Here is a 110,346-nt window from a genome sequence, read left to right on the forward strand (position 1 = left end):
CCCAAGGTGGAGACGGTTAGTGCTATCGGATGTCGCGATCAGGAAGGCAGCGCCGGCGGGCAAGCCCTACAAGATGGCGGACGAAAAAGGGCTGTACCTGCTGGTGCGCCCGGCCGGCGGCAAGCTGTGGCACATGAAGTACCGCATCGCCGGCAAGGAGAAAAAGCTCTCGTTCGGCCCATACCCGGACGTCACGCTCGCGGAGGCGCGCGACCTGCGCGATGCGGCGCGCAAGCTCATCCAGTCCGGAATTGACCCCGCAGAGGACAAGAAGCGTCAGGCTGTGGCCGCGCGCATGGCGCAAGCCAACTCGTTCGAAGTGGTAGCGCGCGAGTGGTTCGGCTTGCAGGAGGCGCGCTGGACGCCGATCCACGCCAACGACGTGCTGCGCTCGCTGGAGCGCGACGTGTTCCCCGCGATCGGCCCCCGCGCGATCTCCGCGATCGACGCCCAGGACGTGCTGGGCCTGCTGCGCAAGGTCGAGCGGCGTGGCTCCATCGAAACGGCGAAGCGGTTGCGCCAGCGCATATCCGCGGTGTTCACGCTGGCGCTGTCCAAGCGGCTCGTGCGCGACAACCCGGCGAAGGATTTGGAGGATGCCCTCCTGCCCAAGCGCAAGGCAAAGAAGCAGGCGGCGATCGTGAAACTCGATGACCTGCGCGCGCTCATCGAATCGGTCGAACAGGCTGGGGCCTATCCGGTCACCCTGCTCGCCAGCCGCTTCCTCGCTCTTACCGCACAGCGCCCGGGCGTGGTTCGGCGGGCGCGCTGGCATGACATCAAGGGCATCGACTGGCAGAGCGATGAACCATCGCCCGATGCAATCTGGCATATCCCGGCAGCGCAAATGAAGCTGGAGCTTGACCGCAAGGCCGATGATGGATTCGACCATATCGTTCCGCTTGCTCCGCAGGCGGTCGACGCGCTGCGCGTCGTGCGCCAGTTATCCGGGCGCGGCGATCTCGTGTTCCCCGGCCAGCGACACGCGCACCACCCCATCAGCGAGAACGCCATCGGCTACCTCTACAACCGGGCTGGCTATGCCGGGCGGCACGTCCCCCATGGCTGGCGCGCGGCGTTCAGCACGACGATGAACGAGCGGTACGAGCGAGAATGGCGCGCGGCCGGGCACCGGGATGCATCGCCGGATCGGGCCATCATCGATCTCATGCTGGCCCATGTGCCGGCCAACAAGGTCGAGGGTGCGTACAACCGCGCGGCCTATCTGCCTCGCCGCCGGGAGATAGCCTGCGAATGGGCCGACATGCTGCTTGCTTCGGCGGTGCCGGCGGAGCTGCTGCTGGACGTCGAACGGCGGTCCAACCCGGTCAGCGCGGCGCGGCGGCGCGAGCGGGCCGCATACCTCGATGATGCCAAGGCGGTTGCGATCGGCCATTTGCCCGGTAAGCCGCACATGGCGATGTCGAGCATCTTGTCCGCCCTTGATAGTTGGGACGGGGGCACGGTGCTGAATGCGCATGCCACGAGAGCCTTGAAGGCCGCGCTGCTGGATGCCGTGCTCCGCGACGATTCCAACGGGGTAAAAGTTCTGATCGACGGGGTGGAATAGCAGGATTACCCGTTCCTTCGGGCTGTGAAAAATCGTATATCGATATTTCCATTTTGAAAATATCGTATCACGATTTTCCACCAACGGAGGCGAATATGCCGTTGCCATCTGGTGATTTTACCCCTGCCTATATCGAGCCGACGCCCTGGGCCAGCCCGCAAACGGGCGTACCTCTGCCGGGATTCTCCGACGTGGAGTTCCAGATCACGGCCTTGGCGTCCGGCTATTACACGCCGGAACGGTCGTTGGGGGGCGACCTGTGGGAGGCGTGGATCGTCAGGGACAAGAGCGGAAATGAGTACGCTACGCTGACGCCCAATGAGGTTGGCAAGCATTTCACGATCGACGGCAATGCAAGTATCCGCCTCAACCCATCTCCCGGAAGCGGAACGGGCATTACCGCTGTCTATGGCGCGAGGGTCTGACATGAAGGACACACAAGCTCGCAAGATGGCGTCGAAAAATGCTCTCAATAAATGGGCGGCGACGCGTATCTACAATTCCGGCAGCCTTGTTCTGATCGGTGACAGTCGCCTGGCGCAGATGTATGCGACCTATGGAACAACAAACAAAACCAGAAACGGCTTCAATTTCCTGACGCAAGGCTTTGCGCAGGCAGGGCAGCGCGTGACCGTCGAAGCTATGCTCGCCACCTCGGGCCAGCGGTCCGATCAGTACCTTGCTCCGGCGCAGCAGCAAGCTGCGTTTGCCACGCGCGCGCTGTGGGCGATCGTCTACGGCATCGTCAACGACGTGGCCGCGACGGGTAATACGATCGACTACTGGACTGTCACGATCAAGCCATTCGTGCAGGCATGGATCGCGGCGGGCCGAAAGGTCATCCTTATCACTGAGGCAGGCGCGAATACATTGACCACAGCGGCACAGCGTGGGGCGGTGTTCAAGTACAACCAGCAAATTCGTGAGTTTTGCAGGACTACACCCAACGCGGTCCTGTTCGATATGGCATCGTTGGTGCTGACGCCCGGTCAGGCCATGACGCTCAATTCGAACTATTCGGGTGATGGCACGCACATCAACCTGATGGCCGGTGGCAATGCGGCTGGGGTTGCGTTCGGAGCGCTGCTCAACCAGCTTTTCCCGCCTTGCGATGGCCTCGTAAAATCGGCGGGCGAAGTCTACTCCAACGGCGCTGTGCAGTGGTTCCCGAATCCGCTCTGGACCACAACTACGGGTGGAGTCGCAACCGGCACAAACGAGACATGGAACGGCAACGTGCCGGCCGGTATTACTGCCACTGCGACGACGGCCGGGGCTACGAGCATCACTGCGACCAACGCGGCGGGCACCTACGGCAATGCGCTGCAGCTCGCGATCACCACCGCGCAGGCCGGCGTCGTGCGCGTGCAGTACGACCTATCGCTGATCGGAGTCGAAAACCCGGGAGACGTGTTTTATAGCAGCGCCAAGCTGGGCGTTGCTGCGGGAGCGTCGAATTTCCAGTGGTGTTCGACGTATCTCGAGAGCAACCGCGCAGGTGTTACGCGCCAGGTTGAAGATGGCTACGCCGTTGGGTCAGCGGTCAATGGTGCGTTGCCATCCGGGGCTTATAGCTGGGTCAGCGAGACCGAACGGCTGGTGATCGATAGCGGTGCCCGTGGATGGCTCACCGGTAGCTTGCGCGCCTATTTTGCGGGTGCAGGGTCCGCGACACTGATAGTCGAGCGCTTGGGCGTGTTCCGGGTACAGCCTTAACTAGAAATGGCGTTGGCCCACATCACGTATCCGGGATAGAGCAGGTGAACACCGTCATCCGTTAGCCCGGCTTATTCATGAGCCCGCTGCACTGGGGCGTGCCGGGTTTGATGTGTCGGTGGCCGCGTGATCCGGGCGCGCGGTTTCGGCGGCGTTTTTCGCCGCAGCAAAACCGATGGCTTTTCGAGGTTGATGGGCGATGGCTCGGGCTTTGTGCGGCACAGCCGCGCTGGCTATGTCGGCGCTGGCCGGAGACTGGTGGCGATGGCTTTGAACACGCCGGCGTCGGGGCATGCTGACGCGAAGGCGACACGGATGCGCGAGGCGGTCTCGATGACGCGGGCGGCGACCTTGAGCAGCCGCAGGCGCAGCGTTGCGAACTCGGCAGTGGCCAGAGAGGTGGCCTTGGGGATGGCCTGCTGGACGCGCCACATCAGCCAGTAGGCGGCGGTATGCAGGATGAGGCGCATCTGGTTGGCATTGGCCGAGCGGCACGAGGTGCGATCGCTGGCCAACTGGGTCTTGTGGCGCTTGATCAGGTTTTCGGCTTGGCCGCGCGCGCAATAGAGCGTGTCGTAAATGTGCTCGGGCGAGCCTTCTGTCAGCGAGGTGACGACATAGCGGATGTCCATGCCCAGCGTGCTGGCCTCAATCCGGGCGACGACGCGGCGTTGGCTCTTCCAGCTTTTGGCGCCGTAGCGGGTCTCGACATAGTTGCGCAGGACCGGATGTTGGGCCTGGGCCCGCTTGACCGCGCAGGCATCGGCGACGGCAACGATGGCCGGATCGGCCCGCAGCGCGGCGTTGGTCGGCAAGCCGAACACGTAATCGACCCCGGCCGCCTCGCAGAACGCCATGATCTCGGGACGGGCGTAGTGCCCATCGCCGCGGATGGTGATGTGGGTATCGGGCCAGTGCTGGCGGATATGACGCACCAGGCGCCGGATGTGGCCGGCACCTTCGGCACCCGACGGCGTCTTGCCAGTGCGCAGCAGCATCGCCACCGGCCGCCCGCTCGCGGTATCGTACACATGGATCGGCAGGAAGCAGCGCTCACCGTGATGTCCGTTCCAGAACGAGAGCTGCTGATAGCCGTGCACGACATCACACGTGTCATCGATATCCAGCGTCACCGCCGCCGGTGGGGCCGGATAGCTGGCACAGTAAACGCCGATCATCGCGACCATCATCCGGGCCAGTTCACGCGTGGTCGGTGCATTCTCCCAGCGGCTCATCGTCGGTTGGCTGGCCAGCCCCGCGCCCGATCCCGGCAACTTGCCCAGCGCCAGGCGGAAGCCCGGATCGTCGCGCAGGGCATCGAGATCATCGGCGTCCTCATAGCCACACGTGATCGCGAACACACGGGCACGCAGAATGTCATCGAGGCGATGGATCACCCGCGTCGGGTCACGCGGATCGGCGATGCACGCAGCAAGCTGCCGGCAGATCCCCATCGCGCGCTCGGCCTGCGCCAGCAGCAGAACGCCGCCGTCAGAGGTCAGCCGGCCACCGTCGAACGCGGTTGTGACCTTCTTGCCGCCAACCGCTGGAAACGAAAATCCCGGTGCGCTATCATCGCTCCCGGCGGGTGTGGTCCGTGGCATAAATTGCCTCGCTGAAGGACTGGTCTAGACACCCATTTTCCTACTGCAAAGCAATCGCTTACGCCACTCCCGCCAACCCTCTCACCCGCCGCGGTGAATAAGACAGGTTAGCTCTTTGCGCAACAAGCCATGTTTGTTGCCCAATATGGCTGGCAAATCGACGATCTTGCAGTTCTTCAGCCGAATGCAGGCCTGGCGCTGATAGTCGCGGATGGGTTCCAGTGCTGCGTTGCCATCAGGATCTGCCATCGGCGGCGTAATGGAAAAAATTACGTGCTTGCCCCGTAACTTTGCCATAATCTTGTCAATGTTGGCTTTGGTTTGCTTCAGCGGCACACCCATGTTTGGGTCGTTGGTTCCGACTTCCACCATAACAGTATCGCCGAGCGGCATATCCTCTATTCGTTCGACCACGCCGATCGTCGTGTCTCCCGCGATACCAAAGTTGTTGTAATCTACTTTAAGTATCCTGTTCCAAGGGCCATAAGCCGTCAGACTGTCGCCTACCAGAGTCAATGATGTCGGTGGCGTACTCCGGTGCACCGGCGCTTGTAACCTAAACGATGGGTTTGCCATCGCTTTTGGCACAAAAATTCTACGAATGAAATGTAACGATTTTCCAGAAATTGCCAATGCTTCCGATTGGCAATAGGCTGAAGCCAGAAACCCCGCCCCGAACAAAGCAAGAGCTGGTAAAAACCAAAGAGCCTTTTTCAATTCCGAATCCTCCCCCTTGGATTCGGTACTTTACGATTTTTTGAGTGTCAATTTGATATGTAGACCGCGCCTAACGCTACTTAGAAGATTTTGGCTCGGATGGTCGCTGGAGCACATCCGCTAGCGATTATCGAATAGATTAGGAGGAACATGACCCCATGCGTCCTTATGTCGATCTACTCCACTTCGCCGCGGTTGACGTGGCTGCGCTCATAGCGCGCGCCGCCGTAGGCAACGGCCGCTATCACGAAAACGAGAATCAGCAGGCCAAGGCCGATCACGCGCGGCGGATACCAGTCTTTGCGGAGATTGCGCGTCAGGCTCCACGCGACGCCGGCCAGTGCCAGGATGAAAAGCGCGGGGATCCACGGATGCATGGCCGCCCGCATAGCAGGCGGCCGGGCGTTCGTCACCTTTCGCCCTGCATCACCGTGTTCCATGCGGTGTTGAAGCGGCTGACCACCGCTTTTTCCGCTGCATCAACTCGCGCCTTCTTCATGCGATAGGACGTGCTGTCGATCGCGCCGCGCTGCTCCGCCAGGTTCAGTTCCGCGCGGGCCTTGCGCACGATTTTCATATCCCGCTTGGCCTGCTTCATCTCGGGTTCCAGCAGCAGGTAGGGGCGCACGGATACGGCATAGGCTTTCGCCTGCTCGCGGTTGCCGGCTTCCAGATACTTCTTGACGTAGGATAGCTCCTGCTCGGTCGCACCGATACGATCGTAGTAGGCGCTCTTGTCGTACCATGCCGGCTTGCTGCCGGTGACCTTGCGGGCGAGCGGAATGTCGTTGGCAGTGACCTCGGCATCGGGGTCGAAGCCCTTGCTCACCAGCGACGCCATGCGGTCGAGGAACCCGCCGGCCGAACCGACCGCCGTGCCAGCCAGGTATTCGAGCGTCTCGGGCGAGACGTCCACGGCACCGGGCACAACGTCATCGCCGCCTGTGGCCTCGTTGAGCGCGTCGGTGATGGCGCGCCAGTGCGGGCCTACCGAACCCCAGTAACGTTGGCTGTCGGGCTCCTGCGGGCCATAGGCGGGTTGATCCGGCATGATCTTGCGACCGGAGAAGTCCTTGTTCTGCTCAAGGTCCACAATCGGATCAACGATGGTAGGCGCGATGAAGTTGAGCAAGCTCTGGCTACCGCCAACAGGGTTGAACGCATCGGCGACTTCACCGGCGAAGTTGGCCATGGTCTCCTTCCACCGCGCGCCACCGCGCCGCGCGATCTCGGCCGCCGATCGGCCGGCTCCCCAAAAGACGTTGTAGCCGTAGGGCAGGGGGAACTTCACATAGGTCGATCCGCCCGGGAGCATCAGGACGATGTTGCGCGCCTTCTCGTATTCCGGAATCTTGTCGTAGATGCTTTCGCCATCGTCATCGATCGCGCTGACCATGGCATTCAGCAGTTCCACCGCCGCGCTGGCGATCATCGTTGCCGCCAGCATCTTCCGGACCTTGGGCGACCGCATCGCCATGAGAATGCGAGCGCTGCCCTGAATGGAGGCATTCGCGAACAGGTAGAGCGCATTGATCGCCGGGCCTGCCGTCCCGCGCCGGTTGAAGTTCACCGTCAGGTTCTTGGCGAGGCTGGCCGCGCGCTCCGGCGACAAACCTGCTTCGCGGGCGTTCTTGAACGCGGAAAGCCGGATAGCGTTCTCGACGCCCAGGTTGAGGTTCTCGATCATGTCACGGATAGCGAGCAAGGCCCGCTTGCCCTGGATCATTGCGCCGCCGCCGCCGGCCTTCATCGTGGCGAGCTTCGCCGCGCCGGCAATCCGCTTTTTGATCTCCTCGATGTTCTCGACCTTGTTGAAGTAGATTCGGCCGCCCTCGTTGACGAACTCGTCATACCAGCGACCCCATTCCCCGCTGTGCTTGCCGAATGCCCCCTTAGTCGACGCGACGAGGGCGGCGCGATAGTCGCGCAAGGTGCCGCGAACGACACCCTTCACGCCCTCACCGGACAGGTTGAACGTGGCGGTCTGCAAGTCGCGGAACGCATTGGTGATGATGAACTCGGGGTTGTAGCTGGTGTTCACCGCCGAAAGGAATCGGTTCACTTTGCCCAGGTGCAGCGTGATCCAGTCAAGCTGGTGCTGGGTGAGGTTGCGCATGGCATCAGCCAGCCGCCGGGCATCGACATTGCCCTTGTCCATCGTGACGCGGACCTCCTTGCCGTTGAATTTGGCACTGACGGTCCAGTCGCGATCTTCGGCCAGCAAGTTACGGGTGAGGTAGCTTTCAACCAGACCGCTATCCTCGTTCATCCGCTGGCGCTCGGTGACCTTGTTGACCTTCCAGAACCCCGGATCGGGATTGGCGCGAGCGAGGTTCACGAAGCGTTGCGCAACAAGGTTGGTCTCGCCGCGAACGATCGCTTCCTCGGCCTGCATGATGGTGTACGCGAACGGGGAATCCGCCTTGCTGCGCCGTCCGTAGGCGGACTTGCTTTCGCGCCCACGCACGTTGATGCCGCCGCCCGAGCGGTTCATCCGCGCTGGTATCGGATCGGTGCCGGTTTCCTTGAAGCCGCGCAGCGGGACATAGAACTCGTATGTCGATCGCCATTCGTCGGCCTGCTCCTGGCTCATCAGGCCGGTCTCGACACGATAGTTGAGAGCCATATCCCTGATCGCATCGACGCGCGCGGCAAGGCGCTTCATGGCATCGAGCTTCCCGTCCTTGCGGATGCGGGACATGATCGCCGCGGCTTCGAGGTCCGTCATGCCGGAGCCTTCGCCTTCGGTGAAGTCCGGATTGATCTCGGCAATCCTGGCATTCCGCTCGGGCGCGTGCCGGGCATAGAGGTAGGATTCGAGTTCATCGATCGAGACGTTGTCGGCGTGCATGGCATCGAACAGCGGCTCGACGTGATCCTGCGCAAGCCGTTCCAGTCGAGCCCCGATCCGGCCCGTCATCAGTTCCTCGCCCATGTACGGGTTGCGGGATGGTGGAAGCTCCTTGCCGGTCTGCTGCTCGATCTGGCGCTGCACTTTCAGGAGCGGAAGATACCTGTCTTGGACGGCCGTGCGCCAGCGGTCGATGGCATCGCTGGCCTTGTCCTTCCACGACGGCTCCGCCCCCGCGAGCGAGACCATGTCCTCGCGCTCGGGGATGGAATAGCGGGCTTCGCTTTCATCGAGCGCAGGGGTCTGCGCCCGCGCGCCAACTTCACCGGCATCGACGCTCTGCATCACGCCTTCGGCAGTGCGCAGACCCCTGCCGGCAAAGGCGTTGCGGACGGCCTCGAATACCTGGCGAAGCAGCTTGAACACGCGCTCGACGGTGCCAGCGGCCTTGTAGCGTCCGTCCTGATGACGGGCAAAGAGGTCGGCGACAGCTTCCTCAACCCGGGCGTCTGGCGAGAGGGCCGAATAGCGCTGATCGATTGAGCGCATGAGACCGGGATCCCGGCGCGCCGCCGAGGCGAGTATGGCCCACTCGGAATTGTTGAACAGGCCAAGGTCGCGCAATGCATGGATCGCCTCATGATCCAGCGTGAAAGCGGCGGGCTGCGCGGTATCGGTCGCGATCGTGATGAGCTTGTCGCGGTACTGGCCAGCCGCCTGCCCGCCCAGCGTATCAACGATAGCCAGGCGAACCTTGTCTGAAAGTCGGAGCTTTCCAAGGCGGGCATCCAGCGCGGACCGGGTATCGGTCAAATCGGATGGAACGTCGCTATTGCCGGATTGGTCCACAACGAATAGATTGATGTCGCCGGGGGTGATTTCTTTCGGGCCATGCTGCGAAGCACCTTCGATCAGCGATGATCGGCCCCCGGCTCCCAACTCATCCGGCTTGTCGCTCAAGACATAGAACCGCCGGCCGTCCTTCATCTCCTGTACCAGAACGCCGAAAGCATGGGTCTGGCCATCGATCTCTACCGGGGCGGTGTAGCGGTGCGCCGCGACCACGCCGCGCGCCGCCCATTTGTCGGACGGTGGCAGCGGCCCCTCATGTTTGCCCTGTTCCAAGATTGCGCGGATGGCCGGCACGGCGCGCATGATCCTGTCGCCTGCGCGCATTTTGCCCTCACCGGCGCGCGTGAACTGGATTTTCTGACCATCGCTCGATGTCACCGTGCGGAAGGTGAGGTTCTGGCGATACCATGCCCGCGCCTTCTTCTGCAGGTCGAGCATGTCGCTCCACGTCCCCAGCTCATCGCCGTTAAGAACGGCGACTGGCTTGCCTTCGGGGATGGACTGTTTCGGCAACGTTGCGGCGGCGGCCTTTTCGCTCTCCTTGCGAAGCACCTCCTCCATGTCGGCAATGCGGCTGCTCAACTCCTCGATCTTGCCGCCATCGTCGAACTTCTCACCGAGCTTCGGGCGGTATTCGGCCAAGCGCCCTTCGGCGCTGGAACGATCCTCCTGCTCGTAAGCGAGTTCCTTATCGAAGCTGCGCAGCGCGTTCGCCATGCGCGTGACAAGGCCGCGCGAATCCGATCCGACATCGACCCGGCTGTCGCGTCCGCCATTGCGCTTGATCGTGAAAAACTGGTGTCCGCCGTCCGGTCCGGGATGCGTCTCCGCGACAAGCGCGAAACCGCCGAACTTGCCGACACCTTCGCGCAGGTCACGGCCGTCTGCCCGCTCGACGATGTCATCCATGGCGGACATCAGGGCCATGCCGAACTCGCTGCGATCGTCGTACTGCTGCCCGCGCACCTCACCCGTGAATTCGTCCGATGAGGGCAGTGCGCGTTGGGCAATGTCCTTCTCGATAAGCGGGATCAGCCGGTCTGCTTCCTTGATCGCCTGTTCTGCCCGAACAATCCGCAGGCGGATGTTCTGCTGCTCGCGCTCATGGGCGAGGCGGCGGCGCTGGAATTTCTCCAGCTCCTGCTTCCACTCGGTCATGTCCATGATGCGCGGGTCAGACGTCGTCATGGCCATCGCCTGCTCGTACTGGCTGGCTTCGCCCAAGTCCTCCATGTCGCGCATGGTCGGATCGCCGCGCATGAAACCCTCGATGAAGCGGGCTTTCTTCGCCATCAGGTTCCACATCTGCGAATCGTATGTGCCCTTGGTCGAGTAATCGAGAATCTCGACCTCGGGGTTCATGTTGCCCTGGCGGATGATGCGGCCGTTGCGCTGCGTGTCGTTTGCCGGATACCACTGGGCATCCATGTTATGCACGGCGCGCAGGCGCTTCTGTGCGTTCACGCCCGTCCCCATCTTGGCGACGGACCCGATCAGCACCCGCACCTTGCCTTCGTTCATGTCGTTGAACAGGCGCTGCTTGGCGATGTGCGATTTGAAGTCCGAGATCAGCGCGATCTGGCCAGCCGGGACACCGCGCTCGATCAGGGAATTGCGGATGTACTTGTGGACCGGGAACTCGCCGTTGATCCCGAAGTCGGAAAAAATCATCTGCGTTGCCGGGCCGTGCGTGACCGGTTTTTCGCTGAACCCGGCCCCGCCCGGTAGCGGCGTGTGGAAGCCGGTGCGCGAGAACTCCTTGTGACGGCGGGCAACCTCCTCGATCATGCGTTCGAGCTTGGACCCTTCCTCGCGCGGCGCGGCCGAATCGATCAGGCGATAGTCGATCGCGGACTTCCGGCCATCGCCGATGACCGACAACAGAATGTCGTCGCCCTTCTTGGGCGGGCCTGACCGGCGCTGGATCGCGATCATGCGCTCGCGCAACACCTCCTGGTACTCGGCTTGCCTGTCCGTCTGTTCGGCCAGCACCATTTGCCGGGAGCCGTTCTTGAGATTCGGCAGGCTGACGTAGCGCCGCAGTTCCGCCGCGCCGATCACGTCCATCACCTGCCGCACCATGACGGAGAGTTCCGGGACGTTCACAAACTGGGCAAAGCGCGTGACCGGCTTGTATCCGCCGGCGGGGTCTTGCTCCAGCGACGTGACGGTATCGCCGAAGGCACCGGCCCATGCGTCGAAGTGACCAAGCCCGCGCTTGGAGAGTTCGTCTTGCTGCAGGTAGCGGCTGACGCTGAACAACTCGGCCATGGTGTTTGTGATCGGCGTCCCGGATGCCATCACGAGATTGCGGCCGGGCCGCTTGCTTTCGAGGAACCGCGTCTTCGCGTAGAGATCGAAAGACATCTGCGATCCGGCCGGATCAATGCCCTTCACGTTCCCCATCTTCGTCGAGAAGTCGAGCTTCCGGAAAAGGTGGGCCTCGTCCACGAACAGGAAGTCCACCCCCATTTCCTCAAACGTGAATACCTGGTCACGCTTTTTGTTGGTCAGGCCGGAAAGCCGCTGTTCAAGCTGCTCTTTCTGCTGCTCGATCTTCCGGCGCGTCGCGCGCTCGGACTTGTCCACCTCGGACAGCACATCGACGAGGTCATTGATCTGATCGGAGATCATCGACGCGGTAAACTCGTCCGACATCGGGATGAAGTTGAACGCCGAATGCGTGATGATGATGGCGTCGAGGTCATCGGCGGCGACGCGCGCGATGAACTCCTTGCGGCGGGACGTGTGGAAACGCTGCTCGTCGGCGACGCGGATACGGGCGAGCGGGTATTGCTCGTAGAACTCCTTGGTGAACTGCCCGAGCATATGGTTCGGGACGACGTACATGGGCTTGGAGATCAACCCCAGCCGCTTCATTTCCATGCCCGCGCCGATCATCTCCGACGTTTTCCCGGCACCGACCTCGTGCGCCAGGTACGTGTTGCCGGTCTGGATGATGCGCGCGATGGCGGCGCTCTGATGCGGCCGCCATTCCCAGCCGGAGGCGATGCCCGGCGTCGAGAGATACGACCCGTCGAACTTGGGGGCGACGAGGCTGTTGTACTGCTGGTTGTACTGGTCGACGAGCGCCGCCGATCGGCTGGCGTCAGACCACACCCATTCCTTGAAGGCTGCCTTGATCTCGGCCAGCTTGTCCTGGGCGGCCTGCGTATCGACCGTGTTCAGCATCCGCTTGCCATCTTCGGTGCGGTCGAAGACTTGCGGCGTCTGGCGGTTGAGCGCGGCCTCGATCAACGCCATGGCATCGATGCGATTGGTGCCCCATGTCGTTTTCGCCGCGGCGCTGTAGCTGTCCCCTGCGGCCGTCCACTGGGCCAGCTTGGGCAGGTACGAAACCTTGGCGGATTGCAGGCCAAGTTTCTCGGTAGCGAACTGCTCGATTACCTTGGTCGGGATCCACGGCATACCGAGGTTGGCCGCGATCTCCGACGGGGTGAGGGGGGCTGGCTGGACAGCTTCGAGCGCGCGCACGTTCTTGCTGAATGCGGGATCGCGCTGGGCCTGTTCACGGGCCAGCGCGAGCTTTTCCCGCACGTTGCCCGAGAGGTACATCTCCGACGTCTCGTAGACGCCCGGCTTGCCGGGAACCTCAAACATCCGGTCGCCGACGGCTTCGAGCACGGCGCTCTGCGACATACCAACCATATCGGCCATCAAGCGGATGTCGGGGCGGCCAACGCGATTCAGGCTGTAGAGGAGGGCATCCTCCGCCGAGTTGATCGTGGGAGTGCTGTCGAGCTTGATGGCGTTCTCGTAGAACACCCTGCCTTTCGTCGCTTCGCCGGTATCCTTGTTGAAATGCTCGATCGCGGCCAGGCGATAGCCTTCCTCGTCGTCCATGAACGGATCGAGGTTCGGACGCTTTTCGACAACGGTGTCGGGAACATCCGAGGGCTCGAACGAACCTTCATTCCATCGGCGGCCGGCGGCGATTGCAGCTTGGCGCGCGGCCTTGCGATCACGGGCTATCTCGGCAAGCGTTGCGCCGCGATCAAGGTACGGCTGGATGTCGAACGATCCGTCATCCCATTCCCTGCCGGCGAGGCGCGCTTCCTCGCGCGCGGCAGCACGAGCGGATTCTAGCTGGACCGAATTCGGCGCGCGATAGCTGATGTCGGTCTTGTTGACCGGGCCGAACTTGGAAACGAAGGCGTCGTATGCCTTGTTCAGCTTCTCGCGCGCTTTTCCGCCCGCGATCGTGTCGGCCTTGAGGTCGGCCGAAAACACTTCGCGCAAGGCATCCTTGATCGGAATGAGCCCGCGCACGCGCTGTTGGGCCGCCGCCGACATGCCACCCGTCACGCCCTTGCCTGGTGCCCGCACGGGGGTTCCAACCCCGTTGCGGAACTGCATCAACCGGCCGTCGGCATCGAAATAGTAGGAGCCGTCCTTTTTCTCGTTGGACGCCATATCAATGTCGCTGGCGCCAACCGGTGTGAGGGATGGCGTCGTGCTGGTGATCGCGCCCGGCAACTTCGTGGCAGCATCGCGAATGGCCTGCTCGACGTCGAAGCCCTTGGGCGCGCGCACGGCATAGCGGGGGCCTGCGATCAGCTTGTCGAACATCCCCTGTTCGCCAAGCACCATGTCGGGATGCTCGATGAAGTAGCGGTTGACCTGACCATCGACCATGTTCCCGTCGCGGTCGGGAAGGGTCAGGGTATCGGTGTTGACCCACGCTTGATCCCCGGGCTTCTCGCCCGGTCCGCGCTTGCGCAGGATTACGATGTCCGTGGTGACAGACGTTCCCGCGTTCTGCTCGAAAGCATTGCCCGGGAGGCGGATTGCACCAACAAGGTCCGCCCGGTCAGCCAGGTACTCGCGGGCCTTGGTGTTGAGCTTGTTCATCGTGCCGGCGGACGTCACGAACATCAGCAGCCCGCCCGGCTTGAGCGCGTCCAGTGACTTCGCAAAGAAGAAGTCGTGGAGCACGAACTTGTGCTTGGCATAGTCCGGATCGGCGCTGATGGTCGTTTCCGAAAAGGGAGGGTTGCCGATTACGAGGTCAACCGCACCCTTGATGCCGGGCACACGGGTATAATCGCCCTGCTGGACACCCGACTGCGGATAGAGAAGGCGGGCGATGTTCGCGGTCAGGTGGTCATATTCCAGACCGCTGTAGCTGCTTGCGGCCGCAATATCGGCCGGCATCATTCCCCGGAAATTGCCGGTGCCCATACCGGGTTCGAAGACGACGCCCCCCGTAAATCCGAGTTGCCGCGCGATCTCCCACATGGGGCGAACGACGTGTTCCGAGGTATAGTGCGCGTACTGGATCGATCGGCGCGCGGTCTCGTATTCCTCGTCCGACAGCAATTCGCGCAGGCGAGGGCCGAGTTCCTCGAATCCCTTCCCGTAGGTTCCATCGACATCGGCGAAGACGTTTTTGATCCCGCCCCAGCCGACATAGCGCGCGATGGTTTCCTGCTCGGCGCGCGTCGCGGGACGGTCCTCCGCGATGATCTTCTTCACCAGAGCGATGGCGTCGATGTTGTCGCGCGCCTTCTGCTGGAGCGGTCTCTCCTCGCTCAACGAGCCAGGCGTGATCGACCAGTCTTCGCCCTTTACGGAATCGGCGGCCCGGCGGGTCGCGCTGGATCGGCTTCCGGTGCGCTGTTCGGCGGCGGGAAGGTTATCAGCGTCGCGAACACCTGTTCCGTCGCCTGCTGCGCGTCCTGCGGGTTCGCCAGTGCCCCGCTCGGCAGGGTCGGCTTGCCCTCGGTCAGTTCCCGGAACATCGCCTGGGCTTCGGCCGCCTTCCTGTTGAGGTGCGCGTCCATCCCGCCCGACCGGCGCAGTTCGTTGAACATCGCTGGGGCCTGTTCCCGCATCGCTTGCAGGTACGCGGTTCGGAAGTTCAACATTGGCGCTTCCTGTAGCACCATCCTCTCCTCCTGTCATTGGAGCCGTATTGGCCCACTGGTCGAACGTCCGCATCGACTTCCCGACCTCGCCGGCATCGTCCATGCCTGCGACGCTCTCGCCCATGTCCTCCATCATGTCGCGGGCACCGTTGTACCAGCCGCGCAGATATTGCCGGATAGAGGCGAGAGGGGTGTCGAGATCGTTGGCGATGGCCCGGGCAAACGCGGAAAACCGCCGCGCCCCCTTCTCGATGTGGTAGACGGCAAGCTCCGCCCCGATCGCGAGAATTTCGGGGTCAAGGCCGCTGTTGAGCCGGTTCGGGTTCAGCTTCGCCTTGAGCCGTTCGCGCAGTTCGGCGGCGCGCTCGTCAGTGACAAGGCGGTTCTTGGATGGAGCGGCCTGGGCGGTAGCTTCGGGCGTCGCGCTGGCGGACGGCTTTTCCGCCTGCACCATGGCCATCTTGCCCGTCCGGATCGCCGCGGCAATCTGATAGTTCTTGAGCGAGGAGCGACCGCCCGATGCATCGTTCGTGAAGAACGCTTCCGTTTTGCTCGCTGACGTCACCGTGTAGGTATCGTCAGGGTTTCCACCGAGATATTCGACTTGTTCCAGGAAGCGGACCTTCTCACCCGTTCGCACATAGGGGTTCGGGTTCTTCTTGTCCGTCTCGCGCTGCGGCACGGGTTGCCCGACAGGGACGGTGTCGCGCGGCTTGATGACGGTTTCCTTGCCTGTCCGCAGGTTGTGGACGACAAGGCCGGGGTGTTCTTCCTTGGGCTTGGGCGCTTCGGCCTTCGGCCCCTTCTCTTTCTGGCGCAGCAACCGGGCCGGCACGTAGTAGTCTGCGCCAGAGGGCGAGACAACGCGGATGATCCCTTGATCCTTGCTCGAAACTTTATCGACGGTCCCGGAGAACGTCCGCGCCGTGCCGTCGCGGTAGAAGTTGGAATGCTCCCATTCGACTTCCTGCCTACTCGTGAAATTGCGCATGACAGCGCGATTCGCGGCAAAATCCGCGTCGATCTTGGCCTGTTCTCCGGATTGCGCAGCCTGCGGCACCGCCGTTGCTGCGGCAACCTTTGAAGCGCCGGTGATCGCCGCCGCGATCTTGTCGGCATACTTCTTCGAGTAGATGAGCGCACCGTCCTTGCGGACCATGAATCTCGCCTGCGGTACGGCCGCGTCGATCGCTGCGCGCTCTGCCTGGCTCGCGCCGATCACGGCGACGCTCTTGCCCGTCGCGGTTTCCTCAACACGCGCCACTGCTGGGCTGGCTGCGGACTGATTGGCCGCCGTTGCCGGCGTAGCGCCATCGGCGGTTTCCGAACTCGGAAACTCGTGGGCCGCCTGGATGAGATCACGAATCGGCGCATTGAGCCGGATCGCGCGCACGTCCTCACCGTTATCGCGCGCGCCAAGCCACTGGTGATGACCGTCAAGAACATGGTTGTCGGACGAGATGAGAATGGCGCGGTTGCCTCCCTCATAATCCTTGGCCTTCTGCACCTTCTCCGGCGAGAATTCCGCCTGCGATGGACGCAGGGACGAGGCGGGAACGGTTTCCTCCTGATGCGAGATGTCACGCGCATTGAGGAAGTTCACCATGGCTCCGCGATGCTCGGCCTTGATCTGCGGCATTTCGGCGCGCGGGATCCCTAGCGTTCCCGACGTTTCAGCGAACCGCGTCCACTCCTTATCGATCGGCTGGCCAGCCATGTCCGATCCGGGAATATCGCGACGCTGGACCGTCGGGGCTTGCACCTCGCTGATGGGCGTCGACACCCGTTCATCCGCAGGGATGTCCGACCACTTCGTTGGTTCAACCTGCAACCCGGGGCGGGATGCAGTATCGACCGGCTGGCCCAACGCCGACATGCCGCGCGCAATGTCGCCATCGGTCTCGCCGCCGGCGGCCGGTCGCATGAACTTCCGGACATAGGCGTCCAGCACCCGCGCCGGGTCGCTCTCGGCAAGCACCGCCTTGCCGCCATGGTCTCCGCCGCGCAGTTCCCACACGAGATAGTCAAGCTGCTGGTCGAAGGTCGGCTTGTCTCCGAACCGGCGGCGAATTTCCGCTGCACGTGCACCGAGCCATTGGCCAAGGCCGAACGCGCCAGACGACGGGTTCTGTGCGTTGGGATTGCTAGCGGATTCGGCATGAATGCCAGCGGCGATACCCATGGCCTGACCTTCGGACAGACCGCGTTTGCGCAGGCCATCGACGATCGATTGGTTGACGGCACCGCCGCGCGCCGTGGAGTGGGCAGGATCACGCGACGGTGCCGCCTGCCGCACAGGAACAGGCGAGGGAGAGGGAACACCTGCGCCCTGTGCGGGTAGGGATGCATCCGCAGCGAGGCCGGCGTCGATCGCGTCGGCTTCGGCTGTGGGGCTGGCTGGCGCGATGGTGACGCCAAGCTCGTTGAGGGTATCAAGGTACTCGCGCAGGGGCTTGCCCCCGCCGTCGGGGCGAATGACGACGCCTGCGCCACTTTCATCGGCGAAGTGATCTTCGATCGTGCCGGCCATCGACTTGCCGCCGGGGAGATTCCCGACGGTCACGCGCGTTCCAACCGTCGGCAGGCCGGATGCCGTCAAGGCGTCGTTGGCGACTTTCGATCCGGTCGCGTTGGCGATGTCCATGCGCCCGGCAACGATGTCGCTGGTTTCGAGCGGGCTGGCATGATCTTCGGGGCTGATCGTGGCAGCATCGATAACCGCGGCTTCCCGTGCGCCGACCGGAGGGGTGCGGGTATCATCCTGCCTGCGTCCGACAAGCCGGCCGCTCGAATCGATCGCTTCGGCGGCACCACGGAATGCGCCACCGGCAGCGAACCCTACCAGTCCGCCAGAAAGCGCCTGGTCAATGGCCTGTTCCGGATCAAAGCCAGCACGCGTTCCCAAGGACGATCCGGCATATTCGATCGGGTTCTGAACGGCTTCCGTCAGACCTTCACCGAGGGCGGCCTTCGCAACGCGAATGGCGACATTGCCGCCGTGCTCTCCGATCAGGTTCTCGAAGCCATATTTGTCGAGCGCTGTGGAGATCGCAGCGGCGGGGGCCGCGAGCGCCACGTCTGTTGCATCAACACGGTCGCGATTGTTCGCGCGCGCGCGGTCCTGCGCGATGTTGCCGGTCAGCGATGTGCCATAGAGAGCCACACCTTCAGGCGATGCATACAGGGGCAGGTACAAGAGCGATGAAGGCCCCTGTTCCAGCACGAATCGGCCAGCCGCGCCGAGCTTCGCCCCCAGTCCGCCAGCACTTTTCACATCCTCCCAGGACGTGTCACCTGCGACCGGCGCGCCAATGTACCGATCGGCATTGTCCGCGTGCTGGTTGATGACTTCTCCGAGCGCCTGCCCCGCTCCACCGCGCAGCATCCCGATGAATGGCGACACCGGAGCGAATGCGCTGGAAAGGGCAGGAGACGAGATCATCGCCGCGCCGCTGCGCGCCAACCCGGACCCGATACCGGCAAGCGCCTGTTCGGCCTTCACCGCCTGGCGGCCAAGATAGCCGTTGGCCGGCAACATGGGTGCCGGTGGATTAACGACCGCTTCCGCCCGTGCCGCCGTCTCGTTGGCGCGGGTAGCTGCTTCTGGCGTCAGGCCAAGCGCAACACCCGTCGACCCCATGTCGATGCGGGAGGGCGCGTTATCGCGCTGGATCGGCGCGGCTGGAGCCGCTTGGCGACCAGGTGCGCGCGCGGCCGGCGCGGCATCGGCGGCATTGCCTTGCGGCTGGGCCACCACGCGACGTTCCCGGAGTGTCGAACGCGGACGACGATCCGTTTCGTTGTCGTCGATCGGGGCATTGCGCCAGCTTGGCGTTGAAGGGGTGTCGCGGGCCTCGTCGAGCGGTGCGTCTCTCCAGCCCATTACGGCACGATCCTCCTCTTGCCATCAGGGCCGATGAACGACTTACCCTTGTTGGCGGGGTTGTTGACGAATGCGTCGGCTTCGGTGTCCGATGCGAATGACGGAACGCCGCGATTGTTCACTCGCGGTGTCATAGGCGCACGGCCGCTATCGCGCTTGGCCGGCGGCGCGGCGGCGGGCGCTGGCGCGGATGCCTGAGGTGCATCCTGCCCGAGTTCAGCAAGGAGGCCGCCGGCACCGGCCCCGCCGGAATAGAGTTGCTTGTCCGGTGCCGTGATGCCGAGGTCGATCCTCTGGCCGCCCTTGGTCACGCCGTAGTAGCGGCCATCGCCAGATGCGACGACGTCCTTGATGTCGCCGCTTTCCATCTGACGCAGAGCGCCTTGAAGCTGGATTTGCCGCTGGGTGTCGTTGTTGCGCTGCGCTTCTTCCAAACGGGCCTGCACCTGCACCTTCGCGATGTCGAGCGCATTGCGGACCTTGTCGATCTTGATGGTCGAGGAGGTGCGGCGATCGTTGCTGCGCGCGTCGCCCCAGTCCTGCCAGCGCGCCGAACTCTCCTGGCTCTTGCGCTGCTCGTCGCCCTGAATGGCAATTTCCTGCCGCTGGTTGGCGCTGCGATGATCGTCCAGCGCAAGGTTGTTCTGCTGGCGCAGGTTCTCAAGCGCTACCTGACGGCGCTGCTCCGCGTCCATTTCGCCCTGACGTGCGATGCCCTGACCGATCCCGGACAGCGCGCCACCGAGGAAATATCCGAGACCTCCGGCCATATCATGCGGCTCCCTGTTGCGGGGCCTGCGGCTGGCCAGCCGGTATCGGCTGACCGCCGGGAAGGCCGGGCAGAATCTTGTTCAACTGGCCGGCGCGATCGGCATCGACGAGCTGGGCGAAGCCAGTCTTCAAGGCATCGACAATGCGCGGGTTGATTTTCGTCGCAGCAACGCGGAACAGGTCGAGCGCGCGCAGGAACGCACCCTCGATGTCCTGATCGTTGAAGTCGTGGAGCTTGGCCGCTTCGGAAATTTCGATCATTTCCTCGACCGCCTCGCGCCCTGCCTGGTAGAGGACGGCTTCGGGCGAAAAGTCCTGTTCGTCCTCGCCGGATGCTTCGGGCGCGCGATCTTCTTCCGGCTGGCCCGGCTGCTCCTCGTTCGGCTCGTTCTCCATTTTCGGCTGCTGGCCGGAATCCGCGGTATCCAGCGCACGGTTCAGCAAGCCGAATTTCTGATCCACCACGATCGTAATGAGCACGGCCGTTGCCGATACGCAGTCCTGCGGCGAGTTGGTCAACGGGGGTTCAACCCCGTCGAACAGGTCGAGAGCCTTCTTGTCGAACTGGCCTTTCAGGTCGGCAATGATCTGCGGATAGACCTCGCCCGGCGTGGCATCAGGGTAGATGACCGCCTGCATGGCCCTGACGAACTTTTCGAGTTCGGCCTGTTCTTCCGGCGAGGCGGCCTGCTGACCGCCAGCATCCATGCCGCCCTGATCGTCCTGGGCGGCTGGCGCAGGCTGCGCGGACATCGGCGCGGCAGCGGGCGTTTGTGCCGTCGGCTGCATGAGGGAGCTACCAAGACCGGCCATGATTAACTCCCTACGTTGATGCGGCCGGTGCTGGGGTCATAGCTGACCTTCTTCCCGGCATAGATCGCGGCGTTGAAGACTTCGGATGCGTTCGGGCCGCCGAGCCCGCCGCTCGGCGACGAGTATGTCGGCAAGCCCGACGTGTCGGCATAGTTGGCGGCGATGGCGTCGCGGTTGCGCTGCGCTTCCTTGGACTGCTCGCGCGCGAGCATCCCTTGGCCAAGGCCCTGCAACGCCATGCCGGAAACGACGGGGTTACTGTTAATGAACCCGAGGATGCCGCTGCCTGACGAAACGGGAGCCGCCGATGCGACAACAGGGGCAAGCACGCCGCCTCCGGCACCCGTGGCCGCAGCGAGGCCGGAGGCGGCCGATGACCCGCCCAGTGCGGTGCCAAGACCGCGCGATGCCAGTCCGCCTCCGCTCAAGGAGCCGTTGCTGATGACATCGAGGCCCGGAGCGCTGGCGACACGCTCCGCGAACGTGCTGGCCGCATTGCCGGCACCGCTCGCGCCGCTGCTGGCGGCATCGGCGGCGGCCGTGCCCGCCTTCGCGGCACCGCCGATCGCAGCATTGAAGCCGCCGAGCGCCGCACCCGCCACAAATCCCGTTGTCGCGACCTTGAGAATGTTGCCGCCAGTCAGCGCGGAACCGACGGCACCGATCGTCGCGGATGTCGCGGCGGTCGATAGGACGCTTGTTAGTCCCGCTGATAGTCCGAGCGAACTCCCGAGCGCGCCGACGCTGGGCAGCACACCAAGCGCCGCGCCGCCGGTGAGAACGACCGCACCGATCGCGAGTACCGGCAGAGCCACCTTCTTGATGACCTTCACAACGGCCTTGAATGCCTTGCCGATGGCCTTGAACGGATTGCTCATACTGCTGCCTTTTCGTCTGGCGCGCGGTTAAGGCGATACGTCTGCGCGCAAAGCTGGAAGCCACGGCGCTCATAGATCGCGCCCATCGCCTGCGAGCCGGGAATAGCGTCCGACCAACTCGCGCCGATCTCGATCACACGGGGGTTCAATCGCGCCCAGGTGAGGTAGTGCTCGAACAGTTCCACGAGCACGCGCGGCGGGCAGTCTGCGCGCCCAAGCAAGTAGTGATCTTGCGCGCAGAGCTTGCGGCCAACCCCGTATGTGCGCCCGAGCGATCCGAGGAAAAAAGCCGCGATCGCATCGTCATCATCGACCGCGACCATGAAAAAGGTCGAGCCATCATGAACGCCGGCGTGACGCTGCGCGGCCTGCGCGAACAGGCGGCGCGCGACCGTCTGGTCGACCTCATCGCGGTCGACGTAGCAGGTATCAGGCAGACGTTCGGCCAAAAGCTCCGCCACACGCGGCGCATCGATGGCCCGGCCGGCGCGCAGGCGCATCAGTAGATTCCGGCGAGATTCGCGCCAAGGCCCGTGGTGGCCGGCGTCGGGGTGGCGGATGCCGTCGGAACGAACTGCACGCCGTACAGGCTTTGCAGATAGTCGAGACCCTGCTTGTATTGATCGTTGATCGACGACTGCACGGCCGCGCGCGTCGCCGCCGGAATTTCGGCGTTATTCAGCGTGTTGGACAGGGCGTTGAAGCGCTGCGAGGTGAGGTCGGTGAGGGCCGACGCCATCGTCTTCTGCTGGTCGGCCGCCAGCGCCGCCGTGGTTTTCTGCTGGTCGGCGGCGATGTTGGCCTGGTTGGTCTGCCATGCAGCGGCCGTCTGCGCGTCCTGCGATGCGATTGGCGTGGCCGCGTTGAGCACGGCTGTTTGCCCCGCCTGCACGGCCATCGACGAATTGCCGAGCCCACGCCGGTTGGCCGCCTGGATGCCCTGCGTTCGGGCGAGTTTCATCAGGTCCGAATTGCCCGACGTGATCGCGGCTACCCTGTTCGCCACGCCATCATCGATACCGGTGGTAGTTGCCATGTCGCACGCCCTTAAAAACCGACGTGGACCCTATCTCAAATATCGGTATCCGACAATTCCCGCCTGCCCTGTAATGCGCGGTATCCGATTATTTGTTGGCGACACCAGAGACGCGCGCGTTCCATGCGGCGCTCCCGGCGACTTTGCTGCGGCAACTCCCGCCGGCCGAGCGCAGCGCAAGGATGAAGTCCAGCGTCAGCCGGTCCCGCAACCCTACCGAGGCACGGGCGGCCTCGATGCTGCTCCAGTCGATCGCGGGGATCTCGGGGGCAACCGGTTCTGCGTCGCAGGACGTCAGGTCAGTGGGCAGCGGGGCGAGGCGGGTTGTCGTGCCGCAGGCTGTCAAGGCCAGCGCGCAGAGGGTCATCGCTGCCAGCGGCAGCAGTGCGGGCTTTCGCATTGGAGGTCTCCACTTCCTGCTTCGATTGGGCCACGACCGCGCTGGCGTCGGCAGCGCCAGCGCTGGACATGGTCTGCACCTGCTGGCTAACCTTGGCCTCGTGCTTGTCGATCACGGCGTTGTCATGGGCGCGCAGCCAGAATCCGACGATAATGGCCAGCAGCAGTACGCCAGCCAGCACGTCAACGACATGACGTACCCAATCCGGCAGTTCGACGAGGCCGAGCAATCGCGCAATCATTCATCAGGCTCCTGCTTGCTGCTATCCGCGCTGCGGCGCGTGAAGTAGCTGGCCACGCACAGCCCGATTAGGCCCTGCACAACGATCGCCTGGGACAGCGACTTGAACAGGTCGTCCTTGGTGAGTTCGGGCTTGCACGCGATCATGCCCAGTACGATCAGGGTGAGGGCGAACATGCCGCCGCCTGCGATCGTTGTGGGCCGGAATTTGGGCAGGTTCATCACGATGGCATCCCCGCTTTGAGCCATGCCGCCACGTCGAAGCTGGGGCAGGCTTTTTTGACGCCCGGCCAGTCGCGATGTCCGCGCACGATGATGTTGGGGTAGGCCGCCTGATACTTGCGCACGAGCGCCGCGAGCGCCTGCTTCTGCGCGGTCGTGCGCGTGTCCTTCGGCTGGCCAGCCTTGTCGACGCCGCCGACATAGCAGATGCCGATATTGCCGGTGTTCGCGCCGCCGACGTGCGCGCCCTTGGTGTCGTCGCCCAGGGTGCGGACGGCATTGCCATCGATCTCGATGACGTGGTGGTAGGACACCTGGCCGAACTTGTCCTTGTCCCACTGGCTGATGGTGGCGGCCTTCACGTCGCGGCCTTCCGGCGTCGCGGCGCAGTGAATAGTCAGGTACTTGATGGGGCCAAGCGCGCTCATATCAGTTGCCTTTCTGCTAGCGCTCGCGAGCGCGATCATCGGCGAGGGTGGAGACGTTCGCGTCGATTCGCGCCACGGTGACGAGGAGTTGCTCGATCTTCCCAGCAGACCGGTCCTGCTGCTCCTCCATGTTGGCAAGCCGCCTGTCGTGGTCATTGAGGCGCTGGACTTCGATCCCTGCGACATATGCGCCTTGCAGAATCGAGATGACCAACGCCGCAGCGGCGATCCATTCGGCCCTTGTCACGCGGGTGGTTTCCTCGGTTTGCATGGAGCGATCCTCGCTGTCTTGATCGGTATAGGAAAATTCTAGCCCTTGTGGAACATCGGATACGGTCAATTATCGATCCCGTCGTACTTCTCGTACATCCGCTGGCAATGGTGCGCGGCATCACCCAGGCGGACCGCAGCCCAATCGATCGCGGCGGAAGCAAGGCGGCCCCAGCGGTGGCCGTTGGCCGCCGCCTTGCCGCATATCGTGCTGATGAATTCTCGTCCGGTGGGCTTGTCTGCCAGCCCGAACGGGTAGAGCGCGCCTTTCCAGATTGCGCCCATGAAGATGTCCAGAGCGCTGAATATGGCCAGCGCCGATTCTCCCAGCCGCGCGTGAAAGGGCGGCGTCACGTTGGCCACCCCCGATCGATGGCAACGGCCGCCAGCGCAGCATAATCGGGCGCTGCTTCGACGGCCGCCTCCAACTCCTGCTTGCGCACGAATGCCGCCTGCATCTGCGCGCCAATCGCAAGGCCGAGCATGGCGAGATCGACGCGGCTATGGGGGGCCACGGTCTTGTCGAACATGGTCCAGAGCACCGGCGTATCCGGGAGACCCATGGCTTCGGCCTTGTCTGCCATCAACACAGCGCTGGTTACGCGCTGCTGCGCGACATCATCGCAGTCCGCGCGACCCTTCGGCGTGTTGCAGCCGGCGGCCATGACGGCACGGAACTTTGCCGATATTGCCCCTGCTGCCTGTTCCTTGAGGAGCGCCAGCGGCCATGCACGCGGCTCAAGCCCGAACCCGTCGGCCGCGATGACGAAGTCACCGGGCGCTTCGCATTCGAGGACGACCTCGCCCTCCATCACGTTACGGCTGTCCCAGCGATCAGCCTCATCGGCGGGGATGAGCAAGCGCGGCGGCTGGCCCGGCTGGCCGATGACGACGAAGCTCATTTGTACCTCCTGAACGCCACGAGGGAGGCATCGCCGACACCGATCGACATGGTGCTATCAGCCGCGTACCAGGTGAGCGTCACGGTGTATGTTCCAGCGGAGACGGCGAGCTTTCCAATGATGGCGAAGCTATCCGACATGGCTGACCCGCCGCCGGAACGTCCGACGACCGTTGACCCGACTTTTATTTGGGCATTCCATGTTCTGGCCGTGGAAGAATAGCCTTGCTTCACGGCGGTCATTAGAAGAATATCGCCGTCGTAATCCATCGAGACATCAAACTGAATTACATTCCAATAAGTATTCGTGTAATCATAAGCATAGAACGATGAGGCATTGTAAGCCTGCATCGCTAATGTAACTTGATCATTTGCAATCTTTCCCGTGGTGAGGGTCAGATTTGCAATCTTTGCATTGTCTACTTGCAGGTCGCCAATTTTTGCGGAAATGATGACGCCATTGGCAAGATACGCGCTGTCCGCGATCAGGTCTTGCGCCGACAATGCGCCAAGGATTTTGACCCAGTTCGAGCCGTCCCAGCGATACCATTCCTTCGACGTCGGCCGATACCATGTCTGGCTAATGAACGCGCCTGCGCCGGGGGTAGCATCCTGCACAAAGCCGATCGCGGCCGCGCCCTGCGCACCGGTCGCACCGGTTGCGCCAGTGGCTCCGGTCGGACCTGTCGGACCAACTGCGCCAGCCGCCGCCCAGCCGGTGATGCTCGCACAGACGCCGCCAACCGACATTGCGCTGTCGAGGAAGAACCGGATGCCGGCGGACGCGGACACCGTCCGCTGCACCGCCCCATTCTTGTAGTACCTGACATTAGACCCGTCGTAGTGAACGGCGAACGTGTCGGTGGAGACGTAATAGCCAAGGCTGATAAGCGCCCCGCTCTCTGCCGCGTAGAGAACGCCGCTGCCGTATTCGAGGTAGAGGGCATAATCGAGCGATTCCCATGACGCCGTTGCCGGATCGGTGTTGAGCCCGAGCATGACGCCGCCGTAGTAGCCGCCGCTGTTCAACTCCGGCTTGAAGGACACCGACGCGCCACCGACGTAGCTCTCGGTCGAATAGACCTGCGCCGCCCAGCCGGTGCCGGTCCGGTTGATGACCTTCGCCCCAGCGACCTCCGCGCCGTTCGCCGCCGCCAGGCCGAAGTTGGGCGGGCCGGCGTAGGGCATCCAGTTGTAATCGGCCGGGTTGGTGCTCTCGGTCGGCGTGGTCTTGCCTGTGGCGATGCCCTGGTAGACGCGGCCGGACGGTGAACCCGTCGTGAAATTGACTGCACCGTCCGCGCTGTCGGCATAGGCGTACCAGACATAGAAGGTCGTGCCATCGGTGCCGGGCGCGCCGTTCGTGCCATCGAGGCCAGCGGAACCCTGCGGATAGAACCGGATGTTGCTGATCCGTTTGCCCTGTGTCAGCAGCGACGTATCAAGGTACAGGGTCAGGCCGCTTGTTGCCGCGATCTGCCGCAGCACGTTTCCGTTCTTGAGGTAGGTGACGCGCTTGCTGTCATAGGCGATCTGCAGCACGTCGCCTGCGGCATAGGTGCCGAGGTTCGTTTCCGATCCGCTTTCCGACGCATAGAGCCCGCCGCCGGTGGTCAGGCGCAGGGCGTAATCGATCGAGTCCTTGTGCGTGTTCGTCGTCGGATCGGTGTTGAGACCGATCACGAATTCCTCTGTGGACGTGGCCGCCTTGCAGGATACAACGGCACCGCCGGCACACCCTTCCGAGGAATAGGCGCTTCCGTCCCATGCGCCTGTCGCGCCGGTCTTGACGACGTAATCCGGGCCGATGACGACGTTCGCCTGTGCCACAAGCCCGAAGGTTGCCGGGCCGCGATAGGGCGACCATGTGTAATCGGCCGGATTCGTGCTCTCGACTGGCATGGTCTTGTTGACCGCGAGGCCCTGAAAGCCGCGATTGTCAGGGACGCCGTTCGTGAAGTTGACCGTGCCGTCCGCGCTGTCGGCGTAGGCGATCCACGTATAGAGCGTCGCGCCATCCGTGCCGTTTAGGCCATCCGTACCTGGCGCGCCGGGGATGATCTTGCCGAGGCGGAACACCTTGTCGACACTGATCCCGAGGAACTGATCGGTGCCGGTCGCGCGCAGCGTCAGCGATGCATTCGCTTCCCCGACATCAAGGCCGCCGGATACCGATGCGGTGTTGCCGGTGATCGTGACGGTCAGGGCTTGAGGGTTCGCCTGCACGGAGACCGTGAAGAACGACGAGACGTCGGCCGAACCGGCAAATACCCGCATCGACGTGCTGGCCCCGGCATAGCTGGTGACTGCGCCGGCCGTGTTCGCGGGCAGGGGGAAGTATTCGCTGGTCAGGTAGGCGACGATTGCGCCCGTACCGTTCGCCCCATCCTGACCGTTCTGACCGTCGGCACCGCGGAACTTTGCCCAGGTATAGTCCTCGGGATGCTCGCTCGGCGTGGGCGTTGGCTGGTTGACCGCGACGCCGATGAACGATCGGTTGCCCGGCGCGCCCGTGGTGAAATTCGATGTCCCGTCGGCGCTGTCGGCATAGGCGTAATGGGTGTAGTTGGGTGCGCCGCCGCCAGCAGGAATCGCGGTCGGGGCCGGCAACTTTTCAAACGCGGCCCTGATCTTGTCGAACTCGGCGTTGACCTGTTCAGCCGTCGCCGTGGTGTGAGGGGTCAGGTTCTTCGGATTGTAGTAGGGGTTCGTCACCGCAGCATCCTCCGTGGCGAGCGCCAGACCTTGTAGGCTTGGAGGATATGCGGCGGCTCATCGATGTCGGCCACGGTGGCGAAGATGAAGCTCGCGTTGCGCCCGATCCCGTCAATGTCGCACTCTGCCCGCCCTTCCACCGGCGCGGACCAGTAGAACTCGTTCCATTGCGCGCTGTCCCACAAGCCGCCACCGGCCGAGATGACGAAGTCCTGGGCATGGCTCTCGGTCAGCGAGACGGTGAAATTGCGCTCGCCGGAGATGGGGTTCTCGCCATCGCCATAGTTGAACTGCGCGATGATCGAGATGTGCGCGCTGGCGGGTGCCTGCAACTCCAGCACGGTCTTGTGGAATCGCCAGTCCTGCTCGCCGCTGCCGAAGTGATTGAAGGGCGTCATGCAGAAGCCCCGGATGTAATCTCCGTCGAAGCTGTTCCCGCTGTCGAGGCGATAGACATATCCATCCGCGCCGCCGCAGAAGATGCCCTCGCCGTCATCAAGCTCGCCGCCACCAAAGCAGGTCGGCACCATGTCGCCCAGGGTGAACGGGATCGCCTCGGGCGTCTTGCCGCCCATGTAGACCGATAGGCCCGTCCCATCGTCCCACACCAGACGGTACTGGCTCTTGGTCTTGCAGACGTAGGAGCCGATGATGCTGGTCTTCGCCTTGCGCTTGGAGCGGAAATACGCCTCGAACCGCCCGGACAGGGCACCGGCCTTGAAGTTGCCGAATGCCTGTGTCGCGGTCAGCGAGCGCAGGCCGCGCGCGTCGATGTAGACCGTCTGGCCGATCTGCTGCGCCGAATCCGCATCGCAACCGGCTTCTTCCGTCAGGGTGTCGAGCGCGAAATTCTCTTTGTCCGTGCCCTGCAGCACGCCGATCTTCTGCTCGCCGAAGATGGTGACGGCCGTGGCGTTCGCCTGGATGACGTCGGTAACGTTCGTTCCGAAGCCGATCTCGCCCGCGCCAAGGATCGCAGACCATGCGCGCGGTTCGAGCGTGCCGGAGAACTGCACCGATCCGCCCGGGAAGATCAGGCCCAGGTGATTGTTGATCTCGAACACGCGCTGCGGGCGATCGTCCGTCATGCCCGTGTCGATCGTGATGACACCCTCACCGGGCACCAGCTCGAACGCCTTGCCGGTTCCGTTGACGCCGTAGAGCCGATAGAGGTTCGCCGCGCCGTAGAAGTTGTGGTTGATCGTGCGATAGCGCCCGCCGGCGGACAGGCTGTAGACGGTCGTCACGCCCGCTTCCGCGCAGTCGGTTGCGCCGACATAGAGCCGCTCGCCAGAGTAGAATGCTCCGGTCACGTCCGCCACGACGAGGTAGCCAGTGGCATCGTCATCCGTCGTGCTGCCATCCTCGACGACCGCGTCGATCACACGCGCCGACGTGCCCGACGTCGCGCCGGTGACCACGTCGCCCGCGAAGATGTCCTCCTTGCCAAGCTGGAAGGGAACGCGCGTCAGCGATGGCAACTGGACCCAGCCGGCCGCCGTGGCGCGGTAGCAGATGCTCTTGGTAGCCCCGATGTTGTCGCGCCAGGCGTACACCACGCCCGAAAGCACTGCGACGCCGCGCACCGGCCCTTCGCCCGGCACCTTGCCGATGATCGAGCGATGATACTGGATGGCGAGCTTCTTCCACGCCGATCGCAGGTCTTCCGTCGGCGCGCTGTCTGCCACGCTCGGGCCGTCCGCCTGCGCGTGCGCCGCGCCACCAACCTTGATGACCTCGTTGTCCTGAAACTGGCCGCTCACGGACGCCAGCAGGAGAGTGCCGGCGGCGGTGTGGGCATCCCAGCTACCCGTGAAGCCGACGGCCGGAGCGATGACGACACCCGTTGCGCCCGACGTTGCACCCGTTACGGTGTCGCCATCCGCGATCGGCAGTGCGCCATTGTCGAAGTCCAGCGTCCAGAACTGCGCGGCCGACGGTGCGGTCTTCCCATCGAACCTCTCGTAGCCTTCGATACGGCCATAGCCTTCGGCCAGCGGCTCATAGTTGATGCCGGAGATCAGCGCGCCGGGCGGCACTGCCACGGCGGGGCTGTTGGTATCGAGGCCGCCGCCGAACGCGAACGTGGCCGGAATCTGGCTCATGTTTCAACCTGTGGGGTGAATTCGCGGAGCATCGCCGAATGCTGCACACGGGCCTTCGACTGCGCCGCTGCGATCGGGAATGTCGCTTCATCGTGCTCGCCCAGGAGCATCAGCGCGCGCCACACGATCGCATTGTGAAACTGCTCGTCGATGAACGGGGTATCGTTGTCCGCTGCGAGCATCTGGATCGATCGGCGATACCAGCCGCGCAGGGTGTATGCGCGATCCGGCGTCGGGCCGAGATTGAGCGATCGGTCGAAGCCGATGGCGATGTAGTTGGGGCGCTGCGCATCATGCGCGCCGACGTCGTAAGCTGTCAGCCACGCATTGAAGGGCAGGATTTTCAGGCGTGTTTCATCCTGCCGGCCCTTGGCGGTTTCGTAGATCGTGAAAGGCTGGAAATTGTCTGCTTCGGGCATCCAGCCGCCGAAGTCGGTAATGCCGAGATCGGCGGCGGTGTACGACGCCACGCCACTGGTCACCGCATGGAGGAAGCGCTTGCGCATGAACGTCCAGTCGCGACGCTCGCGCTGAATTTCCGCCCATGCCTGGGCCGTCCATTGGACGATCTTCTCCTGCCGCCCGCGCGCGCCGGCAACGGTGGTCAGGCGTTGCGCCTGGTTCACCGTGCCGCTTTCACGCTCGACGTCGTTGACCAGTTGAATGAACGTCGACACCGCGCCGCTCCCCGTCAGGCCGCGTTCTTGAAGCCCGCGCCCGTGCGCGCCAGCCAGTCGTTGATCTCGGCATCCGATGGCATCGAGTTGACGGTGAAGGGGTAGCTGTAGACCTCCTCCCACACCTTGAACGGCTCGCCGGTCGCGGGGTTGATCTCGTCGGAATCCACCGCGATATGCTCCTTGGCATCAAGCACGGCGAGGTAGACGCGATACGGGATTTTGACGTCCACGCCGCGCTGACACCGGTAGATGTCGCCATTGACGCCGATGGTCACATCGCGTGACCGGCGCTTGTCGTCGGTCTTGTGGAACCGGATTCCGACCTTGGGATCGCGGCTTGCGTGCTGGAGTTCAGCGGATGCCGGCAGGCTGACGGCGGCCGGGCGCGCGAGCGGGTTTTCGTCCTTGACCGGGTTGGCCAATGCCTGCTGCACGATCGGATTGGTCAGAGCCACCGGCGGCACGATCGGTTCCGGAGGAGGCGGGGGCAGGGGAATCGTGTCGGCATTGGGCATCGCTGCACGGATTTTCGCGCGAATCTGCGCGCCGTTTGTGCCGTCCTTGATCTCGATACCGAGAATGACGGTCGCGAAATGCTTGAGCGTCTCGAACTCGGCGTCATCGATCTTGACGCGATCGGGCTTCGGCGTGGTGGTCAGGTCGTTCATGGGGGACTCCTCGTGAGTGCTGGGGGGCTTGGAGCCGGTTATTCAGCCGGCTTGTTGAGGTTGGCCTTGGCCTCCTCGATCGCCTTGGCGACGCCCGAGCGCGGCTGTTCGCGGTCGAGTTCGGCCTTGGCGACGGCGTCAAGCTGATCGGCGGACAAGCCGGCCAGCCGGGCGGTCACGTCGGCGATGGTGCCGGCGATGATCGGTTCGGCGTCGAAGGTATCGACGCCACTGCCAGCGCCCCCCGGGTTGACAGTGGCGTCGCCGCCGTCACCGCTTTCGGCGGGAGGCGAAGCGGGTTCGTCGGACGACGGTTCATCCGACGGCACGGGGACAAGATCGATGCCCGCGTCGCGCGCGACAGCGAGTTCATCGTCCGTGAGTTCGAGATCGGTATCGAACGGCAGATGCTTGGTCTTGCCGTTGATCGTGAGATGGGGAGCGGCCGGGATGCCGGGGCCGTCGGGACGGCGAATGCGGTAGCAGGGACTGGCCATGATGCTTGCCTTTCGTGGAACGGCAGAAACCCCCGCGCCCGAAAGCGCGAGGGTGTTGCTGCGAACGATCAGTATTCGGCGTTGCGGACGGCGATGTAGCCGAACGTCTTGCCGTTCTCCGACAGGGCCGAACCGGCGGTGAAGCCCTTCTTGCCCGAGAAGTCGGTCGGGTTGCGCGGCGAGATGCCGTTGCTGGTGATGCGCGACATGCTCGCGTTGCCCGTGGTCGCGTTGTCGGTGACCGTGCGGGTGTAGATCGCATGGCCCGCCGCCATGCCGGGGAAGTATTCCCAGGCGTCGTCGCCATCGGTCAGATTGACGACCTTGACGTAATCGGGCGTCCAGCCGAGTTCGATGTTCAGGGCCGTGCCGTTGCCGACATAGGTGCCGACCTTGGTTTCAGATGCCATGTTCCTTGTCCTCTATGGAGTGGCGTTCAAGGGAAGCCCCGCCGGCATCACACCGGCGGGTTCCGATCACAGTGCCGAGGCAGCGACCTCGAAGCGGATCATCCACGTCTCGTTGAGACGCACGGCGGCGAACCATGCCTTCCAGCCAACGAACCCGCGCTGGCCGAGCGGGTCGTCCTTGGTCGGGTTGCCGGGGTTGATGACCGTCGGCACGACCGCGAGGTTGTTGCCCTCCTTGGTCTTCTGGTTCTTGAGCGGGGTGAGGCCGAACGCCTCCTGGCCCAGCACGAGAATCGGATAGACGTCGGCGTTGGTCCCGCTCGTCGAGAGGACGAGGCCGCCGGCCGCGCCGCCAGCATCCGGGATCGGTGCCAGGTCGGGCGAGAGGATGAAGCGGACGTTTTCGACCGCGCCAATTTCCTCGGGGCAGATGGGACGCATCTGACCGTACTTCGCGACCGGCACGAAACCGGGCAGCGCGCGGATGTCCGGCGCAAGGTCGGTGTGGCCGATGGCGACATAGGCCGCTTCGACCGCACTGGTGCCGATGTTGGTCGACGGCGAAAGGACCGTCGTGATTGGCTTGGCCTTGTTGCGCTGGAGCGTCCGCACGATCGCACGCATCTTGTTGATGCTGATCGCGGTGTTGACGGCCGCGCGCGACGCGCCATTGGCGTAGTAGACGGAGGTGCCGCCCTTGAGCACGTTGTAGACGACCTGCTCGGTCGTCGCACCCGCCTGCTCGCCGGTCAGCATCATCATCTGGTCAAGCACGGGGTCTTCGTGCGTGTCCTCGATGACGTCGGTCAGGCCATGCACGTCGCCCCACTGCTGGAGCGTGCAGGTCACGTCCTCGAAGCTGGTGCCACTGACGGACGGCGTGACGCCTTCCTGCAGCGGCGAGGTGACGGCGGGATAGGGGATCGCGCGACGGAACTTGACCGTCGTGCTCTTGTTCTTCGGAATGCCCTTGAGCTGCCCGAAGCGGCACAGCACCTGCACCGGCGTGACGTGGGAAAGGAACTGGGTGTAGGCGTAAGCCGCAGTACGCGGGCTGATGTCGCCGAAAGTGGTAATTGCCATGGTCGTGGCCCCGTTTCAGGCGGGCACCACGACATGCATGGTGCCGCTATCGCTGTTGCTGCTGCCGTTCGCGGCGCGCGTTGAACGCATCCACGGCAGCGTCGAAGTCGTCCGGGATGCCTGACTGCACGGGTGGCGGGGTCCGTCCGGGGTCGCGGCCGCTGGCAATCTGCCGTTGGCGGCGCTCGTCCTGTGACGGTGTCGGAGCGGGGGTTGGGGTGGGGGACGGCGTTGCGGTCCCGATGCCCATGTCCTGCTTGAACTTGCCGATCACCAGCGCTGCATCCGGGCCATCGACGATCGCATCGAAGTTCCGCTGGAGAGCCTGCTTGATGGAGGTCGGCTGGGTTTCCAGCCATCCGCCGAACCGGTCGTCCTGCGTCACCTGATTCCAGTCCGGGTGCTGCTCGGAGAGGAGCCGTTCCTGTTCGCTGATGACCGCGCTCACCTGCTGCTGCTCGAATGCACCGGCCGATTGCATGAGGCGTTCGATCACGGCGTTCTGTTTGGCAGCGAGGTCGAGAAGCGGACCAGCGACTTCGGGGAACTCCTCACGCAACCGCTGGTACTGATCGGCGTTGAGGTCAATTTGACCTGGCTGCGCCGAAGGTTCCTGCGTCTGCGTTTCCCGCTGCTGCTGTCCCTGCGGTTCCGTCCCGGTCTGTTCGCCCTGTTGCCGGTAATTCTGCAACTGGCGGTTCAGAGCGGAGACCCGGCCATTGGCCGAGCGGACCCTCAATTCAGCATCCCGCAACAGCTTTTCATGGGCTTCGCGGAGTTCAGCGGGGGCATTTGCCCAGATGTCGTCGGTGGCTTGACCCTGCGGGGAGGCATTGCCGTCCGCGCTTGGGGAAGGTGCCGCCGCAGATGCGGGGGCCGGTTCTTCGGATGCGGCCGGGGCTGATGGTGCCGGTTCCGATTCCGTGTCTACCGCCGCAGGTGCGGGGGTGACATCAGCATCGGCCGTCAACGCATCAAAGGCGGCGTCGAAGTCCTGTTCCGCCGAGGGCGTTTCCACGGCCGCAGCGGATTGGTCGGGAGTTTGCACCGTTTCAGGGGGCATCGTCAATATCCTTCATGCTCTTGGGGGTCAGTAACCGTTGGCATCGCCGATGATCCGCTTGTCTGCTGGCGCACCGGCTTCGAACCAATCAACGATGGAGAGGAGCGCGCGAATCTCGGCTTGCAACGCCGGAACCTTGTCGATGTCAGCCGAGACGAGGAGGGTCTTGAGACCCTCGATCTCCTCGTTGACCTGATCGCGCACACGTCCCCAGGTGACCGATGATGCATCGGTCATCATGCGGACTGCCTGATCGGCTGCGCGCCCATGGAGATAGCGCCGCCGCTACCGGTCGGGTTCTCGCCCATCGCCCGCGCTTGCTCGGCGGCCTGGCGCTCGACCGCGATCTCGGCAGCAAGACTGCGCTCCTTGCTGTCCGTCTTCATGCGCTCGACCGCGACCTTGGCAGCGAGATTGTCCTGGTTGGAACGGAACATGGCCTCGATCTGCTGGAGCGAGATGTCCCTGTTCTGCGCGAGCTTGGCAAACTCAGCCTGTGCGCGAATGTTCGCGATGCGCTCGTTGGTGTCGGCGACCTCCTTGCGGCTGGCGGCATCCATCTGTGCGATCTGCAATTGCGTTTCAGCGCGGACCTGTTCGGGATCCTGCTTGCCGCCGCTCTCGGCCATGGCCTTGAGCTTCTGCATGTACTCCTCCTCCGACACGAGGATGTCGTCGGGGTTGATGGACATGGCTTGCAGGACCATCCTCATGCAGTTGTAGGCCCGGAAGCCGACGCCAAGGATCGGATGGACGGACCATTCGCGCAGGATGGTGGTAAGCTGCTCGGCCTGCACCTCGCGGACCAAGAGAACCGACGTGCCGCGCGCCTCGACCTTCATGTCGCCCTTGATCTCCTCGCGCTCGGAGAACTGCATGTTGAAGTCATATGTGCGCGTGATGATCGGGGCCGTGATGTCGTCGTCCCAGTTCTTGACGACGCGGCGGAAGTTGACGTTCGCGGAGTTGAACAGCATCGCCATGCCCGACGACGTGCGCGTGACGTGCGCGCCCTGCTCGCCCTGGGCGATAAGCGGCATCGACACGGCCTCGTCGACAAACTTGAGCGCCATCTCGACGATGGCGGCAAGGAACTGCTGGTTAATCTGGATGAAGTGCGTCTCGAACGCGGGTTCGCGCGCGCCCGCGCTGGCGACGCGCGATTTGATCCGCTGCCATATCTTGCGCGGGGTAAGCCGCCACTCGCCGTTTTCTGGCTCCAACTGCTCCTTGTCGATGACGACCTGCGGCGCGGTGGCCAGCGCGGCATTGTCCATCATCATGCGGACGGCCGAATTGAGCATGTGCTGCTCGTGCTTCATCAGCCGCGGCACGCCGACGGCACCGAGGATCGACAACTCGGCCTTCTCGAACGACCACACCGAATAGAGGCTTTCGCCGCTGTCCATGATGTAATCTTCGTCGATCCGCAGCAGGCGGCCGGCGCAGAAGAAGATGCGGACCATCATCGTCTGGAGCGGGTCACCCTCGTCCTCGATGCGCTGCGCGTCCTCGAAGCGGCCCAGCGCGCGGACCATCTTCGCGACCTGCTCCATCTCCAGCGCGCCATGGTACTCCCACACGACATACCGGTCGGCGAAGTCGTCGATCGCGTCCGAGGTCTTGTTGGTGCCCTCGATCATGCGAAGCTGGCGCATGAAATTCAGGTCATCGCTCGTGCCGGTGGCAGAGCGCGGACCGTCCTTGAGCAACTCCTGCACGGACGCCTTGTCGAATCCGATCTCGCGGGCCATGCGGCGGAGCATCTTCTTGTTCGGCAAGTGCCGCTCGAACACGTCCTCGCAGTCCTCCATGCTCTCGGCGGAGAGGTCCGGGAAGAAATGCCAGTACGAGACGCGGCGGAAGCTCGGGCGGACAGCCTCGTCACGCTTCAACGTATAGTTGGAGCCGCTGCCAACCCACATGGTGCGGCTCCGGTCATTGACGATCGGGCCTTTCATGACGCCGATGCCGACCTTGCAGCCATCGACGATCACGTCGCGCGATCGCGCCGGATAGCGGCTCTCGGTCAACTGGTCGTCGATCTCCCGCTGCATCGCCTCGCAGCGGCGACGCGCATATTCGATGTCGAGTTGAGCCTGCTTCTCCCGTGCGCGCAGGCGTTGCGCCACGTCTGCCATGCCGGCGGCACGGGTAAGCTGCTGCTGCGGCAAGCCTGGCTGGCCGGCCTCGACCGCCTGGTTGTGCTGATCGACAACCTGTTGCGTCTGCCCCTCCATCTGCTCGGCCTGCTTCGCGATGTCGCGGGCGGTCCGGGTCAGTTCTGGCACCGGTGTCGGCTCGATGCCCCAGTTGCGCTCGTCGTTCGGGAACAGCATGTCGCACAGGCGCGCGATCCATGAGTTCGTCTTGGGCCGGGTGATGTTCACGAAGACGGCGGACCGTTCCTTGTCCGCCTTGAGGACGTTGTCGACGCTGTCGTCGTATTCGCCATGGTACTGGCGAAGGTCTTCCAGCCACCGTTGTTCGATCGGCTTGCGCTTCGTCATGCGATCGGAAACCCGCTGCTGTAGCTCCTGCACGATCGGCGCAACGGCGTCCTGAATTTCCTGCCACGCCCGGCGGCGTGCGTCGGCGCGCTCGCTGTCGTCGTTCATCAGCACAAGATCATTCGCCATGGTCAGTAGCCCCCGAGGGAATCAGCGATAACGGAGTTGTTGGACATCGTGCGGCGCGGCACGGGTGCCGTCTTCGCGATGAGCGGCAACATGCGGACGAGGTATCGGGTCGCGTCCATCATGTGATCGAACTTCTTGACGATGTGGCCCTTCTCGTCGCGGCGGTAGAGCCGGTGCTCGGCCAGCCAGTTCTGGCACGAGGAGAAGACCTTGAGCCGGCCGGATGCCAACCGCTCCCACACGGCGAGGATGCCGGCCTCGACGCCATTGTCGGCCATCACGAGGTTCAGCCCCAGGTTGACATAGTCGGCAAGCAACTGCTCGCCGTCGCGCTGGCTGCGGCCACGGGCGGCGGGATCGATTGCGCCGGTCAGCCATGTGCCGCGCGCGCGGATGCCGGCGGCATGGACCGATGGTTCGGCCTGGCCAAGATAATGCTCGGCGTAGATGTAGAGGACGTCGCTGTCCCGGTCCCATGCGCCGAATGGAGCGGCCGTGCGGTTCCAGCCGACATCGAGGCCATACGCCTTGGCCCAGTGTGCCGGGATGGCGAACGGCGCGACGGTGAACAGCGATTGTTCGACGGGGTAGATCGCGCCGGAGCCCAGCGACGGCGTGCCGTTCCGTCTCGCATCGCGCAGGTACGGCGGCGTGTTCGCGAGCAGCTCCGCCTTGGTCTGCTCCTCGATGTGCGGGACATCGTCCCAGCCGGCCGTCACCAGATATTTGCTCGAATTGACCTCGGGCACGCGCTGTCCTCGTTGCGGATTCCATCGGTATACGATGGATCGCGGTCAATCTCCATATCGGTATAGGAAAATTCAGGAGGTGGCCGGCCGCATCTCGTCGGGGAGGAATTGCAACACCGTCTCGGACAGGCCCTTGAGCGGCGTGAACGTGGTGAGCACGATGCCGCGCGTCGTCGCCGTGCGGATCAGGCACTCGCCGTAGACGTCCTCCGGGCATTCCTCGTCGAGCCAGATGAGTTCCTTGCTCGTGCCCTGGAACACCTTGCGGCCCTGATCGAACGACTTGAACCCGAGTTGCGACCAACCGCCGTTGACGTGCCGGATGAGCACGGTGTCCGCGAAGTCCTGCACGCCCTGCTTCCACTTCACGGTGCCGATGGTGGAGCGCGGCACCATGCCGGAGCCGTCGAACCCCTTGCGGCCATCGGTGCCGAACGGCCCGACGACGCCCATAAGCTCGGTCTGGATGATGTCGCGGGTGGTCTCGTTCGTGTCGCCGGCCACCCATGCCCGGATCGGCTTACGGAATCGGCGGCCGATCCACCAATCGGGATAGAGGCCGGTCAGGTGGCACGTCGTCTCGTATGCGCCGGCCACGGTCTTGCCGACACGGTTGCCCGCCATGAAGCAGCGCTCGCGATAGCGCTCGCCCATGGAGAAGAACTCCATGTGCTTCGGGTAGAGGTGGCGGCTGAATGGCCCGTCGTCGGGGAACAGCAGCTTGAACCGGTTGAACCGGACGTAATCCTCGTCGTGCAGGATCGGCGCGAGAAGGGCCTCGATCTCGTCGTCGGAGAGTTCGGCAATGACCTTGTCGACGTCGGTATCGTCGAGCGGAGGGCCGCCGTTGTGCCCGATCAATGACGCGGCAAGATCATCCAGCGCGGCCATGCGACGGCGTCAGTGCGTGGTCGGCGCGGCTTTCTGCGCCTTGTTGCGGGCCGCCTCCATGGCCTCCTTGAGCCGGTCGGAGAGCATGTTGCGCCGCTCCTCGGGCGTGACCTCCTCGATCTTGTGCGTGTGATCGACCTTGCCGGACGCCTGCGTCTTGAGCACGTTCGAGTAGACGTTGCCGACTTCCTTGGCCGCCTGCTCCAGCATGGACGCCGCGATGACATACGCGCCGCGCTGCATGGCGGCTTCGTGGATCTTGCCCAGCCGGCGCAGGCGGAACGCGCGCTGCGCGATCGGTTCGGCCATGATCTCGGCCGCCCACTGTTCGCGGGTCTTGAAGAACAGTTCGCGCCACTGCTGCGCCAGACGGATGTTGTTGTCCGGGTTGTACTGGCTGACCGCCTGGCGCGTGATGTCCACGCCTTGCGCGTTGAGTTCGGCCGTGATGTCACCCACCGAATCGTAGAGCGCCAGCCGCGTGACGATCTCGGCGCGCTGCGCGTCGGTGAGCTTGTAGTGGTTCCTGCCGGGTTTGGGGCGGGCGCGGGCGCGGGTGGCTCTCTGCTCGCTGGGTTTGGGCTTACGCGCCATTACGGCCCCCATCGTTCCAGCGCCACGGCTCGAAGCCACAGGGGCGGGCGTCCGCGTTCTTGCGGTTATCGAACCAACGCGCGGTCGAGCGCCGCCCATCGTAGGACGGATGATTGCGGTTGCGCGGGTTGTACGCGGCCATCAGGCGGCCCTCCGCAGGCAGGAGCCGCACGCGGCCTCTACCGCGCCGTCCTGCACCGTCGGGCCGACAAGCGCGGCATGGACAAGCTCGCTCACACCGGCGGCATGGGAGCCGTAGCGCCGCACGACGCCGACAAACTGCTCGACGTCGTGCCCGCGCAGCGCGAACACCGGCAGGCCCTCGCGAGTGAAGCGCGGCACGCCGAACTCGTCGAGCGCCTGGGCGCAGTGGAACAGTTCGTGTTCGATCAATGCGCAGAACGAGGCGTCGTCCAACGTCTGCGCGATCGGCGCGCTGATCGTGATGATGAAGTCCGGGATCATCCCGAACCATTCCTCAAGCTGGAACATGGCACGCTGCTGGCCCCAGCGGCTCCCGGAGCGCGGCATACTCGCCTCGCCCGCGATCGCGCGGCCAACCGAACGCGCGTCGTAGTTCGTCCACAGCCAGCCGATGCGGGCGGCCTGCAGGTGCCGGTGCTCCGGGTTGGTCAGCGGGTTGCCGTCCTCGATGAAGCAGGTGCGCGCCCATTCGCCAAGACCGGTCTGGTCGGGCGCGAACGCTCCGTTGAGCTGCAATTCGGGTGGTGTGGGGTGTCGGATCACGATTTTTCCATATCACTGGTTGCGTCGGTATCGGAAATTTTTTCAGGCCGCCAAAAGCAAGACCGTCGAAAGATCACCCCGCCCAGGCGTTCGAGCCGTCGTCCGCAGGGCCAGCCAGCCGGGCGACGCGGTCCATGGCGAGCGCCTTGCGATCGGGCTTTGCCAGGTACAGGTGCGGCTTGTGGCCAAGGAACGGGTGTCCGAAGTCGTAGCGGTCCTTCGGCCTCATCAGGTCGAGGCACTCCTTGATCGACGGGAAGAACACGCAGTTCTCCTTGAGCAAGCGGGTCAGCGTGTTGAGCCCTTCCGGGGAGAGGTGGCGCAGGCTGTCGTAGTATTCGGCCATCAGCCACTTTTCAGCTTCGACGTCGCCGCTGTCCCGCCGCTTGAACAGGGCGGCCCATCGGCGGAAGGTTTCGAGGAAGGCCCGGCGGTGCTCACGTTCCAAGGCTTGCAAATCCGTCGTCGATTGCTCGGTTGAGGGCGCTTTTCCCGCTTGTTCCGCTGCGGCCGCCATGGTGTTGGCCACCGCCTGCCCGATTGTCCTGATACCGCTGTTCGTCATTTTCGATCCACCTTGCTCTGAACCCGCGCCAGCCGCGCATGATGCTTTCCATGAGTGCCTGTTCGAGCGACCATCCGACGCGATCGGCCTCCCGGCGGAACACGACGATGACGGTTTCCGACACGTCCGCTTCCAAGCGATCACGATGGCTGATGAAGTCGGTCCAGACCTGATCCGACACGTCGTCGGGACGGTCGCACACGGCGATGGGTTTTTTGGCAGGGGTGCGGCGCTTGGCGGGTGCCGTTGTCTTGCCGGCATCGGGTGCTTTTGATTTTTCGGCGGGGGGGCTTTGGGGGGTATGAGAACCGTCAGGTTCTCTTTGTTCCCTTGTTCCTTTGTTCTTATTTGTCCCGCTGTTGTCCCGCTGTTGTCCCGCTGTTGTCCCGGTGTCTGTCCCGACGTTGTCCCGATCGGCCCCGCCTTGATCCTGATATTTCGCGTAATTACAGATAGTTATGATGGATTGACCTTGTCCCGCTTTATGGTCCGTCGTTGTCCCGATTTTCGTGCGCGTTTCGATCATGTCTTCATCACGCAAATCGGACAGGAAACGGTCGACGCGGCTCTTGGACCAACCCCACGTATCCGCCAGAAACCGCACGGAAAACGAGAGTTCTCCGCGATCGAGCGTGACGGTCTCGCCCTTGATCCGGACGCGGGAGGGTTGCCAGCAGGCGTGCTCGATCAGCCATACCCACGCATCGGCGCGCGAGAACTCGCCCTTGAATATCGGGTTGTCGCGCCAGCCGCGATGCATGAGGAAGAAGCCGCTCACCCGCGCAGGTCCATCACGATGCGGCGGACCTGCATCCCCAGCACGGTCAGCATCGCGCCGTTGCTGATCTTCGACGGGTAATCGCACAGGCCGTAGAAGCGCAGCGCTTTGGCGTCGGCGGCGTCGCGGCACATGAAGCCCTCTGGACGGCGCACGGCGCGCGCGAGGGCATCTATGGCGTCCGCAGGCAGGATCGCGGCCATTTCCTCGGGCGAGGGCAGGTCCGCGATGTACTGGGCCAGCGCACGGCGTTCCGCTGCGTTGATGAGGGCGGGGGCGGCCATCATCACAGCAATTCCTTCTGCCGTGTGTCGTCCTCTTTCGGCAGGAGGCGGTATTGCGTCCCGCATGGCCATCCGCGTTGCCACACGAACCAGGCGCACTCCATGATGGGCGCGCCCTTGCCGAGAAAGTCCGGTCTCCACGTCAGCGCGTGGATCCGGGACGGCGGATACTTGCGGAACAACGGGGTCCGCTCGTCGGCGTGCCAGTAGGATGCCTTGAGTAAAAGGGCGAGGTAATCGACACCGAGCGTGTCCAGCAGGTGCCAGATGATCTTTTCCGCGATGGCGAACGGCGGATTCGTGACCACGGCGCGCGCGCGGGCGCGCTTCGCTGCGAGAATATCGAGGGCATGGACCTTGTGCCTGGGGTCCGCGACGATGTCCGTTCCGATCGTCTGGAAGTCATGCTCCGCCAGCACGCGCATGATCGCGCCGCCGCGCCCGCAGGGCTCCCACACGAGATTGCCACCGACGTTGCGGATGCACTGGTGCTCGACCCGTAGCAGGGCTCGGGTCACATCGTGGGGCGTCGGATAGAAGTCGTTCGGCTGGCGCTTCACCTTCCCGGTGCCGCCGGCCATCATCGTGCCGAGACCCAGCGGCGCGTCGCCCGCCAACAGCGGTTCGTCCACGGTGGTCACTCGGCAGGCTCCGGCACGCGCAGCGTGTTCTTGAGCCATGCCGACCATGACGCTTCGGCTGGCTCCTGCACGGGGCGCAGCTTGCGGAAGCCGACGGTCTCCCATGCATATCCAGCAGGCTTCCCCTCGAACGAGAGGGTATAGACGATCCTGTTGAAGTGCGGCGAATAGCCCTCGCGGATGCGCACAACGCGCAGGACGTCTCCCGCCTTGGGATCGAATGGATCGCTGGGCGTCCACGGTCCCTTGACGATGCACTCGGCGAGGTCGCCCGGTGCCCAGTCCTCGTTCATGTTGCGGTGGTCAGCGGGCGGCGGCGGCGCGGGCTTGCGCCAGCGGCGAAAGAAACGTCCGATCATGAAGGCTTCTCATCGAGATAGAGCCCGGCATCGCGGAGCACGTCGAGCGCTTCAACGCGGCTGCGGGCGAGGTGGAACGGCACGTCGCGCGACTTGCACCAGTCGCGAAAGTCGCGTTGCGCGGGCGTCAGGCGGCCGTCTGCGCTCTTGAACTCGATCACGAGCGAGCCGTCGCCGAACAGGAACAGGTAATCGCTGGCCCCGGTGATGAGGCCGAGCGCTCTTGCAGTGGCGGCCTGGGGCAGCGCACGCCGCCGCCCCTGCCTGTCAACGCGCGTGATCCCCGCCAGCTCGTTCGCCGGGTGAATGAACACGCACAGGAGCCGGCCTTCCAGCGCGGCGGCGCGCAGGTCAGTCGCGAACCGATACGCCTCACTGTCTTCCGGGCCGAGTTTGATCGACCGCGAAAGACCGGTGAATTGCATCAGCCGGATAAGGAAGCCCGGCGTGGCCATCAGGCAGACACCTGCTCGGGCGCGCCATGGTAGAGCGGCAGGCCGGTGTCCTCGGTGACCTTCGTGCAGGCGTCGTCGAACGCTGCCTGGAACGTCAGGTCGGGCCGCCACAGTTCGTACCAGAACTTGATGCCGGCGTCGGTCTTGCGATAGCGGAACTTCGCGATCAGGCGATCGGCGACATCCGAGCGCGCGAAGACCGGAATCACGATCGAGAACATCGTGGGCAGCGACAACGGCTTGCCGTCGCCGTCGGTGTGCTCGCTGTCGAACGTGATCTGCACTTCACCCGATGACAGGTTGCGCACTTCCTTGACGACCGACTTCTCGTAGATTTTCAGGCCGCGCGCGATCTCGAACAGCTTGGTCGGGGTCGCGAGTTCGCCGCGATTGGCCTGCACGAACTTGCGCGCGCCGGGCGAGAAGTCCTCAAGGTCGTCCGCCGAGACATCGACGATATGGTCTTCCAGGAAGCTTGCGAATTCCGCCACCGCCATGACGACGCCGTTGTTCTTGTACCATGCCTGCCACTCGTCGGAGAGCGGGAAGGCGTATCTGGCACGGTGGCGCAATGCCTGGACCGGATGCACGAACGGCGTGCCGTCGGCATCGGGCGGGCTGACGTCAGTGTTGTCCGGGTGATAGTCGAACACCGCCGTCAGGCTGGGCGTGGTCGGGCTCTCGTTGGCGAAGATCGCGCTATTCACACCGGCGAAGCGGCTCACGAGCGCGATGAACGATTCCAGCCGCGTGTGAACCGACACGCCCTTTCGGTAGAGCGGGAACAGGCGGTACTCGTCGAAGCTCTCGGCCGGGATGCGGCTGATGCCATTCTTCGTGATCTGGAAGTGCGCTTCGGTGCCGTCGCGCGGATCCCGGATCATGCCGGCCTGCGCGCGCAGGTGCTCGTCCGATACGGACATGGCGGCGCGCAGCAGGTCGCCGGTGCGGTCAGCGATCTGCTCGCGGACGATGTCGTGACTGAAATTGTGGTTGTAGTGGGCGGCGGTGGTAGGCTGGGTAGCCGCCTGCTGTTCGGCCGCCTGATCGGTGGCGGTGTGTTCGGTTTCGACGTTTTCCATGTGTGCTTTCCTTGGGAATAGCCCGGAGAGGGCGTGGATCAGCCGCGAACGACGCGGGCGTCGCCGTCGATCTGACGGATGGTGCCGAACAGGTGGCCCTGGCGCGGCTTATTGGGGGTGAGGGTGTGGTCGTCCGTGAACCACGCGATCGTGGTTCCGGCCTTCTCCGCCGGCAGCTTGAACGTCAGCGTCGGGGTGAGGAAGCTGACCTCCTTGTCGGGGTCAAAATCCACGTCGATCGTGAGGACGATCTTGCCCTTCGCCTTCTTGCCGCTGTCGACGCCGAGCGTTTCGAGCTTGGAGGCGAACTCCTTGAGCTTTTCGGCGCTGTCGGCGTTGAACTGACCGTCCCGCAGCATCATGACGAGATCGGTCAGCGTATTGGCGGCGGGGTAACGACGCCCGCCGTCGGCGGCGCGCTCCTCGTAAACCTCGCCTGTATCGGGATCATGGTCAGCCATGGGCTGCTTCCTTTCTGGCTTGCTGGCGCAGACGGCGCGCGATCTCGCGAGCGTGCTCGTGAGGCCGCCCGGTCCAGTGGTTGATTTTCGGGTCGAAGGTGGACGGATTGCGGCGACGGCCATTGCTGGCGCTGCGGAACACCGCGCGATGGCCGGTGCCGGCGGCAACCTCTGCCGCCGCCACGGCCATATGCATTGCGAGCGATGCCGCACCCACCAAGGCGGTGCGGTACTTCACTGGCCCGCCTCCGTCTCAACGACGGCCCAGTCTTCCGCGAGCATGTCCGTCTGCGAGGCGAGCCAGCCGGTGACGATCGCACCGCTCGCCGCGCGCATGTTGATGTTGGGAAGGCGGGTCGTCGTGCCGGTGTCGCCGTCGTCGAACATGGAGCGGTGGATGCCGTCGATCACGTCTGCGATGCTGTCGCCGCAAACGCTGCCCCGGTTGAGGAAGACGAACATCCGCTTGCCGTTCCAGCCCGCGCGGGCAACGGCGTGGCCAGCCTTGATCGCTTCAAGCGCCTGGCCGAACGTCATCCCGTTCGCAGGGCGATAAGCCTTGACGAACACGTCGAGGGGCGACCACGAGATATAGCCCTTGTGCCGGATGTCGTTCGGCTTCCCGCCATCGAGGTACTCGACGAGGAAGCCGCTCTCTTTCGGGTCTTCGTCTGCGGGAATGTCCCACTGGCGATAGGCGTTGTATTCGCCGCGCGTCATGGGCTTCGCCAGCACGAGCTTCGTGCCGATGAACTTCTCCATCAGCTTTCTCCCTCCGCGCTCGCCTCGGGCTCGGCTTCGACGGCCTGTTCAGCTTCGGGCGCGGGTTCCACAGCATCGGGTTCGACCGGGGCGGGGGTGGCCGTGACGGACGCGTTCGCCGCGACCAGCACGCGGTACGGATCGTCGTCCAGCGACGTCGCGCCTTCGGGCAGTTCACGGACTTGGAGCCGCGAATCCTTGTCTAGCGTGAGGGTCTTGGTCGTGTTGACGGGTACGAAAATCCGTCGCTCCGAATGCGAGTAATAGCTCTCGTCAGGGCTTTCGCTGGTGAAACTGCTGTTCGCTTCGACGATGGCCGGGCGGCCGAACGTCTGCACGGTTACATTCGTGGTCATGTGGTTCACTCCACGGCACTTTTTGAAAACCGTGGGGGTGTCGTGCCGAGAGCCACCCCCAGCAGGGGGTCAGGCAGGCGCGGCCGTATCCAGTATGGCGCGCCGTCCTCTCTTGCGCGGCGGGACGATGTCGCCGCTCTGGTGCAGCCGGAGCCAGTCGTCGGCCGTCACCGCGTTTTCGGTAATCTCCGCATAGCGCGCGATCACTTCGGGGCGGGGGAAGTGGATGCCGCGCTCATGCCGGCCGATCATGGCGGACGTGATCTTTTCCAGACGGGCATCGGTTCCCGCACGCATGACTTGGGCCGCGTCGTCCAGCGACCAGCCACGCAGGGTTCTGTAGCGCTCGAAGTCCATGCCCTCGCTCGTACATCGGATACCGATTATCACGCAATAAAAAAATCGTTATCCGATGCATATGTTTCAATCGACGGTATCGGATGTGGAAATGACGTGCTATCGGGCGCGCGGTATTCGTTTGGACATGGCAAAAACCGCACGCATCTATGCACCGAACCGCATCGCAGAGTTTCGCAAGGCCCTCGGCTGGACCCAGGAGGAGCTTGCGCTCCGGGTCGATACGACGCCGGGCACCATCTATAAGCTCGAACGCCGACAGATGGGCCTCACCGTCGATTACCTCATGCCTATATCGCGCGCGCTCGGTGTTTCGCCGTGGGACTTGCTGCTTGCCGGCTCCAGCAACGTGCGCGGCGTGCCCGAGATCGGCATCATCGCCGCCGGCAATTGGCGCGAGGCGGTCCAGATGAGTGACGATGTTCTGATGGTTCCGGCCCACCTGCGCGGAGACAACCTGTTCGCGCTGCGCTTCACCGGCGATTCAATGGACCTGGTGACCTTCGGCGCGGACAGCGGCTTTGTGGTCGTCGATCCCGATCAGATCGATCTCATCGACGGCAAGGTCTACGCGATCATGAACGGGAGCGGGGAGGCGACATTCAAGCGCTTCCGCAACTCGCCCCTGCGCCTGGAGCCATGCTCCAGCAACCCCGATCACCAGCCGATCCTGCTTGGGCAGGAACCGTTTTCCGTCATAGGGAAGGTAGTTTACGTCGGGCAGGAGCTATAGCGGCTCAAGAAAATAATCGGTATCCGATTTTTATAGGTTGACGGAAAAATCGGATACCGACATAAGGCGCTCCAGATGATTTGGAGTGTCCTATGTCGCTATCTTCGGTACAGAAGATCGACGCCGGGAACGTAATCCCGGCTGTCGCTGCAACTACCCCCCCGCTCACCGGAAAGGCCCCCAACCCCCCCGTTCTGCCCGGTGATTCCAGCCTAACTGCCAAGACCGCTGATGCAGCGAGCGGTCGCGGCAACGTCTTTTCCGCGCTCTCCGACTTCGTTGCGGCGATTGCGCGCATTCCGCTCTCCAACGACGAGACCGACCCCGACATGGCGGTCGAGGCGCTCGATAACCTGATCGAGAACGCTTGCGTTCTGATGGTCAAGGTACGGGCCAGCCGGTCATGAGCGGCCAGCGCTTCGCAGGCGTCCCGGTGCCCGGCATCGAGCCGGTCAAGGGATGGACGCTCATGGAGGGCGTCGAGGAGGACGGAGACGGGTTCCGCACCCGTTCCTACTTCGCGCGCGGCCGCGTCAGCGACGTGCTGATCCAGCACTCCCGGTTCCGTTTCACGCCGACGCAGGAGCGCTTTGCGTTTCTCGCGGTGCGCGGCTTCCCCCGTTACATCGATGGTCACGCCGGGCCGATCACGGATGACGTGATCGATCGCGCGATCGAGAACGATCTCATCGCGGTCAGCCGGTTCATGGCCATGCGTCTGCGCGAGCAGACGGACAAGGCCGTGTTGTCGATCCTGTCGAGTGTCGCGTGATGCGGCGGCTCGCTCACCTCTACATTGACCTGTTTCGTTCCGAGCCGCGCGAGTGCGCGCTCACGCTCGCGGCGCTGCTGGTCTGCGCGGTCGCGCTCCCCGCAGCGGCCTTCGTCCTCAACGCCATCCTCAAAGGAAACCCGGTATGATCGTCCCGATCGTGACCTTCGCCGTCGGATTTTCGTTCGGCACCGCTTTCGGCGCGTGGTGGGCGGTTCGCCCCAGCGCGCAGCAGCGCAGCAGCCGCATTCGCCCGATGGATGAAAGACCGTCGGCCCGCCCCATGGAGCGCAGGCTGTGATCCCCGCGCTGTGCTGCGCGGTCAGCTTCCTGCTGCTGTGTGAGGCTGATCGCGAACCGTCGCGGGCATTCGCCGCGTTCCTGCGCGTTAACGCCGTCCTGATTGGTGTGGCCGCGTTGCTGATGGCCGCCAAGGAAGTGGCCGAGGCCCTGTCATGAGCACGGAAACCTCACAGACGAGCGAAACCGAGGTGGCTTCGATGAACGCTATGTCCCCTGTGAAGGTGCCGGCGGTCTACATCAAGATCGCGCAGGTGCAGGCCGAGCTTGCCAAGACCGGCATCTCCAAATCGCGGCAGAACACGCAGCAGAATTACCAGTATCGCGGCATCGACGAGATTTACAACGAACTCTCGCCGCTGCTGGCTCAATACGGTCTCTGCATTCTGCCGCGCATGAAGTCGCGCGAAGTGACCGAGCGCAAGACGTCGCGCGGTGGCGTGCTGTTCTACGTCATGGTCGAAGCCGAGTTCGACTTCATCGCGATCGAGGACGGCTCCACGCACGTCGTGAGGACTTACGGCGAGGCGATGGACAGCGCCGACAAGGCGACGAACAAGGCCATGTCAGCCGCCTACAAATATGCGGTCATGATGTCCTTTGCCATTCCGACCGAGGGCGACAACGACGCGGACGCGACGACACATACGGTCGCGCCGAAGAACGACGATGGCCCCGGCAACCGTGGTCGCGGCCAGGCCGCCAATCGCGCCAACGGGAACAACCAGCGCAACGGCAATCAGCGCGGCGGGGACAATACCCAGCGCCAGCAGAACGGCCGCGATCAGGGCGGAATGCCGGACGAGGCATTCTCGCGCTTGGCCATGCTCCTGCGCTCGACGAACACGAGCCCGGGCGTGCTGTGCGACCACTACAAGGTCGATGACCTCCGGAAGCTCTCGAAGGACGACTACGAGGACGCCGTCGAGCGGCTCGAAGACCAGATCGCCCGCGAGGCGCGCCAGCAATCCAACAACCGGCAGCAGGCGCGGGAGGGGACTTCGATCCATCCACCGCGGACTCCGCCAACCTGTGAGGAACGCCCCCATGTCCGTCACCCACTACAAATCCAGCAAGGGGGCCGTGGTCATCGCGGATATGCCCCTGCGCTACGCGACCAACGCGCTCAACAAGCTGCGCCGTGATGAACCCGAGCGCGCGGACGAGATCGAGGCGCTTGCCGCGCACGTCGACCGCCTGGGCGCGGAGGAAGCCGCCAAGGCCGAACAGGCGGAGCCGGATCAGCCGTCGATGATCGGGCACAACGGCGGCCCGCAGGTTGAAGAACCGGATGCGCCGGCGGCCAAGCCCCCGCTCACGCCGTGGGAGGCGATCAAGATCAACTTCGATGACTTGCTCGTCGAGGCTGGCAACTGGGCCGATGGCGTCGAGATCACGACGCAGGATCAGGCGGACACCGTCGGACGCCTGCGCGGGATGCTGCAGGATGCGTGCAGCGCGGCCGACAACGCGCGCACGGCCGAGAAGAAGCCGCTCGACGACAAGGTTGCCGAGATTCAGGCGCGGTACAACGAGTACATCGCGCCGATCAAGAACCGCCAGCCGGGCAAGGCGACCAAGGCCATTGCTGCGCTGGGCAACCTGCTGGCCGCTTATCTCAAGAAGCAGGACGACGAACGCCGCGAGCGTGAACGTGCCGCCGCCAAGGCCGCCGCCGAAGCCGCCGCCAAGGCGCTCGCCGCGCGCGAGGAGGCCAAGACCACGTCCGACATCGCCGTGATGGAGGATGCCGACGTGTTGCTGGCCGATGCCGCCGCGCTGCTCAAGCAGGCCAAGAGCGTGTCGCGGGAAAAGGTGCAGGCCGGTGGCGGCGAGGGCCTGCGCGCGCAGACGCTGCGCACGTCTTACGTCGTCGAGCCGAGCGGCAAGGAGGGCGCGTGGAACGACGCGCTGCGCCACTACATGCGCACCCGCCCCGAGGCGATCCGCGACCTTCTGTTGGACCTCGCCCGCAGCGACGTCCGCAATCCGGGTCTGCGCGCACAGGGGATCCCCGGTTTCATCATCCGCGAAGTGAAAGGCGTCTGACGTGGCAGGAAGTGTCAACAAGGTCATCATCGTCGGCAACCTGGGGGCCGACCCCGAAGTGAAGTCGTTCCAGAACGGCGGGCAGATCGCCACCATGCGTATCGCCACGTCGGAATCATGGAAGGATCGCAATACCGGCGAGCGGCAGGAACGCACCGAGTGGCATAGTATCTCGGTCACGTCCGAGGGCCTCGTCGGCGTCGTCGAGCGCTATCTGCGCAAGGGCAGCAAGGTCTACGTCGAGGGCCAGCTTCGCACCCGCAAGTGGCAGGACCAGTCGGGCAACGACCGGTACACCACGGAGGTTGTCCTGGGCGGGCCACAGGCCAAGCTCGTGATGCTCGACAGTGCCGGCGGTGGCCAGCACGGGGACGGGCAGGGCGATGGCGGCTGGGGCGGTGGCAATCGCAGCCAGCGCGACGGCGGGCGCACCAATGGCAGCGCCGGGAGCCGTGGCGGATCGTCCGGGCGCGGCGGATCGGGCGGGGGCTGGGGCGGTGGCTCCGGCTCCAACGGCGGCGGGCAGAGAGGGGGATGGGGCGGTGGCTCCAATTCCGACAATGGCGGCGGCGGGTTCTACGACGACCTCGACGACGACATTCCCTTTTAAGCGCGCGTCATGGCCGACACGGAACCCCTCCTGTTCAAGGTATCGCTCGGGAGCCTGCGCCCCCTCAACGGGGCGGCGGCGGACGCGCTGAAAGCCATCGCTGATGGCTCGATGGTGCGGATCGAGATCAAGCGGACGCAGGGCAACCTGCGCCGCATGGCCTGGTACTGGGTCATGCTCAAGATCGCGATCGACAATCTCGAAGATGCCTTCGACGGGCCGGTCACGTCCGAGATGCTGCACAAGTGGCTCAAGCGCGAGGCCGGCCTCGCCAAACCCATCGTCTCCAGAAGAACCGGGGAGATCATGGATTACGATTACGACAGCATCGCCTTTCACAACATGCCCGAGAACGAGCGTTCCTCGTTCATCGACTTCGCGACGCGAACCCTGTCCCGCCGACTTGGCGTGCACCCGTCCGAACTCCAGACTGCCGCGAAGGAAAGCACATGAAGGGCACATGGCCCGGAGCGATGGCGCGGCGGATCGGCCAGTCGGGCGAGATTGCATTCACGCCCACGCGCGTCGGCCTCACGCTGCATATCCCCTGCGCGCGCGGCAATCACACCATTGATGTCCCGGTCGAGCCGGGAATGCACCCCGACAACGTCGCCAAGCGGATGCTCCGGAAGGGTTGGACCTTCGGCAGCAAGCTCGCCTGCCCGGATTGCAGCCGGCGCGAAAAGAGAACCAGAAAGGAACCTACCGTTATGCCCATCGAAACGACCGCTGCGGCACAGGTGCCGGCCGAGTCAGCAGCAAAGGTGCAGTCCGATGCTGCGAAAAAGGCGCACCGGCTCGTGATGCAGGCGCTCGAAGACGCCTACGATGAGAACTTGAAAGCCTATCGCAAGGGCTGGTCCGACGATCGCATCGCCAAGGAGACCGGCGCGAGCGCGAAGCACGTGGCCGACATACGCGAGAGCTACTTCGGCCCGATCGGCATCCCGTCGGAAGTGATCGCGCTGTTCGATGACCTGGCAGCTATTCGCCAGGAGGCGGGCCAGTCGGTCAGCGCCCTCACGCTCCAGATCGATGCGGTGTCCAACCGGCTCACCGCGCTCTGCCGCGCGAACGGCTGGCGCCCGCCGGTGTGATCCATGCGGACGAACTACGGCGTCTGCCCGGGCGAGGCAGCGGGGAAGCGCGTCAAGGTGCGGCTCCGGAACGGCATGAAGCCAGCCGAAAGCTGGCCAGCCGACGGCCGTACGGATGCCGCTGGACGCTGACCAATCATCCTTTCGACATCGTTGAATACGAGGTGCTGTGATGGAAGACGAAGAAGTATGGCATGTCGGCGAGGTCCGCATCCAGACTCCAAAAGGCCCGCGCGTGATCGCAGGCTGGTTATGGAAATGCTGGGGGCTGGACTTCCGCGTCTACGCCGATGACGACGATGTTCTGCAACCGGGCTGGTCCATAACGCATTTGCCATCCGGCATGGCCGCCGGCGCGGTCATGGAAGACCTGCGCACCGCCCAGCAGATCGTTGCTGAATACGACGCGATCGGGAACTGGAATTTCCCCGGTATCAAGCCTCCCGCCAATATCTCGAAGGGCGTGAAGGCGCTGCGCGAGAAGTATGGCGACGTCCTCCGGTTTCAGCCAGCGCATTATCACTCCCTGTTCACTTACGTGGGTAGCTCCGATGCATGATGCAGGGCTTGTCGCGCCGCTCCAGAGCATCATTGCACGGGTCACGCACCCGGTTCTTGCCGCGACTATCGAGCCGGACAGCCGCCTGCGCGACGACCTGAAACTGGATGACCTCGATCTCCAGACCATCGCGCTCGACTGCGATGTCGAGTGGGGCATCGAGATTCCCGATCTCGAATGGCGAGGCTGGATCACGCCGGCCAGCATCGCCGCGACCATCGAAAAGCACACAAGGAGCGAGCTATGACCATGGACGTCAAGCACTTGGATCGCGCTAAGGCGATCGTCGAAGGCATCAAGTGGTGCCGCGATGCGTTGAGCTATGTCGAAGTCATTCCATCGGCCACGATGGCGATGTCGGTACAAAAGCCTCATCGCGGAAGCTCTCAACCGGTCACGCAGAATTTCCTTTTGTCGAAGGGAATACGGGAGAAGGCATTCATCCTGTGGCGGCGGGAGGTCGAACTCAAAGAGGCCGCGCTGCGGCGCGAGGCCGCACAGATCGGCTTGAAGCTGGAGGACAGCGCCGATGTCTGACGCAACGCCCATCGCTGCCATCGCCATGCCCGCCGGCGAATACGCCATCGTCGAAGTTCTTGGTCATCGCACCCTGGTTGGCCGCGTGCTGGAAGTTGAGCGCTTCGGCACCAAGATGCTGCAGGTTGAACCTCTGTTCGGCGACGTGATGCTCGGGCCGGTCCTGATCGGCGGATCATCGATCTACCAGTTCACGCCATGCTCTGCCGACATCGCATTCGCGCGCCGGCCGACGCACTCCTACCAGCTTCCCCCGAGCGTGGCGGCGAATGTCCCTCCGATTGCCCTGCCGTCGAACGAGGAACTTCCGTCATTTCTGGATGGCTTCCTGGAGGACGATGACGCCGACGATGGTGAGGAGGTCGGCCGTGGGTAAAAAAGGACCAATCCCCCCGCTGCCGCCGCTCACGGCCGCCCCCGAGACCATGACCATCGCGCGCGGTAATTGCGCCGAGCGCTGCCGAGATCGCGGCGAGATGGCGCTGGCCGCCTCCTACATCGATGGCAGGCAGGACGAGGGCTGGAACATGCGGCACGAGGTCAACCGCCTGCGCACGATCGGGGTGGCGGCACATGGCTGACAAAGCGCGCTCGAACCGCCCCGAAGTGCGGAATCCTTTCCTTTTGCTTCCTAGCATTCAGGCATTTGCCTCGCTCCCGCCAGAAGTTCTCACGGCGATGGAACTCATCTTGACCGACGTGTCGGCCGATGCGCGCGAGCGGGCGAATGCCTGCTGGGCAAAGCACAAGGCTCCCATGGCCGCCTACTGGAAAGCAAAGGCGGTGGATGCGCGGCATCTACGCCTCGCCATTCGCAAGATCGGAGGCGCAGCCGCATAATGGCCTGGTCCCCGCAACAGGACGCCGCAATCAAGGCCGTTGCCGCGTGGCTCGCCGACCCCTTCGGCGCGCAGTGTTTCCGCCTGTTCGGCTATGCCGGCACCGGCAAGACGACGCTGGCGAAGGAACTGGCCGAATCGGTCACCGGTCGCGTGCTGTACGCCACGTTCACCGGGAAAGCTGCGCTTGTTCTGCGCAAGAAGGGTTGCGAGGACGCATCGACGATCCACTCGCTCATCTACCGGGTCGAGGTCGATGACCGAACCGGAGACGCAAAGTTCGAGCTTAACCGCGAGAGCAGCTTGGACGGTGCCGCGCTGTTGATTATCGACGAGGTGTCGATGGTCGGCGAGGATTTGGCGCGCGATCTACTCAGCTTCGGCACCCGTGTGCTTGTCCTTGGCGATCCGGCCCAGCTTCCGCCGGTTAAGGGTGAGGGCTTTTTCATCAACGCCGAACCCGACGTGATGCTGACAGAGGTTCACCGCCAGGCACAAGACAACCCCATCATCCGCATGTCGATGGATATTCGCGAGGGCCGTCCGCTTGCCGTCGGCCAGCATGGCGATAGCCTGATTGCCCGATCCGGTTCGATCGACCGGGAGCAGCTTGGCAAGCTCGTGCTCGATGCTGACCAACTGCTTTGCGGTTTGAACCGCACCCGCACGACCTACAACCACCGGATGCGAGCATTGAAGGGCCTGCGCGGCGCAAGCCAGCCGTGGCACCCGGCGGTTGGCGACCGGCTGATTTGCCTGCGCAACGACAAGCAGAAGGCCATCTTCAACGGCGGCATCTGGAACGCCGAGGAGATTATAGACTGCGGCGGAAAGCTCTCGATCCTTGTCCGCTCGCTCGATGAGCAGAGAGACCCGATCCAAGCTGAGGTGTTCGAGCAGTTCTTCAACGGAACCGAGCAGTCGATCCCATGGCAGGACAAGCGCGGCACCCAGGAATTCACCTTCGGCTGGGCGATCACGGTTCACAAGAGCCAGGGCTCCCAGTGGGACAACGTCATCATCTTCGACGAGTCCGGTTCGTTCCGCGAGGCTCGTCGGAATTGGCTCTACACCGCCGTCACCCGCGCCGCCGAGCGCGTGACGGTGATTCAGTAACTCGAAAGGCAGCATAATGGGCTGGAAAGCAATCAAGGATCACTACCGGATCGGGCACATGGTGCATGTCAGGGACGGCCTGATTTGCATCGGCTCGCCGTTCATCCCCGACATCATCACGCTTAACCCGTTCGGTCAGTTCGTGAAGCGTTATGACCCCGGTCGTGGCTGGCCACAGAATGATGACCTGGCCCGGTACATGGCGGAGATCGAAGCCGATCCGGAAAAGTGCCGTGAACTCGCCCAGGCGGAAGACGTCTTTGCGACAACGATCCCCGTCTACACCTATGACGAGAACTCAATCATCGAATGCGCGTGCGAGGAGCTTGGCTACCCGAACGTCACCCACGATGGCCGGCTGATGTACGACAACACGTTCTCGCCTGACCGGGCAGAGGTTGTTCGCTGGGCGGTGCGGTCCGCACGCGGCAGGGTAAGCATCTACGCCGAACGGGTAGCCGATGAAACCCGGACGCTCTCGGACTTGAGCAATATGCTGGGGCAGGCGGTCAAGAACTACCACACGCTGCTGGAAAACGAGGCCGCCGATGCCTGACGTCAATATCTCCAACCCCCGCCCACTCCATGAGTGGCACGAGGACTATGGCAACGTGCTGTGGTGGCTCTGGCCAATCGATGAACCGCCCTATGTCGGCACTCCGCTCGACCTTGGCCGCACCGTGAGCTTTGAATTGACGGTGCAGATCGGCGTCGAACATCACGAGGTCCAGGCGATCAAGACTGGCGACACAGGCGGATGGCCTTGGAACGACGCCGACGATGAAACCTTGTCACGCCTGTTCTGGACCCCGCTGCCAGACTGCGACGCGCTTGATCGCGCCATTCGCGATCACATCCGAGGCGGCCCCGACCCGTTTGAGGAGGAGGCCAATGCATAACCCCTACACCTCCTGCGCAAAACAGATTCTGCGCGGCAAGCGGCACGTCGCAGACTGCTGCGACGAGCGCACGGCCGCCGCCGTGGTCGTCCTGCTGAACCGTGGCATGCCGACGTGCGACACGCCCATCGAGGACGTCATCAAGGTCAAGGAGGTACTCTGGTCATGACCGATCGATACATGCGTCTGCCCGAAGTCATCGCGATCACGACGCTGTCCGAAAGCACCATCAGGAGACGCGAGCGCGAGGGGGCATTCCCCAAGCGCGTGCGGCTCGGGCCTGCGGCCGTGGTCTGGCGCGAGAGCGACATTAACCGCTGGATCGCGGAAATGGCAGAGCGGAGCGCCTCGGCGTGACCAAGCGCGGCGATGGCGAGAGCCGGGGCGACATCATGGCGCGCCAGTACCGTGAGGGCAGGACGCTGCGCGAGATCGCCGACCTGCACAAGATCAGCCCGCAGGCGGTGAGCCGGTCGCTCCAACGCCGCGGCGCAAGCCCGACCTATGACGAATGGCGCGCGCGGGTGAGCCGGGCGCAGCGTGCCCCCGCCAGCCGGCGAGAACGGAAGGACCGGAAGTGATGACGCATACCGAACAGAAAATCACCCTGCTGGAAGTGACCGCGCCGTTCCTTGAAGGAATGCGCAGGCACCTCGCCCCGATATTCGATCAGCAGCGGGAGACGTGGCAGCGCGAAGGCCCGGCCGCCTTAGCCGAATTCGATGCCACCGGCGCGACGCTGGACACGATCGGCGGCAATTGCCCGGTGCAGGCAGAGGGCGATGTCGATGGGCACCGCTTCTATTTCCGAGCGCGCGGCGCAGCGTGGCAATTCCATGTCGCCCGTACCGACGACGAGATTTTCTCGAACCCGGTGTTCTACCGCGAGGAGGGGTACGGCGAATATCCGCAAGCCGGCTGGATGCCGGAGCACGAGGCCATTGGCTTCATCGTCGATAGCATCGCGCAGTTTCGCGCGGGGAGGGCATGATGCGCTACTTTCTCGATACCGAGTTCAACGGATTCGGCGGCGAACTCATGTCGCTAGCGCTCGTCGATAGCGACGGCGAATCCCTCTATCTCGTTTACCCGATGCCTCGCCGCATCGAACCGTGGGTCGATGAAAATGTCGTGCCGATCATGGAGTGCGTGCCTGCTGGCTGCACTCTCAATCAGGTCAACCATGCAGGCGGCGCACAGATGATTGCGGAGTTCTTCGCCCGTCGGGGCGGGTCTGTCCCCTATATCATCACCGACTGGCCGGACGACGTGCGCTATCTGTGCCAAGCCATCATCACGGCACCGGGAGAAATGGCACCGATCCCGCGCCTGCAGTTCGACATCGTGCGCGTTGAATCTTACCCGACCATGCTGGACGGGGCTGTCCAGCACAATGCCCTATGGGATGCCTTCGCGCTGCGCGAGCGTCTGTTCCCAAGCGGGGATGCGCCATGAACGACCTGTTCCACTGGATCGGCGTCGTCACGGTCGCGGCCATCAGCATCGCCGTTCTCGCCGCCGGCGGGCTCACCTTCTACGGGTACTGCATCGAGGGCAGGTTCCACACAATCCTGTTCCAGCGTGGATCCCGGAGACTGTCGCTCGCGTCCTGGCGCAACTTCAAGGGCATCGGCGACAACAGCTATCAGGCCGACGACTGGCCGATCGGTCCGCGCCCTTTCTACCTGTCCTATCGCTACTCCCGCGAGCGCCGCCTGTTCTTGATGTTCGGCACCATGAGCGGGCCGCGCAACCGCGTGCTGTCCGGCGAGCGCCACCCCAACGAGGACGATACGCTATGAGGGAGGCCGTCAATCTTGCACAACGCCTCTTTATCGATAGCGACGGACATGTGCACCCTGTGGTCACGATGTTCGACAGTAATGGCGAGCAATGTGGCCCCGAAGATGCGGTGTCAGTCGTCGCCGGTACCGAGGGGCGATGGTTCGTGCTTGACCTATCAGAATTTGGAGAAGGAGTTTTCCAATGACTGTCGAAGAAAACGGGTTGCAAGTCGCAGAACATAGTCTGACGAAGCGCGAGTGGTTCGCTGGACAGGCATTGGTCGGCATAATCAGCCGTATGACAAAAATCGAAAGAGACCTGTGCATTAATCGTGATGATTGGTCATTTGAAGCAGGGGACGCCTATCGCATCGCCGATGCCATGATTGAGCAAGAAAATGAGCGCATCGACACCCTCCAAGACAATATCGAAGCAGCACGGGCCGAGATCGCGCGGTTACGAGAGGCGCTGACATGGATCTCCGAAAACTACGAAAACGGCATGGTCAATCACGTCGACTTCCGTGTCGAAGCCAAGCACCGGGCGGATGACGCCCTACAGGGAACAACAGCATGACCACAGAAACGAAACGCGACCGCTCTCAAGTCAATTCACACGAGAAGCTATTCCAAATGTACCAGCGGATCACACAAGCCCGTCGCGATGAAACCTTGCGGGTTGCGGGACTGATCGAGTTGGCCTTGTACGAAGCCGAAAGCGAGGAAACTCAAGCCGCGCTTGTTGATCTGGCATACAAGGTGCTCAAGCCCTGATGGGCCGGGGGCCAATATGGGGGCCTCTGAAAAATGATCGTCAGAGAAAACCGCACATTTCCTAGTCTGAATAGCCATCTCTCGCCTGACACCCTCTCCGCCAAGTTTCCGTTCCCGCCGGTTCGTATTTCGGATGCTTCGCCTAGCTCGCGCCAATGTCCCGGGCGACGCGGCGCAGGGCGGGCAGCAGGCGTGCGCGCAGATCGGCCATGGAAACGCGCGCGGCCTGGGTGCCGATGTTGAGCGCGGCGATAGTGACGCCCGAACGGTTGCGCACCGGAACCGCGATCGAGCGCAGCCCCGGCTCCAGTTCCTGATCGACGATGGCATATTCCTGTTCCGCGACGTTGCGGAAAATCTCCAGCAGCGTGGCCGGATCGGTTTGGGTGCGGCCGGTCAATGGGGCGATCGCGGACGTGCGCAGATAGGCCTCCTGTTCCGCGCGGGGCAGGGCGGAGAGCAGGACGCGGCCCATCGAGGTGGCATAGAGCGGCAAACGGCTGCCCACGCGCAGCGAGATCGACATGATGCGGCTCGCTTCGGCGCGAGCGACGTAATAGACTTCGCCTTCCTCCAGCACGCCCAGCGAACAGGATTCGTGGATGTCGTCGCGCAACCGGTCGAGCAGGGGCTGCGCGCGCTGGGCCAGCGTGTTGGACGATAGATAGGCATAGCCCAGAGCCAGTGCCTTGGGGCGGAGCGTGTAGCGGCTTTCGTCGCGCGCGGCATAACCCAGGTGGACCAGCGTGTGCAGGCAGCGCCGAACCGCCGGGCGGCTCAGCCCGGTCAGGCGACTCGCCTGGGCGATGGTCATCGGTCGCTGTTCGTCAGCGAAGCAGCGCAGCACCGCCAGTCCACGCGCCAGCGACATCATGAAATCCGGATCGTTCTCCTGCGGCGTTTCCACGCGGCTGCTCCCGATTTGTAAACGATAATCGTACAATATACCGTTTATCGGTTGACTCAAGCCATCACAGGGCACGAAGTGCGGCCCATGCCGTGCCGGTGCACGCGCGCTGCGGGAGAATGGCGGTGATCGACAAGTCGGTGGCTTCGGTGCGCGCGGCAGTGGCCGATATCGGCGATGGCGCGTCGGTGATGATCGGCGGCTTCGGTACGGCCGGCATGCCGGACGAACTGATCGAAGCGCTGATCGATCGTGGCGTGGGCGACCTTACCATCATCAACAACAACGCCGGCAATGGCGAAACCGGGGTGGCCGCGCTGATCAAGGCCGGGCGGGTGCGCAAGATCATCTGTTCGTTCCCGCGTCAGTCGGACTCGCACCATTTCGACGCGCGTTACCGCGCCGGGGAAATCGAGCTGGAACTGGTGCCGCAAGGCAACCTTGCCGCGCGGATCCAGGCGGCCGGGGCGGGGCTGGGCGCGATCTTCACGCCCACCGGCTATGGCACGCTGCTGGCCGAAGGCAAGGAAACGCGCCGGATCGACGGGCGCGATTATGTGCTGGAATATCCGATCCACGCCGATTTCGCGCTGATCAAGGCGCACCGGGCCGATCGCTGGGGCAACCTCGTCTATCGCAAGACCGCGCGCAACTTCGGCCCGATCATGGCGATGGCGGCGCGCACCGCGATCGTCCAGGTCGACGAGATGGTGCCGCTGGGATCGCTGGACCCGGAAACGGTGGTGACGCCGGGGATTTTCGTCCAGCGCGTCGTCGCGCTTGGGGCCTCTGTCGCGCGCGCGGCTTGAACGGAAGGAAGCAAGCATGAAGCGTCTCGACCGCGATGCGATGGCCGCACGGGTGGCCCGCGACATTCCCGAAGGGGCCTACGTCAATCTTGGTATCGGCCTGCCGACCCGCGTGGCCGATTTCCTGCCGGTCGATCGGGAGGTGATCCTCCAGAGCGAGAACGGGTTGCTTGGCATGGGGCCGGCGCCCGCGGCCGGGGACGAGGACCCGGAACTGATCAACGCGGGCAAGCAGCCGGTCACGCTGCTGGCGGGCGGCGCGTTCTTCCACCATGCCGACAGCTTCGCGATGATGCGCGGCGGACATATCGACATCTGCGTGCTGGGCGCGTTCCAGGTCTCGGTTCACGGCGATCTCGCCAACTGGCACACCGGCGCGCCGGGAGCGATTCCGGCGGTGGGCGGGGCGATGGATCTCGCCATCGGCGCCAAGCGCACGTTCGTGATGATGGACCTGCTGACGCGCGAGGGGCAGAGCAAGCTGGTCGAGGCGTGCAGCTATCCGCTCACCGGCCTCGCCTGCGTATCGCGCATCTATACCGACCATGCCGTGTTCGATGTGGGGCCGGAAGGGGCCTCGGTCGTGGAGATGATCGACGGGCTCACGCTCGATGCCTTGCAGGGGCTGACCGGCGTGCCGCTGCGCATGGATGCCTAGCGCACCCGTCGCCGGAACCAGAACGTCCACACCGCCAGACTGCCCAGCAGCGCCAGGCCGAGCCCCACCAGGGTCATGACCAGCCGGTAGGCAAGGCCGCCGACCTTGGCGGCGTGGAGCGGATACACCTGGTTGAACATCCGTGCGCCGGCGGGCAGGTCCAGCGCATCGCGCGCGCCCAGCATACGGCCCGTCGCGGCGTCGAACCATACCATTGACCGGCCGTTGGGCAGCCATTCGTCCGCCCGTTTCATGCGGATCGCGATGGGATCGCCCGGTTTGCGGGGCAGGGAAAGGATGCGCAGGCGCGCGTCGGGAAACCGCGCTTGCGCCTGTTCGATCATTGCGCGCCAGTCCGGCCGCGCGGCGAGAGGGCCGCTGGCGAGTTTGGGCGGCTTCAGGGAAGCCTCGATCGCGGAGGGCGGGGAGAAGGGCCAGAGTACCAGTCCGGCGACGGGCCGGAACACCATCATCGTTCCCGTCAGCGTCGCCAGCAGCAGCAATGGCGCGATCACGATGCCCAGATCGCGGTGATGCCACAGGATGGCGGCGCGCGATAGGCGCGAAGGCAGCAGCCGCCAGCGAAACGTCCGGCGTGTCCGCCACCACAGGATCGTGCCCGAGACGACGAAGAACACGCCGGCCAGCCCCGCGATGCCGATCACGGTTTCCCCGGCGTCCCCGGAGAACAAGTGGTGGTGCAGGTCGAACAGCCAGAGTTCGGGCCGCTGCCACTGGCTGTCCCAGCGGGTAACGATGTGCCCCGATTGATCGGCATAGGCGCCGGCATCGCCGGGGCCGCGCAACTGTATCAGCCCGAACCGTTCGCTGGCGTAGATCAGCGCTTCTCCGCGCGGGGCGGGCAGCAGCCGTCCGGTTGCCAGCGCGATCCGGGCGGGATCGCTCACCAGCGCATCGCCGGCGTGGGGCAGGGCGATCCAGTCCTCCTTGTGGACCAGGATCGCGCCCGACAGACCCAGCACGGCCAGCACCAGGCCAAGCAGGCCACCGGTCCAGCGGTGGAGCAGATCGAGCCACTTCATCGCATCAGAACCGGTAGTCCCAGCCCAGCGTGAAGGCACGGCCGCGTCCCGCGAAATAAAAGAAGTTGTCGGTCGGGCGCGTGGTATCGCTGGCGTAGTCGATGTACTGCTTGTCGAACAGGTTCTGCACGCTCAGCGTCCATCCGCCGATCGCGGTCTGATAGCGCAGGCTGGCGTCGGTCAGGGTGTAGCCGCCGAAATCGTTGCGGGGATCGCGCGCAAGGCCCTTGAAGGTGCGGGCGAAATAGAGCTGGGTCTGCACCCGCGCGCTGATCGGGCCGCGCACGTAGCTGGCGGCCAGGTTCAGGCGGTCGGGCGAGATGTTGGCGCCATCCAGATCGCTGTCGACCCTGCCGTCGTTGTTGGTGTCCGACCGGCCGATCAGGTGCGCGTAACCCAGCGACAGTTTCAGCCCGTCGATCGGCATTTGCACGCCGAGATTCAGCTCCAGCCCCTGGATCTCGACGCGCTGGCGCTGCACGTCGAAGATCCCGTCCGGCCGCTGGACGAGAAGCTGGCCCTCCTTGCTGGTCGACCAGAAGTAGGTGACGCTGCCATCCAGCGGGCCGCGCTTTACCTCGATCCCGATCTCCCGGTTGTTGGACACGATCGGCCTGATGTTTAGATAGGTGTCGATCGCGATCCCCGGCTTGTTGATGGCGCGGGTAACCCGGCCGACATCGGGGACGGTGAAGCCTTCGGCATAACTCGCATAGGCGCGGATGCCGGGCCAGGGTTCGATGATCACGCCGCCGTTGAGCAAGGCATCGGAAAAGCGCGGGCTGCCGCCTTTCACGAACGTGCGGTTGGAGGTGGCGAGCGTGGTGAAATCGTCGATGGTGATCCGCACATCCTCATAGCGGACGCCCCCCGCAAATCGCAGCTTGCCATCCAGCAGCTTCAGGTTGAGCTGGCCGAACGGTGCGAAGCTGCGGAAATCGGTCGGCGGCACCCAGACGCGGTTGGTGGCGATCAGGCGCTGTTCGGTCTTGTCCCACAGGGCATCGAAACCGACGATCGCGGTCAGCGCCTCGAAGCCGGGCACCGGCCGTTCGTAGCTGATTTTGCCGCCGATCTTGCGCGACCGGTTCTGCGATTGGTCGAACAGGGTGCCGACCGGCGCGATCAGCGTGTCCTGGAAGGTTGCCTGTGGCGTGGGCTCTCCGCCGAAGGTGTCGCGGCTGCGGTTGAAGAACACCTGGCTGACGAAGTTGCCGCCCCACAACGCCGTGTCGGTGATCGACAGCGCCACGCTTTCCGTGCGGTTGGCGGCAGGCTTGCCGGGGGGTGTGCCGGGCGTGGCGCTGGTGGGCAGGCCGGTGGCGCGGTTGCCCTGCACGGCCACGTAGTCGCCATCGCCCTTCAGTTCGTAGCGGCTGGCGATCAGATCGATCCGCCCGGTCGAGGACAAGGCGTAGCCGAACCGCCCGAACAGCGAGAGCGTGCGCGAATCCTGCGTTTCGCCTTGCGTCAGGTTGATGCCGGTGCGGCGTCCCTTTCCGTCATAGAACACGCCGCGCTTGTCGTAGGCGGCGCCCACCGTCGCGTCGAAACGTCCCGCCTTGTATTGCAGCAACCCCGCGACCTTGCCGCCGAAGCCATCGCTTTCGAAGCCGTCGCCGCTGGTTCCCTGCACCAGCATCCGGCCACCCAGCCCATCGGTCTGGGGTGCGCCGACGGTGACCTGGTTGACGATGCCGCCGGTGCCGCCGATGCCCTGCAGCGCGTTCGAGCCGTAGATTACTTCCACCCGGTCGACGAAGAAGCCGTCGATGGTGAAGCCGTCGCGGCTGCCGTCGCGCAGCGGTGTGGATTGGGGAATGCCGTTGATGGCATAGAGCGGCGAACGTCCGCGCAGCGTTTCGCCCGCCCCGGAGAGCTTCTGGCGCGTGGGCGAGAACGACGGGATCAGCGTGGCGACAGCATCGGTGACCGAACCGGATATGGCTATCTGCTGTTCCAGAGAAGCCTTGTCGATCACCTCCACGGTCAGGGGCAGGGCATTGGGCGGAAGGATCGTGCGCGCGGCCGTAACAACGATCTGGGTGTCGTCGGGTTCACCACCGGTTTCCGCGGACGCCGTTTGCGGCAGCGATAGCGTCCCTCCTGCCAAAGCGAGAACGGAAACTGTGAAACCTGCCTTGGCCCTGATCGACACTGTACTTGTCCCCCGTTTGGCTCGCGATGATCGAGGGGCGCGTTATCAATCTCGACTAAGTAATGCAACTCATTCGCATTAAAAAGAATAGACGCCCACGACACATCGCGGCCGCGGATGAGGCGGCCGTAGTGGCGGAGGTGGTGAAGGGGCGGGGGCTGGCCTGTGTGCTAATGCCACGATCGGCCGCGCCGGGGTTCAGCCGGTCCGTTCGCCCCAGACTTCGGATAGCAGCGAGAGCATTGCCGCCCAGCTCTGCCTGTCCACGCTGGCATCATAGCCGATGGCCGGGATTCCACGCGCGTCACTGTCCGGATCGGTGAAGCCGTGCTTGGCGTGGGCGTAGGCGTGAAAGTGCCAGTCGGCATGGGCGCCGTCCATTTCCTCCCAGAACGCCAAAACCTGCGGTCGCGGCACCAGCGGGTCCTTGTCGCCGTGGCAGATCAGGATGCGGGGGCGGATCGTGTCACCAGGTTGAGCCGGGCGCCCGGTCGCCAGGACGCCGTGGAAACTGACGACGACGTCCAGGTCTGCCCCGTCGCGCGCCAGTTCGAGCACGGCCTGTCCGCCCATGCAGAAACCGATCGCGCCGACCGGCAGATCGGCGGCGGCCTCGTGCGCGCGCAGCGTGGCCACCGCTGCGGCGATGCGGTCGCGGTAATGCCGCACATCGGCGCGCAAGGTTTCCGCAAGGGCGTGCGAAGCCGCGAAGTCAGCCACGGGCTGGCCGTAGAAGTCCGCGATCAGCGCCACGTAGCCGGCATCCGCCAGCATCTGCGCGCGCCGCTCCATCGGTGCGTTCACGTTCATGATCGTGGGAAAGAGCACGATCGCTCCGCGCGCCGGCCCCGCCGGCCGGGCAAGCCAGCCGGTGAGCACGGTGTCACCGTGATGGTAGTGGACTCCTTCCAGCGCCATCGTCTTACTCCGGCAGGAAATCGGGAACGGAAAGATAGCGTTCGCCGGTATCGTAGTTGAAGCCCAGCACGCGGCTGCCGGCGGGAAGGTCCGGCAGCTTCTGCGCGATGGCGGCAAGCGTCGCGCCCGAGCTGATACCCACGAGCAGGCCTTCGACGCTGGCCGAACGGCGTGCCCATTCCTTGGCGTCGCCGGCATCGACCTGGATCGCGCCGTCGATCGACTGGGTGTGGAGGTTGCCGGGGATGAAGCCCGCGCCGATCCCCTGGATTGGATGAGGCGCCGGTTGCCCGCCGGAAATGACCGGCGACAGCGCCGGCTCGACGGCATAGGCCTTCAGCGCGGGCCAGGTCTTCTTCAGTTCCTCGGCCGAACCCGTCAGGTGGCCGCCGGTGCCCACGCCGGTGATCAGCACGTCGATCGGCGTATCCGCGAAGTCCTTCAGGATTTCCTGCGCGGTGGTGCGGGCGTGGACGGCGACGTTGGCCGGGTTTTCGAACTGCTGCGGAATCCATGCGCCCGGCGTTTCGGCAAGCAGCTGGTTCGCGCGTTCGATCGCGCCCTTCATGCCCTTTTCGCGCGGGGTCAGGTCGAACGTCGCGCCATAGGCGAGCATCAGCCGCCGGCGTTCGATCGACATCGATTCGGGCATGACGAGCACGAGCTTGTAGCCCTTCACCGCCGCCACCAGCGCCAGGCCGATGCCGGTGTTGCCCGACGTCGGCTCGATGATCGTGCCGCCCGGCTTCAGTTCGCCGCGCTGTTCCGCATCCTCGATCATCGCCAGCGCGATGCGATCCTTGATCGATCCGCCGGGGTTGGTGCGCTCGGCCTTGATCCAGACTTCATGGTCCGGGAACAGCCGCGAAAGGCGAATGTGCGGCGTATTGCCGATGGTGGCGAGAACGCTGTCGGCTTTCATGGTTCAGGTTCCTTCCTTGACGTGATCCGCCTCGGCGTGTGCCGTCGGAGGGGGAGAATCGTATCTACGATACTGCGGCGCAAAGGTCCGCGCGTTTTTGAGTTCCGGGAACAGGACGGCCCACAGCGCGGTGATCGCGATCGCACCCGCGCCGCCGAACACCACCGCCCCGGTCGCACCGAGCAGCGCGGCGGCGATGCCCGACTGCATTTCGCCCAGCTCGTTGGACGCGGAGATCGCAAGGCCCGATATCGCCGAAACGCGGCCGCGCACTTCATCGGGTGTGTTGAGCTGGACCAGCGTGTTGCGGATGAACACCGAGATCATATCGCCCATGCCAAGGCAGGCGAGTAGCGCCAGCGAGAGGTGGAAGTTGCGCGACAGGCCGAACGCGGCGGTGGCAAGGCCATAGGCGACCACGCCCCACAGCATCTTCACGCCCACGTTGTGCCGGATCGGATATTTCGACAGCAGGATTGCCACCGCGGCCGCGCCGAAGGCGGGCGCCGCGCGCATCAGGCCCAGCCCGTCCGCGCCAACCGGATGGCCGTCCACGAACAGGATGTCGCGGGCGAACACTGGAAGTAGCGCGGTCGCGCCGCCCAGCAGGACCGCGAACAGATCAAGCGTCACACAGCCAAGCAGGAACCGCTCGTTCCACACATAGGTCAGTCCCTCCAGAATCTGGCGCAGCGGGTGCCGGTCGCGATTGCCTGGCGGCGGGGGCAGCGGGCGGATGCGGAAAAGCGAGAACGCGCCGATCAGCAGCAGGGCAACGGAGGTCCAGTACGGCGCGGTTGGCGCCAGCGAGAACAGGATGCCGCCCAGCGCGGGGCCGGTGACGGATCCGATCTGCATGGCCAGCGCGTTGATCGCGATTGCCTTGGGCATGAGGTCGGCCGGAACGATGTTCGGCGCGATCGATGCCATCGCCGGGGCGATGAACACGCGCGCGGTGCCATGCAGCGCGCCCAGCGTGAACAGCAGGGGTAGCGAAAGGAGGTCCAATTGCGTCGTCAGCGCGAGCGAACCGGCGACCAGCAGGTCGATCAGGCTGGCCAGCGCGGCCACGTTGCGCCGATCGAACCGGTCCGCCAGAACACCCGCGACAGGCGTCAGCAGAAACACCGGCAGGAACTGGACGAGGCCGAGAATGCCAAGCTGAAACGCGGCATGGCCGATGCTCATGCCGTATTGCGCGCGCGCCACGTCATAGAGCTGATAGCCCAGCACCACGACCATGCCGGACGTCGCGATGACCGAACACAGGCGCGCCAGCCAGAAGCGCCTGTAATCCGGAATGGCGATCGGCGAACGGGGAGTCTCGGGAGAGGAAGTCACGCGGCTGGAATGGCAGCGAGACTTCCTCTTGCCAAGCAAGCAAATCTCGTAAGCGGTCAAATTCTCAATGACACGGTCACGCGTACGTCGCGCCCCGCGATCGGCACGAAATCGCGCGTTTCCGAGGTCGCCAGCCGGCCTTCCACGTTGAGCAGGTTGTCGCCCGACAGGATCAGCGAAAGCGCGCCATCCTTGCCCATCGGCCGCCAGGTGGCGCTGGCGTTAACGAGCGTGAAGGCGGATGTCGGGTTTTCGTTGGCGGCCACGCGGCTTTGCGCGGCGTTGTGGATCACCTCGCCACGCAGGCTGAACCGGTCGCTGTTGTATTCCGCGCCGCCGCGCACGCGCAGCGGCGGGATGCGCGGGGCAGGGCCGATGCCGGTCAGCTGCGCGTGGACGTAGTCGACGCCGCCGTCGAGCGAAACCGAACGGTCGCCCCAGTCCAGCGCCTTGACCGAGCCTTCGGCTTCCACGCCACGGAACTTCGCGTCACCCTGGATGAACTGATAGACGGGAAAGCCTTCCACATCGGCCCCGGTGGGAACAGGGGCGATGAAGTCCTTGAAATCGGTGGCATAGGCCGTGACCGCACCCGCAAAGCGATCGGCATGGTAGCGCACGCCCGCCTCCACGGTATTGCTGCGTTCCTTGCGAAAGGCCGGATTGCCGCTTTCGTAGGACTGCGTGGCATCATGGATGCCGTCGATGAACAGCTCCTCGGCGCTTGGCGCGCGTTCGCCATGGCTGCCGGACAGGCTGATGGTAAGGCTTTCCACGGGATGCCAGGCCAGCCCCAGCCCTGCGGCAAGCTGGTTGAAATCGCGTGTGATCCCATTCGGGCGCGCCTTGACCGAGGTGTGTTCGTAGCGGCCGCTGGCCTCGAGGTCGAAGGTGCCCACCGAAAGCTGCTGCCGCGTGAACACGGCAAAGCGGTCGGTCAGGTTGTCCGGGATCAGGCGTTCGTCGCCCACCACGCGCAAGTCGCGGCTGCCATACTGGATGCCGGTTTCGCCGCGCCAGCCGCCATGCCGCGCCTGCACCAGTTCCAGACGCGTCTCGATGCTCTTGTTGAAGAAGCGCGTGCCCGCCACGCCACCTTCGATCTCGGCATGGGTATAATCGCCATAGGCTCCCCGGAATTCGAGCTTGTCGAAGAATCCATTGAGATTGAGGCTGCCGCGTATGTCGTAGCGGGTCTGGCGCAGCGAGATCGACACCGGATCGCCGCTGCCCGCTTCGGGGCGGGGCGGGATGCCATAATCGCTGGTCAGGCGCGAGACGGAGATGCCCAGGCTGCCCCCGGCGTCGATGAACGCAACGCCGGCACCCAGCGTGGAACCGCGCGCGAAGCTGTTCGCCAGCCGCCCGCGCGCATTCGCCTGCTGGGTCAGCGAAGCTGCGCCTTCGGTATCGCCATCGCTTGCCAGCTCCGCCGCCGAGGTCAGCGTGTCGGCGCGCAACTGCGGCGAAAGCACGTTGCCGCCGATGCGCAGGTTATCGGCGTGGTTGTACGAGGCGTCGAGATGCGCGACGAAGCGCGGCGCCAGGGCAACGTCCATCGCTCCGCCGACGTTGACCGAGTTTGCCGCGGTGCCGTAGCTCCCCTGCGCGGTCAGTTCGACGGGCTTGTCGGGCACGCGGCGTGGAATGCGCTTGTCGATCGCGTTGACCGCCCCGCCGGCCGGATCGGCGGCATAGAGCAGCACTTCCGGCCCGTGGAGCACATCGATCCGGTCGATGTTGAGCGTATCCAGCGCGACGCCGTGGTCGGCCGAGACGGACGACGCATCGAGCGAGCCCAGGCCATCGGTCAGCACCTGCACGCGCGGACCGTCGAATCCGCGCAGCACCGGGCGCGATGCGCCGGGCGCGAAACCGCTGGTGGAAACGCCGGGCAACCGGGCGAGCATCGCGCCGATCTGCGGCTGCGTATTGCGGGCGAGGTCTTCGCCGGTCAACACGACCGGCGCAACGATCACGTCCCGATCACCGGAGATCAGGCGGCCTGTCACCACGATCGGCGCGTGGCCGGCGTCGTCGGGCGTGCCGGTGGGGTGGGCGCTGTCTACGTGCCCGTCCGTGCCATCGGCCGGAGGGGTGGGGGGCGTCTGTGCAAGCGGAGCGGCAAGGGCCGGCGATGCGGCAAGAAGAAGCGCGAGGGCGGAGGAGGACAGAAATTGACGTTGCAAGGAATCACCCCGGGGTTTGAACTCCGGGCGTTCGTAATGAAATGATATAATATATCAACCCTGAATCGACGAACGTGGCGACAAGGGCGGTTGTCCGCCTTGAGCCGGAATCAGCCCGGAATCAGCCTTTGCCGCGCAGACGCGGGTTGGGCTGCAGGCTCTTGATCATTTTCAGGAAATCTTCGGGCCGGATGATGCGTTCGAACTGGAATCCGGTCCGATCATCCTTGATCCACACGATAAAGGCTTCGATGCGGCCGATCTGCGGAAGCCGCACGGTCACGCGCTCACCCCGGCCAAGATCCGTGACTCCCTGAGCCATGAACCCGTTGGACGAGATGTTGACGATGTGCAGCATCACATCGCCCATGCGACGATGCTCACCGATGACCGGCAGATTCACCGGCTGTCGCGTGGCACGGCGCAGGTCGGTGACTGAAAGCTGGGCTCCGCCAGGCATCGTTCCTCCTCGTCGTGGGAAAGTGGAGCCGATGCTGTAGCTGCGAAATGCCAAATATTCCCTAAACCTGCTTCGGACTTTTTCCGCCTGCTTCAAAAGTTTGCGGTAAAGGGATCAGGCCGGGCGGATGATGCCGTGCTTCTTCTTTCCCGCGGAAATCCGCCGTTCCTGGCCCGCCAGCACGATCTGGAAGCCTTCGTCGGATACGGATTCGCCGTCAATCCGGGCGCCACCGCCGGCGATAAGGCGTTTTGCCTCGCCACGGCTCGCCGCAAAACCGATACCGACCAGCGCATCGATCAGGCTGATCGCGTCATCGGCGCAGGCGAGCGTGGGCAGGTCCTGACCGATCCCGCCGCCCGCGAACGTGGCGGCAGCCGTGGTTTCGGCGGCGCGGGCCGCTTCCTCGCCACGGACCAGCCGGGTGATCTCGTTGGCGAGGACCACCTTGGCAGCGTTGATCTCGCTGCCTTCCAGCGCTTCGAGCCGGGCGATCTCGTCAAGCGGCAGGTCGGTGAACAGGCGCAGGAACCGGCCGACATCGCGGTCATCGCTGTTGCGCCAGTATTGCCAGAAGTCCCACGCGGGCAGCGCGTCCTCGTTCAGCCACACGGCCCCCGCCGCCGTCTTGCCCATCTTGGAACCGTCGGCCGTGGTCAGCAGTGGTGTGGTGACGCCGAATACTTCCACCCCGTCCATGCGGCGGGTCAGTTCGATGCCGTTGACGATGTTGCCCCACTGGTCCGATCCGCCCATCTGCAACCGGCAGGCATGCCGTTGCGACAGTTCGCGGAAATCGTAGGCCTGAAGGATCATGTAGTTGAATTCGAGGAACGACAGCGACTGTTCGCGGTCCAGCCGCTGCTTCACCGAATCGAAGCTCAGCATCCGGTTGACTGAGAAATGCTGGCCCACCTCGCGCAGGAAGGGAATGTATTCCAGCTTGTCGAGCCAGTCCGCGTTGTCGACCATGATCGCGTCGCTCGGCCCATCGCCGAAGGTCAGGAAGCGTTCGAACACGGTCTTGATCGAGGCGACGTTCGCCGCGATCGTGTCCGTCGTCAGCAGCTTGCGCGCTTCGTCCTTGAAGCTGGGATCACCGATCTTGCCGGTGCCGCCGCCCATCAGCACGATCGGCTTGTGCCCGGCCTGCTGCAAGCGGCGGAGCAACATGATCTGGACCATGCTGCCCACGTGCAGCGATGGCGCGGTGGGATCGAAGCCGATATAGCCCGGGATGACCTGCTTCTGCGCCAGCGCATCGAGCGCGGCGGCATCGGTAAGCTGGTGGATGTAGCCACGCTCGTCGAGCAGGCGGAGCAGGGTGGACTTGTATGCGGTCATGGTGGCCTCTTGTCAGGAGCGCGCGCCTAGCACGGAGAAATGCGCTTGGGAACGTTCGAGCTTGTGCCGCACCCCGATCACCCGCCGCTGGCGGTCAGCCGGATCGAGGCGCGGATCATCGGGCATGACGCGAACTGGTTGCAGGTGCGCTGGCGGATCGACGGCAGCGAGCGAGTGATCGTGCCGCCGTTCGCGGGCAAGGGGCGGGCAGACGGCTTGTGGCAGGCTACCTGCTTCGAGGTGTTTCTCCGCACCCCGGGCGAGGACTCCTATGTCGAACTGAACCTGTCGCCGTCCGAACGGTGGGCGGCCTATGACCTTTCCGGCTATCGCAGCGGCATGGTTGCCCGGCCGATGCCGCGCGATCCCTCCTGCACCCTGCGCTTGGGCGGACGCACGATGATCTTCGATGCCGCGATTCCGGTGGCGGGCCTGCCACCTTGCCCGTGGCAGGCCGCGCTTACCGCCGTGATCGTCGAGGACTGGGGGCGGACCTCCTATTGGGCACTGGCGCATGCCCCCGGCAAGGCGGACTTTCACCATCCCGCTTGCTTCGCGCTGTCGGTTGCGGCACCGGGGGCCGCATGAAATTTGGTATCGATCGCCTCCTCGCCGACCCCGACCTGCGCGCACCGCTGGAAGGCAAGCGCGTCGCCCTTGTCGCGCATCCTGCATCGCTGACCGAGAATCTCGAGCATTCGCTGGACGCCCTGATGGCCTGCCCCGGCATCCGGCTGACGTCCGCCTTCGGCCCGCAGCACGGCCTGAAGGGGGACAAGCAGGACAACATGGTGGAGACCGAGGACTTTCTCGATCCCAATTGCGGCATTCCCGTTTTCAGCCTCTATGGCGAGGTCCGCCGGCCGACGCCGGAGATGATGGACAGCGCCGACGTGTTCCTGTTCGATCTGCAGGATCTGGGGTGCCGGATCTACACCTTCGTCACCACGCTGCTTTACATGCTGGGCGCGGCGGCGAAGCAGGGCAAGGAAGTGTGGGTGCTGGACCGGCCCAATCCCGTGGGGCGCCCGGTTGAAGGAACGGTGCTGCAGCCCGGATGGGAAAGCTTCGTCGGCGCCGGGGCCATGCCGATGCGGCACGGGCTGACGCTGGGCGAGATGGGGCGCTGGTTCATCGACGAGTTCCGGCTGGATGTCGAATACCGCGTGATCAAGATGGAAGGCTGGCAGCACGAGGCGGCGCCCGGCTTTGGCTGGCCCGACAGCCGCGTGTGGGTGAACCCCAGCCCGAATGCGCCCAATCTCAACATGGCGCGCGCCTATGCCGGCACGGTGATGCTCGAAGGCACCACGCTGTCGGAAGGGCGCGGCACGACCCGCCCGCTCGAAGTGCTGTTCGGCGCGCCCAACCTCAACGCCCGCGCGGTGCTGTCGGAAATGGAGCGGCTGGCGCCCGAATGGCTGGAAGGCTGCGCCCTGCGCGAATGCTGGTTCGAGCCGACGTTCCACAAGCACGAAAAGACGTTGTGCAATGGCTTGATGATCCACGCCGAAAGAGGCTTCTATCATCACTATCGCTTCCGCCCCTGGCGGTTGCAGGCGTTGGCGTTCAAGGCCATCCGCCGGCTACAGCCGGAATACCCGCTCTGGCGCGAATTTCCGTACGAGTACGTCTATGACAAGCTGGCGATCGACGTGATCAACGGCGGGCCTTCGCTGCGCGAATGGGTGGACGATCCCCGCTCGCGCCCGGGTGACCTCGATGATCTGGCATCGCCCGACGAAACCCGGTGGATCGAGGAACGCCGCCACTACTTCCTTTATTGATGGCGACTGGCCCTAAGCGCCGCGCTTAGGGTCCCGCCTCAATGCTTTTTGCGCGTCAGTTCGCGCATCGCGTCGTCCAGCCCCTCCAGTGTCAGCGCATACATCGAGCCGCCCACCAGGTCGCGCAGCATCTTGGTGGATTGCGAATAGTTCCACTGCTTTTCGGGCACGGGGTTCAGCCACACCGTTGCCGGATAGGTCTGCGCCATGCGGTGCATCCACACCGCGCCCGCTTCCTCGTTGAAATGCTCGACCGAACCGCCGGGATGGCTGATCTCGTAGGGGCTCATCGCCGCGTCGCCGACGAAGATCACCTTGTAGTCGTGGCCGTACTTGTGGAGGATGTCCCAGGTCTGCGTGCGTTCCGACCACCGGCGCTTGTTGTCCTTCCACACCCCTTCGTACAGGCAGTTGTGGAAATAGAAGAACTCCATGTTCTTGAACTCGGCGGTGGCCGCGCTGAACAGTTCCTCCACCAGCTTGATGAACGGGTCCATCGATCCGCCCACGTCCAGGAACAGCAGCAGCTTCACCGCATTGCGCTTTTCCGGGCGCATGCGGATGTCGAGCCAGCCCTGCTTGGCGGTGCCTTCGATCGTGCCTTCGAGGTCCAGTTCGTCGGCATTGCCCTCGCGCGCGAAGCGGCGCAGGCGGCGCAGCGCCACCTTGATGTTGCGCGTGCCCAGTTCCCGGGTGCTGTCCAGGTTCTGGAACTCGCGCTTTTCCCACACTTTCAGCGCACGCTTGTGCTTGGATTCACCGCCGATGCGCACACCTTCGGGATTGTATCCCGAATTGCCGAAGGGGCTGGTGCCGCCGGTGCCGATCCACTTGTTGCCGCCCTGGTGGCGTTTCTCCTGTTCCTCCAGCCGCTTCTTCAGCGTGTCCATGATCTCTTCCCACGATCCGAGGGATTTGATCTTCTCCATCTCCTCGGGCGAGAGGAACTTCTCGGCCACGGCCTTCAGCCAGTCTTCGGGAATGTCGACCGGGCGCTGGCCATAATCGGTCAGCAGCCCCTTGAAGACCTTGTTGAAGACCTGGTCGAACCGGTCGAGCAGACCCTCGTCCTTCACGAACGTGGCGCGCGAAAGGAAGTAGAACGCTTCGGGCGTCTGCTCGATCACGTCCTTTTCCAGCGCTTCCAGCAGCACGAGGTGCTCCTTGAAGCTGGCCGGAATCCCGGCCGCGCGCAGTTCGTCGACAAAGTTGAAGAACATGGTGTCAGGCCTTGGTGGGAGGATTGGGGGCGGCGGCCGGAGCCGGCGGTTGCTGCGGCCATTGCTCCAGCGCGGGATCGATCTGCGCCCAGTCGGGCGCATCGTCCGTCCAGATCACCATGTCCGGGCGCAGGCCGTGCGGCTGGTCGAGCACGCCGAAGCGCACTGTCTTCAGGTGCATCCGCGCCGAGCTTTGGCCATAGACCTGCGTGCCGCAGGACGGGCAGAACGAGAAGGTCAGCGTGTTGCCGCTGGCCGACCGCCAGTCGGACGAGGCCAGCGCGCCCGATACGGTCACGTCATCCCCCTGGAAGATGGCGTTGTGCGTGGGGCCGCCGGCGGCAAGCCGCTGGCACTGGCGGCACCAGCACTGGCGTGTGGCCACCGGTTCTCCGGCGATTTCGAGCGTGACCGCGCCGCAGGCGCACCGTCCGGTGTAGCTCATGGTCCTTTCTCCATCCGGCTTTTTGCGTACCGGGTATTGTTAGTGTTACATACAATTTGTAGGGTGCGTCGATAAGGAGAGGACAACCGCACCCATGCTCAAGCTCTACAGTTTCGGCCCTGGCGCCAATTCGCTCAAGCCCCCTGCTGACGCTTTACGAAAAGGGCCTGCCGTTCGAAGGCCACCGCCTGAACCCGGCTACGTTCGAGCACCATTCGGACTGGTTCAAGGCGATCAACCCGCGCGGGCAGGTGCCGGCGCTGGTGGACGAGGGCCGGATCGTCACCGAATCCACGGTGATCTGCGAATATCTGGAAGACGAGTACCCGACCGAGGTCGCGCTGCGGCCCGCCGACAGTTTCGGCAAGGCTGAGATGCGCGTCTGGACCAAGTGGGTGGACGAATACTTCTGCTGGTGCGTGTCCACGATCGGCTGGCATCGCGGCGTCAGCCACATGGCGCAGCGCCTGTCCGATGCCGAGTTCGAGGAACATCTGAAGAAGATTCCGGTCCCCGAACAACAGGTCAAATGGCGCCGCGCGCGCGAAGGCTTCCCGCAGGACCTGCTCGACGAGGAAATGCGCAAGATCGCGGTTTCGGTGCGGCGGCTGGACGATCATCTGGCCGACAACGAATGGCTGGCGGGGGGCATGTACACGCTGGCGGACATCTGCAACTTCGCCATCGCCAACGGCATGCAGAAGGGCTTTGCCGAACTGGTCAACACCAGCGACACGCCGCACCTGGTCCGCTGGATCGAGCAGATCAACCAGCGCCCGGCGGTTCAGCGCATGTTCGCGGAAGTGCCGATGGAACGGCTCGGGCCGCCGAAGTAAGGGCGTTGCGGGTCGCGAGGCGCGGAGAGATGTTGCCTGCCCGAAGGCGGCACCGTCTCTCGCGCCTCTGGAAGAAACCATCTAGCTGATTTCCCGAGTTCAATTCCCCCGGCGCGCCATGAAGGCCAGCCGTTCGAACAGCATGATGTCCTGCTCGTTCTTGAGCAGGGCGCCGTGTAGCGGAGGGATCGCCTTGGTGGGATCGCGGTTCTGCAGCACGTCGAGCGGCATGTCCTCGTTGAGCAGCAGCTTCAGCCAGTCGAGCAGTTCCGACGTGCTGGGCTTCTTCTTCAGGCCGGGCACTTCGCGCACTTCGTAGAACACTTCCATCGCCTTGCTCACCAGCGTCTTCTGGATGCCGGGGAAGTGGACGTCGATGATCGCCTGCATCGTGTCGCGGTCGGGGAACTTGATGTAGTGGAAGAAGCAGCGGCGCAGGAAGGCGTCGGGCAGTTCCTTCTCGTTGTTCGAGGTGATGACCACGATCGGGCGTTCCTGGGCCGCGATGCGCTCCTGCGTCTCGTAGACGTCGAAGCTCATGCGGTCGAGTTCCTGCAGCAGGTCGTTCGGGAACTCGATGTCGGCCTTGTCGATCTCGTCGATCAGCAGCACAGGCAGCGTGGGGCTGGTGAACGCCTCCCACAGCTTGCCCTTCTTGATGTAGTTGCGAATGTCATGCACGCGCTCGTCGCCGAGCTGGCCGTCGCGCAGGCGGGCAACGGCATCGTATTCGTAAAGGCCCTGCTGTGCCTTGGTGGTGGACTTGATGTTCCATTCGATCAGCGGCGCGCCCACCGCCTTGGCGATTTCGTGGGCCAGCACCGTCTTGCCGGTGCCCGGTTCGCCTTTGACCAGCAGCGGGCGCCGCAGCAGCACGGCGGCATTGACCGCCACCTTCAGATCATCGGTGGCGACATAGTTGCTGGTGCCTTGAAAACGCATGCCTTCCATCCTGTCTTTTTTAATCGCTTGGTTAAGGGATAGGCGGCGGCGCGCCGTGTGACAAGAGCCGCAACGGCGGGTTTTGAAACGGTGTTCACGGCGAATTTCAAGCGATTGTTTTGGCCGATTGTTTTGGCCGATTGTTTCGGGGCGCGTCCAAGTATTTCCGCATGAATGATATTTCATGATTCAGGGCGATTGCGCCGGCCCGCGCCGGGCTGTAGCCACGCCGCGATGTCAGCGGAGCCCGCGTCCTTGCCTTCCGGTCGATATGGCGCGTCGCGGCGTAGCAGGGGGCCTGCGTTCCTGCTTTCGGCGGCCACCGTCGCGCTGCTGTTCTTCATCATGATCCGGATGGGGGCCTTCACCGGGAATGGCCCCGAAGGCGGCGGGCAACTGGTCGCGGTCAATCTGTCCAAGGAAGCGGAAGCGAGTTCGGCGGGCGCCCGCAAGGCCACGCGCGAAATCAAGGCCAGCGAACGGTCGCAGCAGGCAGCGCAGGCGCCAAGACCGGTAATGCCGCCGCACGTGCCGGTGCCCTCCGAAAACAAGGTCGATTGGCCGCCGGGTTTCATCCACATGAGCCGGGCGGACCTTGCAGCGGCGGATATCGGCAAGATGGCCCGGAGCGGGGACGCGGGCAGCAGCGGCAGCGCGTCGGGCTCGGCGGGCGGATCGGCCGGCGGGCAGGGCGATGGACCCAACGGCGCGCGGCTCTACGCCGCCGAATGGTATCGCGAACCGCGCGATGCGGAGATCGCCGGCTACATGCCCCAGGGGCGCCCGCCCGGCCAGTGGGGTATGATCGCCTGCCGCACGATCGAGAAATACCACGTCGAGGATTGCCGCGAACTCGACGAATCCCCGCGTGGCTCGGGCATCGCCCGCGCCCTGCGGCAGGCCTCCTGGCAATTCCTGGTCCGGCCGCCGCGCGTGGACGGCAAGCCGATGATCGGCGCCTGGGTGCGTATCCGCTTCGATTTCAAGCCGGCGAAGCGCGAGGATGCCGCGGGCGATGAGCCGTCCGACGGCGGTTGATCGGCGTTATTCGTCTTCTGTTTTCCGCAACAGGAAGCGGCGCAGGCGCGGTATCGGCAGGACGCGCCACAAGACGAGCAGCGCGATCAGCAGCGCGAGCCATGGAGCGCCGATGCCGACGATGAAGACGACCAGTGCGACCATCGTGCGCAAGCTGGACCAGGAGGCCTGCGCCACCCCGGCGAACGGGTTGTCGCCCCACACGAAGCTGCCACCGCCGGCATAAGTGAAGGTCATCGGCGTGCTTGCCAATCGCACCGCGCCGGTTGTCTGGGCATCGCGTTCCGCCGCGACCTTCGCGCGCAACGCGCCGGCCTGCTGGTTCAATTCCGCCCGTTCGCGATCCCCCAGGCCACCCTTGGCGAGTTTGGCCTCGATCTGGTTGAGATCGGCCTGCGCGTCCGAACCGCGCTTCTGGGCGGCCGCGATGTCGGAACCCACGTCTTGTCCTTCGATCGCAGCGCGGATCAGCTTTCCGTCGGCGTGCTCCACCGCCGCAATGCCTTCCTTGCCAAATGCGCGGGCAAGATCCGGGGCCAACTTGAATTCGAGGCTGGCGCTGACGCTATCGTTGCGCACCAATGCATAGTGCATGCCGGTGATGCGGCACCGTTCCGGGCCGAGTTTTTTCGCAGGCGGCAGCGTGTTGCTCCTGCACGCCCGCGATCGCCTTGTCGGGAAGCGCGAAGTCATAATGATAGTTGAAAGCCACACCCGGCGCCGCTGATGGCGATATGCCGGGGACACTGGAGGCGGCGCTTTCCGAAGCGGCTTCGGGCGCTTTTTCGCCGCACCCGGCGAGCAGTAGAGAGCAGGCTGATGTTGCGGACAGAAGGAAGGAACGGACGCCGACGCGCATGTCTATCTCCCGAGTGCTCCGCCGGAAGGCGGTAGCGGGAGAAATTACTACTTAATAAGTAGACATTGTCAATCGAGCCTGCGTCGGCGTTACATCCGTTTGAGCGGGAATGATCAGTGCCCGTGCCCGCGCGGACGCTCGCCGCCGCGCGGTCCGCCTCCGTGGGGATAGTTCGGCATGTGATAGTCGCGCCGGGGCTGGAAGTTGCCGCGGAACTCTTGATAGCGTCCGCCGGGGGGAGGCGCGTCGCGGCGGAAGTGGTTGCGGTCGCCGCGCCGGAACGCGCGGGCGTCAGGGGCGGAGCGATAGTAGAAGAAGCCGTCGCGGCCCCAGTAGCCGTCATAGATCGGGCCGTAATACCCGTCGTACCAGCCGTTGTAGGGGTAGGGAGAGCCCCAGCCAACGCTGGTGCCGTATTCGCCGTAGTATCCATCCGACGCGCAGGCAGACAGGCCAAGCGCCAGGGGCAGGGCTAGCAGGGTGATGGAACGCTTCATGGCAAATCTCCGCAATCCGCCGCTGTTCGCGAGCGGTCTTGGCCCCACCCTTCTCGGGATAGGACCGCCGATCTTAGCCATGGGTGAACGGTTGACGGGACGTTCGGGTTCCGAGCGATGGCCGGGTTTTGGGCCCGTCAGGCGTCGATCAATTCCGGATCGACCTCGCTCGCGCGGTTCTGGATGAACATGAAGCGGTGCTCTGGATTGCGGCCCATCAAGCGATCGACCAGATCCTTCACGGCCGCGCGGCCTTCGTATTCCGGCGGCAGGGTGATGCGGATCAGCGAGCGGCTGGCCGGGCTCATTGTCGTTTCGCGAAGCTGCTGCGGGTTCATTTCGCCCAGCCCCTTGAAGCGGGAGACCTCCACCTTCTTGCCCTTGAACTTCGTCGCTTCCAGCTCGGCACGGTGGGCATCGTCACGGGCATAGGCCGACGTGCTGCCGCTGGTCAGGCGATAGAGCGGCGGCTGTGCCAGATAGAGATGGCCGCGCCGCACCACGTCGGGCATTTCCTGGAAGAAGAACGTCATCAGCAGCGTGGCGATGTGCGCGCCGTCGACATCGGCATCGGTCATGATGATGATGCGGTCATAGCGCAGCGCATCCGGGTTGCAGTCCTTGCGGCTGCCGCAGCCCAGCGCCAGGATCAGGTCGGCGATTTCCTGGTTGGCGCGGATCTTGTCGCTGGTGGCGCTGGCGACGTTGAGGATCTTGCCGCGGATCGGCAGGATCGCCTGCGTCTTGCGGTCGCGCGCCTGCTTGGCGCTGCCACCGGCCGAATCGCCTTCGACGATGAACAGTTCGGTCTCGCCATCGCCTTCGCCGGAACAGTCGGTCAGCTTGCCCGGCAAGCGCAGCTTGCGGGCATTGGTGGCGGTCTTGCGCTTGACCTCGCGCTCCGCCTTCCGGCGAAGCCGCTCGTCCATGCGCTCCATCACCGCGCCCAGCAGCGCCTTGCCGCGCTCCATGTTGTCGGTCAGGAAGTGGTCGAAATGGTCGCGCACCGCGTTTTCGACGAGGCGCGCGGCTTCCGGAGACGTCAGGCGGTCCTTGGTCTGGCTCTGGAACTGGGGATCGCGGACGAACACCGAAAGCATGACCTCGCTTCCGGTGATCATGTCTTCCGGCGCGATGTCCTTGGCCTTCTTCTGCCCGATCAGTTCGGCAAAGGCGCGGATGCCCTTGGTCAGCGCCGCGCGCAGGCCCTGTTCGTGCGTGCCGCCGTCGGGCGTGGGAATGGTGTTGCAGTACCAGCTGTACGAGCCGTCGGACCACAGCGGCCAGGCGATCGCCCATTCCACGCGGCCCATCTCCTGCCTGTCCGGCCCGGCGGGAAAATCCTGCGATCCGGTGAAGGGCACCGACGTTACGCATTCGCGCGCGCCGACCTGTTCGGCGAGGTGATCGGCAAGGCCGCCGGGGAACTGGAACACGGCTTCCGCCGGCACGTCTTCCGAAGCCAGCGATGGCGCGCACTTCCAGCGGATTTCAACGCCAGCGAAGAGATAGGCCTTGGACCGCGCCAGCCGGAACAGCCGCGCCGGCTTGAACCGGGCGTCCGCACCGAAGATTTCGGGATCGGGTACGAAGGTGACCGAAGTGCCACGCCGGTTGGGGGCATTGCCGATCTTTTCCAGCGGCCCGGTGGGATGCCCGCGCGAGAATTCCTGCGCGTAAAGCTCCTTGTTGCGCGCCACTTCGATCCGCGTCAGCGTTGACAGCGCGTTGACCACGCTGACGCCCACGCCGTGCAGGCCGCCCGACGTGGCATAGGCCTTGCCGGAGAACTTGCCGCCCGAATGGAGCGTGGTGAGGATCACTTCGAGCGCCGACTTGCCCGGATACTTCGGGTGCTCGTCGACCGGGATGCCGCGCCCGTTGTCGGTGATCGTCAGCCGCCCGGCCGAGCCGGGTTCTTCCTCCAGCGTCACCTCGATGCGGTTGGCATGGCCGGCGACGGCCTCGTCCATCGCGTTGTCGAGCACTTCGGCGGCCAGGTGATGCAGCGCGCGTTCGTCCGTGCCGCCGATATACATGCCGGGACGGCGACGAACGGGTTCGAGCCCCTCCAGCACCTCGATCGCGGAGCCATCGTAGCTTTCGGCGCTGGATACCGGCGCCTTGTCGAACAGGTCGTCAGCCATATGGAACGGCTATAGAACACGCCGGATTCCGGACGCAAGCCGGGAGGCACCCTTATGCGGGCGATTTCGGCGCAAAGGGGCGGATAACTTATCCCGTCCCGCGATACCGGGCGGGCAGGGCTGGTGTCAGGGGGTGAAGCGGGCCGGCGCCGGGCTTACCGTAGTAAAGGTGCCCGCGCCTACCTCGCGCACTTCCATGGCGCGCTCGGCCACGCCGAACTGGTTGAAACGGAACACGCCGTCCAGGCCGATGAACCCGTCGCGGTCATAGAGCTTGGCGGTGGGGAAGATCGTACCGGGCTTCCAGGTGCGGCCCACGTTGAGCGTCAGCAGCACGCTATCGTAGCCGAGCGTGGCGATGCGCGAGGGCGATGCGCCATAGCGGCGGCGATAGCTCTGCTCGAACTGGCCGAAGCGCGCGTCGGATACCGTGGCGAACCACGCCCCGCGCGTGGCGGCGCTGCGCGCGATCCCGGCATCGCCCGCCCACAGTTCGGTGCCGAGCAGGCGTGTTCCGCCGGCCGCCGGCGCGGCCTGGAGCGCAATGCGCGCGCCGTCCGCGATCAGCAGCGCATCGACCGGGGCCTTGGCCAGCAGGCGGCGCACCGCGCTGGCGACCGAAGTATTGCTGCGGTCATAGGTTTCGGTGGCGGTTACCGTTACGCCGCTGGCGCGCGCGGCTTCGGTCAGCGCGTTCATCGCCCGCTGCCCGTAGATGCCGGTGGGGATGATCGCGCCGATGCGGTTTACGCCGCGGCTCTTGGCGAAACTGACGACGCGGGCCACCGATTGGCCGGGAACCTGCCCGAGCACGAAGACGTCGCGGTCGGCCACGCTCACGTCGTTGGAATAGGTGATCATCGGCACCTTGGCCGGCCGCGCGACTCCGGAAACGGCGACGACGTCTTCGGCCAGCAGCGGCCCGAGGATCAGGCGGTTGCCGTCGAGAATGGCCTTGTTCGCCGCCGCGCCCGCGCCGGCCGCCGTATCGTAGGTGGTGATGCGCAGGTTCTGCGCGTTGGTATCGAGCAGCGCCATCATCGCCGCATTGGCGATCGACTGGCCCACCGATGCGTTTGGCCCCGTCATGGGCACCAGCAGCGCGACGCGGTGGCGCGAGGCATCGGTAGGCAGGACATTGGCCTGCGGCGCGGTTTCGGTCGGTTCGGGCCTGGGCGCGACCGGCCCCTGCGGCTTGGGAATGACGGTACACGCGGCGAGCGCGGCCATGGCGCCCATCACGAGAAAACGCCGCCCCATCCGGACGGATCCGACCCATTGACCTTTCAACATCGCTTGCCCGTTCCCAATGACCCGGCCATGGAAGGCGCATGACCACGCCTTCGCTTATGGAGCCCGGGCTCTATATTGTCGCCACGCCGATTGGCAATCTCGGCGACATTACCAGACGCGCCGCCGAAACGCTTGCCTCTTGTGCGGTTATAGCGTGCGAAGACACGCGCGTCACGGCTAAGTTGTTGAATCATCTTGGCATCAAGAAGCCGCTGCGGCGCTATGACGATCACGCCGGAGAAGAGGCGCGCGAGCGATTACTCGCCGAAATGGCGGAAAAACCGGTTGTGCTGGTGAGCGATGCCGGCACGCCGCTGATTTCCGATCCCGGCTATCGCCTGGTGCGGGAAGCGCGCGCGCGCGGGATCGCCGTCACCAGCCTGCCGGGGCCTAGCGCGATGATCACCGCGCTGACCATCGCCGGCTTGCCGACCGACCGTTTCCTGTTCGCAGGTTTCCTGCCTTCGAAGGACAAGGCGCGGGGAGATGTGCTGGCGAGCTTCGCCGCCGTCCCCGCAACGCTGGTGTTCTACGAAACCGGGCCGCGCCTTGTCGCCTCGCTGGAAGCCATGGCAACCGTGCTGCCGGGGCGGGAAGTTGCCGTGGCGCGGGAACTGACCAAGCTGCACGAGGAATGCCGGACGGGCACGGCGGCAGACCTTGCCGATCACTATCGCGCGCATCCGCCCAAGGGAGAGATCGTGCTGCTCGCCGGTCCGCCCGCCGCGCCCGAGGCGCCGGACGAGGACGTCGTCGAAGCCGAACTGCGCGCCGCGCTCGCCGAATTGCCGCCCTCGCAGGCCGCCGCCCGCGTGGCGAAGAAGCATGGGCTCGATCGCAAGGCGCTCTATGCACAGGCGATGGCGCTCAAGGCATGAGCCGCGCCCGTGATCGGGCCGTGGCCGAAAAACAGGGCCGGCGTGGCGAGGCGCTGGCCGGCCTGTGGCTGCGCTTGAAAGGCTGGCGCATTCTCGCCCGGCGCCAGCGGATCGGCGTGGGCGAGGTCGACATCGTCGCGCGGCGCGGCCGCACGCTGGCTTTCGTCGAGGTCAAGTGGCGGCGTAGCGGCGAAGCACTCGATCTCGCCATCGATGCCCGCCGCCTGCAACGCGTGGCGCGCGCCGCCGAAGCGATCGCGCCGCGCTTTGCCAGACCCGGCGATGTCCTGCGAATTGACGTGATCCTCCTTGCGCCAGGCCGCTGGCCACGCCACATGGCGAACGTCTGGCAGCCATGACGGCGCCTTCACGGGATGGAACAGCATGACCCTTCGCGTCGCGGTCCAGATGGACCCGCTTCATTCGATCAACATCGCGGGGGATTCCTCCTTCGCCCTGATGCTGTCGGCGCAGGAACGCGGGCATGAACTGTACTACTATGACGTGAAGTCGCTGGCGTGGAAGGCCGGGCGCGTGACGGCTGAAGGCGCGCCGGTGACGGTGCAGCGCGTGGCGGGCGATCACTACAAGCTGGGCGAGGTGCGCAAGCTCGATTTGGGCAGCGACGCCGATGTCGTGCTGATGCGGCAGGACCCGCCGTTCGATCTGGGCTACATCACCGCCACGCACCTGCTGGAACGGCTGGAGGGCGAGACGCTGGTCGTCAACGATCCGCGTTCGGTGCGCAATGCGCCGGAAAAGGTCTATGTGCTCGATTACGCGCGCTTCATGCCGCCCACGCTGATCACCCGTTCGGCAAAGGACGTGCGCGCCTTCCAGCACGAACTGGGTGAAACGGCGGTGGTCGTAAAGCCGCTCCACGGCAATGGCGGCAAGGCGGTGTTCAAGGTGGAAGCCGATGGCGGCAACCTTTCCGCGCTGGCCGAACTGTTCGGGCAGGTCTGGCCGGAACCGTTCATGGTCCAGCCGTTCCTTCCCGAAGTGGCGGAAGGCGACAAGCGCATCGTGCTGGTCGATGGCGAGGTCGCTGGCGCGATCAACCGCAAGCCGGGCGAGGGCGAGTTCCGCTCCAACCTTGCCGTCGGCGGCTATGCCGAACAGACCACGCTGACCGCGCGCGAGCAGGAAATCTGCGAGGCGCTGGGGCCGGAGTTGAAGAAGCGCGGCCTGATTTTCGTGGGCATCGACGTGATCGGCGGCAAGTGGCTGACCGAGATCAACGTGACCAGCCCCACCGGCATCGTCGCCATCGACAAATTCAACGGCAGCGATACGGCGGGTATGATCTGGGACGCGATCGAGCGGCGGCTTTGACGCGTCGGGAACCGGACCCGTTCCCGTATCGCCGCGTTGTGTGATCGATGAATGACTGGATCGTCCACCTGATCGAAGGCGGCGGCTATTGGGGCATCGCCGCCCTGATGGTCATCGAGAACGTATTCCCCCCGATCCCGTCCGAAGTGATCATGGGGCTGGGCGGGATCGCCGTGGCCAGGGGGCGGATGGAGATCGCGCCGCTGATGCTGTTCGCCACCGCGGGATCGACGCTGGGCAACTATTTCTGGTTCCTGGTCGGACGGGCGTTCGGGTACCGGCGCCTGCACCCGCTGGTTACGCGCTTCGGACGCTGGCTGACGCTGGACTGGCACGATGTGGAACGGCTCGTGGCCTTCTTCGGGCGGCACGGGCAGTGGGTGGTCTTCGCCGTGCGCTTCGCCCCGGTGATGCGCACGATGATCTCGCTGCCGGCGGGCCTCGCCCGGATGGGCCATGCCCGTTTCCTGGCGTTCACCTTCGCTGGCGCGGCCGTGTGGAACGCGCTGCTGGTGGCGGCGGGCTATTATCTCGGCCGCAATTTCGCGGAGGTCGATCGGTACACCGGGCCGCTGGCGACCGGCTGCATGGCGCTGGTGGCTATCGCCTACCTGTGGCGCGTGGTGCGGTGGAAGCCACGCGAGGAGTGAGGTCCCTTACAGAAGGCGGTTATATCGCTTGCAATCCATGGAGCGCCGCCCACCCCCACCCCCTCCCGCTTGCGGGAGGGGAGCGAGACTTGCGTCGCCGCAGGCGGCGTCGGTCGCAGCAGCGGGGGCTTTCCACTCCGCGTTTGCAAGCGATTCAGGCGTCCTTCGCCAGCCAGTCTTCCAGCCACTTGATCGTATAATCGCCGCTGAGGAAGTCAGGATCGGTCAGCAGCTTCTGGTGCAACGGGATCGAGGTCTTGACGCCATCGATCACCATTTCCTCCAGCGCGCGCTTCAGGCGCATGATGCAGCCTTCCCGCGTGCGGCCATAGACGATCAGCTTGGCGATCATCGAGTCATAGTACGGCGGGATGCGATAGCCCGCGTAAAGCCCCGAATCGACGCGCACGTGCATGCCACCGGCCGCGTGATAGGTCTTCACCAGGCCGGGCGAGGGCGCGAAGGTGAACGGGTCTTCCGCGTTGATGCGGCACTCGATCGCGTGGCCCTTGAACTCAATGTCCTCCTGCGCGACCGACAGCGGCCGCCCTTCGGCGATGCGGATCTGTTCGCGCACCAGGTCGACGCCGGTGATCGCTTCGGTCACCGGATGTTCCACCTGCAGGCGGGTGTTCATCTCGATGAAATAGAACTCGCCGTTTTCCCACAGGAACTCGATGGTGCCCGCGCCGCGATAGCCCATGTCGGCCATGGCGCGCGCGACCACACCGCCCATGCGCGCGCGCTCCTCGGACGAGATGACGGGCGAGGGCGCTTCTTCGAGCACTTTCTGGTGGCGGCGCTGGAGCGAGCAGTCGCGCTCGCCCAAGTGGATGGCGTTGCCGTTACCGTCGCCGAATATCTGGAATTCGATGTGGCGCGGGTTGCCGAGATACTTCTCGATATAGACCGTGGCATCGCCGAACGCGGCTTTCGCCTCGCTACCGGCCTGCTGCATCAGCGTTTCGAGCTGGTCGGCGCTGTTGCACACCTTCATGCCGCGTCCGCCGCCGCCCGATGCGGCCTTGATGATCACCGGGTAGCCGATCGCCTCGGCAATCCTGCGCGCTTCCTCCACTTCGGAGACGGCGCCATCCGATCCCGGAACCAGCGGCAGGCCCAGCGCGCCGGCGGTGCGCTTGGCCTCCACCTTGTCGCCCATCGTGCGGATATGTTCGGGCTTGGGGCCGATCCAGGTGATGCCGTGGGCTTCGACGATATCGGCGAACTTGGCGTTCTCCGAGAGAAAGCCGTAGCCCGGATGGATCGCGTCGGCCTGGGTGATCTCCGCCGCCGAAATGATCGCGGCGACGTTCAGGTAGCTGTCGCGCGCGGGCGGCGGGCCGATGCAGACCGCGTGATCGGCCAGGCGCACGTGCATCGCGTCGGCATCGGCGGTGGAATGCACCGCGACCGTTTCGATCCCCATCTCGTGCGCGGCACGGTGGATGCGCAGGGCGATTTCGCCGCGATTGGCGATCAGCAGGCGTTTGATGGCCATGGGCGCTGGCGCCTCAGCCGATCACGACCAGCGGCTGGTCGTATTCGACCGGCTGCGCATTTTCGACGAGGATTGCCTTCACGGTGCCGGCCGCGGGCGCGGTGATCGCGTTCATCACCTTCATCGCTTCGACGATCAGCAGCGTTTCGCCGGCCTTCACGGTCTGGCCAAGGCTGATGAAAGCGGGAGCGCTGGGGTCGGGCGAGAGATAGACCGTGCCCACCATCGGCGATTTCACGGCATTGGCGTGATCCTCGGCCGGTTGCGCTGTTGCGGGCGCGGCCGCCGGAGCAGCGGCGGCAACGGGCGCCGGAGCGGCGACGGCAACGGTCTGCGCCACCGGCGCCGCCGTCAGCGTGCGCGAGACGCGGATCTTGCGTTCGCCGTCCTCGACTTCGATTTCGCTGAGCCCGGTTTCGGCAAGCAGCTCCGCCAGTTCACGCACAAGCGTGCTGTCGATTGCCATTCCTTCGGCCTTTTCGCCGCGGTCGTGCCCCATTTTAATCCTCGCGGGTGGTCATACTGGCTGGCCGCCATGCCTTCAGCCGGCGGCGCTGGCAAGGGGGGGATGGGGTGGGAATGCCCGCGAGGGTGGAAAACAGGCGCTTTCGCCGCTTTTTCGCGCCTACGGGAAGCCGTCAGAGTGCGGCGGCGGCGTCCAGCGCCAGAATGTAGCTGCGCGCACCGAACCCGGCGATGGTGCCCTTGGCGGCCATCCCGACGTAGCTCTTGTGGCGGAATGCTTCGCGGGTATGGGGGTTGGACAGGTGGACTTCGATCACCGGCGTCCGGATTCCCTTGATCGCATCGTGCAGCGCGACCGAGGTGTGGGTATAGGCGCCGGCGTTCAGCAGCACGGCCTTTGCCCCCACGGCCTGCGCTTCGTGCAGCCAGTCGACCAGGTGGCCTTCGTGATTCGACTGGCGCATGTCGATGTCGAGGCCGAGCGTCTGCGCGTGGTCTTCCAGCATGCCGGCAATGTCGTCCAGCGTCTGCGATCCGTAGATTTCCGGCTCGCGCAGGCCAAGCAGGTTGAGGTTCGGTCCATTGAGGACGAAGACGGTCTTGTCTGACATGGTGGCGTGTTCCCGGTGCGTGTGGCCGCCGCGCCGTGATAGTGCCGCCGCCGCCATGCGCAAGTGGCCGCGCGAATCCCCGGAAGGAACCCGCGCGGTCCATCTCTTTACCGGTCGATGCCCTTGGCCTTGCCCCACTGGCGCGCCGCCGTGTAGCCGAGATAGCCGGTGCCGAAGAGCGCATAGAGCGGCTCGGGCAGGCCATTGAGATAGGCGGTGATACCGGCGGCGATGTCGCGTGCCGCTTCGGGCCGCGCCGCAGCGATCAGGCCCATCGGCAGCGACCACAGGATCATGATGTACATGACGTAGAGGAAGCCGGGGCGGGCGCGGCTGGTCCATGGATCGGTAGAACCCGCTTCGGCGAGGATGGCCGACATTTGCGTGCGGATCTGTTCGAGTTCCTGCGTGCCTTGCAGCCTCAACAGTTCCAGCTTGGCGCGGTCGCGGGCTTCCTTGTCGGGAATGACGCGATCGATGATCGATGAGATGGGGGAAATCAGGGCGTCGAGGAGGGGCATGGGAGCGTCCTTGTTGCGGCAGGACGCGGGACAGTAACCGTATCGGTTCATGTAGGAAACCAAAGTATGATTGCTCCGGCGCTCGACATGATGTGAGATACAGAAATCGCACTGAGCGATCATTGTGACGATTTAAATCGCTTTGATAAATTAGTTCGCCCGAACGATACGGATTTCGGCGGCGCATGCGGCGCGGTTGATGAACAAGGCTGGAGAAACAGAATGAGCAGCAATTCCGCAACGGCGGGGAAGTGTCCCGTCATGCATGGGGGCCTGACCAGCACGTCGGCCTCCGTCACGAGCTGGTGGCCCGAAACGCTCAACCTCGACATCCTGCACCAGCACGACAGCAAGACCAATCCGCTGGGCAAGGGCTTCCGCTATCACGAGGCGCTGAAGTCGCTTGATTTCGAGGCGCTCAAGCAGGACATGCGCGCGCTGATGACCGACAGCCAGGAATGGTGGCCGGCGGACTGGGGGCATTACGGCGGCTTGATGATCCGCCTGTCGTGGCATTCGGCCGGCAGCTATCGCACGGCGGACGGGCGCGGCGGTGGCGGCACCGGCAACCAGCGCTTCGCGCCGCTCAATTCCTGGCCTGACAACGTCAGCCTGGACAAGGCGCGCCGCCTGTTGTGGCCGATCAAGAAGAAGTACGGCAACAAGGTGAGCTGGGCCGACCTGATCGTGCTGGCAGGCACCATCGCCTACGAGACCATGGGGCTGAAGACCTTTGGTTTCGGGTTTGGTCGCGAGGACATCTGGCATCCCGAAAAGGACGTCTATTGGGGCGCCGAGAAGGAATGGCTGGCCCCGTCGGACGAACGCTATGGCGATGTCGCCACGCCTTCGACGATGGAAAACCCTCTCGCGGCCGTGCAGATGGGCCTGATCTACGTCAATCCGGAGGGCGTGAACGGCCAGCCCGATCCGCTGAAGACGGCCGCGCAGATTCGCGAAACCTTCGCCCGCATGGCGATGGATGACGAGGAAACCGTGGCGCTGACCGCAGGCGGCCACACCGTAGGCAAGGCGCACGGCAATGGCGATGCCAGCCGGCTTGGCCCCGAACCCGAAGCCTCTCCGGTGGAGCAGCAGGGCCTTGGCTGGGCCAATCCCGGCGGCAAGGGCATGGGCCGCGATACGATCACCAGCGGCATCGAGGGGGCATGGACCACGCATCCCACGCGGTGGGACAACGGCTATTTCCAGATGCTGTTCAACCACGAATGGGAACTGCGCAAGAGCCCGGCCGGCGCCTGGCAGTGGGAACCGGTCAGCATCCGCGAGGAAGATCGTCCGGCCGACGTGGAGGACCCGTCGATCCGCACCAATCCGATGATGACCGATGCCGACATGGCGATGATCAAGGACCCGGTCTACCGAGCGATTTCCGAACGGTTCCGCGACGATCAGGCCTATTTCTCCGAGGTCTTCGCGCGCGCCTGGTTCAAGCTCACGCACCGCGACATGGGGCCGAAGGTGCGCTACCACGGACCCGACGTACCGGCCGAGGACCTGATCTGGCAGGACCCGGTGCCCGCCGGCAGCACCGGCTGGGACATCGCCGCGGCAAAGGCCAGGATCGCGGCGAGCGGACTGTCGATCAGCGATCTCGTGGCGACCGCGTGGGACAGCGCGCGGACCTATCGCGGGTCCGACATGCGCGGCGGCGCCAACGGCGCGCGCCTCCGCCTGGCCCCGCAGAAGGACTGGGAAGGCAACGAGCCGGCCCGGCTGGCGCGCGTGCTGGCGGTGCTGGAACCGATCGCGGCGGATGTTGGCGCCAGCGTGGCGGACATCATCGTACTGGCCGGCAATGTCGGTGTGGAACAGGCCGCCAAGGCTGCCGGCATCGAGGCGACCGTGCCGTTCGCACCGGGGCGGGGCGATGCCACCGACGCGCAGACCGACGCTCACAGCTTCGCGCCGCTGGAGCCGATCCACGATGGCTATCGCAACTGGCTGAAGCAGGACTACGCGGTCAGCCCGGCGGAGCTGATGCTGGATCGCACGCAGCTGATGGGGCTTACCGCGCCGGAAATGACCGTGCTGGTCGGCGGGCTTCGCGTGCTCGGCGCCAACCATGGCGGAACGAAGCACGGTGTGCTGACCGCCCGCGAAGGCGCGCTGACCACCGACTTCTTCGTGAACCTGACCGACATGGCCAACACCTGGAAGCCGGCCGGCAACGGCCTCTTCGAAATCCGTGATCGCAAGACGGGCGCGGTGAAGTGGACCGCCACGGCATTGGACCTGACGTTCGGTTCCAACTCGATCCTCAGGGCCTATGCCGAAGTCTATGCGCAGGATGATGCCCACGGGAAGTTCGTGGCCGATTTCATCGCCGCCTGGACCAAGGTGATGAACGCCGACCGCTTCGATCTCGCCTGATAGGGATCGAACGACCAAAACAAGCGCGCCGCCTGCGGGGTTCCGTGGGCGGCGTGTTTCGTTGTGCGTTGTTGTTGGAAATATTGGTCGGGACGAGAGGATTCGAACCTCCGACCCCCACACCCCCAGCCGCTTTTTTTTGGGGGTTCATGGTGCAACGCAATTGCTCCGATAGTTCTTGATTTTCCCTAAGAAATCAGCCACTTTTTGATAACTTAGGGCGTTGCGCGCGGTGCCATTTTGATGCGCCTTGTTTCACCAAGTTGCACCACCAGCGCACCACCAGAATGATTCGCGGACCAAGCAAAGGCGGTAGACGATGCGTGCGGCACTTACCCAAATGGCAATCGACAAGTTGCCCGTTCCGGCTTCCAAAGTCGAGCATCGCGACACGAGGCTAAAGGGGTTGGTGCTGCGAGTGATGCCGTCGGGCGTTAAATCTTGGTATTGCGAATACGGGCGTGGGAAGCGGGTCTTCCTCGGACGGGCAGATGTGCTCGGCGTTGCCGATGCGCGTGAGAGCGCCCGCACGATCCTTGCTGATGTTTATCGCGGGATTGACCCTATAGAAGCACGCAAGCCAAAGCCGGGCGTCCCGACCTTTCAAGACTTCCTTGATGGCGACTATAAAATCTGGGCGAAGGCCAATCAGCGGGCGCACGCGCAGAACCTCAAGCGGCTGGCGACGGCTTTCAAGTCCTTGCTGAATAAGCGGCTGGATGAAATCACAGGGCTGGATGTCGAGAAGTGGCGCGCCAGTGAGATTGAGCGAGGCCTCAGTCTGGAAACCATCAACCGCGATATTTCGTCGATCAAGGCAGCGCTCAATCGCGCTGTCGATTGGGAACTGATTTCGGCCAATCCTCTCGCCAAGGTCAAGAAGTCGAAAACGGACGACTGCCTCAAGGTCCGGTTCCTCAACGACAATGAAGAGAAGAGGCTTCGCGCCGCGATGGATGCCCGTGAGGAGCGCCGTCGCGCCGAACGCGATTCTGCCAATCATTGGCGGCGTGAACGCGGCTATGTTCTGCTCCCCAGCCTGCGAACGGTAATGTTCACCGATCATGTGAAGCCGCTCATCCTGCTGTCGATCAACACTGGCTGCCGTCGCGGTGAATTGTTCGATCTCACATGGTCCAACGTCGATCTCGACCGGCGCATTCTGACCGTGACAGGGGCAACAGCCAAATCCAAGCGCACGCGCCATATCCCGCTAAACCGGGAGGCTACTCTGGTCTTGCAGGGGTGGCGAGCACAGGCAGAAGAAGCGGACGGGTTGGTGTTCCTCAATGAAGCCGGGGAGCGGTTTGATCGCGTGAATTTTTCGTGGCGTCGATTGCTCAAGGACGCCGAAATCGGCGCATTCCGCTGGCACGATATGCGCCATCACTTTGCATCGCGGTTGGTGATGGGTGGAGTTGATCTCAACACGGTCCGCGAGCTGCTAGGCCATAGCGACTATGCCATGACGTTGCGCTATGCCCATCTCGCTCCCGAACATAAGCTGAAGGCGGTTGAGGTGCTTGATCGTCGAACGTCCCTTGCGGCGGCAGCATGACAGCTATCCTAGATTGACTTTGTTGGCAGATATGACTACATATGACGAAATCGCGTAACACCCTTCGCACAATCTCTTGGATTAAGGCGGCGCGGAAGGATTTTGAGGCGTTTCCCGAACGGGCCATGAATCGGGCGTTCGATGCCCTGACGGTTGTGGCCGATGGTGGTACGCCGGAAATCGCCAAGCCGCTCGCCGCACTTGGGGCAGGTGTCTGGGAGTTGGCGATCAAGGAGCGTGGTGACGCCTTTCGCGTCGTTTACGCACTGCAAATGGGCGATGACATCTGGGTGGTTCATGCTTTCCAGAAGAAATCGACCAAAGGAATTTCGACGCCGCGCCATGAAATCGACCTCGTGCGCGAGCGGATCAAGCGATTGAAGGAGATGCTCGATGGCTGACCATGATGACGATTTCGAGCTGGTCCGTGGTTCCGGCAACGTCTTTGCGGATTTCGATGTCCCCGACGCGAACCTTCGTCAGGTCCGCGCTATCCTTGCCGCTGAAATCGTCAAAACGCTTGATAACGAGAAGCTGACGGTGCGGGATGCCGAGGCGCGCACTGGCATTGCTGCTGCGGATTTTTCGCGTATCCGCCAGGTCAAGCTCGACCGCTTCACCATTGACCGCCTGATGCGCATTCTCGACCGGCTCAACCGTGATGTCCGCGTGAAAATTTCGGTCGCGCCTCGTGCGCGTCCGTCGAAGAGGCCGATGGCATCGCCGCTTGCTGCTTGAAATCTGACGCCCGGCTTTGGCGAGGGGCTCGGATTCTGCGGGTGTTGCAAGCTGTTTGAATGACTATGCTGCTTCGCGCAGCTGCACGATCCGCTGAAACTCCGCCAACAGTTCCGGATGGAAGCGGGCTAGGTGGTGAACCACGCGCACGTTTTCCGTCATGCGGGCCAAGTAGCCGGTCGCCAGAACCAAATCGAGATGATCGGTGCCGTAGCTTTGCTCGATCATGCGGAACTCGCGGTCGATGTTTGTCGCTTCCCGTTCCATGTGCTCGATCTGCTCATCGCTGAGGCCGCGCACGGTCTTGCGTTTTTCGCTGGTCAACAGATGCTGCGGCGTGGCGGCAACAAGCGACTTGGCATAGGGCCATGAAAACCTGTTCATCGCGATCATGGTCTCGGCGACTTCGATCTGCCGCATGGGGCGCAGTTTTTTCATCTCGCGAAAGGTGTTGAGCGGCACCATCCGGTCTTGCAACAACTTCGCCACCTCATCGCAAATTCCGTCCAGCAAGCGTCGTTTGCTGCGAATGCTTGAAATGTTGACGTTGAGCGCGCGCGAGGTGCTCCTCGGAAACGCCCTTCTCAAGCGCCTTCAGGATCATTTTGTGTTCCTGAACGATAGCCATGCGGCTGATGCGCTTGTTGTACGTGATCGCCTCATCGTCGGTCGCCACAAGGCAGACAACATCCTTGTCCCCGCGCGCTTTCAGAATGTCGATGCGGATATGCCCGTCTAGCAGCCGGTATCGCTCGTCCTTCCCCGGCACGCGAACGACAACGGGCGGCTCGATAATGCCGACTTCGGTGATTGATGCCGCGATCTGGCCGTACTTGGGCGATTTCCGTGTCGATTCTGGCATCGCGCGTAGAAGCTCGATCTCGCCAAGCGGAATCCGCAAACTGGTCTGTTCAAAGGCCAGCTTGATTTTTCGCTGCCGATTGCTCCGGGTCATTGGACGCTGATCCTGACTTTTTGAATTCGATCTGCAAGCCGGGCCGGAATTGTTGCAAGCCCTTCATCTTCAAGGATCGCCACGAAAGTTTCGTCGTTCGCTAGCTGGCTCAGGGCTTCGACGATGAAGACGAGGCGATTGCGGGTCGCCTCGGTCTTGCGGATCATCATGCGCTTCCGTTCGGTGTCCTCCTGAAAGGCCTTCACCAGCCCCTCGGGTGTTGCTGCTGCATCTTTGCCTACCAGTTTGGTGAGCTTGGCCGCTTTGCCAGACCGCTTTCGCACCTCCACCAAACGGCGTGCGGCGATCAGCGCGCGGCCGCGCAGGAGATTGTCTTCATAGGCCTTATGCAACGCGGCCTGCACGCCCTGATCGTCGGCTTCGCAGATTTCGAGGGCGACGGATATGGGGAGATAGCCTGCCTCTACGGCAGCGACCAAACGCCGCTCGCCGCGTTCCAAAAGCCTCCCCACGATATAGACATAATTGGCGGAAAGCCCGGTCATGGCGGCGATTTCGCTGTCGGAATAACCGCGCCCGCGCATCCCGAGGATGTCCTGCAACAGGTCCACGGCCTGATGCTGACGGCGGGCGCAATTCTCGACGAGGCTGGCGACGAAACAATCTTCCTGATCGGCAGTCACAATCAAGGCGGGCACCTCGGTCTGGCCGAGCTGCCGGAAGGCTTCAAGGCGGCCCTGACCGCAGACAAGATCGTATAGCGGGCCATCCTCGCCGTGACGGCTGGTGACGGTGATCGGACGTTTGAGGCCGACGTCGGCGATGTTTTCGACGATGCCCTTGAACACCTTCTTGTTGCGAAGGCGCGGATTGACCACGGTGATCCTGTCAATCGGGATCATCTCGACGCGCTGGGCGGGCAGCGCCACGGCTTATGCTGCCTGCCGAAATGGCACGCGCTTCGCCAAGGTGAACAATCCATCCAGCGCGTCGAAGCGGAATGCGTCAAACGACAGGCCGTTGTGGTCGGCCAACCGAAGCACGCTCTCCTCAAGGGTCATGCGCGGCAAGATATAGAAGTCGTGCGCGGTCATATTGTCCTCGTCCATCCTGACGCAGATTGTGAGGTCAGGGCGCAAGGTCTCGTCGAGCCTGATTTTCCAGCGGCGGAGGCCGCCGCGTGTCAGCTTGCACCGGGCGATAACGATGGAGGCGGTGATCTCGTCGTTGATTGTCAGCGTGTCATCTTCGAGATTCTGGATCGCGGTGCCGCCTGCGGCACGCACGCCCTCGATCACGTCCCTGACAATCGACGGGTGCATCCGGCGCAATTCGCGGTTGATCTCGATGTAGCGATAATCGTGGTCGGGCGTGACGCCGACAAGCGAATAGGCGCGCAACAGGCTGCCAAAGCGGGACTGGTAGGCGCTGCTGGACGGCCCATCCTCGAATTCGTCTATGATAAGGCCGGACAGGTAGCCGTTCTTTTTCAAGACTTCGGACAGCAGCGCGAGCATGTCATCGTCGGTCAGACGCTTTGACCGCTCCGCGATGATGCGGCGGGCTTGTTCAAACAACTCCTGCGACACGATAGCCGGAAAGGCTTGGTCGTGCCTGATCCAGTCCGATGGATCATTGCGAACGTGCCGGGTTTTCAGCTTGAAGGAAGTGCGGCCCCAGACGTTGTGACCAGCATATTTATCGTTGATGAGAATCTGATGGACCGCGCCGCGTGTCCGGGCACGCCCTAGGTCGGAAAGGATGCCTTTGGCATTCAGCCAATCGGCAATTTGCCGTTCCGATCTGCAGTCCTCGACGAATTGGCGGTAGATGTCGCGGACGGTTGCGATTTCCTCCTCCGGCCCCGGCACCAGCACGATCCGATCCGTGGCAATGCTCTTGTGTTCACCACGGGCCAAAATGCCCTTGTGCTGGCCGCGTTCATCGACAAGCATCCGGCGCAGCCCGAAGCCAGGTGCGCCACCTTGGCGATAGCCAAGGCTGATAAGGCGGCATTGCCCAGCGAACACCTTTACGGACAATTCGCGGCTGTATTCCCCGGCCATTGCCCGCTTGACGGTTTTGATGATCGACGAACCAATGGTGCCGTCGTTCTCGAACTGCTCGGCGATGTAGTGAACTGTGATCCCGGCGCGTTTGCAGCGTAGCTCGTAATAGGCCGCTTCATCAGGGTCTTGGAAGCGGCCCCACCGGCTCACATCATAAACAAGAACGGCCTCGAAATCGACGTTGCCGCCGTCGATGTCGATGAGAAGCTGTTGGAGGGAATCGCGCCCGCCGATCTGAAGGCCACTTTTGCCCTCATCGGCATAGGTTCGGACAATCTCGAATCCGCGCCTCTCGGCATATGCGCGTATTGCTGTCGCCTGATTGTCAGTTGAATATTGCTGGTGATCGGTGGACATACGGACATATTCAGCGGCCCGCTTTGGTGGCGGGCGGTCTGATCGGAAATCATCGTCTGTTTTCCACTCAATGACCATCGTGGTCGCGCCTTATTGTTGCCCGGATGCCACCTCGCTGCGTGCTCTCTCCTTTCTAACAGCAAAGGGAGGGCAACATGTTTCCGAAGAAGGGAAGTTCATTTCCGGTCGGTCGCGACAGACTGACGGATGCCGAATTCGCGCAAGTGATCGCCTCGGCCTTGAAGGTCGAGTTTGGATCGACGCGCAACGGCACGAAGATGATCATGAAGTGGACAGGCGTCAGTGATCGCACCGCAAAAAACTGGCTGAATGGCACCAATGCCCCAAGTGGCGTGCATTTGATTCTGTTGGCGCGGGAATCCAACGCGGTGCTGAAAGCCATGATGTTGATGGCCGAAAGGCCGGAAATGTCGCTGGGCGCAAGCCTCCTTTCGCTGAGGCGCGTGCTTGGCGAAACGATCGCCGCGCTCGATCAAATGATGTGATTTCGCAATGCTTCTCTATCGCAGGCTGCGACCGAAGGGAGCGGCCCGCTTATGGGATCGGGTGGGCGGGTCAAACGAAGTGGCCGCCCCAGACCGGGGCGGCCTCAATCATTGGCGGGCTATGCCGCCTCTTTGATCGCTTCGGGGTTCGCCAGTTGGTGCAGGAAGGCGACGGCGCGTTCTGCATGAGCTGCGGCCTGCACAATGGCGCGGGTGTCGTTCTGCAGAACCTTGATCCAGCTCGCGATGTAGCTTGCATGGTCGGGGCGCGGCTCAAGGGCAATGCCAAGGTCAGCGGCTAGGAATGCCGCGCCAAGCTCGGCACACAATTCTTCGCGGGCGTATCCTTCATCTCCCCATTTTTCGCGGCCAAAGCTGCGGTCAAGGCGGCTCTCGTGCCGGGTCCAATGCACGGTTTCATGGCCGCGCGTGGCGTAATATCCGTGGGCATCGTGGAACGCCGCGAAGGGCGGAAGCTGGATGCGGTCGGCTGACGGCATATAATAGGCCTTGTCCCCCCCGTGGTTCACGGTCGCGGGGATGGCGGCAAAGAATGCTTCGGCGGCTGCGATGCGCTCCGCCTCCGGCGCGGGTTCCGGGATGTCGTGGTAACGTTCGGGCAAGCCGTCGATCTGCGCAACATTGAACACCGTGTAGGTTTTCAGGAAGCGAAAGCCCTGTTCCCGGTCCTCGCCGCTGGCGTCGTCATGCACGGTTTTGCTGCTGTCGCCATAATAGACAATCGTTGCGCCGCTCTCACCTTTGCGGACCTGCGCGCCCAATGCCTGCGCCTGCCGGTAGGTCATCCATGACGCGCTGGCAAAGCCCGACGCCTGCGCCTCGATCCACAACAAAAGAACATTGATCCCGCGATAGGGTTGGCCGGTTGCGCGAAGTGGCCGCGCCCTGCCGGTGGCTGCCATATCGCCGCCACTCCACGGTTTCAGCCACGGGCGGACGCCATGTTCCAGCTCGGCCAGAATGCGGTCGGTGATGCGGCTATGAGGGTCTTGCTTGGTCATGGTAATTGCTCCCTTCCAATCCGCGCAGCGGGTCATGCCGCGCATGACCCCTGCCGACCCGGCGAGGGGCGGAGAGAGTGGGGGCAAGGTCCGGTGCTGGGGGTGGTGCGGGCGCAACGCAGTGAGCCACGGCCCCAAAGCGGCACCTTGCAGGGAGAGAGAGGCAGAGCCTCTTTCTTCCTCGGGTCAGGGAAGGTTTGCGCCGCTGGCGGCGCTCAGTGCTGGGCGGGCTTGCCCAGCCGTCTAATAACGACCTTCCATAAACTAACCCCTTCAACTTTGGTGCCGTTTAGGCGATGTAGCCGCCATGGGGGATTTTGATGCAATCAGGGCGGGAGCGCGTATCCGGGGCTTCACGCCAACCGGGATCGCCGAAGTTGTTTCGGTGGCGAATTTTGGCCCCAACGCAATCAACGTCGTTTTCCGCGCCAATGGACGTGTGCAAGAACGACTGATCTATCGGGGCGAGGAAAGCGGTTTCGTTGTCGAGGGCAGCGGGCAAGCTTTTGCCTTCGATGCCGATGGTATGCTGCTGAAGCTTGCCTCCGAAGCCTATCGCATTCGGCTGGCGCATCTGTTCGATCCCTACCTTGCCGTTACATCTTCGCAGATAGAGGCACTGCCACACCAGATCACTGCAGTTTACGGCGAGATGTTGCCGCGTCAGCCGCTGCGCTTCCTGCTTGCCGACGATCCTGGCGCGGGCAAGACCGTGATGGCGGGTTTGCTTATCAAGGAACTGTTGATCCGGGGCGATCTGGAACGCTGCCTGATCGTTGCTCCCGGCAGCTTGGTCGAGCAATGGCAAGAAGAACTGTCCGACAAGTTCGGGCTGGCCTTCGACATCCTCACTCGCGATCAAATCGAATCTTCGCTTACCGGCAATCCATTTATCGAGAAGTCGCGGCTGATCGTCCGGCTGGACATGGCCGCGCGCTCCGACGAATTGAAGGCCAAGCTGGAGGCTGCACCCGACTGGGATTTGGTGATTTGCGACGAAGCGCACCGCATGGCCGCTTCCTATTGGGGCGGCGAGGTCAAAGAAACCCAGCGCCACAAGCTTGGCAAGCTACTTGGCAGCCGCACTCGTAATTTCCTGCTGATGTCGGCTACGCCGCACAACGGCAAGGAGGCGGATTTCCAGCTTTTCATGGGACTGCTCGATGCTGACCGCTTCGAGGGCCGTTTCCGAGAGGGCGTCCATAAGGCCGATGTCTCGGACATGATGCGGCGACTGACGAAGGAAGAACTGTACCGCTTCGACGGCACCAAGCTGTTCCCGGAGCGGCGGGCCTATACCGCCAGCTATGACCTCTCTCCACGTGAGGCCGAACTGTATCAGGCCGTCACCACCTATGTCCGAGAGGAAATGAACCGCGCGGACCGGGGCGAGGACGGCAAGCGCCGCTCCAGCGTAGGTTTCGCGTTACAAATCCTTCAGCGCCGACTTGCTTCCAGCCCCGCCGCGATTCATCGTTCGCTCGAACGCCGTCGCAGGCGGCTGGAAGAACGGTTGCGCGAAGAAACCCTGCTGCGCCAGACTGGAGGCAGCGGCTTCAGTCGTTCGCCCGCGCTGCCCGCCTACGATCCCGACGATCTTGACGAAGCCCCCGGCGAGGAGGCCGAACGTGCCGAGGACGAAATCGCCGATCAGGCGACCGCAGCCACCTCCATCGCCGAACTGGAGGCGGAACTTGTCACCTTGCGCCACCTCGAATCCCAGGCGCTGTCGCTCAAGCTCTCGGGTGCGGACGCCAAGTGGCGAGAACTTGAAGCCATCCTTGACGAGCCGCTGATGCTCGATGCCCAGACCGGCATCCGCCGCAAGGTGCTGATCTTCACCGAGCCGAAGGATACGTTGGAATATCTCCGCGACAAGATCACTGCTCGCATCGGTGATCCCGCCGCCGTCGTCGTGATCCATGGCGGCATCGCGCGCGAGGCACGCCGCGCCGCCATCGCCGCCTTCAATTCCGATCCGACCGTCCGCGTGATGATCGCTAACGATGCGGCGGGCGAAGGCGTGAACCTGCAACGTGGCGCGCATCTCATGGTCAATTACGACCTGCCGTGGAATCCCAACCGGCTGGAACAGCGGTTCGGACGGATCCACCGCATCGGCCAGACCGAAGTATGCCATCTCTGGAACCTTTGCGCCACCAACACGCGCGAGGGGGAAGTCTATCGCCGCCTGCTCGAAAAGCTGGAGGAAGCCCGCGCGGCGCTTGGCGGCAAAGTCTATGATGTTCTCGGCGAATTGTTCGAGGGGCAAGCCCTCCGCGATCTGCTGGTGGAAGCCATTCGCTATGGCGACAAGCCGGAAATCAAGGCCCAGCTCTTCCGCAAGGTGGAGGGCGCGGTTGATGTCGATACAATTGATACGCTGGTCCGCGAACGCAAGCTCACCACCGAGGGGATGAGCGCCTCCTCCGTCGCCGAAATCCGCGAACAGATGGAGCGTGCCCAAGCGCGTAAGCTACAGCCGCATTTTATCGGCGCGTTTTTCCGCGAAGCCTTTTCTATGCTCGGAGGTCGCATATCCGCGCGGGAGAATGGCCGGTTCGAGATTACCCGCGTCCCCTCAATCCTCAAGGAACGGGATCGCCTCATTGGCCGCGCCGATCCGGTGCTGGACCGCTATGCGCGCGTCACCTTCGACAAGGCACACATTCCCGGCCAGCCGCAGGCGGAATTGCTCGCGCCCGGCCATCCGCTTCTGGAGGCGCTGGTCGATGTGATCCTTGAACGCTTCCAGCCGCTGTTGTCGCAAGGCGCTGTGCTGGTCGATGAGGCGGACGAACGCACCGACCCGCGCCTGCTGGTCTATCTCGAACACGCCATCCGCGATGGCCGCCAGTCACGGGGCGGGGAGCCACGCGCCATTTCGCAGCGGCTGCAATTCATCCTGCTGGGCGAGGACGGCGCGGCGGAGGATGGCGGACCCGCGCCTTATCTCGATTGCCGTCCGCTCAACGCTGAGGAACGCCCGCCCCTCGAACTGGCGATCCGTGCGCCCTGGCTATCCGACGAAGTCGAACAGCGCGCACTCGGCTATGCCATCCGCGAATTGGTGCCGCAGCATCTGGAGGAAATCCGCAGCCGCCGTCTCGCCGAAATTGACAAGGTGGAACGCGAGGTTCGCGCTCGCCTCACCCGCGAAATCAACTGGTGGGATGCACGTGCCGCCCGTCTGCGCGAGGAAGAGCGGGCGGGCAAGGAACAGCGGATCAACGCCCAAAATGCCGAGGCGACTGCCGCCCGCATGGTTGAACGCTTACACAAACGGCAGACCGAGTTGGACGCCGAACGCCAGATTGCCGCGCTGCCGCCGGTATTGAAGGGTGTAGCGCTGGTGATCCCCGGCGGTATGATCCGCGCGAAGGAAGTGGCAGGCGGCTCGTCCATGGTGCGCGGCACCGATCCGATCCTCCGCTCCGAAACCGAACGGCTTGCGATGGAAGCCGTCATGGCCTCCGAACGCGAACTAGGTCATTTCCCCCGCGATGTCGCGGCGGAGAAAAAAGGCTGGGACATAGAAAGCCGCAACGGCCAGACTGGGCACCTGCGCTTTATCGAGGTGAAGGGCCGACATGAGGATGGCCGTGATCTGATCCTGACCAAGAACGAAATTCTCGCCGCGCTCAACGCGCCCGAGCAATTCGCGCTGGCCATCGTGCAGGTTGGCACGGGTGGCTGGGTGGCTCAGCCGGTTTATGTCCGCAACTTTTTCAACCGCGAACTCAGCTTTGCCGAGACGGCGGTGGTGTTTAACATTACCGAGTTGTTGAGCCTTGGTGGCCCGCCCAATTGAATTTCAGGAAAAAGCCTACTCGTGACGATCTCCCACCGCAAAAAGCTGATTGAAGTCTCTATTCCGCTCGAAGCCATCAATAAGGCTTCCGCACGGGAGAAGTCGATTCGGCATGGGCACCCGTCCACGCTGCATATGTGGTGGGCGCGGCGGCCCTTGGCGGCTTGCCGGGCAGTGTTGTTCGCGCAATTGGTGGATGATCCTTCGGCCTGGCCGGATCACTTTCCCACGGAAGAAGCACAGGATGCGGAGCGGCTGCGGCTGCATAAAGTGATCGAGGCCATGGTGCCGTGGGAGGCATCGAATGACGAGCGCATCCTGAACGATGCCCGTTGGGAGATTGCCCGTTCGGTCGCCTGGAGTGTGGGGGAGGAGCCACCGGAGAGGCAAAACACCAAGGCAATTCTCGATTATCTGCAAGCCAAGGCTCCGCCGGTTTACGATCCCTTTTCGGGCGGCGGTTCGATCCCGCTAGAGGCGCAGCGGCTGGGCTTGCGTGCCTATGGCAGCGATCTCAATCCGGTGGCGGTGCTGATCGGCAAGGCGCTGGTGGAGATACCGCCCAAGTTCGCCGGGCAACCGCCGATCAATCCAAAGGCGCGGGCCGAGTTGCAGCGCGGCGGGCGCTGGCAGGGCAAGGGCGCGCAAGGGCTTGCCGAGGATGTGAGATATTACGGTCAATGGATGCGCGACGAGGCGGAAAAGCGCATCGGGCACCTCTATCCCAAGGCCAAATTACCGGACGGTTCCGAGGCAACCGTGATTGCCTGGCTGTGGGCGCGCACGGTGCGCTCACCCGATCCGGTTGCGAAGGGCGCGATGGTGCCGCTGGTGTCCAGCTTCATGCTTTCCACCAAAGAGGGCAAAAAGGCCTGGGTAGAGCCGGTAATTGACGCTGCCGCGCCCGATGGCTGGCGATTTGAGGTGCATAGCGGCAAGCTAGGCAAGGATGAGGAAGCGCGCCTGAAGGGCGGGACCAAGACTGGGCGCGGATCGAACTTTACATGCGTGCTGACCGGCTCCGCGATCACGCCCGGCCATGTGAAGGCCGAAGGCGTGGCGGGGCGCATGGGCGTGCGTCTTATGGCGATTGTTGCCGAGGGCAACCGCTCACGCACCTATCTGTCTCCCACCGCCGAACACGAAGCCATCGCCGCCAAGGCTAAGCCGGAATGGGAGCCCGATGGCGAATTGCCTGACGATCCGCGCAACTTCTGGACCGTGCAATATGGGCTGGCGACCTTCGCCTCGCTCTTCACCCCGCGCCAATTGGTGGCGTTGACGACTTTTTCCGATTTGGTGAGCGAAGCGCACGAGGCCGCGCTCGGCGACGCCCGCGTAGCAGGCCTCGATAGCGACCCCACCCCGCTACATCAGGGCGGACATGGTGCAACCGCTTATGCCGATGCGGTGGCGACGTATTTGGCAATCGCATCTAGTAAGATGTCGGTTTTCGTTACTACACAATCACGCTGGCGGTCAGGCGATGGCAAAACTGCACCCGGATTTGGGCGGCAAGCGCTGCCGATGGTCTGGGACTATGCAGAGGTAAATCCGTTTGCCGGTGCAGGTGGTGACTGGTCCGAGGTAGTTAACGGCGGAATGCGCGCCGTCTCCGAACATTGTGGTAAGCAGTCTGGCGGGCGTATCGACAACTTGGATGCACGCCATGCCGACCATCAGCAGGTAGTGATTTCAACTGATCCGCCATACTATGACAATATCGGCTACGCGGATTTGTCGGACTACTTCTATGTCTGGCTCCGGCGTGGCGCGAGAATGCTGTGGCCGGATTTATTCCGCAGATTGCTGGTTCCAAAAGCCGAAGAGCTTGTGGCGACCCCATATCGACATGGCGGCGTTGACGCTGCCGAACACTTTTTCATGAAGGGAATGTCGCAAGCACTTGCCGTCATGAACACGGCGTCACGCAGCTTGGAACCATTGGCAATCTACTATGCTTTCAAGCAGTCGGAAGCTGCCGAAGACGGGATTACTTCCGCTGGTTGGTCATCTTTTCTACAAGCCGTGGTTGACGCCGGTTTAGTCGTTGATGGCACTTGGCCGCTGCGAACGGAGGGCGCGACTCGACTGATCGCCAGCGACACCAATGCGCTCGCCTCTTCCATAGTCCTAGCCCGGCTTATTCATGAGCCCGCTGCACTGGGGCGTGCCGGGTTTGATGTGTCGGTGGCCGCGTGATCCGGGCGCGCGGTTTCGGCGGCGTTTTTCGCCGCAGCAAAACCGATGGCTTTTCGAGGTTGATGGGCGATGGCTCGGGCTTTGTGCGGCACAGCCGCGCTGGCTATGTCGGCGCTGGCCGGAGACTGGTGGCGATGGCTTTGAACACGCCGGCGTCGGGGCATGCTGACGCGAAGGCGACACGGATGCGCGAGGCGGTCTCGATGACGCGGGCGGCGACCTTGAGCAGCCGCAGGCGCAGCGTTGCGAACTCGGCAGTGGCCAGAGAGGTGGCCTTGGGGATGGCCTGCTGGACGCGCCACATCAGCCAGTAGGCGGCGGTATGCAGGATGAGGCGCATCTGGTTGGCATTGGCCGAGCGGCACGAGGTGCGATCGCTGGCCAACTGGGTCTTGTGGCGCTTGATCAGGTTTTCGGCTTGGCCGCGCGCGCAATAGAGCGTGTCGTAAATGTGCTCGGGCGAGCCTTCTGTCAGCGAGGTGACGACATAGCGGATGTCCATGCCCAGCGTGCTGGCCTCAATCCGGGCGACGACGCGGCGTTGGCTCTTCCAGCTTTTGGCGCCGTAGCGGGTCTCGACATAGTTGCGCAGGACCGGATGTTGGGCCTGGGCCCGCTTGACCGCGCAGGCATCGGCGACGGCAACGATGGCCGGATCGGCCCGCAGCGCGGCGTTGGTCGGCAAGCCGAACACGTAATCGACCCCGGCCGCCTCGCAGAACGCCATGATCTCGGGACGGGCGTAGTGCCCATCGCCGCGGATGGTGATGTGGGTATCGGGCCAGTGCTGGCGGATATGACGCACCAGGCGCCGGATGTGGCCGGCACCTTCGGCACCCGACGGCGTCTTGCCAGTGCGCAGCAGCATCGCCACCGGCCGCCCGCTCGCGGTATCGTACACATGGATCGGCAGGAAGCAGCGCTCACCGTGATGTCCGTTCCAGAACGAGAGCTGCTGATAGCCGTGCACGACATCACACGTGTCATCGATATCCAGCGTCACCGCCGCCGGTGGGGCCGGATAGCTGGCACAGTAAACGCCGATCATCGCGACCATCATCCGGGCCAGTTCACGCGTGGTCGGTGCATTCTCCCAGCGGCTCATCGTCGGTTGGCTGGCCAGCCCCGCGCCCGATCCCGGCAACTTGCCCAGCGCCAGGCGGAAGCCCGGATCGTCGCGCAGGGCATCGAGATCATCGGCGTCCTCATAGCCACACGTGATCGCGAACACACGGGCACGCAGAATGTCATCGAGGCGATGGATCACCCGCGTCGGGTCACGCGGATCGGCGATGCACGCAGCAAGCTGCCGGCAGATCCCCATCGCGCGCTCGGCCTGCGCCAGCAGCAGAACGCCGCCGTCAGAGGTCAGCCGGCCACCGTCGAACGCGGTTGTGACCTTCTTGCCGCCAACCGCTGGAAACGAAAATCCCGGTGCGCTATCATCGCTCCCGGCGGGTGTGGTCCGTGGCATAAATTGCCTCGCTGAAGGACTGGTCTAGACACCCATTTTCCTACTGCAAAGCAATCGCTTACGCCACTCCCGCCAACCCTCTCACCCGCCGCGGTGAATAAGACAGGCTAGTCTGCCGCAAGCGCCCCGCTAATGCCAACATCATCACCCGCGCCGATTTCATCCGCCTGCTCAAGCGCGAATTGCCTGACGCCATCGACGACATCCGCAAGGCCGGTGTGGCCCCCGTCGATATGCAGCAATCGGTGATCGGCCCCGGCATGGGAGTGTTTTCGCGTTACGCCAAGGTGCTGGAAGACGACGACAGTACCATGACCGTGAAGGTTGCACTGACGCGGATAAACGCCGTCTGGGATGAAATCGAAAACGAAAGCGACGCCGCGCTCGACGCCGAAACGCAAGTCGCGCTAGCGTGGTATGCCTCTTACGGATTCGATGCCAAGCCCTCTGGCGACCTAATCACGCTGGCCAATGCCAGAAACGTGCCGCAGTCAGCTCTTTTCTCCTCAGGCGTTTTCACCGATCTCAAGGGGCGCTCGGCCTTGACTCCAAGGGATTCGTTGCCGTCGAACTGGTCGCCCAGTACAGACAAGAACCTGACGATTTGGGAATGCGTCCAGCATGTCGCGAGGGTGCTGAACGCGGAGGATGGCGGGACCGAGAAAGCCGCGCTGTTGGTTGCGGAAATGGGTTCGGTGACCTCCGATGTGCGGAAGCTGGTCTATCGAATGTTCGAGATCGCCACGCAGAAAGGCTGGTCGGCAGAGGCGCGTGTGTATAACCAGTTGGCGGAAGAGTGGACGGCGCTGGAAGAGGCCGCCACTTCGCTCGCCGATCCCGCAAACGCAGGTGCGGCACAACTGGGATTGATATAAGATTTACTGATGCTGGACCGTTTGGAAATCTCGAACTTCAAGGCCTGGGCCGAAGCTGATTTGAGCTTTGGTGCGATTACGGGCCTGTTCGGCACGAATTCGTCTGGTAAATCGAGCCTCATCCAATTTTTGCTGATGCTGAAGCAAACGCGAGAAGAGCGGGATCGCTCGACCGTCTTGCAACTGAATCGTCCTTATGTCGAGTTGGGCCAATTTTCTGATGTAGTCAAAGACCACCAGACCACGGAGCACTTGCGTTGGTCTGTGAGCTTTGAGCCTGACAAGCCGATTGCTCTTTCTGACCCCAGTGCGGCGAAAGCTGTTGCTGCAAGCGGCAAGATGATCCGCCTTAGTTCCGAGGTCGAAGGCGAGCCTTTGAAGGGAACTTCTGCTTTTTCCATGCGCGCGGTGTTCCTTGAGTACTCTCTCGGCGGGGTCACCTTTCGGCTTGCCCAAAGGTCCGAGGGATCGCCGGAGTATGACTTGATCTCGGCGGGAGGGTCTTTCCGTTTCGTCCGAAATCAAGGGCGAGCTTGGCCGTTGCCTGGTCCGGTACGCTCCTACGCATTTCCAGACGAAGCCCGCACCTATTTCCAGAATGCTCAGTTCCTCGCCGATCTGGAAACGGCCTATGAGGATCAGCTCGATCAGATTTACTATCTGGGGCCGCTTCGAGTCCGGCCAGAGCGAGATTATGTCTGGACCGGCACACGCCCTCTTGATGTTGGCCCTGCGGGCGAGCGCACCGTTGAGGCGCTTGTCGCAGCGACTGCTGCGGGTGAGCGCCGTCGGCTGAGCAAAGGAAAGCACGAAAAATCGCTTCAAGAAATCGTCGCGCATTGGCTTCAGCACTTGGAATTAATTGACAGCTTTAAGGTTGAAGAAGTCGTTCCAGGCTCGAATCGTTGGATGGCAAAGCTCTGCGTGTCCAAGGGCGGGCCATTAGTTGCATTGACTGATGTGGGTACTGGTGTTTCACAAGTTTTGCCTGTCATCACACTGCTGCAATATGTGCCCGAAGGATCGACTGTTCTGTTGGAGCAGCCGGAAATCCATCTTCACCCTTCTGCTCAAGCAGGGTTGGCGGATGTCATCATCAACGCAGCCCTTCATCGCAAGGTGCAGGTAGTGCTGGAAAGCCATTCCGAGCATCTTCTGCTGCGATTGCAGCGTCGAATCGCGGAGGAAGCAATTTCTTCAGAGCAAGTGCGCCTGTATTTTGCCAAACCAGCCAAGGGGACTTCGGTTATCGATCCGTTGCAGATGGATGACTATGGTAACATTGCCAACTGGCCTGATAGGTTCATGGGCGACGCCTTCACCGAAACCGCCGAAGCTGAACTGGCGCGGCTGAAGCGTATGAAGGCCGCGGAATGAGCCGTTGTGTGGTCGATACCAATGTCGCGATCATCGCCAACGGGAGGCCTGATCCCGAGGATGCCAAACAACCCTCCCTCGACTGCCGTATGGCGACAGTCACGTTCCTGATCGAACTGTTACGAACCGGGACGGTGCTTCTCGACCGAGCAGGCGAAATCCAAGCCGAATATCGAAAGCATCTCAATGCTGCTGGCCATGACGTGACCCCCTGATTTTCCTCCACGAGCGATTAGAGTCTGGCCTTGAAGGAAGGACAGACGATGAAGCGTACGAGGTTTTCAGAAGAGCAGATTATCGGGGTGCTGAAGGAAGCGGAGGCGGGAGCCAAGACCGCTGACCTGGCCCGTCGGCACGGTGTATCTGAAGCGACGATCTACAACTGGAAGTCGAAGTATGGCGGGATGGAAGTGTCCGATGCCCGCCGACTGAAGGAGCTCGAGAGCGAGAACGCCAAGCTCAAGCGGCTGCTGGCCGATGCGATGCTGGACAAGGCTGCTCTGAAGGATCTTCTGGCAAAAAAGTTCTGATGCCCGCCGCGCAGCGGGAAGCTGTTGCTCATCTCCAGGTGTGCCACGGGATGAGCGAGCGGCGGGCGTGCCGTGTTATCGATGCTGATCGCAAAAGCGTGCGTTACCGTTCCACCCGGGACGATGATGCCGAGCTTCGCGAGAAGCTGCGCGAGCTGGCCAACCAGCGTCGCCGGTTCGGCTATCGCCGTCTGCATATCCTGCTGCGCCGGGAGGGGATCATGATCAACCGCAAGAAGACCCAGAGGCTCTACAAGGAAGAAGGGCTGGCAGTGAGGCGACGACGAAGCCGCAGGCGTGCTGTTGGCACAAGGGCACCTGCTCCGGTTCTGGCGCTGCCGAACCAGCGCTGGAGCCTGGACTTTGTTCACGACCAGATGGCTTCGGGAAGACGGTTCCGGGTGCTCAACGTGGTCGATGACGTGACCCGGGAGTGCCTGGCAGCGGTGCCGGACACCTCGATCTCTGGTCGCCGTGTCGTTCGCGAGCTGACCGCACTGATCGAACAGCGCGGCAAGCCAGGCATGATCGTCAGCGACAATGGCACCGAGCTCACCAGCAACGCTGTGCTGGCATGGTGCGGCGAGGTCGGCGTGGAGTGGCATTACATCGCGCCCGGAAGGCCGATGCAGAATGGCTATGTCGAGAGCTTCAATGGCCGCATGCGCGACGAACTGCTCAACGAGACGCTGTTCTTGAGCATGGCCCATGCCCGTGTCGAGATCGCGGCCTGGGTCGAAGACTACAATCGGGAGCGACCACACTCGTCTCTCGGTTACGCAACACCGGCGGCGTTCGCCGCTGAACTGGATAAGCAATGGCCTGCTTCGCTACGCCCTACGGGCTCCGCTACGCAGCCCATTGCTTCAACCGCGCTTATGCGCAAAACAACCGCCCGGCTCTAATCCCAGCTGGGGGAAAGCTGGGGGTCACGTCAGCCAGCCCGGTACGGGTGATCGCTTCTACCGAGAGGTCCTCCACAGTTCGCCTAAGCTCGTTGAGCGCATTGATTTACCAAAGCGAGCCGACGGTCAATACGCGGACCTGCCACAATCGCTGATCGACGCTGGTTTTGACCCAAGCGACAGAAAATTCGCTGCGCTGGGACATAAGGAGGATGTGCCTGTATATAATGCAACCGATAGCGACTGGGTTAATCACGCGATGACATTGCAGGAGGAGCAAATACGGGTCGAACATTTATGCGGGTGCGATCCAGCGGCCTGGTTTGCGCCTTGAGCGGCCCATCACTGCTCGACGAAATAATGCCCTTCGCTCACGAAGAAACAAGACATCTACCGCCATATGCTTGAACAAGCGGCAGAGGCTGCCTAGTCAATCGGGTGGCCTAGGAGAACACGCAGAGCATGACCGGAACCGACCACAGCGCCACTGACAGGGTTCGCAAGGCGCTCGATCATTTGCGTCCGGGCCTGACACCATTTGTCGAGGGCTGGCTCAAGAAGAAGCATGGCGAAAAGTGGCGGGAGGCGACCAGCCGTGCCCATGGCAGTGATCACGATGGTTTGCTCGATGCCTATGGTCTGCTCAAGACCCTTGTCGATAACTGGCGATACACCTTCGAGGAGGCGTTCCAGCAGCGTGATCGGTTCAAGGTTCGCAACTTCGTTTCGACCGCGCTCGACGCTCGCAATGCCACCGCACACCTGACGTTGCCTCTTCAGAATGAAGAGGCGCTGCGCTACCTCGATGCAATCCACGCATTGCTGAAGGCTGTGAAAGCAGCGGACAATGAAACCGGCGCGATCAAAGACCTATACGATACCCAGCTTCGCGCGATGGCTGGTGGCGCTGCCGATATGGTACCCAAAGCGACCCCCGCCGCGACGCAGGGCACGTTGTCGCTTGCTTCTCGGCCCAAGGATGATGACGGTGGCGGCAAGATGCTGCGCCCGTGGATCGAAGTGGCGCTACCCCATACCGACGTGCTGGAGAATCGTTTCCGCCAATCGGAGTTCGCCGCCGATCTCTTTGCCGTCGATTCGGGCAATGCCGAGGGCGAATATGCCGATCCGCGTGGATTCTATCGCATCACCTTCCTGACCGAAGGCCTACGCCGTGTCATCTCCACTGCCCTGTTGCGGTTGAGCGGCAACGGTGGCGATCCTGTGATCGGTCTGCAAACGGCCTTCGGCGGCGGCAAGACTCACACTATGCTAGCGGCCTATCACCTGTGCGGGGTGGACGACCCGACCACGCTCGACGGTGTAGCTGAACTGACCGGCGGGGACGCAACTGGTTGGAAGCGCCCCAAGACGGCGGTTTTTGTCGGCACCTCCAAGGCGACAGACGAATCGCTCGTCCTCAAAGGTGGCCCGAAGGTGCATACGTTGTGGGGCTACATCGCCTGGCGGCTGGCGGGGGATGCCGGGCTGGCGCTAGTGAAGGAAGCGGAGGCCGCGCGCACCAATCCCGGCTCCGAATTGATGGTCGAAGTATTCAAGCTGGCCGGACCTAGCCTGATCCTGCTTGACGAGTTGGTGGCCTATGCCCGCCAGCTATCCGATGAGCGGTTCGAGGCCTTTCTCTCCTTTATCCAGTCGCTGACCGAAGCGGCGAAGATGGTGCCTAATGTCCTCGTCATTGGCTCGCTGCCTGAAAGCATCGCAGAGGCTGGTGGCGAGAAAGGGCAGGCCGCGCTGCTTCGGCTAGAGCGGGTCTTCGGGCGCGTG

General features: G+C 63.7%; 123 protein-coding genes (1 of these 123 cut by a window edge). 54 read left to right on the forward strand and 69 right to left on the reverse strand.

Annotated elements, in window-relative coordinates; genetic code table 11:
• Nucleotides 1–19: 19 nt before the first annotated feature.
• From F1640_RS18210 to F1640_RS18220, 3 genes are all read left to right on the forward strand, one after another.
• The gene (locus tag F1640_RS18210) at nucleotides 20–1,570 is read left to right on the forward strand and encodes a site-specific integrase (protein ID WP_194920534.1); all 1,551 of its coding nucleotides are present in this window, start codon (nucleotides 20–22) and stop codon (nucleotides 1,568–1,570) included.
• A 95-nt stretch (nucleotides 1,571–1,665) separates the two neighbouring features.
• On the forward strand, nucleotides 1,666–1,995 hold the full coding sequence (locus F1640_RS18215; RefSeq protein ID WP_194920536.1) for a hypothetical protein: 330 nt from the start codon (nucleotides 1,666–1,668) through the stop codon (nucleotides 1,993–1,995).
• A 1-nt stretch (nucleotide 1,996) separates the two neighbouring features.
• Nucleotides 1,997–3,286, forward strand: coding sequence for a GDSL-type esterase/lipase family protein (locus F1640_RS18220; protein WP_206694712.1), 1,290 nt, complete (start codon nucleotides 1,997–1,999; stop codon nucleotides 3,284–3,286).
• Between the two features lie 233 nt (nucleotides 3,287–3,519).
• Here F1640_RS18220 and F1640_RS18225 read toward each other — a convergent pair whose 3' ends face one another.
• The 42 genes from F1640_RS18225 to F1640_RS18430 form a co-directional block, all read right to left on the reverse strand.
• Nucleotides 3,520–4,890 carry an IS1380 family transposase gene (locus tag F1640_RS18225; RefSeq protein ID WP_066763960.1) on the reverse strand — a complete coding sequence of 457 codons (1,371 nt, stop codon included), beginning with the start codon at nucleotides 4,888–4,890 and terminating at the stop codon, nucleotides 3,520–3,522.
• 81 nt (nucleotides 4,891–4,971) lie between these two features.
• Nucleotides 4,972–5,607, reverse strand: a complete 636-nt coding sequence (locus F1640_RS18230; RefSeq protein ID WP_194920538.1) for a GDSL-type esterase/lipase family protein — start codon at nucleotides 5,605–5,607, stop codon at nucleotides 4,972–4,974.
• Nucleotides 5,608–5,783: 176 nt separating this feature from the next.
• Nucleotides 5,784–5,984: a hypothetical protein gene (locus tag F1640_RS18235; protein WP_194920539.1), complete on the reverse strand. Its 201-nt coding sequence runs from the start codon at nucleotides 5,982–5,984 to the stop codon at nucleotides 5,784–5,786.
• Nucleotides 5,985–6,016: 32 nt separating this feature from the next.
• Nucleotides 6,017–19,081, reverse strand: coding sequence for a phage tail tip lysozyme (locus F1640_RS18240; protein WP_194920545.1), 13,065 nt, complete (start codon nucleotides 19,079–19,081; stop codon nucleotides 6,017–6,019).
• A complete protein-coding gene (locus tag F1640_RS18245) occupies nucleotides 19,081–19,776 on the reverse strand; it encodes a hypothetical protein (RefSeq protein WP_194920546.1) in 696 nt (231 codons plus the stop codon). Before F1640_RS18245 ends, F1640_RS18240 begins: the two co-directional genes overlap by 1 nt.
• Nucleotides 19,777–19,852: 76 nt before the next feature.
• A complete protein-coding gene (locus F1640_RS18250; protein ID WP_194920547.1) occupies nucleotides 19,853–20,665 on the reverse strand; it encodes a hypothetical protein in 813 nt (270 codons plus the stop codon).
• Nucleotides 20,666–20,667: 2 nt separating this feature from the next.
• Nucleotides 20,668–21,543, reverse strand: coding sequence for a hypothetical protein (locus F1640_RS18255; RefSeq protein WP_194920548.1), 876 nt, complete (start codon nucleotides 21,541–21,543; stop codon nucleotides 20,668–20,670).
• Nucleotides 21,540–22,043 (reverse strand): hypothetical protein, encoded by a 504-nt coding sequence (locus F1640_RS18260; RefSeq protein ID WP_194920549.1) that lies wholly within the window; start codon nucleotides 22,041–22,043, stop codon nucleotides 21,540–21,542. The genes F1640_RS18255 and F1640_RS18260 overlap by 4 nt, the downstream gene beginning before the upstream one ends.
• The gene (locus F1640_RS18265) at nucleotides 22,043–22,579 is read right to left on the reverse strand and encodes a hypothetical protein (RefSeq protein WP_194920550.1); all 537 of its coding nucleotides are present in this window, start codon (nucleotides 22,577–22,579) and stop codon (nucleotides 22,043–22,045) included. Before F1640_RS18265 ends, F1640_RS18260 begins: the two co-directional genes overlap by 1 nt.
• A 299-nt stretch (nucleotides 22,580–22,878) precedes the next feature.
• Nucleotides 22,879–23,220: a hypothetical protein gene (locus tag F1640_RS18270; RefSeq protein WP_194920551.1), complete on the reverse strand. Its 342-nt coding sequence runs from the start codon at nucleotides 23,218–23,220 to the stop codon at nucleotides 22,879–22,881.
• Nucleotides 23,217–23,444 (reverse strand): hypothetical protein, encoded by a 228-nt coding sequence (locus tag F1640_RS18275; protein ID WP_194920552.1) that lies wholly within the window; start codon nucleotides 23,442–23,444, stop codon nucleotides 23,217–23,219. The genes F1640_RS18270 and F1640_RS18275 overlap by 4 nt, the downstream gene beginning before the upstream one ends.
• A complete protein-coding gene (locus F1640_RS18280) occupies nucleotides 23,441–23,869 on the reverse strand; it encodes an N-acetylmuramoyl-L-alanine amidase (protein WP_194920558.1) in 429 nt (142 codons plus the stop codon). The genes F1640_RS18275 and F1640_RS18280 overlap by 4 nt, the downstream gene beginning before the upstream one ends.
• Nucleotides 23,870–23,885: 16 nt before the next feature.
• On the reverse strand, nucleotides 23,886–24,209 hold the full coding sequence (locus tag F1640_RS18285; RefSeq protein ID WP_194920559.1) for a hypothetical protein: 324 nt from the start codon (nucleotides 24,207–24,209) through the stop codon (nucleotides 23,886–23,888).
• Complete coding sequence (locus F1640_RS18290) at nucleotides 24,206–24,493, reverse strand: hypothetical protein (RefSeq protein WP_194920562.1); 288 nt, start codon at nucleotides 24,491–24,493, stop codon at nucleotides 24,206–24,208. The genes F1640_RS18285 and F1640_RS18290 overlap by 4 nt, the downstream gene beginning before the upstream one ends.
• A complete protein-coding gene (locus F1640_RS18295) occupies nucleotides 24,490–25,041 on the reverse strand; it encodes a DUF4376 domain-containing protein (protein ID WP_194920564.1) in 552 nt (183 codons plus the stop codon). Before F1640_RS18295 ends, F1640_RS18290 begins: the two co-directional genes overlap by 4 nt.
• Nucleotides 25,038–27,755, reverse strand: coding sequence for a hypothetical protein (locus F1640_RS18300; RefSeq protein WP_194920565.1), 2,718 nt, complete (start codon nucleotides 27,753–27,755; stop codon nucleotides 25,038–25,040). The genes F1640_RS18295 and F1640_RS18300 overlap by 4 nt, the downstream gene beginning before the upstream one ends.
• The gene (locus F1640_RS18305; protein WP_194920567.1) at nucleotides 27,752–29,860 is read right to left on the reverse strand and encodes a hypothetical protein; all 2,109 of its coding nucleotides are present in this window, start codon (nucleotides 29,858–29,860) and stop codon (nucleotides 27,752–27,754) included. The genes F1640_RS18300 and F1640_RS18305 overlap by 4 nt, the downstream gene beginning before the upstream one ends.
• A complete protein-coding gene (locus F1640_RS18310) occupies nucleotides 29,857–30,537 on the reverse strand; it encodes a hypothetical protein (RefSeq protein WP_194920569.1) in 681 nt (226 codons plus the stop codon). The genes F1640_RS18305 and F1640_RS18310 overlap by 4 nt, the downstream gene beginning before the upstream one ends.
• 14 nt (nucleotides 30,538–30,551) lie before the next feature.
• The gene (locus F1640_RS18315; RefSeq protein ID WP_194920571.1) at nucleotides 30,552–31,208 is read right to left on the reverse strand and encodes a hypothetical protein; all 657 of its coding nucleotides are present in this window, start codon (nucleotides 31,206–31,208) and stop codon (nucleotides 30,552–30,554) included.
• Between the two features lie 38 nt (nucleotides 31,209–31,246).
• On the reverse strand, nucleotides 31,247–31,705 hold the full coding sequence (locus tag F1640_RS18320; protein ID WP_194920573.1) for a hypothetical protein: 459 nt from the start codon (nucleotides 31,703–31,705) through the stop codon (nucleotides 31,247–31,249).
• A gap of 68 nt (nucleotides 31,706–31,773) precedes the next feature.
• A complete protein-coding gene (locus F1640_RS18325; protein ID WP_194920576.1) occupies nucleotides 31,774–32,115 on the reverse strand; it encodes a hypothetical protein in 342 nt (113 codons plus the stop codon).
• Nucleotides 32,116–32,181: 66 nt separating this feature from the next.
• Nucleotides 32,182–33,198 (reverse strand): N4-gp56 family major capsid protein, encoded by a 1,017-nt coding sequence (locus tag F1640_RS18330; protein WP_194920583.1) that lies wholly within the window; start codon nucleotides 33,196–33,198, stop codon nucleotides 32,182–32,184.
• Between the two features lie 46 nt (nucleotides 33,199–33,244).
• The gene (locus F1640_RS18335; RefSeq protein WP_194920585.1) at nucleotides 33,245–34,261 is read right to left on the reverse strand and encodes a hypothetical protein; all 1,017 of its coding nucleotides are present in this window, start codon (nucleotides 34,259–34,261) and stop codon (nucleotides 33,245–33,247) included.
• Between the two features lie 27 nt (nucleotides 34,262–34,288).
• Nucleotides 34,289–34,501, reverse strand: a complete 213-nt coding sequence (locus F1640_RS18340) for a hypothetical protein (RefSeq protein ID WP_194920586.1) — start codon at nucleotides 34,499–34,501, stop codon at nucleotides 34,289–34,291.
• Nucleotides 34,498–36,900, reverse strand: coding sequence for a hypothetical protein (locus F1640_RS18345; protein ID WP_194920587.1), 2,403 nt, complete (start codon nucleotides 36,898–36,900; stop codon nucleotides 34,498–34,500). Before F1640_RS18345 ends, F1640_RS18340 begins: the two co-directional genes overlap by 4 nt.
• Before the next feature lie 2 nt (nucleotides 36,901–36,902).
• Nucleotides 36,903–37,649, reverse strand: coding sequence for a hypothetical protein (locus F1640_RS18350; RefSeq protein ID WP_194920588.1), 747 nt, complete (start codon nucleotides 37,647–37,649; stop codon nucleotides 36,903–36,905).
• 72 nt (nucleotides 37,650–37,721) lie between these two features.
• The gene (locus tag F1640_RS18355; RefSeq protein ID WP_194920590.1) at nucleotides 37,722–38,540 is read right to left on the reverse strand and encodes a terminase large subunit domain-containing protein; all 819 of its coding nucleotides are present in this window, start codon (nucleotides 38,538–38,540) and stop codon (nucleotides 37,722–37,724) included.
• A gap of 9 nt (nucleotides 38,541–38,549) precedes the next feature.
• The gene (locus F1640_RS18360; protein WP_194920591.1) at nucleotides 38,550–39,134 is read right to left on the reverse strand and encodes a DUF2280 domain-containing protein; all 585 of its coding nucleotides are present in this window, start codon (nucleotides 39,132–39,134) and stop codon (nucleotides 38,550–38,552) included.
• A complete protein-coding gene (locus F1640_RS18365) occupies nucleotides 39,124–39,276 on the reverse strand; it encodes a hypothetical protein (RefSeq protein ID WP_194920592.1) in 153 nt (50 codons plus the stop codon). Before F1640_RS18365 ends, F1640_RS18360 begins: the two co-directional genes overlap by 11 nt.
• A complete protein-coding gene (locus tag F1640_RS18370) occupies nucleotides 39,276–39,881 on the reverse strand; it encodes a putative metallopeptidase (protein ID WP_194920593.1) in 606 nt (201 codons plus the stop codon). The genes F1640_RS18365 and F1640_RS18370 overlap by 1 nt, the downstream gene beginning before the upstream one ends.
• Before the next feature lie 73 nt (nucleotides 39,882–39,954).
• Nucleotides 39,955–40,329 carry a hypothetical protein gene (locus F1640_RS18375; protein WP_194920594.1) on the reverse strand — a complete coding sequence of 125 codons (375 nt, stop codon included), beginning with the start codon at nucleotides 40,327–40,329 and terminating at the stop codon, nucleotides 39,955–39,957.
• The gene (locus tag F1640_RS18380; RefSeq protein WP_194920595.1) at nucleotides 40,319–41,224 is read right to left on the reverse strand and encodes a hypothetical protein; all 906 of its coding nucleotides are present in this window, start codon (nucleotides 41,222–41,224) and stop codon (nucleotides 40,319–40,321) included. Before F1640_RS18380 ends, F1640_RS18375 begins: the two co-directional genes overlap by 11 nt.
• Complete coding sequence (locus F1640_RS18385) at nucleotides 41,221–41,511, reverse strand: hypothetical protein (RefSeq protein ID WP_194920596.1); 291 nt, start codon at nucleotides 41,509–41,511, stop codon at nucleotides 41,221–41,223. Before F1640_RS18385 ends, F1640_RS18380 begins: the two co-directional genes overlap by 4 nt.
• Nucleotides 41,511–42,140, reverse strand: coding sequence for a hypothetical protein (locus tag F1640_RS18390; protein ID WP_194920597.1), 630 nt, complete (start codon nucleotides 42,138–42,140; stop codon nucleotides 41,511–41,513). The genes F1640_RS18385 and F1640_RS18390 overlap by 1 nt, the downstream gene beginning before the upstream one ends.
• A gap of 5 nt (nucleotides 42,141–42,145) precedes the next feature.
• A complete protein-coding gene (locus F1640_RS18395) occupies nucleotides 42,146–42,508 on the reverse strand; it encodes a hypothetical protein (protein WP_194920598.1) in 363 nt (120 codons plus the stop codon).
• Nucleotides 42,505–42,963, reverse strand: coding sequence for a hypothetical protein (locus F1640_RS18400; protein WP_194920600.1), 459 nt, complete (start codon nucleotides 42,961–42,963; stop codon nucleotides 42,505–42,507). Before F1640_RS18400 ends, F1640_RS18395 begins: the two co-directional genes overlap by 4 nt.
• Nucleotides 42,963–44,045 carry a DUF2303 family protein gene (locus tag F1640_RS18405; RefSeq protein ID WP_194920601.1) on the reverse strand — a complete coding sequence of 361 codons (1,083 nt, stop codon included), beginning with the start codon at nucleotides 44,043–44,045 and terminating at the stop codon, nucleotides 42,963–42,965. Before F1640_RS18405 ends, F1640_RS18400 begins: the two co-directional genes overlap by 1 nt.
• Nucleotides 44,046–44,083: 38 nt before the next feature.
• Nucleotides 44,084–44,506, reverse strand: coding sequence for a hypothetical protein (locus F1640_RS18410; RefSeq protein ID WP_194920603.1), 423 nt, complete (start codon nucleotides 44,504–44,506; stop codon nucleotides 44,084–44,086).
• Complete coding sequence (locus F1640_RS18415; RefSeq protein WP_194920605.1) at nucleotides 44,499–44,744, reverse strand: hypothetical protein; 246 nt, start codon at nucleotides 44,742–44,744, stop codon at nucleotides 44,499–44,501. Before F1640_RS18415 ends, F1640_RS18410 begins: the two co-directional genes overlap by 8 nt.
• A complete protein-coding gene (locus F1640_RS18420; protein WP_194920607.1) occupies nucleotides 44,741–45,268 on the reverse strand; it encodes a DUF2829 domain-containing protein in 528 nt (175 codons plus the stop codon). Before F1640_RS18420 ends, F1640_RS18415 begins: the two co-directional genes overlap by 4 nt.
• Nucleotides 45,268–45,624: a hypothetical protein gene (locus F1640_RS18425; RefSeq protein ID WP_194920608.1), complete on the reverse strand. Its 357-nt coding sequence runs from the start codon at nucleotides 45,622–45,624 to the stop codon at nucleotides 45,268–45,270. The genes F1640_RS18420 and F1640_RS18425 overlap by 1 nt, the downstream gene beginning before the upstream one ends.
• Before the next feature lie 69 nt (nucleotides 45,625–45,693).
• A complete protein-coding gene (locus tag F1640_RS18430; RefSeq protein WP_194920611.1) occupies nucleotides 45,694–45,981 on the reverse strand; it encodes a helix-turn-helix transcriptional regulator in 288 nt (95 codons plus the stop codon).
• 61 nt (nucleotides 45,982–46,042) lie between these two features.
• Here F1640_RS18430 and F1640_RS18435 point away from each other — a divergent pair, with 61 nt between their 5' ends.
• From F1640_RS18435 to F1640_RS18575, 29 genes are all read left to right on the forward strand, one after another.
• A complete protein-coding gene (locus F1640_RS18435; protein WP_194920612.1) occupies nucleotides 46,043–46,714 on the forward strand; it encodes a LexA family transcriptional regulator in 672 nt (223 codons plus the stop codon).
• A gap of 92 nt (nucleotides 46,715–46,806) precedes the next feature.
• A complete protein-coding gene (locus tag F1640_RS18440) occupies nucleotides 46,807–47,121 on the forward strand; it encodes a hypothetical protein (RefSeq protein ID WP_194920613.1) in 315 nt (104 codons plus the stop codon).
• Nucleotides 47,118–47,486 carry a hypothetical protein gene (locus F1640_RS18445; RefSeq protein WP_194920614.1) on the forward strand — a complete coding sequence of 123 codons (369 nt, stop codon included), beginning with the start codon at nucleotides 47,118–47,120 and terminating at the stop codon, nucleotides 47,484–47,486. Before F1640_RS18440 ends, F1640_RS18445 begins: the two co-directional genes overlap by 4 nt.
• A complete protein-coding gene (locus tag F1640_RS18450; protein ID WP_194920615.1) occupies nucleotides 47,486–47,635 on the forward strand; it encodes a hypothetical protein in 150 nt (49 codons plus the stop codon). Before F1640_RS18445 ends, F1640_RS18450 begins: the two co-directional genes overlap by 1 nt.
• Nucleotides 47,632–47,787, forward strand: coding sequence for a hypothetical protein (locus F1640_RS18455; protein WP_194920616.1), 156 nt, complete (start codon nucleotides 47,632–47,634; stop codon nucleotides 47,785–47,787). Before F1640_RS18450 ends, F1640_RS18455 begins: the two co-directional genes overlap by 4 nt.
• Nucleotides 47,784–47,945, forward strand: a complete 162-nt coding sequence (locus F1640_RS18460) for a hypothetical protein (RefSeq protein ID WP_194920617.1) — start codon at nucleotides 47,784–47,786, stop codon at nucleotides 47,943–47,945. The genes F1640_RS18455 and F1640_RS18460 overlap by 4 nt, the downstream gene beginning before the upstream one ends.
• Nucleotides 47,942–48,931: an ERF family protein gene (locus tag F1640_RS18465; RefSeq protein WP_206694713.1), complete on the forward strand. Its 990-nt coding sequence runs from the start codon at nucleotides 47,942–47,944 to the stop codon at nucleotides 48,929–48,931. Before F1640_RS18460 ends, F1640_RS18465 begins: the two co-directional genes overlap by 4 nt.
• The gene (locus F1640_RS18470) at nucleotides 48,834–49,835 is read left to right on the forward strand and encodes a hypothetical protein (RefSeq protein ID WP_194920618.1); all 1,002 of its coding nucleotides are present in this window, start codon (nucleotides 48,834–48,836) and stop codon (nucleotides 49,833–49,835) included. The genes F1640_RS18465 and F1640_RS18470 overlap by 98 nt, the downstream gene beginning before the upstream one ends.
• Before the next feature lies 1 nt (nucleotide 49,836).
• Nucleotides 49,837–50,445, forward strand: a complete 609-nt coding sequence (gene ssb / locus F1640_RS18475; RefSeq protein WP_194920619.1) for a single-stranded DNA-binding protein — start codon at nucleotides 49,837–49,839, stop codon at nucleotides 50,443–50,445.
• 9 nt (nucleotides 50,446–50,454) lie between these two features.
• The gene (locus tag F1640_RS18480; RefSeq protein ID WP_194920620.1) at nucleotides 50,455–50,898 is read left to right on the forward strand and encodes a hypothetical protein; all 444 of its coding nucleotides are present in this window, start codon (nucleotides 50,455–50,457) and stop codon (nucleotides 50,896–50,898) included.
• Nucleotides 50,895–51,542 (forward strand): hypothetical protein, encoded by a 648-nt coding sequence (locus tag F1640_RS18485; protein WP_194920621.1) that lies wholly within the window; start codon nucleotides 50,895–50,897, stop codon nucleotides 51,540–51,542. The genes F1640_RS18480 and F1640_RS18485 overlap by 4 nt, the downstream gene beginning before the upstream one ends.
• Nucleotides 51,543–51,714: 172 nt before the next feature.
• Nucleotides 51,715–52,101: a hypothetical protein gene (locus F1640_RS18490; RefSeq protein WP_194920628.1), complete on the forward strand. Its 387-nt coding sequence runs from the start codon at nucleotides 51,715–51,717 to the stop codon at nucleotides 52,099–52,101.
• Entirely contained in the window at nucleotides 52,094–52,348 is a 255-nt protein-coding gene (locus F1640_RS18495; RefSeq protein WP_194920630.1) for a hypothetical protein, read from the forward strand. The genes F1640_RS18490 and F1640_RS18495 overlap by 8 nt, the downstream gene beginning before the upstream one ends.
• A complete protein-coding gene (locus F1640_RS18500; protein WP_194920632.1) occupies nucleotides 52,345–52,638 on the forward strand; it encodes a hypothetical protein in 294 nt (97 codons plus the stop codon). Before F1640_RS18495 ends, F1640_RS18500 begins: the two co-directional genes overlap by 4 nt.
• Entirely contained in the window at nucleotides 52,631–53,014 is a 384-nt protein-coding gene (locus F1640_RS18505; RefSeq protein ID WP_194920634.1) for a hypothetical protein, read from the forward strand. Before F1640_RS18500 ends, F1640_RS18505 begins: the two co-directional genes overlap by 8 nt.
• Complete coding sequence (locus F1640_RS18510) at nucleotides 53,007–53,219, forward strand: hypothetical protein (protein WP_194920635.1); 213 nt, start codon at nucleotides 53,007–53,009, stop codon at nucleotides 53,217–53,219. Before F1640_RS18505 ends, F1640_RS18510 begins: the two co-directional genes overlap by 8 nt.
• Nucleotides 53,212–53,478: a hypothetical protein gene (locus tag F1640_RS18515; protein WP_194920637.1), complete on the forward strand. Its 267-nt coding sequence runs from the start codon at nucleotides 53,212–53,214 to the stop codon at nucleotides 53,476–53,478. The genes F1640_RS18510 and F1640_RS18515 overlap by 8 nt, the downstream gene beginning before the upstream one ends.
• A complete protein-coding gene (locus F1640_RS18520; RefSeq protein ID WP_194920639.1) occupies nucleotides 53,478–54,593 on the forward strand; it encodes an ATP-dependent RecD-like DNA helicase in 1,116 nt (371 codons plus the stop codon). Before F1640_RS18515 ends, F1640_RS18520 begins: the two co-directional genes overlap by 1 nt.
• Nucleotides 54,594–54,609: 16 nt before the next feature.
• Nucleotides 54,610–55,149: a hypothetical protein gene (locus tag F1640_RS18525; RefSeq protein ID WP_194920640.1), complete on the forward strand. Its 540-nt coding sequence runs from the start codon at nucleotides 54,610–54,612 to the stop codon at nucleotides 55,147–55,149.
• Nucleotides 55,142–55,492: a hypothetical protein gene (locus F1640_RS18530; protein ID WP_194920643.1), complete on the forward strand. Its 351-nt coding sequence runs from the start codon at nucleotides 55,142–55,144 to the stop codon at nucleotides 55,490–55,492. Before F1640_RS18525 ends, F1640_RS18530 begins: the two co-directional genes overlap by 8 nt.
• A complete protein-coding gene (locus F1640_RS18535) occupies nucleotides 55,485–55,661 on the forward strand; it encodes a hypothetical protein (protein WP_194920644.1) in 177 nt (58 codons plus the stop codon). Before F1640_RS18530 ends, F1640_RS18535 begins: the two co-directional genes overlap by 8 nt.
• Complete coding sequence (locus tag F1640_RS18540; RefSeq protein ID WP_194920653.1) at nucleotides 55,658–55,849, forward strand: AlpA family transcriptional regulator; 192 nt, start codon at nucleotides 55,658–55,660, stop codon at nucleotides 55,847–55,849. The genes F1640_RS18535 and F1640_RS18540 overlap by 4 nt, the downstream gene beginning before the upstream one ends.
• Nucleotides 55,846–56,073 (forward strand): hypothetical protein, encoded by a 228-nt coding sequence (locus tag F1640_RS18545; protein WP_194920655.1) that lies wholly within the window; start codon nucleotides 55,846–55,848, stop codon nucleotides 56,071–56,073. The genes F1640_RS18540 and F1640_RS18545 overlap by 4 nt, the downstream gene beginning before the upstream one ends.
• A complete protein-coding gene (locus tag F1640_RS18550) occupies nucleotides 56,073–56,483 on the forward strand; it encodes a hypothetical protein (RefSeq protein ID WP_194920657.1) in 411 nt (136 codons plus the stop codon). Before F1640_RS18545 ends, F1640_RS18550 begins: the two co-directional genes overlap by 1 nt.
• Entirely contained in the window at nucleotides 56,480–56,947 is a 468-nt protein-coding gene (locus F1640_RS18555) for a hypothetical protein (protein ID WP_206694714.1), read from the forward strand. The genes F1640_RS18550 and F1640_RS18555 overlap by 4 nt, the downstream gene beginning before the upstream one ends.
• Nucleotides 56,944–57,294, forward strand: coding sequence for a hypothetical protein (locus tag F1640_RS18560; protein ID WP_194920658.1), 351 nt, complete (start codon nucleotides 56,944–56,946; stop codon nucleotides 57,292–57,294). The genes F1640_RS18555 and F1640_RS18560 overlap by 4 nt, the downstream gene beginning before the upstream one ends.
• The gene (locus F1640_RS18565; RefSeq protein ID WP_194920659.1) at nucleotides 57,291–57,482 is read left to right on the forward strand and encodes a hypothetical protein; all 192 of its coding nucleotides are present in this window, start codon (nucleotides 57,291–57,293) and stop codon (nucleotides 57,480–57,482) included. Before F1640_RS18560 ends, F1640_RS18565 begins: the two co-directional genes overlap by 4 nt.
• Complete coding sequence (locus tag F1640_RS18570; RefSeq protein ID WP_194920660.1) at nucleotides 57,479–57,853, forward strand: hypothetical protein; 375 nt, start codon at nucleotides 57,479–57,481, stop codon at nucleotides 57,851–57,853. Before F1640_RS18565 ends, F1640_RS18570 begins: the two co-directional genes overlap by 4 nt.
• Nucleotides 57,850–58,050, forward strand: a complete 201-nt coding sequence (locus F1640_RS18575) for a hypothetical protein (RefSeq protein ID WP_194920661.1) — start codon at nucleotides 57,850–57,852, stop codon at nucleotides 58,048–58,050. The genes F1640_RS18570 and F1640_RS18575 overlap by 4 nt, the downstream gene beginning before the upstream one ends.
• 142 nt (nucleotides 58,051–58,192) lie before the next feature.
• Here F1640_RS18575 and F1640_RS18580 read toward each other — a convergent pair whose 3' ends face one another.
• Entirely contained in the window at nucleotides 58,193–58,957 is a 765-nt protein-coding gene (locus tag F1640_RS18580) for an IclR family transcriptional regulator C-terminal domain-containing protein (RefSeq protein ID WP_309229299.1), read from the reverse strand.
• A gap of 125 nt (nucleotides 58,958–59,082) precedes the next feature.
• On the opposite strand from F1640_RS18580, the gene F1640_RS18585 reads away from it, so the two are divergent.
• Nucleotides 59,083–59,766: a 3-oxoacid CoA-transferase subunit A gene (locus tag F1640_RS18585; protein ID WP_194920662.1), complete on the forward strand. Its 684-nt coding sequence runs from the start codon at nucleotides 59,083–59,085 to the stop codon at nucleotides 59,764–59,766.
• A gap of 16 nt (nucleotides 59,767–59,782) precedes the next feature.
• Nucleotides 59,783–60,424, forward strand: coding sequence for a 3-oxoacid CoA-transferase subunit B (locus F1640_RS18590; protein WP_124807619.1), 642 nt, complete (start codon nucleotides 59,783–59,785; stop codon nucleotides 60,422–60,424).
• Here F1640_RS18590 and F1640_RS18595 read toward each other — a convergent pair.
• The 8 genes from F1640_RS18595 to tyrS form a co-directional block, all read right to left on the reverse strand.
• Nucleotides 60,421–61,467 carry a PepSY domain-containing protein gene (locus F1640_RS18595; protein WP_194920663.1) on the reverse strand — a complete coding sequence of 349 codons (1,047 nt, stop codon included), beginning with the start codon at nucleotides 61,465–61,467 and terminating at the stop codon, nucleotides 60,421–60,423. The genes F1640_RS18590 and F1640_RS18595 overlap by 4 nt on opposite strands.
• A gap of 4 nt (nucleotides 61,468–61,471) precedes the next feature.
• Nucleotides 61,472–63,625 (reverse strand): TonB-dependent receptor, encoded by a 2,154-nt coding sequence (locus F1640_RS18600; protein ID WP_194920664.1) that lies wholly within the window; start codon nucleotides 63,623–63,625, stop codon nucleotides 61,472–61,474.
• 198 nt (nucleotides 63,626–63,823) lie between these two features.
• Nucleotides 63,824–64,543: a dienelactone hydrolase family protein gene (locus F1640_RS18605; RefSeq protein WP_194920665.1), complete on the reverse strand. Its 720-nt coding sequence runs from the start codon at nucleotides 64,541–64,543 to the stop codon at nucleotides 63,824–63,826.
• 4 nt (nucleotides 64,544–64,547) lie between these two features.
• Entirely contained in the window at nucleotides 64,548–65,465 is a 918-nt protein-coding gene (cysK, locus tag F1640_RS18610; RefSeq protein ID WP_194920666.1) for a cysteine synthase A, read from the reverse strand.
• A gap of 3 nt (nucleotides 65,466–65,468) precedes the next feature.
• Nucleotides 65,469–66,845, reverse strand: a complete 1,377-nt coding sequence (locus F1640_RS18615) for an MFS transporter (protein ID WP_206694716.1) — start codon at nucleotides 66,843–66,845, stop codon at nucleotides 65,469–65,471.
• A gap of 17 nt (nucleotides 66,846–66,862) precedes the next feature.
• Nucleotides 66,863–68,995 (reverse strand): TonB-dependent receptor, encoded by a 2,133-nt coding sequence (locus tag F1640_RS18620; RefSeq protein ID WP_255530407.1) that lies wholly within the window; start codon nucleotides 68,993–68,995, stop codon nucleotides 66,863–66,865.
• A gap of 121 nt (nucleotides 68,996–69,116) precedes the next feature.
• A complete protein-coding gene (locus F1640_RS18625; RefSeq protein WP_124807613.1) occupies nucleotides 69,117–69,455 on the reverse strand; it encodes a PilZ domain-containing protein in 339 nt (112 codons plus the stop codon).
• 114 nt (nucleotides 69,456–69,569) lie between these two features.
• Complete coding sequence (tyrS, locus tag F1640_RS18630) at nucleotides 69,570–70,799, reverse strand: tyrosine--tRNA ligase (RefSeq protein ID WP_194920668.1); 1,230 nt, start codon at nucleotides 70,797–70,799, stop codon at nucleotides 69,570–69,572.
• 39 nt (nucleotides 70,800–70,838) lie between these two features.
• Here tyrS and F1640_RS18635 point away from each other — a divergent pair, with 39 nt between their 5' ends.
• Both F1640_RS18635 and F1640_RS18640 read left to right on the forward strand, forming a co-directional pair.
• Complete coding sequence (locus F1640_RS18635) at nucleotides 70,839–71,387, forward strand: DOMON-like domain-containing protein (RefSeq protein WP_194920669.1); 549 nt, start codon at nucleotides 70,839–70,841, stop codon at nucleotides 71,385–71,387.
• Nucleotides 71,384–72,586, forward strand: a complete 1,203-nt coding sequence (locus F1640_RS18640; protein WP_194920671.1) for an exo-beta-N-acetylmuramidase NamZ domain-containing protein — start codon at nucleotides 71,384–71,386, stop codon at nucleotides 72,584–72,586. The genes F1640_RS18635 and F1640_RS18640 overlap by 4 nt, the downstream gene beginning before the upstream one ends.
• Nucleotides 72,587–72,624: 38 nt before the next feature.
• On the opposite strand, the gene F1640_RS18645 is transcribed toward F1640_RS18640, so the two are convergent.
• Nucleotides 72,625–73,806: a VWA domain-containing protein gene (locus F1640_RS18645; RefSeq protein ID WP_194920673.1), complete on the reverse strand. Its 1,182-nt coding sequence runs from the start codon at nucleotides 73,804–73,806 to the stop codon at nucleotides 72,625–72,627.
• Between the two features lie 4 nt (nucleotides 73,807–73,810).
• Complete coding sequence (locus F1640_RS18650; RefSeq protein ID WP_194920674.1) at nucleotides 73,811–74,251, reverse strand: GFA family protein; 441 nt, start codon at nucleotides 74,249–74,251, stop codon at nucleotides 73,811–73,813.
• A gap of 188 nt (nucleotides 74,252–74,439) precedes the next feature.
• On the opposite strand from F1640_RS18650, the gene F1640_RS18655 reads away from it, so the two are divergent.
• Nucleotides 74,440–75,087 carry a glutathione S-transferase family protein gene (locus F1640_RS18655; RefSeq protein WP_255530610.1) on the forward strand — a complete coding sequence of 216 codons (648 nt, stop codon included), beginning with the start codon at nucleotides 74,440–74,442 and terminating at the stop codon, nucleotides 75,085–75,087.
• A gap of 99 nt (nucleotides 75,088–75,186) precedes the next feature.
• Here the strand turns inward: F1640_RS18655 and F1640_RS18660 are convergent, their stop codons facing one another.
• The gene (locus F1640_RS18660; protein ID WP_124807604.1) at nucleotides 75,187–76,029 is read right to left on the reverse strand and encodes a MoxR family ATPase; all 843 of its coding nucleotides are present in this window, start codon (nucleotides 76,027–76,029) and stop codon (nucleotides 75,187–75,189) included.
• Between the two features lie 255 nt (nucleotides 76,030–76,284).
• Here F1640_RS18660 and F1640_RS18665 point away from each other — a divergent pair, with 255 nt between their 5' ends.
• Nucleotides 76,285–77,067, forward strand: a complete 783-nt coding sequence (locus F1640_RS18665) for a hypothetical protein (RefSeq protein ID WP_255530408.1) — start codon at nucleotides 76,285–76,287, stop codon at nucleotides 77,065–77,067.
• A 6-nt stretch (nucleotides 77,068–77,073) separates the two neighbouring features.
• Here the strand turns inward: F1640_RS18665 and F1640_RS18670 are convergent, their stop codons facing one another.
• The 5 genes from F1640_RS18670 to F1640_RS18690 all read right to left on the reverse strand — a co-directional run bounded on the left by F1640_RS18670 (nucleotide 77,074) and on the right by F1640_RS18690 (nucleotide 81,830).
• On the reverse strand, nucleotides 77,074–77,661 hold the full coding sequence (locus F1640_RS18670; RefSeq protein WP_194920677.1) for a hypothetical protein: 588 nt from the start codon (nucleotides 77,659–77,661) through the stop codon (nucleotides 77,074–77,076).
• Entirely contained in the window at nucleotides 77,633–77,926 is a 294-nt protein-coding gene (locus F1640_RS18675) for a hypothetical protein (protein WP_194920678.1), read from the reverse strand. Before F1640_RS18675 ends, F1640_RS18670 begins: the two co-directional genes overlap by 29 nt.
• Before the next feature lie 113 nt (nucleotides 77,927–78,039).
• Nucleotides 78,040–78,423, reverse strand: coding sequence for a hypothetical protein (locus F1640_RS18680; RefSeq protein ID WP_194920679.1), 384 nt, complete (start codon nucleotides 78,421–78,423; stop codon nucleotides 78,040–78,042).
• Nucleotides 78,424–78,560: 137 nt separating this feature from the next.
• Nucleotides 78,561–80,570 (reverse strand): DNA topoisomerase IV subunit B, encoded by a 2,010-nt coding sequence (gene parE / locus F1640_RS18685; RefSeq protein WP_194920682.1) that lies wholly within the window; start codon nucleotides 80,568–80,570, stop codon nucleotides 78,561–78,563.
• A gap of 126 nt (nucleotides 80,571–80,696) precedes the next feature.
• Entirely contained in the window at nucleotides 80,697–81,830 is a 1,134-nt protein-coding gene (locus tag F1640_RS18690; RefSeq protein WP_124807599.1) for a penicillin-binding protein activator, read from the reverse strand.
• A gap of 71 nt (nucleotides 81,831–81,901) precedes the next feature.
• Here F1640_RS18690 and rsmI point away from each other — a divergent pair, with 71 nt between their 5' ends.
• From rsmI to F1640_RS18710, 4 genes are read left to right on the forward strand one after another with little or no spacing between them, the layout of a single operon-like run.
• Entirely contained in the window at nucleotides 81,902–82,741 is an 840-nt protein-coding gene (gene rsmI, locus F1640_RS18695; RefSeq protein WP_125955377.1) for a 16S rRNA (cytidine(1402)-2'-O)-methyltransferase, read from the forward strand.
• A complete protein-coding gene (locus tag F1640_RS18700) occupies nucleotides 82,738–83,100 on the forward strand; it encodes a YraN family protein (RefSeq protein WP_124807597.1) in 363 nt (120 codons plus the stop codon). The genes rsmI and F1640_RS18700 overlap by 4 nt, the downstream gene beginning before the upstream one ends.
• Before the next feature lie 25 nt (nucleotides 83,101–83,125).
• Nucleotides 83,126–84,076, forward strand: coding sequence for a glutathione synthase (gene gshB / locus F1640_RS18705; RefSeq protein ID WP_125955378.1), 951 nt, complete (start codon nucleotides 83,126–83,128; stop codon nucleotides 84,074–84,076).
• A gap of 47 nt (nucleotides 84,077–84,123) precedes the next feature.
• A complete protein-coding gene (locus F1640_RS18710) occupies nucleotides 84,124–84,726 on the forward strand; it encodes a DedA family protein (RefSeq protein WP_194920683.1) in 603 nt (200 codons plus the stop codon).
• 154 nt (nucleotides 84,727–84,880) lie between these two features.
• On the opposite strand, the gene accC is transcribed toward F1640_RS18710, so the two are convergent.
• The 4 genes from accC to F1640_RS18730 form a co-directional block, all read right to left on the reverse strand.
• Nucleotides 84,881–86,227 carry an acetyl-CoA carboxylase biotin carboxylase subunit gene (gene accC, locus F1640_RS18715; protein ID WP_124807594.1) on the reverse strand — a complete coding sequence of 449 codons (1,347 nt, stop codon included), beginning with the start codon at nucleotides 86,225–86,227 and terminating at the stop codon, nucleotides 84,881–84,883.
• A 13-nt stretch (nucleotides 86,228–86,240) separates the two neighbouring features.
• Nucleotides 86,241–86,726, reverse strand: coding sequence for an acetyl-CoA carboxylase biotin carboxyl carrier protein (gene accB / locus F1640_RS18720; RefSeq protein WP_255530409.1), 486 nt, complete (start codon nucleotides 86,724–86,726; stop codon nucleotides 86,241–86,243).
• A 139-nt stretch (nucleotides 86,727–86,865) separates the two neighbouring features.
• Nucleotides 86,866–87,303 (reverse strand): type II 3-dehydroquinate dehydratase, encoded by a 438-nt coding sequence (gene aroQ / locus F1640_RS18725; protein WP_124807592.1) that lies wholly within the window; start codon nucleotides 87,301–87,303, stop codon nucleotides 86,866–86,868.
• A gap of 107 nt (nucleotides 87,304–87,410) precedes the next feature.
• The gene (locus tag F1640_RS18730; RefSeq protein WP_194920684.1) at nucleotides 87,411–87,824 is read right to left on the reverse strand and encodes a holin family protein; all 414 of its coding nucleotides are present in this window, start codon (nucleotides 87,822–87,824) and stop codon (nucleotides 87,411–87,413) included.
• A gap of 222 nt (nucleotides 87,825–88,046) precedes the next feature.
• Between F1640_RS18730 and katG the strand changes: the two genes are divergently transcribed.
• From katG to F1640_RS18750, 4 genes are all read left to right on the forward strand, one after another.
• On the forward strand, nucleotides 88,047–90,218 hold the full coding sequence (gene katG, locus F1640_RS18735) for a catalase/peroxidase HPI (RefSeq protein WP_194920686.1): 2,172 nt from the start codon (nucleotides 88,047–88,049) through the stop codon (nucleotides 90,216–90,218).
• A 319-nt stretch (nucleotides 90,219–90,537) separates the two neighbouring features.
• The gene (locus F1640_RS18740; protein WP_194920690.1) at nucleotides 90,538–91,776 is read left to right on the forward strand and encodes a tyrosine-type recombinase/integrase; all 1,239 of its coding nucleotides are present in this window, start codon (nucleotides 90,538–90,540) and stop codon (nucleotides 91,774–91,776) included.
• Nucleotides 91,777–91,817: 41 nt separating this feature from the next.
• Nucleotides 91,818–92,177 (forward strand): type II toxin-antitoxin system RelE/ParE family toxin, encoded by a 360-nt coding sequence (locus F1640_RS18745; protein WP_185682071.1) that lies wholly within the window; start codon nucleotides 91,818–91,820, stop codon nucleotides 92,175–92,177.
• Nucleotides 92,170–92,514 (forward strand): helix-turn-helix domain-containing protein, encoded by a 345-nt coding sequence (locus F1640_RS18750; protein ID WP_185682070.1) that lies wholly within the window; start codon nucleotides 92,170–92,172, stop codon nucleotides 92,512–92,514. The genes F1640_RS18745 and F1640_RS18750 overlap by 8 nt, the downstream gene beginning before the upstream one ends.
• A gap of 63 nt (nucleotides 92,515–92,577) precedes the next feature.
• On the opposite strand, the gene F1640_RS24890 is transcribed toward F1640_RS18750, so the two are convergent.
• From F1640_RS24890 to F1640_RS18765, 4 genes are read right to left on the reverse strand one after another with little or no spacing between them, the layout of a single operon-like run.
• Nucleotides 92,578–93,027 carry a plasmid partitioning protein RepB C-terminal domain-containing protein gene (locus tag F1640_RS24890; protein WP_255530410.1) on the reverse strand — a complete coding sequence of 150 codons (450 nt, stop codon included), beginning with the start codon at nucleotides 93,025–93,027 and terminating at the stop codon, nucleotides 92,578–92,580.
• Nucleotides 93,005–93,469 carry a ParB/Srx family N-terminal domain-containing protein gene (locus F1640_RS24895; RefSeq protein ID WP_206694718.1) on the reverse strand — a complete coding sequence of 155 codons (465 nt, stop codon included), beginning with the start codon at nucleotides 93,467–93,469 and terminating at the stop codon, nucleotides 93,005–93,007. Before F1640_RS24895 ends, F1640_RS24890 begins: the two co-directional genes overlap by 23 nt.
• A complete protein-coding gene (locus tag F1640_RS18760) occupies nucleotides 93,466–94,359 on the reverse strand; it encodes a plasmid partitioning protein RepB C-terminal domain-containing protein (protein ID WP_309229300.1) in 894 nt (297 codons plus the stop codon). Before F1640_RS18760 ends, F1640_RS24895 begins: the two co-directional genes overlap by 4 nt.
• 3 nt (nucleotides 94,360–94,362) lie before the next feature.
• The gene (locus F1640_RS18765) at nucleotides 94,363–95,934 is read right to left on the reverse strand and encodes a recombinase family protein (protein WP_194920691.1); all 1,572 of its coding nucleotides are present in this window, start codon (nucleotides 95,932–95,934) and stop codon (nucleotides 94,363–94,365) included.
• Nucleotides 95,935–96,011: 77 nt separating this feature from the next.
• Here F1640_RS18765 and F1640_RS18770 point away from each other — a divergent pair, with 77 nt between their 5' ends.
• Nucleotides 96,012–96,362 carry a hypothetical protein gene (locus F1640_RS18770; RefSeq protein ID WP_058457432.1) on the forward strand — a complete coding sequence of 117 codons (351 nt, stop codon included), beginning with the start codon at nucleotides 96,012–96,014 and terminating at the stop codon, nucleotides 96,360–96,362.
• A gap of 119 nt (nucleotides 96,363–96,481) precedes the next feature.
• On the opposite strand, the gene F1640_RS18775 is transcribed toward F1640_RS18770, so the two are convergent.
• A complete protein-coding gene (locus F1640_RS18775) occupies nucleotides 96,482–97,384 on the reverse strand; it encodes an ArdC family protein (protein WP_194920692.1) in 903 nt (300 codons plus the stop codon).
• A gap of 307 nt (nucleotides 97,385–97,691) precedes the next feature.
• Between F1640_RS18775 and F1640_RS18780 the strand changes: the two genes are divergently transcribed.
• Both F1640_RS18780 and F1640_RS18785 read left to right on the forward strand, forming a co-directional pair.
• Nucleotides 97,692–101,195, forward strand: coding sequence for a protein NO VEIN domain-containing protein (locus F1640_RS18780; RefSeq protein WP_194920693.1), 3,504 nt, complete (start codon nucleotides 97,692–97,694; stop codon nucleotides 101,193–101,195).
• Between the two features lie 21 nt (nucleotides 101,196–101,216).
• Nucleotides 101,217–103,397: a DUF1156 domain-containing protein gene (locus tag F1640_RS18785; RefSeq protein ID WP_194920695.1), complete on the forward strand. Its 2,181-nt coding sequence runs from the start codon at nucleotides 101,217–101,219 to the stop codon at nucleotides 103,395–103,397.
• A 103-nt stretch (nucleotides 103,398–103,500) separates the two neighbouring features.
• Here the strand turns inward: F1640_RS18785 and F1640_RS18790 are convergent, their stop codons facing one another.
• Nucleotides 103,501–104,871, reverse strand: coding sequence for an IS1380 family transposase (locus F1640_RS18790; RefSeq protein ID WP_066763960.1), 1,371 nt, complete (start codon nucleotides 104,869–104,871; stop codon nucleotides 103,501–103,503).
• A 182-nt stretch (nucleotides 104,872–105,053) separates the two neighbouring features.
• On the opposite strand from F1640_RS18790, the gene F1640_RS18795 reads away from it, so the two are divergent.
• From F1640_RS18795 to F1640_RS18815, 5 genes are all read left to right on the forward strand, one after another.
• Nucleotides 105,054–105,746 (forward strand): hypothetical protein, encoded by a 693-nt coding sequence (locus F1640_RS18795; RefSeq protein WP_194920697.1) that lies wholly within the window; start codon nucleotides 105,054–105,056, stop codon nucleotides 105,744–105,746.
• A gap of 9 nt (nucleotides 105,747–105,755) precedes the next feature.
• Nucleotides 105,756–107,123: a DUF3696 domain-containing protein gene (locus tag F1640_RS18800; RefSeq protein WP_194920699.1), complete on the forward strand. Its 1,368-nt coding sequence runs from the start codon at nucleotides 105,756–105,758 to the stop codon at nucleotides 107,121–107,123.
• 8 nt (nucleotides 107,124–107,131) lie between these two features.
• Nucleotides 107,132–107,338: a hypothetical protein gene (locus F1640_RS18805; protein WP_194920701.1), complete on the forward strand. Its 207-nt coding sequence runs from the start codon at nucleotides 107,132–107,134 to the stop codon at nucleotides 107,336–107,338.
• A gap of 48 nt (nucleotides 107,339–107,386) precedes the next feature.
• A protein-coding gene (locus tag F1640_RS18810; protein WP_194917595.1) for an IS3 family transposase occupies nucleotides 107,387–108,558 on the forward strand; the annotation gives its coding sequence in 2 pieces (ribosomal slippage) (nucleotides 107,387–107,639 and nucleotides 107,639–108,558; 1,173 coding nt in all).
• Between the two features lie 462 nt (nucleotides 108,559–109,020).
• Nucleotides 109,021–110,346 carry the beginning of a DUF499 domain-containing protein gene (locus tag F1640_RS18815; RefSeq protein ID WP_194920702.1) on the forward strand. It continues 1,800 nt past the right edge of the window, so only the first 1,326 of its 3,126 coding nucleotides appear in the window; the start codon lies at nucleotides 109,021–109,023; its stop codon lies beyond the right edge, outside the window.

Origin of the sequence: Novosphingobium sp. NBM11 (assembly GCF_015390225.1) — a bacterium.
Classification (GTDB): domain Bacteria; phylum Pseudomonadota; class Alphaproteobacteria; order Sphingomonadales; family Sphingomonadaceae; genus Novosphingobium.

What these genes read in the sequence shown, in the direction of transcription:
- F1640_RS18215 (WP_194920536.1), top strand. Translation starts at nt 1,666, where the DNA reads ATGCCGTTGCCATCTGGTGATTTTACCCCTGCCTATATCGAGCCGACG.
- F1640_RS18220 (WP_206694712.1), top strand. Translation starts at nt 1,997, where the DNA reads ATGAAGGACACACAAGCTCGCAAGATGGCGTCGAAAAATGCTCTCAAT.
- F1640_RS18225 (WP_066763960.1), bottom strand. Translation starts at nt 4,890, where the DNA reads ATGCCACGGACCACACCCGCCGGGAGCGATGATAGCGCACCGGGATTT.
- F1640_RS18235 (WP_194920539.1), bottom strand. Translation starts at nt 5,984, where the DNA reads ATGCATCCGTGGATCCCCGCGCTTTTCATCCTGGCACTGGCCGGCGTC.
- F1640_RS18240 (WP_194920545.1), bottom strand. Translation starts at nt 19,081, where the DNA reads ATGGGCTGGAGAGACGCACCGCTCGACGAGGCCCGCGACACCCCTTCA.
- F1640_RS18245 (WP_194920546.1), bottom strand. Translation starts at nt 19,776, where the DNA reads ATGGACGCGGAGCAGCGCCGTCAGGTAGCGCTTGAGAACCTGCGCCAG.
- F1640_RS18250 (WP_194920547.1), bottom strand. Translation starts at nt 20,665, where the DNA reads ATGGCCGGTCTTGGTAGCTCCCTCATGCAGCCGACGGCACAAACGCCC.
- F1640_RS18255 (WP_194920548.1), bottom strand. Translation starts at nt 21,543, where the DNA reads ATGAGCAATCCGTTCAAGGCCATCGGCAAGGCATTCAAGGCCGTTGTG.
- F1640_RS18260 (WP_194920549.1), bottom strand. Translation starts at nt 22,043, where the DNA reads ATGCGCCTGCGCGCCGGCCGGGCCATCGATGCGCCGCGTGTGGCGGAG.
- F1640_RS18265 (WP_194920550.1), bottom strand. Translation starts at nt 22,579, where the DNA reads ATGGCAACTACCACCGGTATCGATGATGGCGTGGCGAACAGGGTAGCC.
- F1640_RS18270 (WP_194920551.1), bottom strand. Translation starts at nt 23,220, where the DNA reads ATGATTGCGCGATTGCTCGGCCTCGTCGAACTGCCGGATTGGGTACGT.
- F1640_RS18280 (WP_194920558.1), bottom strand. Translation starts at nt 23,869, where the DNA reads ATGAGCGCGCTTGGCCCCATCAAGTACCTGACTATTCACTGCGCCGCG.
- F1640_RS18295 (WP_194920564.1), bottom strand. Translation starts at nt 25,041, where the DNA reads ATGAGCTTCGTCGTCATCGGCCAGCCGGGCCAGCCGCCGCGCTTGCTC.
- F1640_RS18305 (WP_194920567.1), bottom strand. Translation starts at nt 29,860, where the DNA reads ATGAGCCAGATTCCGGCCACGTTCGCGTTCGGCGGCGGCCTCGATACC.
- F1640_RS18315 (WP_194920571.1), bottom strand. Translation starts at nt 31,208, where the DNA reads ATGAACGACCTGACCACCACGCCGAAGCCCGATCGCGTCAAGATCGAT.
- F1640_RS18320 (WP_194920573.1), bottom strand. Translation starts at nt 31,705, where the DNA reads ATGGCCAGTCCCTGCTACCGCATTCGCCGTCCCGACGGCCCCGGCATC.
- F1640_RS18325 (WP_194920576.1), bottom strand. Translation starts at nt 32,115, where the DNA reads ATGGCATCTGAAACCAAGGTCGGCACCTATGTCGGCAACGGCACGGCC.
- F1640_RS18330 (WP_194920583.1), bottom strand. Translation starts at nt 33,198, where the DNA reads ATGGCAATTACCACTTTCGGCGACATCAGCCCGCGTACTGCGGCTTAC.
- F1640_RS18335 (WP_194920585.1), bottom strand. Translation starts at nt 34,261, where the DNA reads ATGCCCCCTGAAACGGTGCAAACTCCCGACCAATCCGCTGCGGCCGTG.
- F1640_RS18340 (WP_194920586.1), bottom strand. Translation starts at nt 34,501, where the DNA reads ATGATGACCGATGCATCATCGGTCACCTGGGGACGTGTGCGCGATCAG.
- F1640_RS18345 (WP_194920587.1), bottom strand. Translation starts at nt 36,900, where the DNA reads ATGGCGAATGATCTTGTGCTGATGAACGACGACAGCGAGCGCGCCGAC.
- F1640_RS18355 (WP_194920590.1), bottom strand. Translation starts at nt 38,540, where the DNA reads ATGGCCGCGCTGGATGATCTTGCCGCGTCATTGATCGGGCACAACGGC.
- F1640_RS18360 (WP_194920591.1), bottom strand. Translation starts at nt 39,134, where the DNA reads ATGGCGCGTAAGCCCAAACCCAGCGAGCAGAGAGCCACCCGCGCCCGC.
- F1640_RS18365 (WP_194920592.1), bottom strand. Translation starts at nt 39,276, where the DNA reads ATGGCCGCGTACAACCCGCGCAACCGCAATCATCCGTCCTACGATGGG.
- F1640_RS18385 (WP_194920596.1), bottom strand. Translation starts at nt 41,511, where the DNA reads ATGATGGCCGCCCCCGCCCTCATCAACGCAGCGGAACGCCGTGCGCTG.
- F1640_RS18395 (WP_194920598.1), bottom strand. Translation starts at nt 42,508, where the DNA reads ATGATCGGACGTTTCTTTCGCCGCTGGCGCAAGCCCGCGCCGCCGCCG.
- F1640_RS18400 (WP_194920600.1), bottom strand. Translation starts at nt 42,963, where the DNA reads ATGGCCACGCCGGGCTTCCTTATCCGGCTGATGCAATTCACCGGTCTT.
- F1640_RS18405 (WP_194920601.1), bottom strand. Translation starts at nt 44,045, where the DNA reads ATGGAAAACGTCGAAACCGAACACACCGCCACCGATCAGGCGGCCGAA.
- F1640_RS18410 (WP_194920603.1), bottom strand. Translation starts at nt 44,506, where the DNA reads ATGGCTGACCATGATCCCGATACAGGCGAGGTTTACGAGGAGCGCGCC.
- F1640_RS18420 (WP_194920607.1), bottom strand. Translation starts at nt 45,268, where the DNA reads ATGGAGAAGTTCATCGGCACGAAGCTCGTGCTGGCGAAGCCCATGACG.
- F1640_RS18425 (WP_194920608.1), bottom strand. Translation starts at nt 45,624, where the DNA reads ATGACCACGAATGTAACCGTGCAGACGTTCGGCCGCCCGGCCATCGTC.
- F1640_RS18430 (WP_194920611.1), bottom strand. Translation starts at nt 45,981, where the DNA reads ATGGACTTCGAGCGCTACAGAACCCTGCGTGGCTGGTCGCTGGACGAC.
- F1640_RS18435 (WP_194920612.1), top strand. Translation starts at nt 46,043, where the DNA reads ATGTTTCAATCGACGGTATCGGATGTGGAAATGACGTGCTATCGGGCG.
- F1640_RS18440 (WP_194920613.1), top strand. Translation starts at nt 46,807, where the DNA reads ATGTCGCTATCTTCGGTACAGAAGATCGACGCCGGGAACGTAATCCCG.
- F1640_RS18445 (WP_194920614.1), top strand. Translation starts at nt 47,118, where the DNA reads ATGAGCGGCCAGCGCTTCGCAGGCGTCCCGGTGCCCGGCATCGAGCCG.
- F1640_RS18450 (WP_194920615.1), top strand. Translation starts at nt 47,486, where the DNA reads ATGCGGCGGCTCGCTCACCTCTACATTGACCTGTTTCGTTCCGAGCCG.
- F1640_RS18455 (WP_194920616.1), top strand. Translation starts at nt 47,632, where the DNA reads ATGATCGTCCCGATCGTGACCTTCGCCGTCGGATTTTCGTTCGGCACC.
- F1640_RS18465 (WP_206694713.1), top strand. Translation starts at nt 47,942, where the DNA reads ATGAGCACGGAAACCTCACAGACGAGCGAAACCGAGGTGGCTTCGATG.
- F1640_RS18470 (WP_194920618.1), top strand. Translation starts at nt 48,834, where the DNA reads ATGTCCGTCACCCACTACAAATCCAGCAAGGGGGCCGTGGTCATCGCG.
- F1640_RS18480 (WP_194920620.1), top strand. Translation starts at nt 50,455, where the DNA reads ATGGCCGACACGGAACCCCTCCTGTTCAAGGTATCGCTCGGGAGCCTG.
- F1640_RS18485 (WP_194920621.1), top strand. Translation starts at nt 50,895, where the DNA reads ATGAAGGGCACATGGCCCGGAGCGATGGCGCGGCGGATCGGCCAGTCG.
- F1640_RS18490 (WP_194920628.1), top strand. Translation starts at nt 51,715, where the DNA reads ATGGAAGACGAAGAAGTATGGCATGTCGGCGAGGTCCGCATCCAGACT.
- F1640_RS18495 (WP_194920630.1), top strand. Translation starts at nt 52,094, where the DNA reads ATGCATGATGCAGGGCTTGTCGCGCCGCTCCAGAGCATCATTGCACGG.
- F1640_RS18500 (WP_194920632.1), top strand. Translation starts at nt 52,345, where the DNA reads ATGACCATGGACGTCAAGCACTTGGATCGCGCTAAGGCGATCGTCGAA.
- F1640_RS18505 (WP_194920634.1), top strand. Translation starts at nt 52,631, where the DNA reads ATGTCTGACGCAACGCCCATCGCTGCCATCGCCATGCCCGCCGGCGAA.
- F1640_RS18515 (WP_194920637.1), top strand. Translation starts at nt 53,212, where the DNA reads ATGGCTGACAAAGCGCGCTCGAACCGCCCCGAAGTGCGGAATCCTTTC.
- F1640_RS18520 (WP_194920639.1), top strand. Translation starts at nt 53,478, where the DNA reads ATGGCCTGGTCCCCGCAACAGGACGCCGCAATCAAGGCCGTTGCCGCG.
- F1640_RS18525 (WP_194920640.1), top strand. Translation starts at nt 54,610, where the DNA reads ATGGGCTGGAAAGCAATCAAGGATCACTACCGGATCGGGCACATGGTG.
- F1640_RS18530 (WP_194920643.1), top strand. Translation starts at nt 55,142, where the DNA reads ATGCCTGACGTCAATATCTCCAACCCCCGCCCACTCCATGAGTGGCAC.
- F1640_RS18535 (WP_194920644.1), top strand. Translation starts at nt 55,485, where the DNA reads ATGCATAACCCCTACACCTCCTGCGCAAAACAGATTCTGCGCGGCAAG.
- F1640_RS18540 (WP_194920653.1), top strand. Translation starts at nt 55,658, where the DNA reads ATGACCGATCGATACATGCGTCTGCCCGAAGTCATCGCGATCACGACG.
- F1640_RS18550 (WP_194920657.1), top strand. Translation starts at nt 56,073, where the DNA reads ATGACGCATACCGAACAGAAAATCACCCTGCTGGAAGTGACCGCGCCG.
- F1640_RS18555 (WP_206694714.1), top strand. Translation starts at nt 56,480, where the DNA reads ATGATGCGCTACTTTCTCGATACCGAGTTCAACGGATTCGGCGGCGAA.
- F1640_RS18560 (WP_194920658.1), top strand. Translation starts at nt 56,944, where the DNA reads ATGAACGACCTGTTCCACTGGATCGGCGTCGTCACGGTCGCGGCCATC.
- F1640_RS18565 (WP_194920659.1), top strand. Translation starts at nt 57,291, where the DNA reads ATGAGGGAGGCCGTCAATCTTGCACAACGCCTCTTTATCGATAGCGAC.
- F1640_RS18570 (WP_194920660.1), top strand. Translation starts at nt 57,479, where the DNA reads ATGACTGTCGAAGAAAACGGGTTGCAAGTCGCAGAACATAGTCTGACG.
- F1640_RS18575 (WP_194920661.1), top strand. Translation starts at nt 57,850, where the DNA reads ATGACCACAGAAACGAAACGCGACCGCTCTCAAGTCAATTCACACGAG.
- F1640_RS18590 (WP_124807619.1), top strand. Translation starts at nt 59,783, where the DNA reads ATGAAGCGTCTCGACCGCGATGCGATGGCCGCACGGGTGGCCCGCGAC.
- F1640_RS18595 (WP_194920663.1), bottom strand. Translation starts at nt 61,467, where the DNA reads ATGAAGTGGCTCGATCTGCTCCACCGCTGGACCGGTGGCCTGCTTGGC.
- F1640_RS18605 (WP_194920665.1), bottom strand. Translation starts at nt 64,543, where the DNA reads ATGGCGCTGGAAGGAGTCCACTACCATCACGGTGACACCGTGCTCACC.
- cysK (WP_194920666.1), bottom strand. Translation starts at nt 65,465, where the DNA reads ATGAAAGCCGACAGCGTTCTCGCCACCATCGGCAATACGCCGCACATT.
- F1640_RS18625 (WP_124807613.1), bottom strand. Translation starts at nt 69,455, where the DNA reads ATGCCTGGCGGAGCCCAGCTTTCAGTCACCGACCTGCGCCGTGCCACG.
- tyrS (WP_194920668.1), bottom strand. Translation starts at nt 70,799, where the DNA reads ATGACCGCATACAAGTCCACCCTGCTCCGCCTGCTCGACGAGCGTGGC.
- F1640_RS18635 (WP_194920669.1), top strand. Translation starts at nt 70,839, where the DNA reads ATGCGCTTGGGAACGTTCGAGCTTGTGCCGCACCCCGATCACCCGCCG.
- F1640_RS18640 (WP_194920671.1), top strand. Translation starts at nt 71,384, where the DNA reads ATGAAATTTGGTATCGATCGCCTCCTCGCCGACCCCGACCTGCGCGCA.
- F1640_RS18645 (WP_194920673.1), bottom strand. Translation starts at nt 73,806, where the DNA reads ATGTTCTTCAACTTTGTCGACGAACTGCGCGCGGCCGGGATTCCGGCC.
- F1640_RS18650 (WP_194920674.1), bottom strand. Translation starts at nt 74,251, where the DNA reads ATGAGCTACACCGGACGGTGCGCCTGCGGCGCGGTCACGCTCGAAATC.
- F1640_RS18660 (WP_124807604.1), bottom strand. Translation starts at nt 76,029, where the DNA reads ATGCGTTTTCAAGGCACCAGCAACTATGTCGCCACCGATGATCTGAAG.
- F1640_RS18670 (WP_194920677.1), bottom strand. Translation starts at nt 77,661, where the DNA reads ATGCACTATGCATTGGTGCGCAACGATAGCGTCAGCGCCAGCCTCGAA.
- F1640_RS18675 (WP_194920678.1), bottom strand. Translation starts at nt 77,926, where the DNA reads ATGCGCGTCGGCGTCCGTTCCTTCCTTCTGTCCGCAACATCAGCCTGC.
- F1640_RS18680 (WP_194920679.1), bottom strand. Translation starts at nt 78,423, where the DNA reads ATGAAGCGTTCCATCACCCTGCTAGCCCTGCCCCTGGCGCTTGGCCTG.
- parE (WP_194920682.1), bottom strand. Translation starts at nt 80,570, where the DNA reads ATGGCTGACGACCTGTTCGACAAGGCGCCGGTATCCAGCGCCGAAAGC.
- F1640_RS18690 (WP_124807599.1), bottom strand. Translation starts at nt 81,830, where the DNA reads ATGGGGCGGCGTTTTCTCGTGATGGGCGCCATGGCCGCGCTCGCCGCG.
- rsmI (WP_125955377.1), top strand. Translation starts at nt 81,902, where the DNA reads ATGACCACGCCTTCGCTTATGGAGCCCGGGCTCTATATTGTCGCCACG.
- F1640_RS18700 (WP_124807597.1), top strand. Translation starts at nt 82,738, where the DNA reads ATGAGCCGCGCCCGTGATCGGGCCGTGGCCGAAAAACAGGGCCGGCGT.
- gshB (WP_125955378.1), top strand. Translation starts at nt 83,126, where the DNA reads ATGACCCTTCGCGTCGCGGTCCAGATGGACCCGCTTCATTCGATCAAC.
- F1640_RS18710 (WP_194920683.1), top strand. Translation starts at nt 84,124, where the DNA reads ATGAATGACTGGATCGTCCACCTGATCGAAGGCGGCGGCTATTGGGGC.
- accC (WP_124807594.1), bottom strand. Translation starts at nt 86,227, where the DNA reads ATGGCCATCAAACGCCTGCTGATCGCCAATCGCGGCGAAATCGCCCTG.
- accB (WP_255530409.1), bottom strand. Translation starts at nt 86,726, where the DNA reads ATGGGGCACGACCGCGGCGAAAAGGCCGAAGGAATGGCAATCGACAGC.
- aroQ (WP_124807592.1), bottom strand. Translation starts at nt 87,303, where the DNA reads ATGTCAGACAAGACCGTCTTCGTCCTCAATGGACCGAACCTCAACCTG.
- F1640_RS18730 (WP_194920684.1), bottom strand. Translation starts at nt 87,824, where the DNA reads ATGCCCCTCCTCGACGCCCTGATTTCCCCCATCTCATCGATCATCGAT.
- katG (WP_194920686.1), top strand. Translation starts at nt 88,047, where the DNA reads ATGAGCAGCAATTCCGCAACGGCGGGGAAGTGTCCCGTCATGCATGGG.
- F1640_RS18740 (WP_194920690.1), top strand. Translation starts at nt 90,538, where the DNA reads ATGCGTGCGGCACTTACCCAAATGGCAATCGACAAGTTGCCCGTTCCG.
- F1640_RS18745 (WP_185682071.1), top strand. Translation starts at nt 91,818, where the DNA reads ATGACGAAATCGCGTAACACCCTTCGCACAATCTCTTGGATTAAGGCG.
- F1640_RS18750 (WP_185682070.1), top strand. Translation starts at nt 92,170, where the DNA reads ATGGCTGACCATGATGACGATTTCGAGCTGGTCCGTGGTTCCGGCAAC.
- F1640_RS24895 (WP_206694718.1), bottom strand. Translation starts at nt 93,469, where the DNA reads ATGACCCGGAGCAATCGGCAGCGAAAAATCAAGCTGGCCTTTGAACAG.
- F1640_RS18765 (WP_194920691.1), bottom strand. Translation starts at nt 95,934, where the DNA reads ATGGTCATTGAGTGGAAAACAGACGATGATTTCCGATCAGACCGCCCG.
- F1640_RS18770 (WP_058457432.1), top strand. Translation starts at nt 96,012, where the DNA reads ATGTTTCCGAAGAAGGGAAGTTCATTTCCGGTCGGTCGCGACAGACTG.
- F1640_RS18775 (WP_194920692.1), bottom strand. Translation starts at nt 97,384, where the DNA reads ATGACCAAGCAAGACCCTCATAGCCGCATCACCGACCGCATTCTGGCC.
- F1640_RS18780 (WP_194920693.1), top strand. Translation starts at nt 97,692, where the DNA reads ATGGGGGATTTTGATGCAATCAGGGCGGGAGCGCGTATCCGGGGCTTC.
- F1640_RS18790 (WP_066763960.1), bottom strand. Translation starts at nt 104,871, where the DNA reads ATGCCACGGACCACACCCGCCGGGAGCGATGATAGCGCACCGGGATTT.
- F1640_RS18800 (WP_194920699.1), top strand. Translation starts at nt 105,756, where the DNA reads ATGCTGGACCGTTTGGAAATCTCGAACTTCAAGGCCTGGGCCGAAGCT.